Source organism: Micromonospora sp. USAFONa4, from assembly GCF_057197825.1.
This window is the reverse complement of record NZ_CM170072.1, coordinates 115,343-230,184: the sequence shown is the minus strand read 5'-3', so window position 1 is coordinate 230,184 and position 114,842 is coordinate 115,343. Positions and strand designations below refer to the sequence as shown.

Genomic DNA, 114,842 nt, shown 5'->3' with positions numbered 1-114,842 from the left:
CCGCCGGCCCGGGAGGCGGTCAGCGAGATGCCGTCACGGTCGACGAACGGCCCGCGCGGGTCGCGGGACCGGCCGACGTGCACGGAGTAGCCGGTGGCCGGGCCGGCGCAGCAGTTGGCCGTGGAGGCGAACAGGTAGTACCAGCCGTCGTGGCGTACCACGTGGCTGCCCTCGAACTTGTTGTCGACGGCGACCAGGGTGGGTGAGCCGACCGCGCGCAGCCCGTCGGCGGAGAGCTCGGTCACCGAGATGCCGCCGTAGTAGCTGCCGTGGTAGAGGTAGTGCCTGCCGTCGACGTCGGTGAACTGGCTCGGGTCGATGGTCCACAGCCAGCCCCCGCCACCGCCGGGGCGGGGCGCGACCACGGGCTCGTCGGCGAAGGTCCACGGGCCGGTCGGGGTGGGCGCGGTGGCCGCCCCGACGGCGAAGTCACCCCCGTCGGGGGACACGGTCGTGTCGGTGACGGTCACGTACATGACCCAGCGGTCGCCGATCCGGCGCACGTCGGGGGCCCAGAAGCCGGCGCCGGGAGCCGCGTACGCCGGGCGTTGGCCGGCGCCGAAGGCGTCTCCGACGTACGTCCAGCCGACCAGGTCGGTTGAGCGGGCGATGGGGACCCCGTGGAACGTCCCCTCGCCCTCGCGCAGCGGGTCGGTGGTGCCGTACGCGTACCAGAAACCGTCCTCACCGCGGACGATCACAGGGTCGGCGAAGGTGTCGGCGAACCCGGCCGAGACGGGGTTGCGGTAGCGGGGCTCGGGTGCGGCGGCGGCCGGCGCGGACGCCGCCGCGGCCAGGACCAGACCGACGACGGCGGCGAGCGCCCCGGCGCGGCGGAGATGTCGCATCAGACCTGCCTCGGGTGCGGGAGTTCGATCAGGATCGGTGCGAGTCCGTTTGTACAACGATGCATACAACGTTGTAAAGACTCGACGAACGTTCGGCGGGCGCCGAAGGGCGCCCGTGTCAACATGGGGTGGTGACCACCGCCACCACGCGGGGCCGGGCCCTTGCCCGGCTCGCCACCCTGCTCGCCGACGACACCCGGGCCACCATCTGCCTGGCCCTGCTCGACGGCCGGGCGTGGACGGCCGGGGAGTTGGCCCGGCTCGCCGGCGTGGCCCCCTCCACGGCCAGTGACCACCTCACCCGCCTGGTCCGGGGCGGCCTGCTGGTCGAGGAGCGGCAGGGCAGGCACCGCTACCTCCGGCTCGCCGGTCCCTCGGTCGCCCAACTCGTCGAGGACCTGGCCGGCCACGCCCCCGGTCGGCCGGAGCCGGCCCGCTCGCTGCGCGCCGCCCGCGCCGGCGCCGCCCTGGCGTACGCCCGCACCTGCTACGACCACCTGGCCGGACGCCTCGGGGTGCTGCTGCGCGACCGGCTGCTGGCGCGCGGGCTGCTCGACGACGCCGGCGGGCTGACGCTGACCCCGGCCGGGCTGGGCTGGCTGGACGGGTTGGGGGTGCCCCTCGACCCGCTGCGGTCCGCGCGCCGCCCCCTCGTGCGCGACTGCCTGGACTGGACCGAGCGCCGCCCGCACCTGGCCGGTGCGCTCGGCGCGGCGCTGTGCGGCCGGTTCCTCGACGCGGGCTGGCTGGTCCGGGGCGGCGACCGGTCGCTCCGGCTGACCCCGGCCGGCGGCCCGGCGCTCGCTGCCGCGTTCGGCCTCGCCCCGGCCGACCTCGCGCCGGACGCGGCGCCGGACACCGGCGGCGGCCGCGCCTGACTGCCGCGATGGGCCCGAAGCGCGAGCCGCGCGACACGCCTGTTCCCGTCGGTCGGTGCGTCACGTGCGGGGTCTGTTCGGACGGCACGTCGAGGCCGGCCCTCGGGAGACCCGGCGGTCTCGCGCCTCTCGCGTCGCATAACTGGCGGTGATGATTGGGGATTGTTGCTGACCGTAGTGGTCGACGCTCCGGCCGCGTGGGTCCGTCGAACCCCTTTGCTCTGCACCCATCGACGCACCATCCCTCTGAGCTGGCCTTTCCTGAAAACGTGGCGGCTCTGGGGGTGCACGCCCTTGCTTACATTCCGTAGCTTGTGCGTCTGAGCATGCAAAGCAAAGGGGTCGAGAGCTGCGGCATCCGCCCGGCACGTCCGGGATCTTGGCGCACAACGGCCGCCCCAGGGGCCCTCCCTTACCAAGATCTCCCGCCTCCCCGGGCAGCCCGGGTCGATCATGCAATTGTGGCGTCCCGATAAGGTGCGATCCCGGACACGACGCCCACCACAACTGCATGATCGAAGCCGGCCTGCAGCGCCGCCGACGACGGCCGTACGGATCACGAGGGCCACCGCCCGTCGTACGCGGAGCTAATTACGCTGAGTATCCGTCGGCAATGTCAGCCCACGCTCCGACGCGGCGGCCGGTGGCGCGGCCGACGCGCGCCCTGGTGTCCACCGTGCTCGGCTGGTGCGAAGGCGCGGGTTCCGGTCCGCTCGGCCCGCGGGTCGTGGCGCCGCTCGTGCCCGGTGGCGGACGTTTCGGGGGCGGCCGAAGTATCGCGGCCCTACCGTCGTCCGGTGACCGTCGACGACCTCGTGATCGCGCCAGCGCCCGACACCCCACCGTGCGGACCGCCCACCCGTCACCCCGACACCGGTTGGACGGTGACCCGCCACGCCGACGTGTGGGCGGTGCTCGCCGACCCGGCCTGTCAGGTGCCCGTCGTCCCGGGTGGGGCGCCCGGCACGCTGGCCTGGCTGCGCGGCACCGTCAGCCGGTTCAGCGCCCCGCACCGGCACCCGGCCCGTCGGGCCGCCGGGGTCGCCGCGCTGGCCGCGGTCGACCACGACGAACTGCGTGCCGCCGCGGCCCGGCTCACCGGGGAGGTGCTCGACCGTGCCGGCGACCGGCTGGAGGTGATGTCCGGGCTCGCGCGCCACGTACCGCTGCGGGTGCTGGCGGCGCGGCTCGGGCTCGCCGATCCGGTGGCGGCCGTGCCGGCGGTGACCGCCGTGGCGGCGGCCTACCACCCCGGCGCCGACGCGGCGCGGGTCGCCGCAGCCGACCGGGCGGTCTCGGCGCTGCTCGGGATGACGCCGCCGGGCCCGCCCGAGGCGGTGGCGAACCGGATCGGGCTGCTGGTGCAGGCGTGCGACGCGACCGCCGGGCTGATCGGCGCCGCGACCGGCCACGGTCTGGCACTGCCCGCGACCGTGTCGACCGGCGACCTGGTCGCCGAGGTGCTCCGGCTCGACCCGCCGGTGCGGGGGACCCGGCGGGTCGCGGTCGCGCCGACACGGCTGGCCGGCCGCGACCTGGCGGCGGGCGAGGAGGTGCTGCTGCGCTTCGACGCCGCCAACCGGGATCCCGCTGCGCACGCCGACCCGGACCGGTTCACGCCCGGCCGGCCCGGCACGGCACTGACCTTCGGCGCGGGACCGCGCGGCTGCCCCGGCGAGCGGCACGCCGTGGCCCTGGCCACGGGGGTGGTGCGGGTGCTGCGCCACCGCTGCCGGACCGTGCCCGCCCCGCTGACCCACGAACCACACGCGCTGCTGCGCGTCCCGACGACGATCGACTTGGAGATCCGATGAACGAGCGCTGCGCCGCCTTCCACGCCCTGCACCACGCCGACCGGCCGCTGCTGCTGCCCAACGCCTGGGACCACGCCAGCGCCGCCGCGTTCGTCGCGCGCGGCCATCCGGCGGTCGGCACCACGAGCCTCGGCGTCGCGGCGGCCGCCGGCCTGCCGGACGCGGCGGCGGCCACCCGGACCGAGAACGTCCGGCTGGCCCGGGCGCTGCGCAGGCTCCCGGTGCTGCTCAGCGTCGACGTGGAGGCGGGCTGCGACGACGACCCGGCGGCCGTCGCCGACCTGGCGGCCGAACTGGCCGCCCTGGGCGTCGTCGGGATCAACATCGAGGACGGCCGCGCCGACGGCACCCTCGACCCGACGGAGCTGACGGCGGCCAAGGTGGCCGCCGTCAAGGCCGCGGTGCCGGACCTGTTCATCAACGCCCGCACCGACACGTGGTGGCTCGCCACGCCCGACCCGCTGCCCGAGAGCCTCGCCCGGGCCCGTGTCTACGCCGCCGCCGGGGCCGACGGGATCTTCGTGCCCGGGGCGCCGGACGCCGACACGATCGCCGCCCTCGTCGCGGGGATCGACGCTCCGCTGAACGTGCTGTACCGCCCGGGCGGGCCAACCCTCGACGAATTGGGGGCGCTCGGCGTGGCCCGGGTGAGCACGGGCTCGCTGCTGTTCCGGGCGGCGCTCGGCGGGGCCCTGGACACCCTGGACGCCGTCCGCTCCGGCGCCGCGCCGCATCCCGAACCGCCCTCGTACGACGAGGTGCAGCGGTTGAGCGTGGCGTCCCGGCCATAGCCGTTCGTGCCGGGCCACGCGCCCGCACCACCCTTTCGATGAGGATAAGAGGATTGTTCGGACTCATCCCGCCACGTCTGATTACGGTGTGCTCAGGGCGATGCACACAGTGAGGACGTGACGGGAGAGAGGACCCGACCATGCGAGTGCCCAGCCGAAGCCCGGGACAGCAGCCCGGCTCCTCCGTCACACCCGCCGCCCCGGCCCGGCGGCGCGCGTTCTCCACCCCGACGCGGCCCGCCGCCGCGCCGGACCTCGACGCCTACCGGGCGGCCGTGGCCGAGCTGCTGGTCGAGGTCGGCGCCCTGGCCGGCGAGTCCTGCACCGCCGCCCGGCAGGTGCTGATCGACGACCGGCTGCGCGAGCCCGCGATCGCCGCCGTGCTCGACGCCACCCCGCAGGGGCTCGTCGGCGCCCGCGAGACGCTGCTGCTGGAGATGGCCCGCTACCAGCCCAACGCGCGCAGCTCCGCCGCCGACCTCACCGCGCTGGTCCGGATCTACCTGCTCTCCCGCGTCGACGTGATGTGGTGGCGCGACGCCCCGACCTACCTCACCGACGCCCAAGTCGACGCCAGCCCCGAGCTGGTCGACCTGGAGTGGCTGCGCCGCCGGGACCTGCTGCGCTTCCGCTACACCGAGCAGCCGACGACGCCGCTCCGCCGCGGGCTGCGGGCGGTGCGGCGCCGGCTGCGGCCCGACGCCACGCCGCGCACCGCCGGACTGCGGTTCCGGCGGGCCCGCCGCGAGATGGTGGCGCTGCTCAACGACGTCGCCCGGCAGTTCGCCGCCAGCACCCCGCCCGCCACGCCGCCGCTGTGGGTGACCAGCCTGGTCCGCAGCGCCGAGCACCAGCACCGGCTGCGCCGGCTCGGGTACGCCGCCATGATGCCCAGCGGGCACTGCCTCGGCTGGGCGGTCGACGTCGAGATGGAGTGGTTCGGCCGCTTCGGCGCGCGGGACACCCTGGCCGAGCTGCTGCTGGCCCGGCAGCGGGCCGGCGAGGTCAACGTGGTCGACGAGGGGCAGGCCTGGCACGTGTGCCTCGCGCCGGCGGCGCGGCGGCGGCTGCGCCGGGCGTACGAAGCCGAGATGGGGGTCTGAGCCGATGTGTGGCATCGCGTTGAGTCTCGGCCCCGAGGCCGATCCGACGATCTTCCGGCGGATGCTCGCCACCCTCGCCCCACGCGGCGAGGTCACCGAGACGCGCTACGAGAACGGCCTGCTCACCGGCACCCGTCGGCTGCCGATCGTGGACCGCGAACGCGCCGTGCAACCGTGGGCCTCCGCCGACGAGCGGTGGCTGCTCTGCTACAACGGCGAGGTCTTCAACCATCCCGAGCTGCGCGCGGAACTGGTCCGGCTGGGACACCGCTTCCGCGGCACCGGCGACACCGAGGTGGTGCTTGCCGCGTTCCTGCAGTGGGGCGAGGGCATGGTGACCCGGCTGCGCGGCGAGTACGCCTTCGCCCTCGTGGAACGGGCCACCGGCCGGGCCTACCTGGTCCGGGACCCGCTCGGGGTCAAGCCGTTGTACTGGGCCCGGACGCCCGGCTGCCTGCACGTCGCCAGCGAGGTCAAGGCGCTGGTCGGGCACCGCGTGCCGATCGTCGAGGTGCCGCCCGGACACCACGGCTGGGTCGAGCCCGACGGGCCGGTCCGGCTGCGCGCGTACGTCGACCTGCTCACCCTCGGCGACGGGCTGCCGGTGGTGGACGACCCGGACGAGGCCGCCCTGCTCGTCCGTGCCGCCCTCACCGACAGCATCCGGATGCGGGTGGACACCGACCTCACCGTCGGGGTGGTGCTCTCCGGCGGGCTGGACAGCTCGCTGGCCCTGCTGCACGTGCGCGAGATGCACCCCGACTGCGTCGCCGTCACGGTCGGCGTGCCCGACAGCCCCGACGTCGCGTACGCGCGGCGGCTCGCGAAGGACCTGGGGGTGCCGCACGAGGTGGTCGAGCTGCGCCCGCGCGACATCCGGCTGGCCGACATCCGGGAGGCCATCCGGATGTCCGAGCTGACCGAGTACGGCGACATCATCAACGCGGTGGTCACCGTGCCGCTGTTCCGCCGGCTGCGGGAGCTGGGCGTGAAGGTGGTGCTCACCGGCGACGGCTCCGACGAGCTGTTCGGCGGCTACCCGATGTACCACGAGGTCGGCCCCGAGGCGTCCCGCCGGCTCTTCCTGCACAAGATCCGCAACCTCTGCCGTACGGAGTTGCAGCGCGTCGACCGGGCCAGCATGGGGCACGGGGTGGAGGCCCGCGTGCCGTTCCTCGACCTGAGCCTGGTCGAGCTGGCGATGCGGCTGCCGATCGGGCTGAAGATGCGCGACGGTCAGGAGAAGTGGATCGTCCGCCGGGCCTTCGCCGACCTGCTGCCCGACTACGTCCGGCGCCGGCCGAAGAACCCGATGTCGTACTCCTCGGGGCTGCACGAGCGGGCCCGGCTCTACAAGCCGCTCTTCGCCCGGCTGCACCGCTCGTTCGGCTACCACCTGCTCGAACCGGTGCGCCGCGACTTCGACAGCGTGCTGACCCGGTGCGGCAACGACCTGGACCGGGCCATCGCCGACGGCCGGGCCCGGCCCGACTACACCCTGCTGGAGCACGCCCGCGACCTGGCCGGCGCGGCCAAGTGGAACGCCGCCCCGATGGTGCGTCGGCTGGTCGGGCCGCGCCGCACGCGGGGCGACGAGGCCCCGCTACCGGGATGAGCACCGGGTGAGCGGATCCGGGTCGGGTCGGCGGCCTCGTGACCACGGGCTCGGCATTCGCCAGGGTGTATATACTCGCGCGGGTGACCCCACCGGGATACCCTGCAACGGCCGGACCGCTGGTGATTCGCCCACTCTGGGCGCTTGCCGGCCCGGCGCTCGGCGCACTGCTCGCCGCCAGCCTGATCACCGCTCCCATCGGACCGCTGGGCAGCGCGATCCAGCGTGATCTCGGGCTGTCCACCGTGACCATGGCAGTGGCCGTCATCGCTCCCTACGTGGTGGCGACGGCAGCCATGGCCGCACCCGGCTACCTGCTCGGTCGACGGTGGCCCACCGCGGCCGGGGTGTCGGCGCTGGTGCTTCTGATCGTCGGGAGCCTGGTGTGCTTGCTCGCGCCCGGCACGGCGTCGATGGTGGTCGGGCGGGTGCTCCTCGGGCTGGGTGCCGGCACCGTGATCGGCGTTCTCCTCGCCCTGTCAAGTCAACTGGACCGCTGGCGTTCTCAGGCCCGACTGGTGCTCGGTCTCGCGTTCGGCGTCGCACTCCTGCTCGGGCCCGTCGTGAGCGGCGTGCTGACGCAGAGGTTGTCCTGGCGGCCGGTGTTCCTGGTCGGTCTGCCGGTGGCCGGGCTCGCACTGGTCGTCACTGCGGCGAGCGGCATCGCCATGTGGGCCATGCGTGGCTCCCGGACGAGCCCGCCCGCCCCCGCTTCCTAGCGGAACCCGGAGCGGTGTCCCCGGACGCCCGGCAAGACCTGCGGGGCGTCCGGCTCGGCCGGTGGTCGGTGCACCGGGAGCCGGTAGGGTGCTCGCCGCCGCCCGCGCGGTGGTCAGCCGGACCTCCCCGCCACGCAGGTCGTACGTCACCGACCAACGGGTGCGCGCCTGCCGGACGTCGCTGAGGATCTTCATGGCGGCCGTCGCGTCCGCCACGCCACCGCTGCGGTCGAGTGCCTCGGCGATGGTCGGGTGGCGGCGGTCCTCCGCGACGCCGACGACGGGCACGTTGGTGAGCGCCTGCCAGCGGCCCGACCCCCGCTCGACCCGCAGCCGGCCGTCGACGAACTCGACCACCGCCGAGGCGCCGGTGGCGTCGGCGATCAGGTGGTGCAGCGCCGGGCCGCCCTGGAAAGTCCACGTTGTACCGCTGGAAGACCGCCACCGCCTCGTCGACCGTGGCCGCGCGGTCGAGCACCAGCCGCGGGACGCGTGCTGACCCGGCGGTGGCCCGGCCCGGGGCGCCGTCGTCCTCGGCGAGCCCGACCGCCAGGCCCCGCTCGTTCATGCCGTCGAAGGGCGGCAGCGGCGCGTTGAGCAGTCGCCGGTCGCCGACCGGCTCACCGTCTACCCCGAGGCACGACATGTCGACCACCGAGATGCTGGAGTACGCGTCCGGCGGATCGGTGCGCAGCACCAGCGCTGGGTCGGCGTCCCAGTCGAAGTTGCGGGCGAACAGCGGCCGGTCGGGGTCGCCGGCGGCGGCGAAGAGCGAGCACCCGAAGGTTCCGCCGGCCCAGCGTCCGTGCCGACGGTCGGGTCCCCTCGACGCTATGGCGTGGGCGGTGGGTGGTCCACCAAGGAGGGTTTCCGCGCCCGGCGCCCGGGTATCGGGCAGAGAACGACCGAGAGGCGGGTGACTGACATGAAGCGCAATCAATATCACGTCGTACCGAACGACGGCGGCTGGAAGGTCGAGCAGGGCAACCAGGTCGTCGGCACGTTCGACACCAAGCAGCTCGCCGTCGAGGCGGGGCGCCGGGCGGCGCACGGCAACGAGCCGAGCCAGCTCGTCGTGCACACGTCCGACGGCAAGATCGAGACGGAGTACACCTACCAGGACGACCCGTACCCGCCGGCCGGCTGACCGGCTCGTCCACGATGGACACGAACGGGCCCGACCCCCCGTGGGGGTCGGGCCCGTCGGCCTGCTGCGACTACCAGCTCAGGTAGCTGGGCTGGGTCTGCACGTTCAGCTCCCGGTAGCGGACGAGGTTCGCCGTCCAGGTCCGCCAGTCGGTCAGCTTGAGGACGTCGAAGCCCTTGGCCATGTCGTTGGAGTAGATGTAGCCGTTGTAGTGGTACGCCGACCAGGAGCCGCCGCCGACGAGCCGGTCGGCCGAGATCGGACCCCGCTCCCAGAACGCGATCTCCTGGGGGTTGGCCGAGTCGGTGAAGTCCCAGACGGAGATGCCGCCCTGGTACCACGCCTGGACCATGATGTCGCGCCCGAGCACCGGGATCAGCGAGCCGTTGTGCGCCACGCAGTTCTCGGTGTCGGCGTTCATCCGGGGGATCTTGTAGTAGCTGCGGAAGACCATGGTCCGGGCGTCGCCGCGACCGGTGATGTCGTAGATGGCGTTGGCGCCCCGCTCGGGTCCGACGGCCTCGTTGCAGGTGGCCGCGCTGCCGCCGCCCAGCTCGTCGGTGAAGACCACCTTGGTGCCGGCGTTGTTGAACGTGGCCGAGTGCCAGAACGCGAAGTTGACGGTGTCCCGGACCCGGTTGATCAGCCGGGGGGCCTCCCGGTTCGAGATGTCCATCAGCACGCCGTCGCCCATGCACGCGCCCGCGGCGAGGTTCTTCTCCGGGTACGCCGTGATGTCGTGGCAGCCGGTGGTCGCCGAACCGCCGGGCCGGCCCTCGTAGCCGCCGTCGGGGAAGAGGTTCGGGGTGGCCACCACCGCCGCGTCCGTGGGCGACTTCACCGGCACCTTGACGATGGAGATGGAGTCGTGCGGGGGCTGGCAGTCGGGGAACTCCGCCCGTGGGCTGTACGAGGAGACGTACAGGTAGACGGCCTTGCGGTCCTTGCCCGGCACCAGCGTGTGGGTGTGCGACCCGCAGGCCGTCTCCACCGCCTTGACGTAGCGGGGGTGGGCCTTGTCGCTGATGTCGAAGACCTTGATGCCCTCCCAGGACGCCTTCTCCGTCGCCGGCGCGCTGGTGCTGTTGCAGGAGTCGTCGCTGCGGGAGGAGTCGGTGGAGAGGAAGAGCAGGTCACCGTGGACGGAGATGTCGTTCTGCGATCCGGGGCAGTACACCTGCGACACCACCGTCGGCGCGGTCGGCCGGGAGATGTCGTAGATGACGAAGCCGTTGTAGTTGCCGGCGAAGGCGTAGCGGCCCTGGAAGGCGAGGTCGCTGTTGGTGGCGTCCAGCGGAGCCTGCTTCGGCAGGTTGGCGATCTGCCGGAGGTTGGGGCTGCTGACGATCTCGTCGACGCCCGGGATGGTGTTGGTGGTGTCCGCCGTGCCCGAGGGGGCGGACCGCGCCGCCACGCCGGCACTTCCCGGCGTGGCGGTGGCGACGCTGGCGAGGAGTAGACCGGCCGCGGCCAGGCTCACGGTGGTGAGCCGCCTGGCCCGCAAGGTGCGGAAACTGGTCATCGGCGACGTCCTTCGCAAGGGGATGACGATGGTGCACACCTTACAGTCCAAAGAGTTCCATCGATGTGATATGAATCACACTTAAGCCCGTTCGTCGATGGATAGCATCGCCATGACCTCTACCGGGGGGAGTGGCCCATGACCAACCCGCGCGCGCGGATCCTCGCCGTCGTCACAGCCGCGTGTCTGCTGGCGGTGGCGGTCGTCGTCCTGTCCCGTTCCGCCGGCGGTCCGGCGGTGCCGGCGGGACAGGCCGCCGCCCCGACGTCCGCCCCGGCCGGTCCGAGCCGACCCGCGGTGATCGTTCCCGGTCGGCCCGGCGAGACCGCCGCGGTCCGGCCCGCCGAGGAACTGCGCGACGCGACTGCGGCCCGGCACAACTCGATGGACGTCTGGTTCGTCCGGATGATGATCCCGCACCACGCCCAGGCGCTGGAGATGGCGGAGTTGGCCGGTGACCGCGCCGGCAACCCGGCCCTGCGCGCCCTCGCCGAGCGGATCCGGGCCAGCCAGGGCCCCGAGATCGGCCTGATGCGGGGCTGGCTGCAGGCACGCGGGCTCTCCACCGAGGTGGCCGGGCACGACCACGAGGGCATGCGGGGCATGCAGACGCCCGAGGCCATCCGGCAGCTCGCGGCGGCGCGGGGCGCCGAGTTCGACCGGCTCTTCGTGCGGATGATGACGGAGCACCACCAGGGCGCGGTCCAGATGGCCACGGACCTGCTCAAGGTCGGCGCCGACCTCACCCTGTCGGAGTTCGCCAACTCCGTCGCCACCGAGCAGACCGTCGAGATCGACCGGATGCGCGAACTGCTGGCCTGACCCGGTCGGGCGGCCCGGCCCGGCCTCGGGGCGGAGTGACCCCCTGACCTGCGGCACGTACGCTGGGTGACCGTGAACCGCGCGATCCTCGGCCGCCCGCTGCGCGGCGTCGCCTTCGACGCCTTCGTCTCCGCCACGGTGGCGCTCCTCGGCCTCGCCGGCATGGCCAACCAGCCCGGCGGTGGCAGGGCCACCCTGGTCGGGGCCGCGATGGCGGTGGCGCTGCTGTTCCGCCGGGCCCACCCGTCGGCGGTCGCCGCCGTGGTGGCCGCGCTCGCGATGGTGCAGGTGGTCGCCGGGTGGGGGCCGCTGCCCTTCGACGTCGCGGTGCTGATCGCCCTCTACAGCGTCGTCAAGTACGCCGACCGGCTCCGCGACGGGGTCCTCGCCGGGATCGGCGCGGCCGTCGGGGTGGTGCTCGCCGGCCTCCAGACCTCGGGAGCCATCGCCTGGTGGGCGGCGGCGATCTACTACGGGCTGGTCACCGGGGCGGTCTGGCTGGTCGGGCTGAACGTGCGCACCCGCCGGCTCTACGTGCTCACCCTGGAGGAGCGGGCCGCCACCCTGGAGCGGGAACGCGAGGCGGAGGCGCGCGCCGCGGTCGCGGAGGAACGCACCCGCATCGCCCGGGAACTGCACGACGTGGTGGCGCACAGCATGGCGGTGATGATCGTGCAGGCCGACGGGGCGCGGTTCACGCTCGACCGGGACCCGGAAACCGCCCGCCAGGCGGTGAAGGTGGTCGCCGACACCGGCCGGCAGGCGCTGGAGGAGATGCGCCGGCTGGTCGGCGTACTGCGGGAGCCCGACGCACCGGACGCGCAGGCCGGGCCCGGTGCGGCGGGCGCGCCCGGTGACGCCGGGGCGACCGCCGACCCGGCGCACCGCCGGTTGGCGCTGGCGGAGCTGCCCGCCCTGCTAGACCGGTTCCGCGCCGCCGGCCTGCGCACGCGGCACGCGGTCACCGGGGAGCCGGCGGCGATGCCGCCCGGGCTGGAACTGACCGTCTACCGGGTGGTGCAGGAGGGGCTGACCAACGCCCTGAAGCACGCCGGGGTCGGCGCCGACGTCGAGGTCACGGTCGCGCACACCCGCGACGCCGTGGTGGTCCGGGTGGTCGACGACGGCCGCGGCCGGCCGCCGGTCAGTCCCGCGCCGTCCGGCGGGCACGGCCTGGTGGGCATGCGCGAGCGGGTCGGCGTGTACGACGGCAGCCTCACCGCGGGCCCCCGGCTCGCCGGGGGCTGGCAGGTCGAGGCGCGGCTACCGCTACCGTCGACGTCCCCGACGACGGAGGTGACGGCGGCATGACGGTCCGCGTGGTGATCGTGGACGACCAGGCCCTGGTCCGCGCCGGCTTCCGGATGGTGCTGGGCTCCCAGCCGGACCTGGAGGTCGTCGGCGAGGCGATCGACGGGGCCGACGCCCTGCGGCTGCTGGCCCGCGTCGAGGCCGACGTCGTGGTGATGGACGTCCGGATGCCGACCATGGACGGGGTGGAGGCGACCCGCCGGATCTGCCGGGACCGTCCCGCCGGACCGCCCCGGGTGCTGGTGCTCACCACCTTCGACACCGAGGCCGACGCCTTCGCCGCGCTCCAGGCGGGCGCCAGCGGCTTCCTGCTCAAGAACGTCCCGCCCGAGGAGCTGCTGGCCGCCATCCGGGTGGTCGCCCGGGGCGACTCGGTGGTCGCCCCGCCCATCACCCGGCGGCTGCTCGACCGGTTCGCCGGCCGGCTCGGCCCCGGGCCCGCCGAGGACCCCCGGATCGGCCAGCTCACCGAGCGCGAGCGGGAGATTCTCCTGCTGGTGGCGCAGGGCCTCTCCAACGCGGAGATCGCCGCCCGGGTGCACGTCGCCGAGGCCACCGTGAAGACGCACGTCGGGCGGATCCTCGCCAAGCTCCAGCTCCGCGACCGGGTGCAGGCCGTGGTGCTGGCGTACGAGACGGGGCTGGTCACCCCCGGCGGCTGAGCCGGTCTACGACCCAGGTCGTACGGGCCCACCCCGTCAGGGGCTCCCCAGGTCGCAGCGGGACCACCACGCGCGGGTGGACGCGGCCGGACCGGCGGCGCCCATAGCGTCGGAGACGTCCCAGCCACGATCTCCACGGGGAGCTCCACGTGTCCGTCGCACCTCCCGCGCACGCCACCGCCGGCGTCGCGGTCACCGCCCGCGGCCTGTCCAAGCGGTACGGCGCCGGCCAGGCCGCCGTCGTCGCCCTCGACGGTGTCGACGTCGACTTCGCCGCCGGCCGGTTCACCGCCATCATGGGCCCCTCCGGCTCCGGCAAGTCCACCCTCATGCACTGCCTCGCCGGCCTGGACCGGCCCACCTCCGGCAGCGTGCGCATCGGCGACGCCGACCTCGCCGGCCTCGACGACAAGCGGCTCACCCTGCTGCGCCGCGACCGGGTCGGCTTCGTGTTCCAGAAGTTCAACCTGCTGCCGGCGCTGACCGCCGAGGAGAACATCGTGCTGCCCCTGGCGATCGCCGGCCGGCGGCCGGAGCGGGCCTGGCTGCGCCAGGTCGTCGCCGCGGTGGGGCTCGCCGACCGGCTGCGCCACCGTCCCGCCGAGCTTTCCGGCGGCCAGCAGCAGCGGGTGGCGGTCGCCCGCGCCCTGATCACCAAGCCGTGGGTGATCTTCGCCGACGAGCCGACCGGCAACCTGGACTCCCACTCCGGCGCCGAGGTGCTGCGCCTGCTCCGCGAGGCCGTCGACACCCTCGGCCAGACGGTGATCATGGTGACCCACGACCCGTCGGCCGCCGGGCACGCCGACCGGGTGGTCTTTCTCGCCGACGGCCGGCCGGTACGCGACCTCACCGCGCCGACCGCCGAGCGCGTGCTCGACGCACTCGCCGGCCTCGACCCGGCGCGCGTACCGGCCGCCGGCCGCGAGGCGGTGACCCGGTGATCAGGACGACCCTGCGCCAGCTCCGCGCCGAGGCACTGCGCCTGATGCTCTCCTCGCTGGCCATCGTGCTCGGCGTCGCGTTCATCGCCGGCACGCTGATCTTCGTCGACGGGATGCGCACCGGCGCGTACGAGCGGGCCGGGGCGTTCGACAGGCACACCGACCTCGCCGTCCACTCCACCACCGGCGACCCGTTGCCGGCCGCGCTGGTCGAGAAGGTGCGCTCCGTCGACGGGGTCGCCGCCGCCGAGGGGGAACTGCTCGGCTCCGGCGGCGTCGTCGGCGCCGACGGCCGCCCCGTGCTCGGCTACGCCGTCCTCGCCGCCATCCCCGTCGACGAGGCGCTGCGCTCGTACGACGTGGTGGCCGGCCGGCTGCCCGACCGCCCCGGCGAGGTGGTGCTGGACGCGCCCACCGCCGCGGAGGAGGGCTTCGCCCTCGGCGCGCCCGTACGCGTCGGCGGCGCCGGGGGAGCGGCCCGCCCGTACACGCTGGTCGGCACGGTCGACGTGGCCGGCACCGCCCGCGACGTCGGCGGTCCGTTCATCGGCCTGGTCGGCGCGGACGCCCTCGCGGTGACCGGCCAACGCGGCTACGACCGGATCATGGTGGCCGCCCGGCCGGGCACGACCGACGAGGCGTTGGCCGGGCGGGCCGCCGAGGCCGTCGGCGCCGGCGCGACCGTCAAGACCCGGCAGCGGATCCTCGACGACGCCGTGACCGACGCGGTCCGCGACCTCCAGCAGTTCAACATGGCGCTGCTGACCTTCGCCGGGGTCGCCGTCGTGGTCGCCGGCTTCGTCATCGCCAACACCTTCGCGATCGTGCTGGCGCAGCGGACCCGGCGGACCGCGCTGCTGCGGCTGGTCGGCGCGACCCGGGGCCAGCTGTTCCGCGCCGCGCTGCTGGAGGCCGCGCTGCTCGGGCTGGTCGCCTCCGCAGTCGGCGTGCTTATCGGCGTGGCCCTGGCCGGCGGCATGAACCAGGTGATGGCGCGCCTCGACGCGCCGGCCCCCGGCGGGCTCACCGTCACCGCCTCGACCGTGCTGGTCAGCCTGCTCCTCGGCACGGCGATCACGATGGGCGCCGCCCTGCTGCCCGCGTGGCGGGGCACCCGGATCGCCCCGGTCGCCGCGCTCACCGACGCGGCGGTCCAACCCGCCCGGGGCGCCGGCCGGCTCCGGCTGACCGTCGGGGCGCTGGTCTTCGCCGCCGGGATCGCCGCGCTGGTCGGCGCCGCGTACGCCGTCCAGGTGGTGCTCGTGGCCGCCGGAGGCGTGCTCACCTTCTTCGGCATCGTCCTCTTCGGCCCGGTGCTCGTGCCGGCGCTGGTCCGGGTGCTGGGGTGGCCGGCCCGCCGGCTGTTCGGCGCCACCGCCGGCCTGGCCGTGGCGAACGCCGTACGCAATCCGCGCCGGATCGCCGCGACCGCCACGGCCCTCGTGATCGGGATCGGTCTGGTGTCGGCCTTCGTGGTCGGCGCCCGCAGCACCAAGGACGGCATCGAGCGCAGCGTGGACGCCGAGATCGGGGTCGACTTGCTGGTCACCGGGATCGGCGGGAGCCTGCCGGCGCCACTCGTGGCCGAGTTGCGCGCCCGGCCCGAACTGGCGGTGGTGCACGAGCGGCGCGGCGCCGTCGCCGCCGGCGTGCAGATCCAGGCCGCGCACCCCGCCCTGGTGGCCCGGACGCTGACGGGCGTCGTGGCGGGGGACGTCGAACGGCTGGGACCCGGGTGGGTGCTGGTGCACCGGGAGCTGGCCGAGGCCCGGGGCTGGACGACCGGCTCCACCGTCACCGTGCGCGGCCGGTCGTTGCGGGTGGCCGCGGTCGTCACCGCCGACGGACCGGCACTCGCCGGCAGCCCCGTCCCCGACGGTCACGTGATCGACGTGGTGGACGCCGACTTCGCCGCGCTCTTCCCCGACGAGCGGGGCTTCCTGGCCGAGATCGACCCCGCCGACGGGGTCTCCGCCGATCGGGCCCGGGCCGCCGTCGAGGCGGTGGTCGCCCGGTATCCGACGGCCAACCTGATGGACCAGGGCGCGTACAAGAAGATGCTCACCGCCACGGTCGACATGCTGCTCGCCCTCGTCACCGCGCTGCTGGGCCTGGCCGTGGTGATCGCGCTGGTCGGGGTCGCCAACACGCTGAGCCTGTCGGTGGTGGAACGGACCCGGGAGAACGCCGTGCTGCGGGCGGTCGGCCTGACCCGGGGGCGGATGCGCGCCATGCTGGCCGTCGAGGCGGTGCTGACGGCGCTGGTCGGGGCGCTGCTCGGGGTCGGGCTCGGCACCGGCGTCAGCGCCGCCGCGATGGCCCTGCTGGCCCGGATCAGCGGCGACTTCGCCGTGGTGCTGCCGGTGGGGCAGCTGGCGCTGATCCTCGGGGTCGCGGTCGTGGCCGCCCTGGTCGCCTCGGTGCTGCCGGCGCGCCGGGCGCTGTCCCGGCCGGTGGTCGAGGCGCTCGGCGACCAGTGACAGCCGCCGGCCGGTCCCGTCGCCCCGTCCGGGTGCCGGGACCGGCCAGCGGTGCCGGGCCTACAGGCGTTCCACCACCGGGCCGGCACACCGGTTGCGGGTGTCGAAGACGTACCGGGCGTGCCGGGTCACCAGGTCGTAGTCGAAGTCGTCGTGGTCGGTGACCACCACCACCGCGTCCGCCGCGCGCACCTCCCGCTCGGTCAGCTCCACCACGAGCACGCCGCCCGGGATCTGGTGCGGCTCCGCGTACGGCTCCACCGCCCGGACGTCCGCGCCCAGGGCCTGCAGGCGCTGGGCCACGTCGACGGCGGGGGAGTCCCGCATGTCACCGGTGTTCTTCTTGTACGCCAGCCCGAGCAGCAGCAGCCGGGCCCCGCTGACGGCGCGACCGGCCCGGTTCAGCCCGTTCATGATCCGTCGGGCCACGTGCTCGGGCATCTCGTGGTTGACGTCGTTGGCCAGCTCGATGAACCGGAACTGCCGCCCGAGGCGCCGCTTGACCTGCCAGGACAGGTAGCACGGGTCGATCGGCAGGCAGTGCCCGCCGACCCCCGGGCCGGGCCGGAACGGCATGAAGCCGAACGGCTTGCTCTCCGCCGCCTCGATCGCCTGCCAGACGTCGATGTCGAGGTGGTGGGAGAGCATCGTCAGCTCGTTGATCAGGGCGATGTTCACCTGGCGGAACGTGTTCTCGATCAGCTTGGTCAGCTCAGCCACCCGGGTGGAGTCCACCGGCACGGTCCGTTCGACGAGCCGGCGGTAGAACCCGTCCACCCGGGCGAGGGCGGCCGCGTCCATCCCGGAGACCACCTTCGGGGTGTTCTCCAGGCGCCAGGTCGGGTTGCCCGGGTCGATCCGCTCGGGGCTGTAGCCCAGGTGGAAGTCGCCCGGGCTGAGCAGCCCGCTGGCCGACTCCAGCAGCGGGCGCAGCAGCTCCTCCGTGGTGCCGGGATAGGTGGTGGACTCCAGGATCACCGTGCAGCCCGGCCGCACGTACGGGCCGATGCCGACGCCGGCCTGCTCCACGAAGCTGAGGTCGGGCGTGCCGTCGCGCAGCGGCGTGGGCACGGTGATCACGCAGATGTCGAAGCCTTCCGCGTCGGTGTACGCCGTGCTCGGCCGGTACCGGCCGCTGCCCAGCGCGCGGCCCAGCCGATCGGCGGGGATGTCCTCGACGAACGACTCGCCCGACGCGAGCCGCTTGATCCGGTCGGAGTCGACGTCGAGGCCGACCACGTCCAGGCCGGCCTCGACGGCTCGCATGGCCAGCGGCAGGCCGACGTACCCCTGGCCGATGACGACCAACTTCTCAACGCTCACCCGGGCTCCTGAGGCAGAGGGCGGAAAGTGCCTGCTCGGGAGCCTAGAGTGATTTCTGTGCCCGTACGTCCGGTTTGAGGTTATCGGTGCCAGACTGACGTGGCGTCACGGGGTCACGCGGCCGGGCGCCGGCGCTCAGACCACCGGCGGATTGGCCGGCTCGACCGGGGTGGTCTGGGTCGGGGTCGGCTCTGTCGGCGGCGTGGTCTGCGTCGGGGCGGTGCTGGTGCTGGGCGTCGCCACCGGCGGATCGTCGGTCTTGGTGGGATCCGGCGACTGCGGAGCCGCCGACCCGCTCGGCTGGGGCGAGACCGGCGGCGCGGTGGCCGACGGCGAGGGGCTGGCGGTGGAGCCGGTGGGCCGGAACGGCCGCCCGGGGTCGACGGGGGCGTCCTCCTCCTTCACCGGCGCCTCGGCGCCGCCGCTCGGCTCCGCGGCCGGGGTGGTCGCCTGCGGGACCTTGACCGCCGGCGCGTCGGCCTCGCGTGACGCGCCGAGCGCCGCGCCGAGGCCGGCCAGCGCCACCAGCACCGCCGTGGCCGCGCCGACCAGGGTGCCGCGTCGCCTCCGCCGGGCCACGGTCGCGGCGACCGGCACGTCGGTGCGGGTGCCCGGGGCGACGCCGCCCGCCGCCGCGGCGGCGGGCACCATGGCGGTCGGCGCGGAAGGGTCGGACACGGCGGCGCGGGCGGCCTCGGCCATCGCCGCCGCGCTGCTGAACCGATCGGCCGGATCCTTGGCCAGGGCGCGGGTGACCAGCGCGCGGACCGCCTCCGGAACGTCGTGCGGCAGCTCCGGCGGCTCGTCGTCGAGGTGGCGCACGGCGACCTGCAGCGGGTTGTCGCCGGTGAACGGCGGGCTGCCGCTCAGGCAGCAGTAGGTCACCGCGCCGAGGGCGTAGATGTCGGTCGCGCCGGACACCGGCCGGCCGGCGGCCTGCTCCGGTGCCATGTAGAGCGCGGTGCCCGGCACGGCGTTCGTGCTGGTGATGCTGGTGATGTTGGTCGACCGGGCGACGCCGAAGTCGACCAGCACGACACTGCCGTCCTCCTGCACCAGCAGGTTGCTCGGCTTGACGTCGCGGTGCACGATCCCGCCGAGGTGCGCGGCGTGCAGCGCCTGCGCGACCTGCGCGACGATCGCCATCGTCTCGGCCACGTCGAGACGCCCGACGGCCTCGATCCGCTTGGACAGCGGCTGGCCGGTCACGAACTCCATGACCAGGTAGTCGGCCCGCCCGCCGTCCGGCAGGTCGTCCTCGCCGCTGTCGAAGACCTGGACGATGCCCGGGTGGCGCAGGGCGGCCATGATCCGGGCCTCGGCACGGAAGCGGGCGATGAAGTCGGGGTCGGAGACCAGCGCCGGCAGCAGGACCTTCACCGCGACCTGCCGGCCGAGGACGAGGTCCTTGCCCCGCCAGACGTCGCCCATGCCGCCCGTGGCGACACGCTCGTCCAGGCGGTAGCGACCGCTGAGTACGACCTCCGATGACAACACAGCATTACCGTACCCAGGCCGGCGGGGATCGGCGCGCCGCGTGCCGTCGGGTCGAACCGCGCCGCCCGCGCGGCGGGGGCGGCGGGACCGGAGCCGCCTCGGATAGGCTGTGAGCGCCCGTGGACGGTGTGTGACGACATTCCCCCCATGTCCGTCGTGGGCTGGTCGAATGCGCCGACGCCCCCGCCCGCCGGCGGGGCGCAGCGTCCCGGGCCGCCGCGCCGTTACGGCGACGGGCCGGCCGAACGGCTAGATAATTCTCACTCTTCTGCCCACCGGGGCGGGCTTGCCCGATCGACCCGGCGCTCCTAGCGTTAGCCCGACTCGGGCCCGCCCCACGGCGTCGCCGCGGCACCTGCGCCAACGGCCGTGCCGCCACGGCAGGAGTCCAGACGTATGGTCCGGGCGACGCGGTCCCGGGCGTGATCAGGTCAGCGGGGGGCTGAAGGGTGCGGGATCAGGTCCGTTTGCCGGACCGTGCTTGCCTCGCGCACGCCCCCGTGGGCGTGCGCCGTCTGCGCGTGTCCACCGGACGGAAGCGGCGACCACATGTCCGGTGAGCTGAACGAGGCCGTCGTGGCGGCGCAGGCCGGCGACGAGGACGCCTTCCGCTTCCTCTACCGCAGCCTCCAGCCCGGCCTGCTCCGGTACCTGACCGCCCTGGTCGGCGCGGACGCCGAGGACGTCGCCTCGGAGACCTGGTTGCAGGTCTCCCGCGACCTGCCCAGCTTCACCGGCGGCGAGTTCCGGGCCTGGACCGTCACCATCGCCCGCAACCGGGCCATGGACCACCTGCGCCGGCAGCGCCGTCGTCCCTCGCTGCCCGTGCCGGTGCAGGCGCTCGCCGAACTGGCCGGCGACGCCGACACGGCCGAACGGGCCGGCGAGACGATCGGCACCGAGGCGGCGCTCGCGCTGATCGCCACCCTGCCGCCCCGCGAGGCCGAGGCCGTCCTGCTGCGCGCCGTCGTCGGGCTGGACGCCGAGACCGCCGGGCGGGTGCTCGGCCGCCGGGCCGGTGCCGTGCGCACCGCCGCCCACCGGGGGCTGCGCCGGCTCGCCGTGCTGATGGAACGCTACGACCCGAGCCGGTCGCCGGCCGCCCCCGAGGCCGCCGCGGCGCCCCGACCGCGTACCGGCCGGCGGCAGGCGTCGCACGCCGAACCGGCGGACGGTTGACGTGAGGGGATCCAGGATGTTCTTTCGCCGGACCGAGCGGCCCGCCGATCGCGGCGCGTCCGACCGGCTCCTCGACGCCGCCCGCGCGGATGCCTCCCGTACGCCGGACGCCGAGCCGCTCGCCCGGCTGCTCTCCGCCGCCGCGGCCCCCGCCCGCCCCGACGAACTGGCCGGGGAGGAGGACGCCCTGGCGGCCTTCCGGGCGGCGCGCGCGGCCGGCCCCGCCGCCGGAGCCGTGCCGTCGCCACGCCGGCGCCGGTTCACCGCCGGCGCCATGGCCTGGGGCGCGGGGATCGCGGTCACCGCGACCGCGGGCGCCGCCTTCGCCGCCGTCACGCTGGACCGGGCCGACGACCCGGCCCCGCCGCCCCGCCCCGTCACCCCGACCCCGGCGCCGGCCACCACCGGCCCGCACCGGGACGGATCGACCGGAGACACGGGTGGCCGCCCCACCGGGACCCCGCCCCGCCCCTCCGCCGCCCCGACCTCGGGCGCACCCGCCCCCGGCAGCACCGCCGGCGACGCGCCGGGAGCGCAGGGGAACGCCGAACAACTGCGCGGACTCTGCCGGGCGTACCTGGCCAAGAAGCCGGCGCAGCGGGAGAAGGCCCTGGACACCCCCTCGTTCGCGCACCTGGTGACCGCGGCGGGCGGCCGGGAGCGGGTCGAAGGCTTCTGCGGGCAACTGCTGCCCGACGTGGCGGCGAAGGAGTCGCCCGACAAGCCGCCGAAGAAGGGGCCGAGCCCGACCCCGACCCCGGCTGCGACCCCGACCGACTGACGCCCCTCGCGGTCGGTCCCGGCCGCTGATTTCTCCCGCCCGGCGCGACGGGCCGGGAGAGGCCGTTTGCGCTGCACGTTCCGGCCGGCCACGCGGAATTCGTCTGCTAGACAGGAGTGCGTGGGGCCACCGACGCCCGCGCCGATGACGGTGGGTGGCGTTACGGTGACACCGAACGGAAGTCGGCCGGGAAGGGGGCCCATGCCGTGGTGACGTCGCCGGAGCTCGACCGGACCACCGTCCTGCGGGAGTCCGCCGCCGCCGAGGGTCACCTCGCGCGCATCTGCTTCAAGACCGGCCCACCGACCCACACCGGCGTCGAACTCGAATGGACCGTGCACGACGCCGCCGACCCCGCCCGCCCGGTCGACGGCGAGCGGCTCCGGGCGGCACTGGGGCGGCACAGCCCCCGCACCCTCGACCGCGCGAGCCCCGCCGAGCCGCTCCCGCACGGTGGCACCGTGACCGTGGAGCCCGGCGGGCAGCTGGAGATCTCCACCGCGCCACGCTCCTCGCTCGCCACCCTCATCCACGCCACCGACGGCGACATCGCCGTGCTGACCGGCCTGCTCGACGCCGCCGGGCTGGTCCTCGGGCGCAGCGGCATAGACCCGCACCGGCCGCCCCGCCCGGTGGTCGAGGGCCCCCGCTACCGGGCCATGCGCCACGTCTTCGACCGGCGCGGCCCGGCCGGCCGGACGATGATGTACAGCACGGCCGGTCTCCAGGTCTGCCTCGACGCCGGGGAGCCGGAACACCTGCCGGAGCGCTGGGCGGCGGTGCACGCGCTCGGGCCGCCCCTGCTGGCCGCGTTCGCCACGGCCGACCAGCACGCCGGGCGCAGCACCGGCTGGGCGTCCGCCCGGATGGCCGCCTGGTACGGCATCGACCCGGCCCGCACCCGTCCGGTGTGGACGCCGGAGACCGACACCGACCCGGTCACGGCCTGGACCAGCTACGTCCTCGCCGCGCCACTGCTCTGCGTGCGCGGCGACGGCTCGGACTGGACGCCGCCGCCGGGGATCACGTTCGCCGACTGGGTCGACGGGGCGCTGCCCCGGCCGCCCACCACCGACGACCTCGACTACCACGTGAGCACCCTCTTCCCGCCGGTGCGACCCCGGGGCTATCTGGAGCTGCGCTACCTCGACACGCAGCCCGGCCGGGGCTGGCTGCTCCCGCTCGCGGTGCTGGCCGTCCTGCTCGCCGACCCGGGCACGGTCCGCGCGGCCCGTGCCGTCGCCGGGCCGGTGGCGCACCGCTGGCACGCCGCCGCCCGCCACGGCCTGCGCGACCCGGCGCTGGCCGCCGCGGCAGCGGACCTGTTCGACCTGGCCCTCGCGGCCCTGCCCCGGCTCGACCTGCCGGCGGCCCTGCACCACGACATCGACCGAGGCGTACGGCGGCGGCGCGACGCCGCGAGGAGGAGTCACCGGTGACCGGAACGACCACGCGCCCGGCGGGCCCGGAGCAGTTGCGCAGCCGGATCGCGGCGGAACTCGAACGCACCCGCGCCCGCACCGCCCTGCTGACCGAGGCGGTCGACGAGGCCGACCTGACGCGGCAGCACTCGCCGCTGATGTCCCCGCTGGTCTGGGACCTCGCCCACGTGGGCAACCAGGAGGAACTCTGGCTGGTCCGGGACGTGGGCGGGCGCGAACCCGTCCGGCGGGACATCGACGACCTGTACGACGCGTTCAAGCAGCCCCGCCGGGACCGCCCGACGCTGCCGCTGCTGCCCCCGCAGGAGGCCCGCGCCTACCTGCTCACCGTCCGGGACAAGGTGCTCGACCTGCTGGACCGGGTCGCGTTCACCGAGCGGCCGCTGGTCGCCGACGGCTTCGCCTTCGGCATGATCGTGCAGCACGAGCAGCAGCACGACGAGACGATGCTCGCCACCCACCAGCTGCGCGCCGGCCCGGCGGTGCTGCACGCCCCGCCGCCGCCGGAACCGACGACCAGGGTCGACGGCGAGGTGCTCGTGCCGGCCGGCGAGTTCACCATGGGCACCGACACCGACCCGTGGGCGCTGGACAACGAGCGACCCGCCCACCGGGTCCACCTGCCGGCGTACGCCATCGACGCCGCGCCGGTGACCAACGGGCGCTACCGCGAGTTCATCGCCGACGGCGGCTACGACGACCCGCGCTGGTGGAGCCCGGCCGGCTGGCGGCACCGCCGGGAGGCGGAGCTGGTCGCGCCGATGCACTGGCGACGCGACGGCGACGGCTGGGCCTACCGGCGGTTCGGGCGGTGGGCGCCGGTCCGCGACGACGAGCCCGTGGTGCACGTCTGCTACCACGAGGCGCGGGCCTACGCGGCCTGGGCCGGCAAGCGGCTGCCGACCGAGGCGGAGTGGGAGAAGGCCGCCCGCTGGGACCCGGCCTCCGGCCGCTCCCGCCGCTACCCGTGGGGCGACGACGACCCCACGGCCGAGCACGCCAACCTGGGCCAGCGGCACCTGTGGCCCGCCCCGGTGGGCGCCTACCCGGCCGGCGCCTCGCCGCTGGGCGTGCACCAGCTCATCGGCGACGTGTGGGAGTGGACCTCCACGCCGTTCCGGGGGCACCCGGGCTTCACCGCGTTCCCCTACCGCGAATACTCGGAGGTCTTCTTCGGCGACGACCACCGGGTGCTGCGCGGCGGGTCGTTCGGCACCGACCGGGCCGCCTGCCGGGGCACCTTCCGCAACTGGGACTTCCCGATCCGGCGGCAGATCTTCAGCGGTTTCCGCTGCGCGCGGGACGCCCGGCCGGAGGAGTCGCAGCCGTGAGGACGGAGCGGCCGGACGGCCGGGTCGGACCAGGCACCCTGCTCCGGGACCGGCCCCCGGGGCCAGGCGACGTCGGCGGCCGGCGCCCGGGCCGTCCCGCCGGGCCGGGCGGTGTCGCCTGATGTGCCGTCACCTGGCCTACCTGGGGCCGCCGGTCACCCTGCGGGAGCTGCTGTTCGACCCGCCGTACTCGCTCGTGCGGCAGTCCTGGGCGCCCCGCGACATGCGCGGCGGCGGGACGATCAACGCCGACGGCTTCGGCGTCGGCTGGTACCCGGGCGACGGTGAGCCGGTGCGCTACCGGCGGTCGCAGCCGATCTGGAGCGATCCGACCATCGCCCAGCTCGCGCAGGTCACCTCGGCCGGCGCGGTGCTGGCTGCCGTCCGCTCCGCCACGGTGGGCATGGCGGTCCTCGACGGGGCCGCCGCCCCGTTCGCCGAGGGGCGGTGGCTGTTCAGCCACAACGGGGTCGTGCGGGGCTGGCCCGACTCGATGGTCCCGCTCGCCGCCACCCTGCCCGTACGCGACCTGCTCACCCTCGACGCGGCCACCGACTCGGCGCTGGTGTGGGCGCTGGTGCGGCACCGGCTGCGGGCCGGGGTGAAGCCGGCGCGGGCGGTCGCCGAGACCGTGACGGCGGTGGCCGGGGCCGCGCCCGGGTCCCGGCTCAACCTGCTGCTCACCGACGGGCGCACCGTGGTGGCCAGCGTGGCCGGGCACGCGCTGTCGATCCGCGCGACGCCGGCCTCGGTGCTGCTGGCGTCCGAGCCGCACGACGACGACCCCGGCTGGCAGGCGGTGCCGGAGGGGCAACTGGTGGAGGCCACCGCGACGGGGGTACGCGTCCGCGCCCTCGCCGAGGTCTGACCGCCGGCCGACAGGGACGTTCCACCCGACGACGAAGGGGATGACATGAGCGTGGAGCCGCTGGAGATCCACCTGGAGGAGCAGGACCTGGGCCGCAGCCTGCGGGAGGACGTCCGCACCGGCCTGACGGCCGAGGAGAAGTGGCTGCCCCCCAAGTGGTTCTACGACGCCCGCGGCAGCGAGCTGTTCGAGGAGATCACCCGCCTGCCGGAGTACTACCCGACCCGTGCCGAGCGCGCGGTGCTGGCCGAACGGGCGGCCACGATCGCCGAGCTGACCGGGGCGAAGACGCTGATCGAGCTCGGTTCGGGCTCGTCGGAGAAGACCCGGCTGCTGCTGGACGCGTTCACCCGCAGGGGCGGGCTCGGCACGTTCGTGCCACTGGACGTGTCGGTCAGCGCGCTGCGGCAGTCCACCGCCGAGATCGCCGCCGACTACCCCGGGCTGCGGGTGCGCGGCATCGTGGGGGACTTCACCCGCCACCTGGACCGCCTGCCGACCGGCGGGCGCCGGCTGGTGCTCTTCCTGGGCGGCACGATCGGCAACCTCCTGCCGGTCGAGCGGGCGCGGTTCCTCGCCGCGATGCGGGCCGCGCTGGAGCCGGGGGACTGGCTGCTCATCGGCACCGACCTGGTCAAGGACCCGGCGGTGGTCGTGCCGGCGTACGACGACGCGGCCGGGGTCACCGCCGAGTTCAACCGCAACGTGCTGCGGGTCGTCAACCGGGAGCTGGGCGCCGACTTCGATCCGGCGGGGTTCGCCCACGTCGCGCTCTGGGACGCCGAACGGGAGTGGATCGAGATGCGGCTGAGGGCGCGGCGGCCGATGCGCGTACGGGTGCTGGACCTGACGGTCACCTTCGCCGAGGGCGAGGAGCTGCGCACGGAGGTGTCGGCGAAGTTCCGGCCCGAGGGGATCGCCGCCGAGCTGGGCTCGGCCCGCTTCGCCGCCCACGACTTCTGGACCGATCCGGCTGGCCTCTTCGGCGTCACCCTGGCCCGCGCCGAGTGACCGGTGGGCCGCGCCAGGTGACCGGCGGGTGAGCATCTTCACCCGCCGGAGCCGGCCCGTCCGGTGATCGGCTAGGCTGGGCGACGCGAAGGGGAGTAGCCCCCAATGTCGTGGTCGACACACTGGTGCGTTCCGCATCCGGCCACGCGGCCTCGTCATCCGAGGCGGGCGAGACCTTCGACCCAGGCTGTTGCAGCCGGGTCGAGGGCGCCCCCGTACCTCCTCCCGGCACGATCCGGAAGGATGTCATGGAAGGTTTCCTCGTCGCGCTGGTCGTCAGCTTCGGCGTCATCTTCGTCGCCGAGCTGGGGGACAAGTCCCAGCTGATGGCCCTGACCTTCGCCACCCGCTTCAAGACCGTGCCGGTCCTGATCGGGATCACCGTCGCCACCGCCGTGGTGCACCTGGCCTCGGTGGCGATCGGCTACGGGCTCGGCGCCGCGCTGCCGACGGAGTGGATCTCGCTCGTCGCGGGCCTGGCGTTCCTCGGTTTCGGCGCGTGGACCCTGCGCGGTGACTCGCTCACCGAGGAGGAGAAGCGCAAGGCCGAGAAGAGCAGCAAGTCCGCCATCGTCGCGGTGTCGGTCGCCTTCTTCCTGGCCGAGCTGGGCGACAAGACCATGCTCGCCACCATCACCCTCGCCACCCAGTACGGCTGGTTCGGCACCTGGCTCGGCTCGACGATCGGCATGGTGGCGGCGGACGCGCTCGCCATCCTCGTCGGGCGGATGCTCGGCAAGCGGCTGCCCGAGAAGACCATCAAGTACGGTGCCGCGGTGCTCTTCGCGATCTGCGGACTCTGGCTGATCCTGGAGGCCGTCACGCAGCTCACCTGACGCCGACTACCGCCGTGCTGGCCGGGTAACGGCAGCGGATGGGCGTCGAGGAGATCCTGCGCCACGGCTACCAGGGCCTGGTCACGGCGGTGGAGGTCGCCGGGGCGGTGGTCATCTTCGTCGGGGCGGCGTGGGCGGCGGTGCGGTTCGTGGTCGAGGGACTGCGGCACCGCAGCGCCGCCGTGTTCACCCCGATCCGGCTCTCCCTGGGGCGGTTCCTCACCCTCGGGCTGGAGTTCCAGCTCGCGGCGGACATCCTGCGTACGGCGGTCTCGCCGACCTTCACCCAGATCGGCCAGTTGGCGGCCATCGCCGCGATCCGGACCGCGCTGAACTACTTCCTGGGCCGGGAGATCCGCCAGGAGCAGCAGCAGGTCCGGGAGTCGGAGCGCGTCCGGTGATCCGGGCCCTGGTCACCGCCACCACCGTCCTCGCCACCCTGGCCGGGCTCGCGGTGCTGCTCGGCACGGGCTCCTGGCGGTGCGCGATGCGGGTGCTGCTGGACCTGCTGACCGCCGCCGGGCTGCTGCGGCTGGCCGGCGGCCAGGGCTGGACGGCCCTGGCCGCGGCGGCGGCGATCGTCCTGCTGCGCCGGCTGCTCTGGGCCGCGCTCACCGCCGGCGGGCCGACCGGACCGCCGGGGCGGGTCCGACATCCGCCGGCGGCGGACGCGGCCGGATGGCCGACGCCGGGCCGGCACCGCCAGCGGTAACGGCAGGCCGGGCGACCGCCCCGACCCAGCGTGGCGACCGCCCCGACTCGGCGACCGCCCCGGCCCGGCCCGGCGACCGGCCCGTGCGGTGCCTCGTCCGGGGGTGCGGCGGCCGGTTCAGCCCTGCCCGCGCTGGTAGACGTCCGGCACGCCGTCGCGGTCGGCGTCCACCCGCTCCGCCTCGGCGATCCGCCGGTAGGCGGCGTTGCGCCGCACCAGCACGACCGTGGCGAGCAGTGCGGAGATCACCGAGCCGGTCAGCACGGCCGCCTTGACGTTGCCGGCGGCGGCGCTGTCGGGGCCGAACGCGAGTTCGCCGATCAGCAGGGAGACGGTGAACCCGATCCCGGCGAGCAGCGCGACGCCGAGCAGGTCCGTCCAGGTGATGTCCTCGTCGAGCTGCGCCCGGGTGAACCGGGCGAGCAGGAACGTCGAGCCGAAGATCCCGACGACCTTGCCGAGCACCAGACCGGCGACGACGCCGATCACGATCGGGTCGGTGACGATGGCCCCCAGGTCGGCGCCACGCAGCGACACCCCGGCCGCGAAGAACGCGAAGATCGGCACTGCGAAACCGGCCGAGATGGGGCGCCAGCGGTGCTCCAGGTGCTCGGCGAGCCCGTGCGCGTCGCCGGCCTTGCCCCGCAGGACGGGCACGGTGAAGCCCAGCAGGACGCCCGCCACGGTGGCGTGCACCCCGGAGGCGTGCATGAGGGCCCACGCGGTGGCCGCCAACGGGATCAGCGCCCACCACCACGTCTTGCGCCGCTGCACGAGCAGGCCGAAGAGGGCGATGGGGACCAGGGCACCGAGCAGCGGCAGCGGGCTGAAGTCGGCGGTGTAGAAGATCGCGATGACGGTGATGGCGAGCAGGTCGTCGACCACCGCCAGGGTCAGCAGGAAGGCGCGCAGGCCCTGCGGCAGGTGCGAGCCGATGACCGCGAGGACGGCGAGGGCGAAGGCGATGTCCGTCGCGGTGGGGATGGCCCACCCCCGCAGCCCGTCGCCGCCGAGGTTGACCGCGACATAGATGAGCGCGGGCACCACCATGCCGCCGACCGCCGCGACCACGGGCAGCGCCGCCCTGCGGGGGTCGCGCAGTTCGCCCGCGACGAACTCCCGCTTGAGTTCCAGCCCGACGACGAAGAAGAAGATCGCCAGGAGGCCGTCGCCGGCCCAGGCGGACAGGTCCAGGTCCAGGTGCAGGGCCGCGCCGCCCGGCCAGGGCACCCAGGCGCCGAGGGCGGCGTAGGAGGATTCCCAGGGCGAGTTCGCCCAGGTGAGCGCGATCATCGCGCCGAGCAGCAGGAGCCCGCCGCCGACGGTCTCGGTCCGTAGCACATCGGCCAGGAAACGGGCCTCCGGCCAGGACGTACGCGAGAAGAATCGCCGGTTCGGGCGGGGACGGTCGGAGGGCGGGGTGCGGTCGGTCATGCGCGGGTCCACCTCGATCTTGGGCAGCACGGGACGACGCCGACCAGGCTTCCCGGCACACCGCTGCCGACCCTATCCAGCGTTGGCGTGACCGGCGAGTCGGGGCGGCTCATTGCCGCCGAGGTCACGCCCGCTCGGTTTTCCCCGCCACCCTGGACGCCGTCCGCCCGTTTGTCCGGTGGTGGGTCGGGCGCCGATGTCAAGGGGTGAAAATACGTAACTCGGGACATAAGGCGTATGAGTCGCTTTAATGGTTTCACGAGATTAAGTCGACCTTGGGGGTTTTCGTGAAGTTCTTTGGCGTTACCGGCCTGGTACGGAGGCGCGCCTGATGGACCTGTACCGCCAACTCCGCCTCGTGCGCCGGCACTGGTGGATCGTGCTCCTCACCGTCATGGTCGCGCTCGGCGTCACCGCCCTCGTCACCGTCCGTGCGCAGCCCCGCTACGTCGCCTCGGTGACCTTCTTCGTCACCACGCCCAGCCAGGGCGTCACCGACGCCTACCAGGGCGGCCTCTTCCTCCAGCAGCGGGTCAAGTCCTACGCGGAACTGCTGACCAGCGACCGCCTCGCGCAGAGCGTGGTCGCCGAGGCCCCCGTCGGGCTCACCGCCGAGGAGGTCCAGCGCCGGGTCAGCACCTCCACCGAGACCGGCACCGTGCTGCTGCGCGCGTCGGTGACCGACACGGACCAGAGTCGGGCCCTGAAGGTCACCGAGGTGCTCTCCGCGCAGTTCGTCCAGCTGGTGCAGAAGGTGGAGACGACCCAGGACGGCAAGGCCGGCCCGATCAGGATCGAGGTGGTCAGCGGGCCCCGGGTCACCCCGACGCCCGTCTCGCCGCAACCGGTCCGCAACTTCGCCGTCGGTACGCTGCTCGGCCTGCTCGCCGGCGTGGGCCTGGCGATCCTGCGCGGGGTCGCCGACGTCCGCCTGCGCGACGCCGCCGGCCTCCGGCGCACCACCGGCAGCCCACTGCTCGGTGAGATCCCCTTCGAGAGCACCGCGAAGTCGGAGCCGTTGATCGTCGGCGCGGCGGCGAACTCCGCCCGGGCCGAGGCGGTGCGCAAGCTGCGCACCAACCTGCGCTTCGTCGACGTGCACGAGCCCGCCCGCGTCATCGCGGTCACCAGCGCCCTGCAGGGCGAGGGCAAGACCACGCTCTCCTGCAACCTGGCGATCGCCCTGGCCGAGGCCGGCTGGCGGGTGCTGCTGGTCGACGCCGACCTGCGCCGCCCGAAGGTCGCCGACTACCTGGGGCTCGACGCGGGCATCGGGCTGACCGACGTGCTGGTCGGCGACGTCCAGGTCGGCGACGTGGTGCAGCGCTGGGGCGACAAGTCCCTGCTGGTGCTCCCGAGCGGCTCGGCGCCGCCCAACCCCAGCGAGCTGCTCGGCTCCAAGGCGATGGCGGACCTGCTGCTCGCCCTGCGCGAGTCCGCCGACATCGTCATCATCGACACCGCCCCGCTGCTGGCCGTGACGGACGGCGTGGTGGTGGCCGTGCAGGCCGACGGCGCGCTCCTGGTCTCCCAGCAGGGCCGCACCTCCCGCAGCCAGGTGGCGCAGGCCGCCCGCGCCCTGAACTCGGTCTCCGTCCGGCTGCTCGGCTGCGTGCTGAACATGGCGAAGGTGGCCAAGGCGGAGGCGTACCAGTACGAGGCCTACCGGGTGGTCGCCGCCGCCGCGACTGCGGACGTGCCGGCCGACGCGACCCCGTCCGCCCGGCACGCGGAGCGGGCCGACGGCGTCGTCAGCGACCGTACGCAGGAACTCACCCGGCTGTCGCGATGAGCGCCGCGAGGGGTCGCATCGACCGTTCGATCTCCTCCGCGCAGCGTCGGAAGTCGGCGGCGGTGCCGCCGATCGGGTCCCGCAGGTCGTCCGCGTCCCCGGTGGCGGGTTGCAGCCGCCCCCGGGCGCGGGCGGCCGCCTCGACCGCCGCCCGCAGGGGACCGTCGGCCGGATCCGCCGCCGGGTCGGCGGCCGAGGCCAGCCGGCCGAACTGGCGGAGGGTGAACGTCCGGTGCAGCGCGGCCGGCGCGAGGGCGGTGCACACCGAGCGCTGGCGGCGCGTGGCCGTGAGCACCAGCGTCGCCCCGGCCAGGTGCTCCGGGCGCAGCCGCCGGCTGCGGAAGTCGGTGGGATCCCCGCCGGTCTCGGCCGCCAGGTCCGCCGCGTGCGGGTGCATCGGCAGGTCGTCGACGGCGTCCGTGCCGGCGCTGGCGACCGTCACCGCGCGCCCGGCCAGCAGGCGACGGGCGATGTACTCGGCCATCGGTGACCGGCACAGGTTGGCGTGGCAGACGAACAACACCCGGTCGACCATGCGGACCCCTCTCGTCGGTGCCGTCGCGGACGGTGGCGCCGCGCCGGTCGCCGGCCGTCGGAGCCGGCCGGACGTGGAGGGGATGTCGGCATCGTACGCGGGCCGCCCGACTCCACGGCACGGTGCCGCGCCGAGGAGTCCCGGCCGGACGGAGGCGGGTCGGTGAGGATCGGGATCCTGTCGTACCACTTCCCGCCCGAGCCGGCGTTCATCCCGGGCAGTCTCGCCGAGGAACTCGCCGTCCGGGGGCACGAGGTGAAGGTGCTGACCGGCTTCCCCGACTATCCCGGCGGCCACGTCTACCCGGGCTGGCGGCAGCGCTGGCGGTACGAGACCCGCAGCGAGCGGCTGACGGTCCGGCGGGTCCCGCGCTACTCGGCCGGGGACGGGTCGCTGCGCGGCCGGATGGCCGGCCACCTGTCGTTCGCCGGCAGCGCGACGGTGACCGGGCGGTGGTTCCTGGCCGACGTCGACGCCCTCTACGTCCACCTGCCGCCGGCGAACGCCTTCGCCGCGGCGGGCCTGCTCCGCCTGCTGGGGCGGGTGCCGACCGTCGTGCACGTGCAGGACGTCTGGGCGGAGGACGAGCCGGTCGGGGCCGAGAACGGGCGGTGGGCCGGGCGGATCGCCGCCACGATGGCGCGGGTCTACCGGGCCGCGGACGGGATCGCGGTCGCCGCGCCGTCGCTGCGCGACCGGGTCGTCGAGGCGGGTGTGGATCCGGCCCGGGTGCGGGTGGTGCTCAACTGGACCGACGAGCGGATCTTCCACCCCGCCCGGCCCAGCCGCGCGGCTCACCGGCTGGTCCGGCGCGACGAGCGGTGCGTGGTGATGCACGCCGGCACCATCGGCGCCCGGCAGGGCCTGGAGACCGCGGTACGGGCGGCGGCGGCGCTGGACCACACCGTGGACCTCGTCCTGGTGGGCTCGGGCGCGGACGAGCGGCGGGTGCGGGGGCTCGCCGCCGACCTGCGGGCCGAGAACGTGCGCTTCGTGGAGCGGCGGTCTCCGCCGGACATGCCGGACCTGTACGCGGCCGCCGACTACCAGCTCGTCATGCTGCGGGACCTGCCCGAGCTGCGCAGCACCCTGCCGGCGAAGCTCCAGGCTGCGTTCTCCTGCGCCGTGCCCGTGGTGGCCTCCGCCGGCGGCGACACCGCGGACCTGGTGGAACGGGCCCGGGCGGGGCTCTCCTGCCCGCCGGGGGACTGGGCGAGCCTCGCCGACCGGTTCTGGCTGGCCGCCACCATCCCGCCGCCCGCCCGGGCGGACATGGGCCGGCGCGGCCGGGAGGCGTACCTGCGGGAGATGTCGATGTCGGCGGGTGTGGACCGGATCGAACGGCTGCTGTACGAGGCGGCCGCCGGGCGCCCCGGCGGCCGGTGAACGGCGAGCGGGGCTCGCATACCGGTCAACCGCGTCATCTTCGGGCGAAAACGATCGTTAGCAGTGTGGAGCGGCAGCGGACCGGGATCCGCCCGCCGTTCCCCAGGAAGGACGTGTGGTGTGACGGAGAGCGCGAGACCGCGTCGACGGCGTGGTCGTTCCCGCCGGCGGCGGCAGCTGCGCCGGGCCCTGCTCGCCGCCCTCGTGGTGGGTTCGCTGCTGCTGCTGACCGGTGGCTGGGTGGGCTTCCGGGGCTGGCAGGCCCGCGCCCACCTGCTCAACGCCGCTGGCCTGGCCCGGGAGCTCAGCGCCCAGGTGGTCGGCGGTGACACCGCCCGGGCGCAGCGCACCCTCGCGGCGCTCCAGGAGCAGTCCGGCAGCGCCCGGGCGGCGACCGGTGACCCCGGTTGGTGGGTCGGTCGGCACACCCCGTACGCGGGGGACAACCTGGCGGCCGTCCGGCAGATCTCGGTGGCCATCGACGACCTGGCCCGGCAGGCGTTCCCGCCGCTGCTGCGCGCCGACCTGACCGGCCTGGTGCCGGCGGGCGGGCGGCTGGACGTGGGGCGGCTGCGGGCGCTGTCGGCCGAGCTGGCCAGGGTCGACGCCACCGTGCAGGGCGCCCGGGACAGCCTCGCGACGGTGCCCACCGAGGGCCTGGTCGGTCAGGTCCGCCAGGCGCTCGGCGACCTGCGGGGCGAGATCGACCGGCTGGCCGGCCTGACCGCCGCCGCGAGCGAGGCCAGCCGGCTGCTGCCGGCGCTGCTGGGCGCCGACGGATCCCGCACCTATCTGGTGGTCTCCCAGAACCCCGCCGAGCTGCGCGCCACCGGCGGAATGATCGGCGCGTACGCGGTCATCCACGCGGCCGACGGTCGGGTCCGGATGGGACGGCAGGGCAGCAGCAGCACGCTGGGCCGTTTCCAGCCGCCGCTGAAGGTGCCCGCCGAGGTGCGTAGCCTCTGGGCCGACCTGCCCGGGATCTATCCGGCCGACGTCAACCTCACCCCGCACTTCCCGACCGCCGCCGCCCTCTACCGGGAGATGTTCCGCCGGCGTACGGGCACCACCGTGGACGGGGTGCTCGCCGTCGACCCGGTGGTGCTGTCGTACCTGCTGAAGGCCACCGGGCCGGTGATGGTGCCGGGGGGCGTCCCGCTGGCCGCCGAGAAGGTCGTGCAGACGGTGCTCAGCGACAGCTACCAGCGGATGGAAAACGAGGAGCAGGACGCCTTCTTCGCCGCCTCCGCCGCCGCCGTGTTCGACGCGCTGGTCACGAAGAATGTAGACCCGAAGGCGTTATTGTCCTCATTTGACCGTGCTGTCACTGAACGCCGGATATTGTTCTGGAGTGCCCGACCCGAAGAGCAACGGAAGATCGGCGACAGCCGGTTGGCCGGGGCGCTTCCGGAGAAGGACACCGTGCCCACGGTCGGCGTGTTCCTCAACGACGGCAGCGGCGCGAAGCTCGGCTACTACCTCCGACCGTCGGCGACCCTGGCGGTCGGCGACTGCCGGCCCGACGGCCGCCGGGAGCTCCGACTCCGGGTCACCCTGCGCTCGTCGGCGCCGAAGTCGGGCCTCAGCGAGTCGGTCCTCGGCCTCGGTCTGGCCGGTGACCCGTACACCGTCCGCACGTTGGTGTCGGTGCACAGCCCCGCCGGCGGGGCGGTGCTCGCCGCCCGCCTGGACGGCGTCGAGACGGCGGTGGGCAGCGGTACCGAACGGCGCCGCCAGGTGAGCACCGCCAACGTCGAGGTCGGCCCGGGGCAGTCCCGCACGTTGGAGGTCACCGTCCTGACGGCGACCACCGGCGTCGGTACCGCCGAGCTGTGGCTGACCCCCACCGCCACCCCATGGACCACCCAAGTTGTTTCCGCACCAAGCTGTGATCAGTAGGAGGGAACCAATCATGCGGCTATCCCGCATCATCATGGCGCTCACGGTCGGTCTGGCCGTGCTGGCCGTGCCGACCGCAGCGGGGGCGGCGCAGCCGCAGCCGGCACCCGGCACCGGAACGCCACAGCCCCCGGTCTACCCGCCGGGCGGCACCCCGACGCTCGCGGTCAGCCCGCCGACCGTCGTGGTCGGCCAGACCGCCACCCTGATCGGCAGGGGCTGGGGGCCGGGCGAGACGGTGATCATCACCGTCAGCACGTCGCCGCTCGCCGCCGCCGTGCCGGGCGCCGACCGGGCGCGCCGCAGCGACGGCGAGATCGTCGCCATGGCGCCGGTCTCGTTCCAGCAGGCACCCCAGCCGAACCCCAGGACCCTGACGGTCACGGCTGACGACGACGGCTACTTCCGCACCACCTACACGCCGCGTCACCCCGGCACGTACACCTTCCGGGCCGAAGGCCAGACGTACCACCGGGTGGCGACCGCGACGCTGACCGTGCTCAAGAAGCACGCGCCGCCGCTGCCCGTCACGGGCGACAGCCTGAGCACTCCGATGAAGTTCGGCGGCGGCCTCGTCGGCGCCGGCGCGGTGCTCCTGCTGCTGTCGCTGGTCTGGCGCAAGCGCCACCGCCTCGGCATGGGAGCCGCGCGCTGACGGTGCAGCTCCCCTTCGGGCAGTGCCCGGACACCGCGAAACGGCTGGCGCCCGTCGGAGACCCTCCGACGGGCGCCAGCCCGTCACGTACCGCCTCGATCGCCCTTGCGCGCCAACCCACCCGATCCGCCGGGCCCGCCCGCAGAGGCCGGCCTTCCGTCGTGGGCACCCTCGGCCGGCAGGCGGCGGCATGGCACCATGGCCATGTCCTCCGCTGCCGGGTGGCTGGGGACACGACAGCGATGGAGTCGGGATGACAGGAGTGGCCGGCGCGCCGGTGCCGGGGCTGGCGCCACTGTGGACGCACGACCCGGTGACCGCCGGCCCCTACCGGCTGCTCGGTCGGCTGGGCGCGGGCGGCCAGGGCGTGGTCTACCTCGGCGAGGACGACCAGGGCCACCAGGTGGCCGTCAAGATGATCAACGTCGACCTGAGCGACCTGCGGGCGCGGTCGCAGTTCATGAAGGAGATCGCCGCGGCGCGCCGCGTCGTGCCGTTCTGCACCGCGCAGGTGCTCTTCGCCGAGGTCGACGGCGAACGCCCCTACGTGGTCAGCGAGTTCATCGAGGGCCCGACCCTCCATCGGCACGTCCGCGAGCAGGGCCCGGTCGCCGGCAACGCGCTGCACCGCCTCGCCGTCGGTACGGCCACCGCGCTCGCCGCGATCCACCGTTGCGACGTCGTGCACTGCGACCTGAAGCCCGACAACGTGGTGCTCGGCCGGGACGGCCCCCGCGTGATCGACTTCGGCATCGCCCGCGCCCTGGGCGTCACCGAGACGGTGACCAGCCGGGTGCTGGGGACCACCGCGTACATGGCCCCGGAGCGGTTCCGCAACGACTCGGTCGGGCCACCCTGCGACGTCTTCGCCTGGGCCGCCACCATCGCCTTCGCCGCCGGGGGCCGGCCGCCGTTCGGCACCGACTCGCTCTTCGCGGTCATGCACCGGGTGCTCAACGAACCGCCCGACCTGCCCGCGCTGCCGCCGGGCCTCGACGAGCTGATCAGGCAGTGCCTGGCCAAGGACCCGGCGGAGCGGCCGGAGGCCGAAGAGGTGCTGATGCGGCTGCTCGGGCAGGGCGTCCGGGCCGCGGGCCCGCTGCGCCGGGAGACCGTGCTCCAACTCGGCAACGAGACCGCCGGCGCGCCGACGCCGAATGAGCCGCTGCCGTTGCCCCGTACCGCGTCGGATCCGCCGCCGGCCCGGCCGGAACCGGCGGCGTCGACCGGAGCCGGTACGGCACCGGCGGCCCGGCCGGAACAGACGTCGCAGAGCCCGTCCATGGCCTCCGCGCCCGCCGACCAGGCGGAAGCTGGCTGGGGGCGGCGGCTCCGTCGTGAGTCGACCGACGCCTGGGGCATCTCGACCGCGATCTTCCTCGGCTCGGTCGGCGCCGCGGCCGGCTACGTCGCGTCGAGCGCGGTGGAGGCGGCCGCGGCGACCGGGGCGGCCACCTTCGTCGTGGTCTACGGGGTTCGGCTGCTGGTCGCGACGGCGCTCGGCGACCGCTCCGACCGTCCCTGACCGACGGTTCGCGGGTGGGCGGGCGCGGTCGTCCCGGACGCCGGGTCGGGCACCGCCGGTGGCACCGCACCGATAGGTTGACTGCCACCAGTTGACCGCCGAGGAGGACGTCGCCATGGCCCCAGCCCCGCCGCGCGCACGACAGTGGTTGCCGTACACCGCGGCCTTCACCGCCGGGCTGCTGGTCATCGTCGGGGCGTTCGTGCTCGTCCGGCAGCGGGACGCCGGCACCGAGCGGCCCCGGGCCGACTGTGCCGTCCGCCTGGACGTGAACTCCTCGACCGAGAAGGCGGCGCTGCTGGTCGAGCTGGCGAAGCGGTACAACGACAGCGACCGGTCGCTCGACGGCGGCGGCTGCGCCCAGGTGCACGTCAGCGCCCTCAACTCGGGCAAGGCCACCGAGGTGCTGGCCGCTGGGTGGCGCGGCACCGGCCTGCCGCAGCCGCAGGTCTGGTTGCCCACGTCGAGCCTCTGGACGGGCCAGCTGCGGCTGCTCGACAAGGCCGCCGGGCGGGCGCCGCAGACCCCGGGCAGCTACCCGTCGATCGCCAACAGCCCGCTGGTCATCGCGATGCCGCAGCCCAAGGGCGAGCTGGTACGCCAGCGCGGGCCCCTGGGCTGGGGGGAGATCCTCGGCCTCTCCGGGCGGCAGGGCTGGGCGGGCTTCGGCAAACCGGAGTGGGGCCGCTTCACCTTCGGCAAGGACAACCCGAACCTCTCCACCTCGGGTCTGGCGGCGACCATCGCCACCTACTACGCCGCCGCGCAGCGCTCCAGCGACCTGACCACGTCGGACCTGGCGGATCCGAAGGTGACCCGGTTCGTCCGGCAGATCGAGGCCAACGTGTCGCACTACAGCGACGACTCGGTGGAGCTGCTGCGCGACCTCGCCGAGGCCGACCTAACCGGCACGGGCACCGGCGACATGAGTGCCATCGTCATGCAGGAGGAGCTGGTCCACCTCTACAACGAGGGCGGACTGAGCCCGCGGCAGGAGGGCCAGGAGCGGGGCCCCCGGCCGAAGGTGCCGCTGGTCGCCGTCCACCCGAAGGAGGGCACCTTCAACCTGGACCACCCCTTCGTGGTGCTCCCCTCCGCCGACGAACGGCAGCGCGCGGCGGCGGACGACTTCCTGAAGTTCCTGACCGAGGACGACCAGCAAAAGAGCTTCGCCCGCCTCGGCTTCCGCGACCACGAGCGGCGGGCCTCGGCGGAGCTGCTCGCCAGCGTCGGCGCCGAGCCCACCGGCGGGCTGACCTACTTCGCGCCGCCGAACCCGGAGGTGGTCGAGGCGATGCTGGACGGCTGGAGCACGCTTCGCAAGAAGGCCAACATCCTGATCGCCCTGGACACCTCCGGGTCGATGCAGGCCCCGGTCGGCGACAGCACGCGCTTCCAGGTGGCCTCGGCGGCGGCGGCCAAGGGGCTCGCGCTGCTCAACTCCGAGGACCGGGTCGGGCTCTGGTCGTTCTCCTCGGAGACCTCGAAGCGGCCCGACGGCCCCTACCGGGAGGAGGTCCGGCTCGGCGACTTCGACCAGAAGCGGATCAACAGCCGGATCGCCGGCCTGCACGTCGCGGGGGACACGGCGCTCTACGCGACGGTCCGGGCCGCCCACAAGCAGGTGCTCGACCGGTACGACCCGGACCGGATCAACGCCGTCGTCGTGCTGACCGACGGCAAGAACGAGTACGCCCGGGACAACGACCTGAACCGGCTGCTCGCCGACGTGGCCCTGGACCCGCGGCGTCCGGTGAAGGTCTTCTGCATCGCCTTCGACGGGGATTCGGACTTCGCCACGCTGGACCGGATCGCCAAGGCCTCGTCGGGCAAGGCGTTCGACGCCACCGACCCCGCCATGATCGACGAGGCGTTCGTGAAGCTGGTCAGCAGCTTCTGAGTCGGCGGCCGGCGCTGCCGGGACGGGAGCGACGCGCGTCGTCCCCCGGGCCGGCCGCGCCGGCGCTGTCGCGGCGGACCGGCCGCCCCGTCAGATCAGGCCGTGGGCCAGCATCGCCTCCGCCACCCGGCGGAACCCGTCGATGTTGGCCCCGGCCACGTAGTCGCCGGGCAGCCCGTACTCCTCGGCGGTGCTCCAGCAGCGGTCGTGGATGTTGCGCATGATGTCGCGCAGCCGCTGCTCCGACTCGGCAAACGTCCACGAGTCCCGGCTGGCGTTCTGCTGCATCTCCAGCGCGCTGACCGCCACGCCGCCGGCGTTGGCCGCCTTGCCCGGCGCGAAGCGCACCCCGGCCCGGCCGAGGATGCGTACCGCCTCCGGCGTGGTGGGCATGTTCGCGCCCTCCACCACCGCGACGCAGCCGCCGGCCACGAGCGCCGCGGCCTCCGCGCCACCGATCTCGTTCTGCGTCGCGCACGGCAGCGCCAACTCGCAGGGCACCTCCCAGACGGTACGGCCGGAGACCGCCACCGCGTGCGGCACGTGCCGGGCGTAGTCGTCGAGCCGGGCCCGGCGCTGCTCCTTCAGCTCCCGCAGCAGCTCCAGGTCGATGCCCTTGTCGTCGAGGACGTAGCCGGACGAGTCGGAGCAGGCGACCACCCGCCCGCCGAGCTGGTGCACCTTCTCGATCGCGTAGATCGCCACGTTGCCGGAGCCGGAGACCACGACCCGCTTGCCCTCCAGGCTGTCGCCGGACTGCCGGAGCATCTCGTCGGCGAAGAAGACCGCCCCGTAGCCGGTTGCCTCCCGGCGCACCTGCGCGCCCCCGTACGCCAGGCCCTTGCCGGTCAGCACCCCCGACTCGTACCGGTTGGTGATCCGCTTGTACTGGCCGAACAGGTAGCCGATCTCCCGGCCACCCACGCCGATGTCCCCGGCCGGCACGTCGGTCTCCGCGCCGATGTGCCGGTACAGCTCGGTCATGAAGCTCTGGCAGAACCGCATCACCTCCCGGTCCGAGCGACCCTTCGGGTCGAAGTCCGCGCCGCCCTTGCCGCCACCGATCGACAGCCCGGTCAACGCGTTCTTGAAGATCTGCTCGAAGCCCAGGAACTTCACGATCCCGAGGTAGACCGAGGGGTGGAAGCGCAGCCCGCCCTTGTACGGGCCGAGCGCGCTGTTGAACTCCACCCGGAAGCCCCGGTTGACCTGGATCCGACCGCGGTCGTCCTCCCACGGCACCCGGAAGATGACCTGCCGCTCCGGCTCGCAGATCCGCTCGATGATCCGGGCCTCGGCGTACTCAGGGTGTCTGGCCAGCGCCGGGCCGATGCTCTCCAGCACCTCGCGTACCGCTTGGTGGAATTCCGGCTCGCCCGGATTGCGGGCGACCAGGCTGGTGAACACCGTCTCCACGGTCTCCGGCATACGACACGTCCCTTCGCTTGCGCTGGTAGACCCTGTTGCTACCACCCGGACCCGGTTACCCGCCAACCGTCCCGCGATACGGACCGTGACCTCCGTCCGGTTCACTGGTGGCGTGGACGAGTCGATCTGGGACGCGGTCCGTGCCTCGCGCGGCTGGTTGGACGCCGCCAACGGCACCGGACAGACCGAAATGACCTGCCGGATCCTCAAGCTGACCGAGGAGGCGGGTGAGGCGGCTAGCGCCTGGATCGGTCTGCTCGGCCAGAACCCGCGCAAGGGCGTCACGCACAGCCGCGAGGACGTGGCGGCGGAACTGGCGGACGCGGCGTTCACCGCGCTGGTCGCCATCGAGAGCCTCGGGCTGGACTCCCGCCTCGTGCTCGACGCGTGCGCCAGGAAGGCCCGCGCCCGCGTCGGTCCGCCTCCCGCCTGAGCCGCCGCGCCAGGGTCGGGCCGCTTCCCGGGCTGGGCCGCCGCGCCGGCGTCATGCCGACCTCCGGCTGGGGCGCCGTACACCCCCAGGTCGCCGCGTTCCGGCGCGGCGGCCCACCGGCGCCTGTCGGGACGTCAGAGGCCGTGGCGACGGTCGCCCAACACCTGCTCGCAGAGTGCCGCCTCCGACTTCGCGGAGAACGGGGCGCGACGGGCGGCGACGGCCCGTCGGGTCTCCTCGGCGACGAGATCGGCGTTGATCTGGGCCCCGACGACCACGCCGGCCGCGGCGGCGGCACCGACCTGGGCCGCCGGATCCGTGACGTTGCCGGCGACCCACACCCCGGGCACGTCGGTGCGGCCCGTCGCGTCGGAGGGGACGTGCTCGCCGACCCCGGCCGGGTGTGCCGCGGGCCGCAGCCCGAGCGCCGCGAGGAAGCCGGCGCGCGCCACCATCCGCGACGAGACGGCCAGCGCCTCCCGGCGCACGAGAGTGCCGTGGCCCAGCCGTACGCCCACGAGGCGGTCCTCCTCGACCTTCAGGGACGCGACCTCGCCGCCCACCACGCCGATGTCGCGGGCCGCCAGCTGCTCCGCCTGCTCGTCGGTGAGCGGCGGCATGGTGTGGCCGAAGTACGTGACGTCGGCGCTCAACTGCCGGAACAGCAGCGCCTGGTGCACCGAGAACGGTCCGCTGGCCAGCACGCCGATGGCCCGGTCGCGGACCTCCCAGCCGTGGCAGTACGGGCAGTGCAGCACGTCCCTGCCCCAGCGCTCCCGCAGCCCCGGGACGTCCGGCAGCTCGTCGACCAGCCCGGTGGCCACCAGCAGCCGGCGCGCGCGGACAGTTCGACCGTCGGCCAGCGTCACCGTGAAGCCGTCGTCGTCGCGGTTCGCGGCGGCGACCTCGCCGGTGACCACCCGGCCGCCGTAGCCGCGTACCTCCGCCCGGCCGCGTTCCAGCAGCTCGGCCGGCCGGATCCCCTCCCGGGCCAGCAGCCCGTGCACGCCCTCCGCCGGGGCGTTGCGGGGAGCGCCCGAGTCGAGCACCACCACCGACCGTCGCGCCCGGGCCAGCGTCAGCGCCCCGCTCAGCCCCCCGGCGCCACCCCCGATCACCACCACGTCGTAGCTGCCATCCAGCCGATCGGTCACCGTGACCACCTCCCGCGACCAGGATGCGTTCGCCGCCGCCATGGTGGCAAACATTGTTGCCATAGTGGCAAGATGGCGGCATGGACGACGACCTGGACCAGACACTCGGCGCGGTCGGTCCCCGGCTGCGCGCGCTGCGCCGGCAGCGGGAGACCACCCTGGCTGACCTGTCGGCGGCGACCGGCATCTCGGTGAGCACGCTCTCCCGGCTGGAGTCCGGTTCCCGCCGGCCCACCCTCGAACTGCTCCTCCCGCTGGCCAGGGCGCACGGCGTCACGCTCGACGAACTCGTCGACGCCCCGTCCACCGGCGACCCGCGCGTCCACCTGCGCCCGGTCACCCGCCACGGGATGACCATGCTGCCCCTGACCCGCCGACCCGGCGGCATCCAGGCGTACAAGCTGGTGATCCCGGGCGGCGGTCGCAGGGCGGAGCCCGATCCGCAGACCCACGAGGGCTACGAGTGGCTCTACGTCCTCAACGGGCGGCTGCGGGTCGTCCTCGGCGACCAGGACCTCGTGCTCACGCCGGGGGAGGCGGCGGAGTTCGACACCCGCGTACCGCACTGGTTCGGGTCGGCCGACGCCGAGCCGGTCGAGTTCCTCAGCCTCTTCGGCAGACAGGGCGAACGCGCCCACCTCCGCGCCCGCCCAAAAACCCCACTCCCACCCACCCCCTCCACCCACGGCTGACCCGCACTTCCCACCCTCGCCCCTCCCGCCCTCCCGCCCGCCCCTCCCGCCCGCCCCTCCCGCCCTCCCTCCCGCCCCTCCCGCCCTCCCGCCCGCCCCTCCCGCCCTCCCGCCCGCCCCTCCCGCCCTCCCGCCCGCCCCTCCCGCCCTCCCGCCCGTTCCTCAACCCGGTGATCATGAGGTTGGCGGCACCAGCGGAGATCGACATCGCCGCTAACCCCATGATCGACGCGGGCGGGCGGGCGGGCGGGCGGGTGAGGCGGGGCAGCGGGGGAGCGGGGCGGGCGTGAGGATGGGGCGATGAGTGATGTACGGGTGTGGGGCGAGCAGGTGGGGGTCGTCGTACTGCCGAGTGGGGCGCGGGTGCGGGGACGACGGGTCGCGGACGAGGCGTCGCCCGCCGACTTCGCCCTGCTGCTGGCGCCCGGACCGACGCCCGCCTGGCCGCACCGGCGGATCCGGTGGCCCGACTTCTGGGTGCCGGTCGACCGGGCGGACGCGATCGACGCGCTGACCGAGGCCCTGCGTCGCGCCCACCACGGCGAACGCGTCGAGGTGGCCTGCCGGGGCGGCACCGGGCGTACGGGCACCGCGCTGGCGGCGCTCGCGATCCTCGACGGGCTGCCGCCCGAGCAGGCGGTGGACTGGGTGCGCGCCACCTACCGCCCGCGGGCGGTGGAGACGCCCTGGCAGCGTCGCTGGCTGCGCCGCCTCACCTGACGCACCGGCGCCCCGCGCCCTGCCGGCCTCGCACCTGCGCCGCGTGCCGCACCCGCGCGCGTGCCGCACCTGCGCCGCGTGTCGCACCCGCGCGCGTGCCGCACCTGCGCCGCGTGCCGCACCCGTGCCGCGCACCGCGTCCGCACCTGGGGCGCCGCAGCGGCGACTCCCTCCGCCGAGGCAGGCGGGCGCGGCGGGTTGTGGCGCTTGTCATCGGACGTGTTTTGGCAGCTCACGGGGGGTAGGAGTGGCGCCGAACCCGATTTCCGAGGCAGGTACCAGGCACCATGGCTCCACCCCGCATCCCCGTCCGCCACCACGGCGCCCACCGGGCGCCGGCCCGCCCGGCGTCGATGACCGCCCGCACCGTGGCGTCGCTGGCCGTTCTCGTCGTACTCGCCACGCTCTTCCTCGACGCCCTGCTGATCATCGTCGGGCTGCTCACTCCGGTCGCGGCGTCGGTGTCGCCGTTACGCCGTTGGGCGCGCCGACTGGCGGCGCCGTCCGCCCGGGCGGTCCCCGCGTCGGGACGCTGACCGCCCGGCGGGCGATCCCGGCCACCGCCCCCGCCAGGCAGCCGGGGGCTGCGGACCCGGGCGGCCGAGGCTGACCGCCCGGCGGGCGCCCCCGGGCACCGCCCTCGGCCAGGCAGCCGCGGGCTGCGGACCCGGGCGCCCGAGGGCGATGCGATCCGGGCCGGAGGGGCGATGCGATCCGGGGCCTGACGTGGGCCGGCCCGGATGTGGCGCCCGGAGGGTCGCCGCCGTCCGGCCAAGGGCTCAGCGGCCCACGTACTCGCGCAGGTGACGGGCGGTCAGCGTCTCGCCGTGGGCGACCAGGTCGGCCGGCGTACCGGTGAAGACGATCCGGCCGCCGTCGTGTCCCGCCCCCGGGCCGAGGTCGATCAGCCAGTCGGCGTGCGCCATGACCGCCTGGTGGTGCTCGATGACGACGACGGTGTTGCCGGCGTCGACCAACCGGTCCAGCAGGGCGAGCAGTTGGTCCACGTCGGCCAGGTGCAGGCCGGTGGTCGGCTCGTCCAGGACGTACGTGCTCCCGCTGTCGGCCATGCGGATGGCCAGCTTGAGCCGCTGCCGCTCGCCGCCGGAGAGCGTGTTGAGCGGCTGGCCCAGGGTGAGGTAGCCGAGCCCGACGTCGACCAGCCGGTCGAGGATCGCCCGGGCGGGGCCGCCGGGGAAGAAGTCCCGGGCCTGGATGGCCGGCATCGCGAGCACCTCGCTGATGTTCTTCCCGCGCAGGCGGTAGGTGAGCACCTCGTCGGTGAAGCGCCGCCCCTCGCACCGCTCGCAGACCGAGGCGACGCCGGCCATCATCGCCAGGTCCGTGTAGACCAGGCCGATGCCCTTGCAGGTGGGGCAGGCGCCTTCGGAGTTGGCGCTGAACAGCGCGGCCTTGACCCCGTTGGCCTTGGCGAAGGCGGTGCGGATCGGGTCCAGCAGGCCCGTGTAGGTGGCCGGGTTGCTGCGCCGGGAACCCCGGATCGGCGACTGGTCGACGACCACCACGCCGTCGCGGCGGTGCAGCGAGCCGTGGATCAGCGAGCTCTTGCCGGAGCCGGCCACCCCGGTCACCACGGTCAGCACCCCGAGCGGGATGTCGACGTCGACGTCGCGCAGATTGTGCAGGTCGGCGTGGCGGATCGGCAGCTGGCCGGCCGGCCGGCGTACGTGCTCGCGCAGGCGTACCCGGTGGTCGAGGTGCCGGCCGGTGAGGGTGTCGGAGCGGCGCAGGCCGGCGACGTCACCGGTGAAGCAGATCCGACCGCCGGCCGTGCCGGCCCCGGGCCCGAGGTCGACCACGTGGTCGGCGATGGCGATCGTCTCGGGCTTGTGCTCGACGACCAGCACCGTGTTGCCCTTGTCGCGCAGGCGCAGCAGCAGGTCGTTCATCCGGGCGATGTCGTGCGGGTGCAGGCCGACCGTCGGTTCGTCGAAGACGTACGTGACGTCGGAGAGGCTGGAGCCGAGGTGCCGGACCATCTTCACCCGCTGCGCCTCGCCGCCGGAGAGGGTGGCGGACTCGCGGTCCAGGCTGAGGTAGCCCAGGCCGATCTCGACCAGCGAGTCGAGCAGGTCGCGCAGGTTGCCGGTCAGCGGGGCGACCGACGGGTCGTCGATGGCACGGACGAACCCGGCCAGGTCGCTGATCTGCATCGCCGAACACTCCGCGATGTTCCACCCGTCGATCCGGGAGGAGAGTGCCGCCGCGTTGAGCCGGGTCCCGCCGCAGTCGGCGCAGGTGGTGAAGGTGACCGCCCGGTCGACGAAGGCGCGGATGTGCGCCTGCATCGACTCGCGGTCCTTGGCCAGGTAGAGCCGGCGCACCTTGACCGCCAGGCCCTCGTACGTCCAGTTGTTGCTGCCCACCTTGATCTTCGTGGACGGCTTGTGGAGGAAGTCCTGCCACTGCTGCGGCGTGTAGTCCTGGAGCTTCGTGTCGGGGTCGAACAGCCCGGAGTGGACGATGGTCTGCCAGTACCACGAGTCGACGGCGAAGTTGGGCACCTTGATCGCGCCGTCGTTGAGCGAGCGTTCCACGTCGACGAGTTCGTCGACGTCGAGGTCGGAGACCCGCCCCAGGCCCTCGCAGGCCGGGCACATGCCCTCGGCCAGGTTGAAGCTGAACGCGCCGGCCCCGCCCACGTGCGGGGCGCCGAGCCGGCTGAAGACGATGCGCAGCATCGCGTACGCGTCGGTGGCGGTGCCGACGGTGGAGCGCGAGTTCGCGCCCATCCGCTCCTGGTCCACGACGATGGCCGCGCTCAGGTTGCGCAGCGAGTCGACGTCGGGGCGGCTCACGTTCGGCATGAACGACTGGAGGAAGGCGCTGTAGGTCTCGTTGATCAGGCGCTGCGACTCGGCGGCGATGGTCCCGAAGACCAGGGACGACTTTCCGGAGCCGGAGACCCCGGTGAAGACGGTCAGCCGGCGCTTGGGGATGTCCACCGAGACGGAGGCGAGGTTGTTCTCCCGGGCGCCGCGCACCTCGATCATGTCGTGACTGTCGGCGGCGGACCGTGCTGGCTGCTGCATGCGAACCCTTCGCGAGATCGTGGGCGGAGTCCCGCCCGGGGTACATCTACGGGGGCCAGGCCGCCTTCAATCGTCTCATTCAACCGCCCGTGGAGGGTTTCACCTCTTTCAACAGCCGTGGCGGCCCGGAGTGGGAGGGAAAGTCTCAAACCACGTGGAGACCGGTAGGGTGGCCCGGTGGCGGATGCGGGACGACGGGCCGGACGGTGGCGGGGGGCGGAGGTCGCGGCGACAGCGGGCATCTCCGTCCAACAGGTGCGCAACTACGTCGACCTCGGCGTGCTGCCGCCGGTCGAGCGCACGCCCGCCGGCTACCGCGTCTTCACCGGCGACCACGTGCGGGCGCTGGCGGTGGTCCGGCGGATGGCCGAGGGGCACGGCTGGGCGCGTACCCGGGAGGTCATGGTCGCGGTGCACCGGGGCGACCTGGCGGCGGCGCTGGCGGCGCTCGACGCCGGCCACGCCGAGCTCGACCGGGAGCGGGCCGACATCCGGCGGGTGCTCGGCGCGTTCGAGACCGTGGTGACCAGCCCGGCCGCCGTCCTGCCGGCGCCCCGACGCGGGGCCCGCATCGGCGAGGTCGCCGACCTGGTCGGCGTCCGCACCTCGCAGCTACGGCTGTGGGAGCAGCGCGGCCTGCTCCGGCCGGTCCGCGAGCGCGGCACCGGCTACCGGGTGTACGACGCGGCCGAGCTGCGCGCCGCGCAGGTCGTGGCGCTGCTGCGCCGGGGCGCGTACCCGTTCGACATCGTCGCGGCGGTGCTCGGCGAGATGCGTACCACCGGCAGTGCCCAGCGGGTCCACGCGGAGCTGGCCAAGCGGGAGCAGGAACTGCACCGGCGCAGCCTGCGGCGGCTGCACGCCTCGGCCGCGCTGTACGACTACCTGCGCCACCGCGATCCGGCCCTGCCCGGGTGACTCAGCGCAGTACCAGCAGGTCGAGGTGGTCGACGACCGGGCCCGTCGCCGTGGCTGCCGCGGCCCGGAGCCGGGCCAGCCCCGCGGCGTACTCCTCGTCGGTGATCAACTGGAGCGGGGTGTGGGCCCGGCGGTCGAGGTTCGCGGCGCACTCGGCCAGCGACGCCGCCGTGATCTGCGCGACGGGCTCGACGGTGCTGACGGTGAATCCGGCCGTGGCGAACGCGGAGCGCACCCGCGCCAGGTCCGGATAGGTCTCGAGGACGCGTACCGCCTCCGGGAACCAGCGGAACAGCGTGATCCGCTGGTGCCGGCCGGGAAACGGCGAGCGGATCAGCACGGGCGCGCCCGGGCGGAGCACCCGGCGCAGCTCCCGCGCCGCCGCGTCGAGGTCGGGGATGTGGTGCACCATCGTGGACAGCCACGCGGCGTCCGCCACGGAGTCGCGCAGCGGCAGCGCGACGGCGTCGCCGGCGAGCAGCGGCCGGTGGCTGGCGCGGGAGCGCATCGCCCCGGCGGGCTCCATCCCCACCACCCGGACGCCGAACCACTCGGTGAAGGCGGTGGCCCAGGCGCCGGTGCCGGCCCCGAGGTCGAGCAGCGTGGTGCCGGTACGCGGCCGAAGGTGTTGCTGCACCGCGTGCCGCCACCGGTCCAGGCCGCTGCGCGGCAGCTCCCGGGTGGCGGCGAAGGCCGCCGCGTCGGCGTCGTCGTAGGAGATCAGAGCCACGGCCATCACCTCGCCACCGTCGCCGGGCGGTCCGGTCGATCGTTCCCCGGTTCTAGTCGGTGGGCGCTGCCGGAGGCAACGGCTTGTGAGCCAACCGACGCGGTGCGTCCCGCCCCGTGGGAGCCCGCCCGTCGACGCGGGCCGACGGGGCCCGGCAGCGCCCCGCCCTCGCCGTGGTCAGAGCGCCACCGCCGCCAGCACCAGCAGGGCGCACGCCGTCTCGACCAGCCCCACCCGCATCGGCGCGACCCGGCGCCCGGCGAGCAGCACCGCCCGGGCCAGCAGCACCGCGAAGACCACCGCGACCGGCACCGGCGCCCAGAGTGCGGCGGCGACCGCGACGACGGCGTGGTACGTCCACGACACCCACCGGTACCGGACGCTGTCCCGCTCCCGGATCATCGTCTTGACGTGCACGACGGTGCCGACCAGGTAGCCCAGCGCCACGACCGTCACCCCGACCACGCCGGTCCACGGCACCCCGGCGACCGTGGCGACGACGAGAGCGAGCAGGCCGCACTGCGCCACGAAGGCGAGGTCGTTGACGAACGCCCGGTCGCGGCGCCGGCGCGCGTAGCCGGCGTTGACGGCGGCGAGGGCCACGAAGATCGGGGCGTAGGCGAGCGTCGCGGGCCGGGCCACCAGCACCGGCGTGCCGAGCGCGACGGTGGCGAGCCAGTACCCGACGAGGTGCGGGCGCACCCGGCGGATCCGTCGGGTCTTGACCGCCTGCAACCCGAAGTAGGACAGCGGGTATCCGGCGAGCGCGGCCCCGAGCAGGGGAAGGTGCAGCGGATGCGGGCCGGTGACGGTCAGCGCCGCCAGGAAGGGCAGCAGCAGCATCGCCCACGCGCCGTGCTGCGGCGGCACCCGGCCCGGCGACCGGCCCCGGTCCGGCGCGTGGCCGGGGGCGGCCACGGCGGGGTGCCCGGCCGGGCGGTGACGACGGGCCGGGACGGTGCTCACGGCCGCGGCGTCACGGTGAGCAGGACGGCGGCGTCCGTGACGGCGTGCAGCGCGTGCCGCAGTGGCGGAATGACCACGAGGTCGCCGGCGTCGCCCTCCCAGGACTCGTCCCCGGCCACCAGGCGCACCCGCCCCACGAGCACCTGCAGCGTCGCCTCGCCCGGGCTGTCGTGCTCGTCGAGGGACCGGCCGCCGCGCAGGGCGAGCAGGGTCTGCCGCAGGCGGCGGTCCCGGCCCGCGTGCAGGGAACGTGCGCTGCGTCCGCTGTCGGCCTCCCGCGCGGCGGCGAGCTGCTCGTCGGCGAGGCGGGTCAGCGAGAGGGCTTCCATGGTCGTCCCTTCGTCGGTGTCGGGCGGCCCGCGGGGCGGGGACGCCGCCCGCGGCGGCGCCCGGTACGTAAACCGGAAGATCGGTTACCGCTTTCAGTCTCCAGCTTCCGTCCCGGCCGGGCCCCGCGGCAGGGCCGATGGTCCCGGAACCGGTGAGTCCGGGCCGCGGAAGCGGCCGGGCAGGAGGTGAGCCGGCCACGCCTTCGACCCGTGCCGGGCCCCCGGGCCTGGAGAACCCGGCCCGCGCCCCGAACTCCGCCGACTAGGGTGCGGTGCATGAAGGTTCGGCTGCTGGCGGCCACGGCGACCGCCGTCCTCCTCGGCACCGGCGCTCCCGTCCCCGCGGCGGCCGGCCCGGCCGGTCCCGTCGCCCCCGTGACTTCGGCGCCCGGCGTCGTCGCGCCCGCGACCGCCGCGCCCGGCGTCGTCGCGTCCCCGCCCGGCGTGGCGCCGTCCGCGCCCGGGGCCGTCGGGTCCGCGCCCTGCCCCAAGGCGCCCGCGCCCGGGGTGTCCCGGCCGCCGCGTCCGTCACCGCCGCCGGCCGTGCCGGATGAGCGGGCCGTGGGCGGCCAGGCGCTCGACACCGCCGGTCTGGTAGTCCCGGCGGGGGCCGCGCGCCCGCCGGCGGTCACCGCGACCTCGTGGCTGGTCGCCGACCTGGACTCCGGCCAGGTGCTGGGCGGCTGCGGCCCGCACGAGTACGGCACCCCGGCCAGCGTGCAGAAGCTGCTGCTGGCGGCCACCATGCTGCCCCGACTCGACCCGCAGCAGGTAGTCACCGTCACCGTCGGGGACATGGACATCGAACCCGGCTCCTCGGCCGTCGGGCTGGTCGCCGGCGGTCGGTACCGGATCGAGACCGTCTGGCTCGGGCTGCTGCTCCAGTCCGGCAACGAGGCGGCCAACGTGCTGGCCCGCCTCGGCGGCGGGCCGGACGGGATGGCCGGCGGCGTGCGGGCGATGAACGAGGAGGCGCACCGCCTCGGCGCCCTCCAGACCCACGCGGTGACCCCCTCCGGTCTCGACGGACGGGGCCAGTTCACCAGCGCGTACGACCTGGCGCTGGTCGCCCGCGCCTGCTTCGCCGACCCGACGTTCCGCCGGTACGCGCTGACCGAGACGCACCGCATCCCCGCCCAGCCGGCGCAGCGGACCAAGGGTTTCGAGATCCAGAACGAGAACCAGCTCATCTACCGCTACCCGGGCGCGCTCGGCGGCAAGACCGGCTTCACCGACCTGGCCCGGCACACCTACGTCGGGGCGGCCCAGCGCAACGGGCGGCGGCTGGTGGTCACGCTGCTCGGTGCCGAGCCGCAGCCCGCACGGGGCTGGGAGCAGGGCGCCGCCCTGCTCGAGTGGGGCTTCACGCTGCCGCGGGGCTCCGCCGTCGGCCGGCTGGTCGAGCCCGGGGAGCTGACCGCCTCGGCTACCCCCTCGCCACCCGCGCTCGCCGCCACCGTCGATCCGCGCCCGGCCGCGGCCAGCGGCCCGCTCGAGGACGGGCTGATCGCCCGGTGGCCCGTGGCCGCGCTCGCGGCGGGGGCGGTCGCGCTGCTGGGGGCGGCGTTGCTCTGGCGCCGCCGGGCGGCCCGGCGCCGGTACGGCAGGGCCCCTTCCTGACCTCGACCGGGGCGGGGCGGATCGACAAGCGACGACGGGATCCATAGACTCCGGTCTTTCCAGCGCCACGAGTCCAGGAGGATCCCCGTGTCGAGCGAACCCCGACCGCACCCCGTCCCGCCGTCGATCGAGGCACCCCGCCGGCCGGCCCGTACGCTGTCCCGCCTCGCCGGGGTGGCCCTGGTCGCGGGCGCGCTGGTCACCGGTGGCGGCGCCGCCGCGGTCGCCGCGCCCGTCGGAGCCCCGGCCGGCGCCGCCGTTTCCCGGGTCACGCCCGGCCCGTGCGCCTACACCGAGACGCCCGAGGACCCCGCCGCCAGGCCGGTCCCGCTGCCGCCCGACCCGAGGCGCACCCCCGACCGGGGCACCGTGCGCGTCACGCTGCGCACCAACCAGGGGCCGATCGGGCTGACCCTCGACCGGGAGGCGGCCCCCTGCACCGTGCAGAGCTTCCTGCACCTGGTGCGCCACCGCTTCTACGACCGGACCTCCTGCCACCGGCTCACCGCGTACCCGACGCTGAAGGTGCTCCAGTGCGGTGACCCGTCCGGCACCGGCTCCGGCGGCCCCGGCTACCGCTACGCCGACGAGCTGCCCACCGACCTGCCGCCCGCGCCGACCGACCCGACCGGCGTGCGCCGGCTCTACGCCCGGGGCACCCTCGCCATGGCCAACGCCGGCCCCGACACCAACGGCAGCCAGTTCTTCCTGGTCCAGGGGGATTCGGCGCTGCGCCCCAACTACACGGTGTTCGGCTCGGTCGACGCCGCCGGCCTGGCCACCCTCGACCGCATCGCCGCCGGCGGCATAGCCCCGACCGTCGAGGATCCCGCGCCGGTCGACGGCGCGCCCGCCCTGCCGGTGGACATCCGGCGCGCGGTCCGGCACCACCCGCACCACTGAACCCGAAGGCCCGGTGCTCCCCGCCGCCCGCGGCGCCGTTGGTGAACGTCCGGCCGGTCCGCGACGGTGGGGGCCGGCGTGCCGTTCCGGAGCATCCGCCGGCCCGCGCGCGGTGGCTGCCGGCGGTCAGGCCGGTGGTGATCCCCCGGAATTTCCGGAACGCTGTCGGGAGCGCCGCGGCCGGACGGCGAGCCGCGCGGCGGCGCTCACGGCCGGCGCGGCGGCGCCGTGCTGTCCCGGACGACCAGGTTGGTGGCGAGTTCCACCCGGGGGGAGTCGATGCCCTCGCCCTGCGCCAGCCGCAGCACGGTCCGGGCGGCCAGGCGACCCATCTCCACCAGCGGTTGCCGGACGGTGGTCAGCGGCGGTGAGGCCCAGCGGGCCTCGGGCAGGTCGTCGAAGCCCACGACGCTGACGTCGTCGGGGATCCGCAGCCCGCGGCGGCGGACGGCCTCGTAGACGCCGAAGGCCATCTGGTCGCTGGCCGCGAAGATGGCCGTCGGCGGGTCGTCGAGGTCGAGCAGCGCCGTCCCGGCGGCGAAGCCCGAGGCGTGGTAGAAGTCGCCGGGGTGCACCAGGCGGTCCTCCACCGGCACCCCGGCCGCCTCCAGCCCGGCCCGGTGGCCGTCCAGGCGGGCCCGGCTGCACAGCAGGTGCGTCGGCCCGGCGACGAAGCCGATCCGCCGGTGCCCGAGCGACAGCAGGTGCTCGGTCGCGGCGAGGCCGCCGGCCCAGTTGGTGGCGCCGACGGTGGGCACGTCGGTGGCGGGCACGCCCGCCGGGTCGACGACGACCACGGGCACGTTGAGGCGGCGCAGCTGCGCGTGCAGCGGCGGGCTCAGGTGCGAGGTCACGAAGATGACGCCGTCGGTGGCGCGGGCCCGCAGGTTCTGCAACCACTGCCGGGCGGCGGTCGACTGGCGGTGGATCGCGGAGACCACCGTGCCGACGCCCGCGCCGTGCCCGACGTCCTCGACCCCCCGGATGATCTCGACCGCCCAGGGGCTGTCCAGGTCGTTGAAGACCAGGTCGACCAGGCCGACGGGGCTGACCGTGCGGCTGCCCCGGCGCTGGTAGCCGTGCTGGCGCAGCAGCTCCTCCACCCGCTCGCGGGTGCCGGGAGCCACGTCCGAGCGCCCGTTGAGCACCCGCGACACGGTCGGCACCGAGACCCCGGCCTCCCGCGCGATGGCGGTGATGGTGATCCTGCGCCCGTCGTCGCCGTCCACCCGCGTCTCCTTCACCGGTCGGAAGACCGACCGTACCCGTGGCCACCGAAAAACGTCCGGAACGGCGGGGCCGCTCCACCGGCCCATCTTGCCCCACGATCGGGGGTTGACGACACGGCAGGTCGGTTCTAGCGTTCGGACGAGTTACGGAAGTATTCCGGAAACTTGTCGGACACCTTTCGGTCGTCGCGCCGGCGGCGACGTCCCCCACCACACCCCCACCACGAGAGGTCGATCATGACTGTACGCACGCGGCTCGTCCGGGCCGTCGCGCTCGGCGCCGCCCTGGCGCTGGCGTTGCCACTGACCGCCTGCGGTGACGGTGACTCGGCCGCCGGCCCGGACGAGATCCGCATCCTGGTGTACGGCGACGCCACCAACAAGGTCGAGAAACAGCTCGTCGATACGTTCAACAAGACCTCGAAGGTCAAGGCGGTGCTGGACACCATCCCCGGCGCCGACTACCAGACCAAGCTCCAGACCATCATCAACACCAAGCAGGCGCCGGACGTCTTCTTCAACTGGGGCGGCGGCAGCATCACCCCGTTCGTCAAGGCCGACCTGTTGCTGCCGCTGGACGACATGATCGCCAAGGACCCGGGGCTGAAGGCGAACTTCCTGCCGTCGGTCTTCAATACCGCGATGGTCGACGGCAAGGCGTACGGGGTGCCGATGCGCGGCACCCAGCCGGTGCTGCTGTTCCACAACAAGAAGGTCCTCGCCGACGCCGGCATCACCCCGCCGAAGACGTGGGACGACCTGCTGGCGGCCGTGCGGACGCTCAAGGGCAAGGGCATCACGCCGATCGCCCTCGGCGGCGGCGACCAGTGGCCGACCCAGATGTGGTACCAGTACCTCTACGACCGGGTGGCCGGCCCCGAGCTGTTCGCCAAGGCGCTCGGCGGCGACAAGAGCGCCTGGGAGAGCCCGGAGAGCCGCCGCGCCCTCGAGCTGCTGCGGCAGCTGACCGACGCGGGCGCGTTCGGCACCAACTTCGACTCGGTCAAGTTCACCGACGGCGGCTCTCCGGCGCTGCTGTCCAGCGGCAAGGCCGGCTTCGAGCTGATGGGCTCCTGGAACTACTCGACCCACCACGACGCCAACCCGACCTTCGCCGCCGAGGGCCTCGGCTGGAGCGCCTTCCCGAGCGTCCCGGGCGGCAAGGGCGACCCGCGCAACGTGGTCGGCAACACCAACAACTTCTACTCCGTGCTGAAGAAGACCAAGCACCCCGACGCAGTGGCCGAGTTCCTCAAGCTCCAGTACTCCGACGAGTTCGTCCAGGCGCAGCTGTCCATCGGCAACCTGCCGACCACCACCAACACCGAGAAGTTCCTCGACGGCGCCACCAACCCGGACTACCTGAAGTACCAGTTCACCCTGGTCAAGGAGGCCCCGAACTTCCAGCTCTCCTGGGACCAGGCGTACCCGCCGGCCGCCACCACGACCATCCACCAGGCCGTGCAGCAGTACTGCAACGGCCGGCTGGACGCCGCCGGCTTCATCAAGGCGATGCAGTCCCTCCAGGCGGGCTGAGCGCGACCATGTCCACCACCACCCTCGCCGCCCCCAGCGTGACGGAGCAGCGACGGGCCCGACGACGCCCGGGCGGCCCCACCCTCAGCCGCCCGGGCTTCGCCTGGGCGCTGCCCGCCACCCTGTTCTTCGGGCTCTTCGCGCTCGCCCCGCTGGTCCTCGTGGTCGTGCTCAGCTTCACCAGCTGGGCGGGCCTCGGCTCGCCGGAGTACGTCGGGCTGGACAACTGGCAGCGGCTCGCCCGCGACCCGGTGATGATCAACAGCCTGTGGCTGAGCGTCCTGCTCACCGCCCTCGGCGTGCTGGTGCAGACCCCGCTCAGCCTGCTGATCGGCGTGTGGGCGGCCGGGCCGCAGCGCAACCGGGCCGTACTGTCCGCCATCTTCTTCCTGCCGCTGCTGCTGTCGGCGACCGCCGTGTCGGTGCTGTGGCGGGCGCTGCTCGACCCGAACTTCGGCGTGCCCGGTCAGGCCCCGTGGCTGTTCGGCGACGGCAACCTCTTCGGCAGCCGGACGGGCGCGATCGCCGTGCTGGTCCTCGTCGGCAGTTGGCAGTTCATCCCGTTCCACGCGCTGATCTACCAGGGTGCGGCCCGCGCCGTGCCGGCGGTGCTCTACCAGGCCGCCGAGGTCGACGGTGCCGGCCGGTGGGAGCAGTTCCGCCACGTGACCCTGCCGCAGCTGCGCAACGCCATGATCACCTCCGTGGTGCTCATGGTGGTCGGCGGGCTGACCACGTTCGACACCGTGCTGATCCTCACCCAGGGCGGGCCGGGCACCGACACCACCATCACCGCCTACCACATGTACGAGCAGGCGTTCCAAAGCTTCGACTTCGGCGCCGGCGCGGCCATCGCCCTGCTCCTCGTCGTCGTCGCCACCGTCATCTCGCTGATCGTGGTCCGGGTCTCCGGCTACGGCAAGATGCGCTCCACGATGGAGGGTCTGTGAAGCGGCACCGCCCCAACTGGCTCGCCGGGATCGGCGCGCTGGCCTGGCTCCTCGTGGTCGGCCTGCCGATCTACGTCATGCTGGCGACCACCGTGCAGACCCGGGAGGGCTACGGCCGCAACGGCCCGCTCGCCCCGCCCGACACCTTCACCCTCGACAACTACACCGGCGCCTTCGACGAGGGCTTCGGCCGCTACCTGTTCAACACCGTCGTGGTGACGGTGAGCGTGGTGGCCATCGTGCTGCTGCTCGTGCCGCCGTTGGCGTACGCCATCGTGCGCAGCCGCAGCCGGCTCACCTCCGGCGTGTTCCGGCTGTTCCTGCTGGGCCTGGCGATCCCGGCGCAGGCGGTCATCGTGCCGATCTTCTACCTGATCAGCAAGGCGGGGCTCTACGACAACCTCGTCGGCGTCATCCTGCCCACCGCCGCGTTCTCGCTGCCGGTGTGCGCGCTGATCCTCAGCGGTGTCATGCGGGACATCACCGGAGACCTGTACGAGGCGATGGCCATCGACGGCGCCAGCCCGGCGCGGGTCTTCGCCCAACTGGTGCTGCCGCTGTCGCGCGGCGGGATCGCCACGATCGCGGTCTTCTCCGCCCTCCAGGCGTGGAACGGCTTCCTGTTCCCGCTGATCCTCACCCAGTCCGACTCCACCAAGGTGATCACCCTCGGCCTCTACAACTTCCAGACGCAGTACGGGATCAACATTCCCGGCCTGCTCGCCGCGGTCGTGCTGTCGATGGTGCCCGTCCTGCTCGTCTATCTGTTCGCCCGGCGGGCCCTGGTGCAGGGGCTGATGGGCGTCGGAGGAAAGTGACCGACAACGTGACCCTCGACATCGCCCCCGGCACCGCGCTCTGGACCGACCCGACCCTCGACCTCGCGACCCGGGTGGACGCCCTGGTCGCCGCGATGACCCTGCCGGAGAAGGTGGCCCAGCTCTACGGCGTCTGGGTCGGCGCCGCCGCCGACGGGGGAGAGGTCGCGCCGTACCAGCACGACATGGAGGAACCGGTCGACCTGGACGACCTGCTGGACACGGGTCTCGGCCAGCTGACCCGGCCGTTCGGCACCGCCCCGGTCGACCCCGCGCTCGGCGCGCTGTCGCTGCTGCGGACCCAGCAGCGCGTCGCCGCCGCCAACCGGTTCGGCATTCCGGCGATGGCGCACGAGGAGTGCCTGGCCGGCTTCGCCGCCTGGGGTGCCACCGCGTACCCCGTGCCGCTGTCCTGGGGCGCCACCTTCGATCCGGAGCTGATCGGGCGGATGGCCGCTGCCATCGGCGCCGACCTGCGCCGCGTCGGGGTGCACCAGGGGCTGGCCCCGGTGCTCGACGTGGTGCGCGACGCGCGCTGGGGGCGGGTGGAGGAGACGATCGGCGAGGACCCCTACCTGGTGGGCACGATCGCCACCGCGTACGTGCGGGGCCTGGAGTCCGCCGGCGTGGTGGCGACGCTGAAGCACTTCGCCGGCTACTCCGCCTCCCGGGGCGGGCGCAACCTGGCGCCGGTGGCGATGGGTCCCCGCGAGCGCGCCGACGTGATCCTCCCGCCGTTCGAGATGGCGGTACGCGAGGGCGGCGCGCGGTCGGTGATGCACGCCTACACCGACACCGACGGGATGCCCTCGGCGGCCGACGAGGAGCTGCTGACCAGCCTGCTCCGCGACGCCTGGGGGTTCCCGGGCACCGTCGTGGCCGACTACTTCGGCATCGCCTTCCTGCGCACCCTGCACGGCGTGGCCGGCAGCTGGGCCGAGGCGGCGGCCGAGGCCCTGGCCGCCGGCGTGGACGTCGAGCTGCCGACGGTGAAGACGTTCGGCGAGCCGCTGCGCGAGGCGCTCGCGGCCGGCGCGGTGCCGGAGGCGCTGATCGACCGGGCGGTGCGTCGGGTGCTGACGCAGAAGGCGCAGCTCGGTCTCCTCGACGCCGACTGGAGCCCGGTGCCGGCCGCGCTGGCCGGCGCCGACCTGTCCGACCCGCAGGCGCTGCGCGGCACCGTCGACCTGGACCCGCCCGCCAACCGGGCGCTGGCCCGCGAGGTGGCCGAGCGCTCCGTGGTGCTGCTGGCCAACGACGGCACGCTGCCCCTGCGCCGGCCGGCCCGCATCGCGCTGGTCGGCCCGCAGGCCGAGAGCCCTACGGCGGTGCTGGGCTGCTACTCGTTCCCCGCCCACGTCGGCTCCCGGCATCCCGAGGTGCCCGTCGGCATCGCGCTGCCCACCCTGGCGGCGGCGCTGCGCGCCGAGTTCCCCGGCAGCGTCGTGGTCACCGTGGCCGGCGCGTCCGTCGACGGCGACGACACCTCCGGGGTGCCGGCGGCCGTCGCGGCGGCGCGGGACGCGGACGTGGTCGTCGCCGCGCTCGGCGACCGGGCGGGACTGTTCGGCCGGGGCACCAGCGGCGAGGGCTGCGACGCCGAGTCGCTGGCCCTGCCCGGGGCGCAGCAGCACCTGCTCGACGCGCTGCTGGACGCCGGTACGCCCGTGGTGGTGACGCTGCTCGCCGGGCGGCCCTACGCGCTGGGCCGGGCGGTGACCGACGCGGCGGCGATCGTGCAGTCGTTCTTCCCCGGCGAGGAGGGCACCCCGGCCATCGCCGGCGTGCTCAGCGGCCGGGTCGCACCGCAGGGGCGGCTGCCGGTCAGCGTGCCCCGGGGGCCGGGCGCGCAGCCGACCACCTACCTGTCGGCCCGGCTGGGCCAGGCCAGCGACGTGTCCAACGTCGACCCGACGCCGGCGTTCGGCTTCGGGCACGGCCTGGGCTACACCACGTTCGACTGGTCCGGCCTGGTCGTCGACGAGCCGCTCGCGGCGACCGACGGTGAGCTGCGGCTGCACTTCACGGTGCGCAACACCGGCTCCCGGTGGGGCAGCGAGGTGGTGCAGGTGTACGCCCACGACCCGGTGGCCTCGGTGGTCCAGCCGGTGCAGCGGCTGGTCGGTTACCTGCGGGTGCCGTTGGAGGCGGGCGCGGCCTGCCGGGTCGACCTGGCCGTGCCGGCCGACCTGTTCGCCTTCACGGGGCGCGACGGGCGGCGCGTCGTCGAGCCGGGGGAGCTGGAGCTGCGGCTGGCGGCGTCCAGCACGGACCACCGGCTCGTGGCGGCGGTCGCGCTGCGCGGTCCGGCCCGGCACGTCGACCACACCCGGCGGCTGCACCCCCGCTTCGCCGTCACGCCGTCGGCCGGCTGAGCGGTGGTCCTCACCGACCTGCCCGAGGAGCAGCTGCGGGCGTACCGGGGCGGGGTGCGGGAGCCGGCGGACTTCGACCGGTTCTGGGCGGACACGCTCGCCGAGTCGCGCGAGTGCGGCTGGCCGGTGCGCGCCGAGCCGGTGCCCACCGGGCTGGCCACGATCGACGTGCACGACGTGACCTTCCCCGGCTTCGCCGGGCAGCCGGTGCGGGCCTGGCTGCGGCTGCCGCGCGGCACCGGGTCGCCCCTGCCCACCGTCGTGCAGTACGCCGGCTACGGCGGCGGCCGGGGCCACCCGCTGGAGAACCTGCTGTGGGCCTCGGCCGGCTTCGCGCACCTGCAGATGGACACCCGGGGGCAGGGGGCGGGCTGGACCCGGGGGGACACCCCGGATCCGGCCGCCGCCGGCCCCGAGGTGCCCGGGGTGGCCACCCGTGGCGTGACGGACCCCCGCACGTACTACTACCGGCGGTTCCTCACCGACGCGCTGCGGGCGGTGGACGCCGTCCGGACCCTGCCGGCGGTCGATCCGGCGCGGGTCGCGGTCCTCGGGCACAGCCAGGGCGGCGGGGCGGCGCTCGCCGTCGCCGCGTTGACGCCCGACCTGCGGGCCGTCGTGGCCGGCGTGCCCTTCCTGTGCGACATCCCGCGCGCGATCGTGCTCACCGACGCGCAGCCGTACCGGGAGATCCGCGACTATCTGGCCGTGCACCGGCACGCCGAGGAGCGGGTGCTGGACACCCTGGCCTACGTCGACGGGGTGAACTTCGCCCGCCGGTGCCACCTGCCGGCCCGCTTCTCCGTCGCGCTGATGGACGAGATCGTGCCGCCGTCGACGGTCTTCGCCGCCGTCAACGCCTGCCGGGGGCCGACGGAGCTGTCGGTCTGGCGCTACAACGGGCACGAGGCCGGCGGGATCGACGACGACGAGGCGGCGGTGCGCTTCCTGCGCGTACACCTCTCGCCGGACCGGGCGCCCGACGGCCCGTAGCCTGATAGACAGGGGTGTGGCCAGGCCAGTCCGGATCCGCCGGCGAGCCCCGCGCGCCGCGACCACTTGCCGGCGGGCGGTGGCCGTGGCCGTCGTGATCGTGGCGCTCGCGCCCGGCTGCACCCGACCCTCGCCGTCACCGCCGGCCGCGCCGTCATCGGCGCCCGCCTCCTCAGCGCCGCCGCCGGGGCCCGCGTCCTCAGCGCCGCCGCCGGGGCCCGCGTCCTCAGCGCCGCCGCCGGCGCCGACGTCCGCGGCGTCCGCCCCCGCCGCGATGTCGCCGGGGCCGGGCCTCGTCGTCCTCACCGACGTCGACCCGCGGATCCGGACCGACATCCGGTACGCCACCGCCCACAACTTCGTCGGGCGACCGGTCGCCGGCTATCCCGAACCGCTCTGCCTGCTCACCCGCCGGGCCGCCGAGGCGCTGCGCCGGGTGCAGGACGCCGCCCTCGCCCGGGCCCGCAGCCTGAAGGTGTACGACTGCTACCGCCCCCAACGGGCCGCCGACGACTTCGTCGAGTGGGCCCGGCAGCCCGGCGAGCAGCGGATGAAGGCGGAGTTCTATCCCCGGGTGGCGAAGTCCGAGCTGTTCGACGAGGGGTACGTCGGTGCGCCCACCGCCCACAGCCGGGGCAGCACGCTCGACCTGACCCTGGTCGACGTGCCGACCCCCACCCAGCCCCCGTACGCCCCCGGCCAGCCCCTGGTCTCCTGCACCGCGGCGAAGGGGCAGCGGTTCCCGGACAACGGCGTCGACATGGGCACCGGCTTCGACTGCTTCGACCCGCTCGCGCACACCGACTCACCCCAGGTCACCGGCGTGGCGCGGGACAACCGGCGGCTGCTGCGGCAGCTGATGACCGACGGCGGCTTCGTCAACTACGACCGCGAGTGGTGGCACTACCGCTACCGCGACGAACCCTGGCCGGACACCTACTTCGACCTGCCGGTGGCCCGCTCCTCGGCCGAGACCGTGGGCGGCTGACGCAGCCGGCCCGGCTCGCGCAGTCGACCCGGCTGGCGCTCCCGGCCCGGCGTCGCGCTCACGTGAAGGCGGCGTGGCCGGTCAGCACCTGTCCGATGATCAGCTGATGCACCTCGGACGTGCCCTCGTAGGTGAGCACGGATTCGAGGTTGGCCGAGTGCCGGATGACCGGGTAGTCGAGGGTGATCCCCGCCGCGCCCAGGATGGCGCGGCACTCGCGGGCGATGGCGATGGCCTCCCGCACGCTGTTGAGCTTGCCCAGGCTGATCTGCCGGTGGTCGAGGGTGCCGGCGTCCTTCAGCGCGCCGATCTGCAACGCCAGCAGCATCCCCTTGCCCAGCTCCAGCCCCATGTCGGCGAGCTTGAGCTGGGTCGCCTGGTACGCGGCGAGCGGCTTGGCGAAGATCTGCCGGCTGCGGGCGTACGCGATCGTCGTCTCCAGGCAGTCGTGGGCCGCGCCCAGCGCCCCGAAGACGATGCCGAAGCGGGCCTCGTTGAGACACGTCAGCGGCCCGGACAGGCCGGCGGCCTCCGGCAGCATCGCGTCGGCGGGCAGCCGCACGCCGTCGAGGACGAGTTCCGAGGTCACCGAGGCGCGCAGGGAGAGCTTGCGGGTGATCTCCGGGGCGGTGAAGCCGGGGGTGCCGGCGGGGACGAGGAAGCCGCGTACGCCCTCGTCGGTGCGGGCCCACACCACGGCGACATCCGCGACGGAGCCATTGGTGATCCACATCTTGGTGCCGTCGAGCACCCAGTCGTCCCCGTCGCGGCGGGCCCGGGTCCGCATGCCGCCCGGATCGGAGCCGAAGTCCGGTTCGGTCAGGCCGAAGCAGCCGATGGCCTCGCCGGCCGCCATCCGGGGCAGCCACTGCTGCTTCTGCTCCTCGGAGCCGAAGCGCCAGATGGCGTACATGGCGAGCGATCCCTGCACCGAGACCAGGGAGCGCAGCCCCGAGTCGCCCGCCTCCAGCTCGAAGCAGGCCAGCCCGTACGCGACGGCGGAGGTGCCGGCGCAGCCGTAGCCCCGCAGGTGCATGCCGAGCACGCCGAGTTCACCGAGTTCGCGGGCGAGGTCCCGCACGGGCAGGCGGCCCTGCTCGTACCAGGTGGCGATCTCCGGGCGGACCCGTCGGTCGACGAAGCCGCGTACGGCGGCCTGGAGGTCCCGGGTGTCGTCGTCGATCAGGGCGTCGACGCCGAAGTACGCGAGCGCGGTCGCGGGGGTGGACAGGGTCACGGTCGGTTTCCTCCCGGGGCGTGCGGGGTGCGTGCCCACGCTACGCGTGCCGGCGACGTCGGGCATGATCGGACGTTCCGGCTCGGAGACGAGCGGCCGTCGGGTACGCCCGCCACAACGGCCACGCCGACCTCCTGCGCGAGGGCGTCGACGGCACCGTCGGGGCCTGAGCGCCGGGCCGGCCGGCCACCGGCACCGCTCAGCCGGCCGCCGGGTCAGGCGCCGGTGCGCAGCGGCAACCAGGCCAGCACGTCCTGGATCTTCGCGTCCCAGTACGCCCAGTCGTGCGCGCCGGGGGAGAAGTCCACGGTGAGCGGCACGCCGCGCTCGCGGGCCGCCGCCACGAAGGTCAGGTTGTCGTCGTACAGGAAGTCCTCGGTGCCGCACGCGACGCGCAGCGCGGGCAGGTCGTCGCCCGTGGTCCTGCCGAGCAGGGCGAGGAGATCGTCGTCGCTGCCCCCGACGGTGCGCTCGCCGAAGGCGGTGTGCCAGACGGCGGGATCGAGGGGCGCGGTGGTGGCGTGGCGGCGGGCGGCCACGTCGAGCGCGCCGGAGAGGCTCGCCGCCGCCGCGAACCGGCCCGGGTCGCGCAGCGCCCACTTCAGCGCCCCGTAGCCGCCCATCGAGAGCCCGGCGACGAAGGTGTCCTCCCGACGCGCCGAGAGCCGGAAGAAGCCGTGGCACAGCCGGGGCAGCTCGTCGGTGAGGAAGGTCCAGTACCGGTTGCCGTGCTCCTCGTCGCTGTAGAAGCTGCGCCCGACCTGGGGCATCACCACGGCCAGGCCGAGCGGCGCCACGTACCGCTCGATCGAGGTGCGGCGCAGCCAGATCGTGTCGTCGTCGGACAGCCCGTGCAGCAGGTAGAGCACCGGCGGATCGCCCTGTGGGGCGGCACCGGACATGCCGACCTGCGAGGAGGTGTGCTGCGGCAGGATCACGGTCATCGAGGTGGCGAGACCGAGCACCTCGGAGTGGAAGTCGACACGCATCAGGGCCACGGTCGTCGACCGTAGCCGATCCTCAGGTCCAGTAGAGGACCCGGCAGGCCGGCAGCCGGGCGGCCAGCTCGCGGTCGAACCAGGTGCGCAGCTCGGCCATCGTGTCGCGCGGGTAGACGTACTTCACCGCGCCGAACCTGCCGTACCTGCGGCTGCGGGCGGACTCGTCCATCTCCAGCCTCGTACGCGGGTACCAGCCGAGCAGCACCTCCTTGCTGCCCGGGGTGAACCGGTGGGTGATCAGCTCGGCGGTCAGGTCGAGCCCCGGGACCCCGGCGACCGCGCCCGCGACCGCGTCGAGCAACTCGCCGTAGTGCTCCCGCCAGCCGGGTAGCGGCATGATCGGCGCCACGGTCAACCCCACCGGGTAACCGTCGAGGGCGAGCCGGCGCAGCGCCGCCAGCCGGTGCGGCACCGACGCCGTACCGCCCTCCATCCGCTCGCTGACCGGGCGGCAGTTCACGCTGAACCGGACCCGGGTGCGCCCGGCGTGCGGCAGCCCCACGAACGTGTCCACGTCGGCGTACTTGGTGGTCCAGCGCAGCTGCACCGGGGCGTCCCAGCCGGCGAAGTGCTCCACCGCCCGGCGCCAGCTGCCGGTGAGGTGCTCCAGGGCCAGCGGGTCGGTGTAGCAGGACGCCTCGAAGGTGGTGCCCTCGGCGGCCCGCCCGGCGTTGCGGCTGGTCACCGTGCCCCGCCCGGCGTAGTCGGCCAGGCCGGCGAGGATGTCGTCCAGGTCGGCGTACACCCGCGTCACCGGTGGCCCCGACAGGGAGCCGGCGAGGTAGCAGTACTGGCAGTGGGCCGGGCAGCCCTCCGCCAGGTCGAAGCGCCAGTCCGCGCTGGGCGCGATGGGTTGCAGCTTCCGGCGCGACGGCGGGCTGACCACGAGCGCCATGGTCGCCTTCGCCCGCGCGTACGTCTCCTGCTCGGTGGCCCCGCGGATGCCGGTGAGCCGGTTGGCGCGGAGCCGCTCGACCTCGATGCCCAGGGCCTCGACGCGCCGGGCCACGCGCCGGCCGTGCGGGTGGTCCAGCGCGGCCGGCGTGGCGACCACCCGGCGCGGCAGCCACCGCCGCGCCGGGCGCGCCGGCGGCGCCAGCCCGGCCAGGTCGCGGGTCGGCACGCACTCGCCGCTGGCGTCGTGCGGCGCGGGCGGTACGTCGACGGCCAGCGGCTCGTCGACGTCCACCGGCTCGGCCTCCGGCCTCATCCGCGCCGGTTACCCGTCCCGCGCGCCGGCAACCCCGGGGCGGTCAGCCGCGCGTCGGCGCCCCGGGGTCGCCGACGGCCCCACCGGGTCCTGACGGCGGCGCCAGGCGGGCGTCGAGGGCGTCGAGGTCGGGGACGAACCACACGTGGCCGGAACGGTTCGACTCGTGCACGAGGGCGCGCAGGGCCGAACTGGCCGCGAGGTGCGGGCCGATGTCGCCCACGACGGCCAGGCGCAGCCGGTAGTTGACGAACTTCTGCATGACCTCGCCGGCGAAGCGGGTGCCGAGGGAGAAGAATGAGGCGTCGAGCCGGCTCACCGGCACGGCCACCACCTGGGCGCCGAGGAAGGCCGAGCCGATCAGGTCCAGCGCGTCCTGCTCGGTGGTCAGTGGCGGGCCGTCCGGGTCGCACACCAGCACCGGCACCCCGGCCCGCTCCTGGATGATGTCAGGCACCGCCGGCCTCCCCGGTGAGCAGGCCGTTGTCGCCGTCGAGCACGGCGTCGACCAGGTGCAGCAATTCGGCGGTGGCCGAGGCGCCGCCCAGGATCACGATCTTCATGCGGTTCCGCTCCTCGTCGTGGACGGTCTGGATGCGCAGCGGGTGCGCGGGGTGGTGGGTGGTGTTCGCCGCGGCCAGGACGAGCGTGGCCAGCCGGTCGGCCGCGGCCCGGTCCACGCCGTCGATCTGCAGGATGCTCGACACCTCCACCGCCGTGCCGCCGACGGGACGGGCGGGGGCCGGCCGACCGGTCAGCGCGTCGAGGTCGGCGCGGGCGATCCGATACTGCTTGCCGATCCGCACCGCCCTGAGCCGACCGGCGCGGATGTAGCCCCGCACGGTGCGCACGTGCAGGCCCAGCCGCTCGGCGACCTGCTCGACCGAAAACATTTCCTCACTCATCGCTCCCTAATCTAGACACGACAGGGAAGGATAGGGAAGTTCTTGTGATGCAGGCATCCTTTCCGTCCGTGCCGGTGCCGGTCCCTGTCGCCGTCAGGGGCGCTCCCGCAGGCGGGCCCGCACCGCGTCGACGTAGGTGTCCCGGGATGTCGGCCCGCCGAAGCGCAGCCGGTCGTACGCGGTGAACGCCGGCGCCAGCGCGTCCAGTTCGTCGACCAGCGCGGACAGCCGCAGCGCCGTGGCGTCGTCGGTCGGGTCGGCGTCGAGGTCCGCCTGCGCCGCCCGGACGGCCGCCACCAGTTCGTCCTTGCGCCGGATCGTGACCGGGCCGACCGACCGCAGGCAGACGTACCGGCCGCTGAGATAGGCGTCCCACTCCGTGGCGCCGGCGTCCTCCTCGGCCCAGTGACCGGTGAACCACGCCTCCAGCGCGTCCGTCCCGCCGGCCTGCTCGGTGAGCGCGAACAGGTCCACGGGCACCATCTCCGCGCCGTCGGAGCGCAGGTATCCCGGTAGCGGAAGCCGCCGGTCGAGCATCAGCCGGCGTACGTCGTCCGCGTCGCACCCGCGTGCGGCGCACAACTCGTCGAGCACCGCGAACTGCGCGCTGACGTACGCGTCGTCCGCCTCCGTCATCGGGTGGTCGCCGTTGACCTGCCGGTACCTTTCGGCCACCCGCCGCTTGAGTTGCATCCGAACCCCCTTCTGCCGCGTCGTCGGGGCGCAACGGTAGTGGCCGGACGGTTCGGTGCCGGCCGAACGGAACGTGGATATCCGTTGCGGTCACCGTTCCGGCCCGCCTACCGTCATCGGCGCAAGGTCAACCGGACGACCCAGGGGAGTACGCCGTGTCGCAGCGCACCCGCACCGACGCCGTGTGGCCGACGCCGCACGGTGGTGCCGCGCTAGCCACGGGCACACGATCCTGTGGGCGGCGACGTCTTGGACAGGGGCGGCAACGGGGGTGGCGGCGCGTCTAGCGCCGGCGCGCGAACGCGCAGCCGCCCACCCCAACCGGGGCCGGGCGGCTTTTTCGTCCCCCCGATCGCCGTCCACCTCCGTCCCCGGCCGCGCCCCGGCGACGTCACCCGATCCCTTCCGGTCCCGCCGCGACGGCGACGGCCAGCCCCCGACACGAGGAGACGACGATGAGCTACACCCCGCTCGCGGGCACCCGCGCGCCGGTCCGGGTCTGGACCGACCCGTACGGCATCGAGCCGCAGGCCGCCCAGCAACTGCGCAACATCGGCGCCCTGCCGTGGGTGGAGGGCGTCGCGGTCATGCCCGACGTGCACTTCGGCAAGGGCGCCACGGTCGGCTCGGTCATCGCGATGCGGCAGGCCGTCTCGCCGGCGGCGGTCGGCGTCGACATCGGCTGCGGCATGTCCGCGGTGCGCACCTCGCTGACCGCCGCCGACCTCCCGGACGACCTGGCCGGGCTGCGCTCGGCGATCGAGGCCACCATCCCGGTCGGGTTCAACCAGCGGGAGAAGCCGGTCGACCCGCGCCGGGTCCGGGGCCTGGAGCAGGCCGGCTGGGACGACTTCTGGCGCCGGTTCGCCGGCCTCGACCGGCGGGTGGCGCAGCTGGAGACGCGGGCCCAGCGGCAGATGGGCACGCTCGGCGGCGGCAACCACTTCATCGAGGTCTGCCTGGAACAGGGCGGCGCCGACGAGGGACGGGTGTGGCTCATGCTGCACTCCGGCTCGCGCAACATCGGCAAGGAGTTGGCGGAGCGGCACATCGCGGTCGCCCGGCGGCTGCCGCACAACACCGACCTGCCCGACCGCGACCTCGCGGTGTTCCTCGCCGGCACGCCGGAGATGGACGCCTACCGCCGGGACCTGTGGTGGGCGCAGGAGTACGCGCGGCGCAACCGGGCGGTCATGCTCGCCCTGCTCTGCGGGGTGGTGCGGGAGCAGTTCCCGCACGTCGGCTACGACGAGCCGATCAGCTGCCACCACAACTACGTGGCGGAGGAGAGCTACGACGGCGTCGACGTGCTGGTCACCCGCAAGGGGGCGATCCGGGCCGGTCGGGGGGACCTGGGCATCATCCCGGGATCGATGGGCACCGGCTCGTACGTCGTGCGGGGCAAGGGGAACCCCGACGCGTACTGCTCCGCCTCGCACGGGGCGGGGCGGCGGATGTCGCGGGCGCAGGCGAAGCGCACGTACAGCACCGCCGACCTGGCCGCGCAGACCGCCGGCGTGGAGTGCCGCAAGGACGCCGGCGTGGTCGACGAGATCCCCGGGGCGTACAAGGACATCACCCAGGTGATGGCGCAGCAGGAGGACCTGGTCGAGGTGGTGGCGCACCTCAAGCAGGTGGTCTGCGTGAAGGGATGACCGCCGGCCGGCGCCCCGGAGGGGTGGGCGCCGGTCGCACGCCCCGGCGCACCGTGGGGATCCACCCGTCCGGGGCGGGCCGCGATCGATACCCGTAGAGTCGCGCCGTGATCGAGATCGACGTGCAGGTGGACCTTTTCCACCCGGCGGACCGGGTGTGGCACGCATTGACGGATCGCGCTCTGCTCGCCCGCTGGTTCACCGAGGTCGAGCCGATGGCCGGGTCGCGTGGCCGGCTGCTGCTGTTCACCGCCGGCCTGCCCGGGTTCGACGCCGCCGTCGACGCGGAGGTGACCGACCGGCGGGAGCCGGAGCTGATCGCGTTGCGGTGCCTCGAGGGCGGCCGGCGGAGCCGGCTTGCCTGTGCCGTCGCCCCCACCGCCGAGGGGTGCCGGCTGTCGGTCCGCGAGGTGCTGGAGCACGGCAGCTGGAACGACGAGCAGCGTGAGCGCCGCGAGGAGTCCTACCGGCAGGCGTTGACGGGGCGCCTGCCGGCGATCCTCGACTGGCTGGCCTTCCGGCAGGTCGACCTGAGTCGGGGCGAGCCCGGGATGACCGCCGAGATGCCGGTGACCGAGGTGGTCGGCGACGAGCCGGCGCCGGCCGCCCGGCGCCGTCGCTGGCCGCTGCTGGTCGCGGGGCTGGCCGGCGTCGTGCTGGCCGCCGGGGCGGCGGTGTGGGCGGTCCTGCCCGCCGAGCCGGACCCGGTCGCCGGCCCGGTCGCGACGCCGTCGCCGACCGCCGCGGCCACCCCGAGTCGTACGCCGCGGGCGACCCCCTCCGCCCGTCCCACGCGCAGCGCCACGCCCACCCCGTCCCGCCCGAGCCGGACGCCGTCGGCGACCCCCTCGGCGACGCCCTCGCGTACGCCCACCTCGGTCGCGCCGTCGGCCCCCGCCATGACCGCCCGCTACCGGACCGTGTCGACGAGGCTGCTCGGCTTCACCGGCGAGGTGGTCGTCGACAACCCCGGCAGCACGGCGGTGGACGGCTGGACGGTGGTCGTCACGCTGGCCGAGGGCGGCTCCCTGACCGAGGTCAGCGGGGCGGAGCACCGGCGCGACGGGCAGGTCGTCACCTTCACCGGGCCGCCCGTGCCGCCCGGCCGCTCACGGACCTTCACGTTCGCCGTGCGCGACGTCGACCAGCTCACCAGGGCGCCCGAGGACTGCTCGCTGGGCGAGGACCCCTGCGCGGGCCTCTGACGATGTCGTGGGCGTCGCGCGTACCCCGGCGCACCGGGCCGCGCTGTTAGGATGGGCGCGAGTGATCGAGACAGGGAGACCAGACATGGCGGGTGACGACGACATCTCCGGGTGACACCGGAAGTGCCCGGCCAGCGGCAGGCGTTCGACCGCCGTCGTGGCCGTGGTCCGTCGTCTTCGAATCCCGTCTTCAGGGCGCCCGGCGCGCCCACGTCACCCCGAGGGTCCCCGCATGTCCGACGCATACATCATCTGTTCCCGCCTCTCCTTCTCCTGGCCGGACGACACCCCGGTCTTCGAGGGGCTGTCCTGCACGGTGGGTGCCGGCCGCACCGGCCTCGTCGCGCCGAACGGCGCCGGCAAGACCACGCTGCTCAAGCTGATCGCCGGCGAGTACCAGCCGACCGGGGGCTCCGTGACCGTCGACGGGGTGCTCGGCTACCTGCCGCAGAGCCTTCCGCTGGCCGGCGACCTGACCGTTGCCGAGGTCATGGGGATCGCGCCGGCGCTCGGGGCGCTGCACGCCATCGAGGCCGGGGACGCCGACGAGGAGCACTTCACCACGATCGGCAACGACTGGGACATCGAGGAACGCACCCGCGCCCAACTGGACCGGCTCGGCCTCGACGACGTGTCCCTCGACCGGCCCCTGCACACCCTCAGCGGCGGTCAGGTCGTCTCCCTCGGCCTGGCGGCGCAACTGCTGCGGCGGCCCGACGTCCTGCTCCTCGACGAGCCCACCAACAACCTGGACCTCGACGCCCGCCGCAAGCTGTACGCCGTGCTGGAGGACTGGAACGGGTGCCTGCTGCTGGTCAGCCACGACCGGGCGCTGCTGGACCGGATGGACCGCATCCTCGAACTCGACCGGAGCGAGGTCCGCTCCTACGGCGGCAACTTCACCGCGTACGAGGAGGCGGTGCGCGCCGAGCGGGAGGTCGCGGAGAAGAACGTCCGCCACGCCGAGCAGGAGGTCAAGCGGGAGAAGCGGGAGATGCAGCAGGCGCGCGAACGGGCCGAGCGCCGGGCCGGCAACGCCGCCCGCAACCTGAAGAGCGCCGGCCTGCCGAAGATCTTCGCCGGCACCATGAAGCGGGGGGCCCAGGAGTCGGCGGGCCGGTCGAACGAGACGCACGCCGCGCGCGTCGGCGACGCCAAGGCCCGGCTCGACGAGGCGGGCCGTGCCCTGCGCGAGGAGCAGCGGATCACGCTGGAACTGCCCGGCACCAGCCTTCCGGCCGGTCGCACGGTCTTCCACGGCGAGGGGATCCAGGTCCGCTACGGCGGGCGCGCCCTGTTCGCCGGTGACGGCGTGGACCTCACGATCCGGGGACCCGAACGGATCGCGCTCACCGGTCCGAACGGCGCCGGCAAGTCCACCCTGCTGCGCGTGGTCAGCGGCGACGTGCAGCCGGAGGGCGGCCGGACCAGGCGGGCCGACGGCCGGATCGCGTACCTGTCCCAGCGGCTGGACCTGCTGGACCTCGACCGCACGGTCGCGGAGAGCCTGGCCGCGTACGCGCCCGCGATGCCGGAGGCACAGCGGATGACCCTGCTCGCCCGCTTCCTGTTCCGGGGCTCCCGCGCCCACCTCCCGGTCGGGGCGCTCTCCGGCGGCGAGCGGCTGCGCGCCACCCTGGCCTGCGTGCTGTTCGCCGAACCGGCGCCGCAGCTGCTCCTGCTCGACGAGCCGACCAACAACCTGGACCTGGTCAGCGTCGGCCAGCTGGAGAGCGCGCTCGACGCGTACGAGGGTGCGTTCGTGGTGATCAGCCACGACGAACGGTTCCTCGCGGCGATCGGCGTGGACCGCTGGCTGCGGCTCGCCGACGGCCGGTTGCGGGAGACCGGCGCACCCGCCGGCCTCGCGCGGGAGTCGTGACCGGGGCCGTCACGTGGCACGATGCGGGGTGGGACCCGAGCGGGGGAGGCGGCAGTGTCGATGCCCGTTGCCGAGCTGAGTGAGCTGCGACGTCGTCTGTCGCGGGTGGTCCTCGTCCACGTCGCGCTCTCGGTCGGGTTCGCGCTGCTCGCGGCGGGCGGCGTGTCGTCGCCCGCCAGGCGGGCGGGGGCGTTCGCCGTGCCGTGGCTGGTGATCGGGGCTGCCGGCGCGCTCGGTGCGTTGCTCATCGCGGCCGCCGCGTGGCAGCTGCGCGCGGGCCTCACGGCGGGACGGTCGCCGGGGAGCCGGGCCGTGCGGTGCGAGGCGACGGCCCGCCTGGGCATGGCGCTCGCGGCGGCGGTGGCGCTTGCCGCCGGTGTCGCTGTGGCGCCGGCCGGGGCGGAGCGGGGATTCGTGATCGGGGTGGACGTGGCCCTCGCCGGCGCGCTCGCGCTGTTCGCGCTGGCGGCCGGCGACGTTCGCCGGGCCGTCCGTTCGGCGGAGCGGACCGCCGCGACGCCGGCCGGATGAACGCCTGGGCTCACCGCCGGAGGGTGGGGGTGAGCGTGACGGGCACCGTGACGACGTGGGTGTGCGTCCCGTCGTCCGCCGAGACCTCGTACACCTCGATTGCGCCGGCCTGCTCCCGGGGCACCCGGTAGGTCACGGCGACCCGGTAATCGCCCCGGCAGCCCGTGCCGCAGGTGGCCGTGGTGAAGGTGGTCGCCACCGCACGGCCGGCGGCGTCGAGCACCCGCACCGTGACGGTCGCCTCGAAGACCTCGGCGGTGCCGGTGACGGTCACGGGGCTGGCGACGCGTTCGCCGATGGTCGGACCGGCCACCACGATCGGCGGCAGCAGGTCCGCGTAGTCGCTCCGGCCCACCGGGGGATCGGCGGAGAGGCGCACCCGCCGCACGGTGGGGAACTGGGTGAGCGTGTAGACCACCTGCGCCTCGCGCAGCCGCCGCCCCACGGAGTCGCCGCCGGCCGGGGCGGGCGCGACCGTCGCCACGCCGTCGGCGATGCCGGTGACCTCGCCGCCGGTCAGCAGGGTGGTCAGCCCGGTGGCGGCCTCCACCGGCGTCGGGCCGGCGGCCAGCTCGGTCAGCGCCAGGCGGGACGTCGCCACGGTGGCCGGCCGGGTGCGCCGGGTGGGCGTGATCCACCCGTCCCGGACGTACCACAGCTCGACGGTGACCGTCCGGGGGCGTGCCGGCGCGACGGTGGTCGGCGCGGGCGCTGCGGCTCGGCTCGGCTCGGCCGGCGGTCGCGGCGGCACGGTGGTGGGCAGCGGCTCCGGTGGGACGGCGGTGGTGGCCGGCGGCGGCGCGGTGGGCGCGGGGCCGAGCGAGCCGGACCGCGGTGCGGCGCACCCGGCCGGCAGGACCGCCGCGGCGAGCAGGGCGGCGACCGCCGTGTGCCGTCTCATCCCGCGTCGTCCGGTGCCGGCGGCCGTGGCACGGCCGGCAGGTCCAGGCGGAAACGGGTGAGCACCGCCGGTTCGCTGTGCACGCCGAGCCGCCCGCCGAGCAGGTGGGCGTTGTCCCGGGCGATGGCGAGACCCAGGCCGTTGCCCCGCCCGGAGCGGGCCGGGTCGACCTTGTGGAAGCGGTCGAACAGGCGCGGCAGGTGCTCGGCCGGGATGCCCGGGCCCTGGTCGGTGACCTCGAAGACGACAAGCGGTCCGTCGCCGGCCACGGTGGCCCGGATCTCGCCGGCGCCGTGCTCGACCGCGTTGGCGATCAGGTTCGCCAGCACCCGCTCCAGCCGACGCGGGTCGGTGCGCAGTGGGACCGGAGCGCCGGCGACCACCACCCGGTCCGACCAGCCGCGCGCCGCGACGATCGCCCGCAGCAGCGCGACCGGGTCGACGGCGGCGACCGCGAGCCGTTCCCTCCCGGCGTCCAGCCGAGAGATCTCCATCAGGTCCTCGACCAGCCGGCGTAGCCGGACCACGTCGGTGACCAGCAGCTCCGCCGCGCGCCGCGCGTCGGCCGGCAACTCGTCGAGGTGCTCGCGCAGCAGCGACGCCGCGACCACCAGGGCGGTCACGGGGGTACGCAGTTCGTGCGCCACGTCGGCGGTGAACCGCCGCTCCCGGAGCTGGGCCGCCGACAACGCCTCGATCTTCGACTTCAGCGCCTCCGCCATCTCGTTGAACGCCGCGGACCAGGCGCTGAACTCGTCGCGTCCCCGTACCGGCAGACGGGTGTGGAGCAGCCCTTCCGTGAGGGCGCGCGCGGCCAGGCTGGCCCGGCCGACCGGCTCCAGCGTGCGACGGGCAAGCGTGTGCCCCACCCCGGCGGCGAGCAGCACCACCAGCACCCAGCCGGCCAGCAGAGCCGTCCGCAGCTGGTCCAGGTCGGCGGCGAGGCCGTCCTCGAGGGTCACGACGTACAGCTCGGCCGTCGAGCCCGGAACACGGCCGCCGACCACGAGCAGCCGGGGCCGAGCCCCCGGCGACGACCGTTCGTAGCCGAGCTGTCCGGCCGCGACAGTGGCCCGCAGCCCGGCGCCCAGCGGCGGCGCGTACGCCCGGTGGGAGGGCAGCTCCTCGCCGTCGACCAGCACCACGTGCCGGCCGCTGCCCTCGAAGCTGGCCAGCAGCTCGCCGCGCCGTTCGTCGGTCAGGGGCAGGAACTGTCCGGCCAGGACGAGCCGGTAGCGGGCGTCGGCTGCGGCCTGATGCAGGGAGGCGTCGTAGCGGGCCTGGCGCAGCAGCAGCCAGGACCCGCCGGCCAGCAGCCCGGCGGAGACACCGGCGACGAGCACGAAGGCGATGGTCAGCCGGCGTCGCAGGCGACCCGGCGGGACGGCGCGGCCGGCCATCGCGTACGCCCCCTCAGCCCGGTGACAGCTTGTAGCCGGCCCCGCGCACGGTCCGTACGAGCCGGGGGTGGGCGGGGTCGTCCTCGACCTTGGCGCGCAGCCGCTGCACCGCCACGTCGACCAGCCGCGAGTCGCCGAGGAAGCCGTGCTGCCACACCCGGTCCAGCAGCAGCTCGCGGCTGAAGACCTGACCGGGGCGGCGGGCGAGTTCCAGCAGCAGGCGGAACTCGGTGGCGGTCAGCGCGAGTTCGCGTCCGTCCTTGCGGGCGAGGAAGCTGCCCGGGTCTATCTCCAGCCCGCCGACCTCGATGACGGTCGTGACGACGGGGTCGCTCGCCCGGCGCAGCACGGACCGGACCCGGGCCACCAGCTCGGGTAGGTCGAACGGCTTGCGCAGGTAGTCGTCGGCGCCGCACTCGAGACCGACGACGACATCGACGGTGTCGGTGCGGGCGGTCAGCATCAGGATCGGCACGCCGCTGCTCCGGCGGATCTCCCGGCAGACCTCGAAGCCGTCGAGGCCGGGAAGCATGACGTCGAGGACGATCAGGTCGGGCGGCCGGGCGCGCCAGGCGGCGAGCCCCTCCCGCCCGTCGCGCGCGGTGTCGACCCGGAAGCCGGCGCGGCGCAGCCCGAGGGCGGTGACCTCCCGGATGGAGGCATCGTCCTCGACGACCAGCACGCGGCCCTCCACCATTCGAGGGTAGCCCCGGGACGATCCGCGTCGACCTGGCGGAACGGACGGTGTCGGGGGCCCGGCCGGTGCCGGTACCCCCGCCACCGTGTCGGTCACTGCTGCCACTGGTGCGCCACGTCGAGCACGATCCGGCTGTGCGTGCCCGGTCCGGCCAGCACGGTCACCCGGAACGGCAGGCGGGCCCGCACACCGATCGCGAAGGTCGTGTAGCCCTCGAAGCTGCCGCCGAAGACCACGTCCCGCAGGGTCGGGTGGCGCAGCAGGTTCGCGACGTGCTCGCCGACCCGGTACGGCACGGTGCCGACGTGTGTGTCGTCGTACGCCGGGGCGCGCAGGGAGACCCGCAGCAGCTCGTCGCCGGCGGTGTACGGGGACAGCGCCAGGCCCTCGCCCTCGGTCCAGGTCTCGCCGTAGCCGACGGTGTAGCCGCTGATCGGACCGGCGAACTCGAACACCACCCGGTCGAAGCAGTCGTGCCGCCCGACGCGTACGTCGACCAGCGGGGCGTCGCTCGGCGTGCCGGCCGACTTCGACGCGCTGCCCCAGGTGATCCCGCAGTACGGCGCCCCGGTCGCCGCCGCGGTGGTGGTCGCCGCGGTGCCGGTGCCGGCGCCGGCCACCAGCCCGGCGAGCACCACGACCAGGGCCGTGAGTCGATTTCTGATCCGCATGGTCTTCTCCCGTGATCTCGTTCCTCCGTGGTGTCCGGCCTCGTGGCCGGGCCGTGGGATCCACGGTGGAACCGCTCGACGGCAGCAGCTTCGCCGTGCGGTAACGCAGGCGTAACAGACGCGACGGCACGGGAATCGCGGGCAGGCGGGCAGGGCGGGAGCGCCGGTATGACGATTCCGTTATGCCGCATATCGGCGACCCTGGCTCTAGCATTCACGTACATCGATGACCGGCGGTGGCACGCCGCCGGACAACCCAGGGAGTGCGTGTATGTTCCGACGACAACTGCTGCACGCGGCGACCGCCGCGCTGGCGGCGGTGCTGGCCGCAACCGGAATGCAGGTTGCCACCGGCGCGAGCGCGTCCGCCGACACGGGCGCGTCCGCCGCCCGGACCGTCTACTACGACGCGAGCCGGGCCGGCGAGTTCCGCACCAACTTCGACCAGGCTGCGGCCATCTGGAACAGCCAGGTCAGCAACGTCCAGCTGGTCGCCCGTACGCCGGGCAACGTCACCATCTACGTCGACAGCGGCTGGCCGCGCGCGCAGGTCACCAGCCTCGGCGCCGGCCGGGTCTGGATGGGCTGGACCGCCGTCAACCAGGGCTACAACCGCACCCGCATCGCCACCCACGAGCTCGGCCACATCCTCGGCCTGCCCGACCGGCGTACCGGGCTCTGCTCCGACCTGATGTCCGGCAGCAGCGCGCCGGTGTCCTGCACCAACGCCTACCCGAGCGCCGCCGAGGCGTCCCGGGTGAACCAGCTCTTCGCCGGCGGTCTCGCCGCGGCGGAGGCGCCGACCGGCACGTTCACGTGGAACGACGGCGACGACATCTCGCCGCAGGTGGTCAACGGCCGCCCGGCGAGTGAGAACTACCCGTGGATGGTGTACGTCTCCGGCTGCACCGGCACCCTGATCAAGGCCAACTGGGCAGTCACCGCCAAGCACTGCGGGACCCCCTCCTCGGTGCGGGTCGGCAGCATCAACCGCACCAGCGGCGGCACCGTCGTCTCCGTGATCCGGGCGGTGAACCACCCGAGCGTCGACGTGAAGCTGCTCCAGCTGGGCAGCTCGGTCAGCTACGCCCCGGCGCCGATCCCGACCACCTCCGGCGCGGTCGGCACCGCCACCCGCATCATCGGCTGGGGCCAGACCTGTGCTCCCCGGGGCTGCGGCAGCGCCCCGACCATCGCGAACGAGCTGGACACCTCGATCGTGGCGGACAGCCGCTGCCTCGGCATCAACGGCCCGTACGAGATCTGCACCAACAACACCAACGGCAACGCGGGCGCCTGCTACGGCGACTCGGGCGGCCCGCAGGTGCGCCGGATCAACGGTGCGTGGGCCCTGATCGGCGCCACCAGCCGGGCCGGCAACAACAACTCCACCTGCGCCACCGGCCCGTCCATCTACGTGGACCTGCCGTCCATCCGCTCCTGGATCAACACCCAGGTCGGCGGCCTGCCGGCCTGACCCACCCCGGTACGGGGGACGCCGCCTGCGGCGTCCCCCGTAGCGTTGTCGCCCCGGTCGGATGGCCGGGGCGTCACGCGGCGACCACCCGGAGTGCGGTACGGTGCCTGGCACATCGACCCCCTCTCGAGGTGAACCATGCGTGTCGTGGCCGCGCTCGCCCTGACCCTGGCGCTCGCTCCCGCGCCGACGCCGACGGCCTCCGGCGGGCCGGTCGGTGACCTGCTCGGCGGCGTCGGGCGGGTCGTCGACGACCTGCTCAAGGGGGGCGGCCGGGCCACCCCGGGGACCTCCCCGACGCCTGTGCCGTCCCGCTCGGCGCCGCCCGCGCCGTCCCCGGCCGGCCCGTCGGCCGCGCCGGCTGTCCCGGCGCCCCCGGGACGGTCCACGCCCGCGTCCAGCCCCGGGGGCGCGTCCGCGCCCGCACCCGCCGGCGACCGGCCTGCCGGGCGACCCGCCGGGCGGGGGGCCGAGGCGCCGGGCCCGCCCGGTCAGGGTGCCGCCTCCGCCGCCCCCTCGACGGTCGCGGCCCCGCCGCGCGAGGGCGAGGGGGGAGCGGACCGGTGGCTGGTCCACGGCCTGGTGCTGGGCGTTCTGGCGGTGCCCGTGCTGTTCGTCCTGCACCGACGGCGCCGGCCCGCCGCCGCGGCCACCGGCCCGGCTGGCCCGGCCAACCCGCCGACCTCCGCCCCCGAGCCGGACGACGAGCCCGTGGCCGACAACGTGACCCACCTGCCGACGGAACTGAACGCGATCTACGAACTCGGCCGGCTCGACGAGCGGCTCAGCCAGGAGCGCAACCGCCGGTCCTGAGCCGGGTACGGGTGGCGACGATGGACACCACGCTGGGCGGGACCGGGCAGGGGTGGGGCGAGCCCCTCGGCACGGCATGACGAAAGGGCCGGCCCCGTGTGGGGGCCGGCCCTTGTCGTTGGGCTTTCGCCGGTTGGGTGTCGCTGGGTGGTGTGTGTCGCTGGTGTTGGGTCAGGCGGTGTAGCCGCGGGTGGCGATCCAGTCGGCGAGGTTGTCGACGCTCATGCGGTAGGAGGCCTGGTTGGGGTTGGCGGAGTCGGCGATGGTGACGGTGTTGCCGTTGTCGCGGTAGCCGACGACGCTGATGTAGTGCCCGCCTTCGAAGGAGTGGGTGGTGCCGTCGGTGTCGGTGGCGGTGCCGGCGATGTTGGCGACGATGGCGTGGCCTTCGTCGATGGCGGTGACGATGTCGCCGCGTAGCTTGTCGGTCTGCTTGTCGTCGGCCTTGGCGCCGGGGATCTCCACGGACTGGTAGGCGTCGGTGCCGGTTTCCTTGTTCAGCACGGGGGTGATGTCGTTGATGGAGTTGGTGCCGGCTTCGGTGGTGCCCATGCGCTGGGCCATGCCGTCGACGTCGATGTTCTTGCCCTGCACGCTGAGGGCGTTGCGGGCGGCGGCGGGGCCGCAGTAGTAGAAGTTGGGCTGTGCTTCGTAGCGCACGCCGAGTTCGCGCTCGCTGCCCTTGCGGTCCTGGGCGACCGTGGCGGACACGGGCTTGGCCTCGGCGGGGGCGGCGAGGGCGGTGGTGACGGGGCCGGCGATGGCGCCGCCGGTGAAGGCGAGCCCGGCAGCGGTCAGAGCGGTCTTACGCAGGATGTCGGTACGCATGATGGCAGCACCTTTCGATCGGGGGTACGCGACACACACCACGGGGGGACCGGTGGCGTCGCGGGCTGAGGGAAAGGTCGAGATGTTCGGGGGCCTGCGGCCGGCGGGGCCGGTCTGGCTCGTCCCCGGGGGATGCAACCGGTCGGGCCGGCCACACATTCCACCGTCTCGCGGGCCCGTCCGGTGCGGCGGTCGCCCGCTCGGTGGGCCCGGGGATGTAACTACCGCGGGCGGCCGGTCATTCCGGCGGCCCGGCGCCCGGGTCAGGCGGAGGTACTCGGTGGTCCGGGGGATGTAACCACGCCGGCCCGGCCCGCATTCCGCCGACTACCGGCCGGCGAACGGGCCTGGTCACGCGGCCGATGGTGACAACGACGCGGCACCCCGGCCCATGCCCACCCGACCCGTGACGCCCACCACCGCCGCCGTCCGGGGCACCGGCGTCCCTGCTCTCGGATCCGTCCGCTGCGCCTCCGGCCGGCCACCCTGCCGTCACCGTGTCGACCGCATGTGGCGTATATCCCATTTGCGCACCCTGTGGCGGAGCCCCATCCGGACGCGGGGCGTGAACCGGACGCCCCGCGTGGACGCTTCATCGGCGGCTGCGGAGACCTTGGCAGAGTCGGGCCCCTGGCGGGGCCCGTTCCTTCCAAGACCGGTCAGTAGGCGCTGGGCGGCAGGCGGCGTTCGATGGTGACGGTCGTGCCCTCGGCGGTGGAGACCAGTCGCACGTCGCCGTACGCGTTCATCAGCGTGGCACCCCGCCCCCGGTCCATGGCCGGACGACGGTCCCGCCACGTGCCGAAGTCGCGCACCGAGATCCGTACCGTGCCATCGGCCACCCGCAGTCGCACCCGCACCTCGGGGCGGGTGGGGCGTTGGGCGTGCTCGACGGCGTTGTTGACCGCCTCGGAGGCGGCCAGCAGGAGGTCGGCCACGGTGTCGGGATCGACCTCCAGGTTCTCCAGCGAGGCCCGCACGTCCCGGCGCATCGCGGCGGCGGAGGTGGGTTGTGCGGGGTACGTCCAGCCCGTGTCCAGCGCGGCCGGCTGCTCGGGAGCCGGCCGCTGGTCCCCGTCGTGGGCGTACTCCCCGTTCCCGGCGAGCGACGGTTCGGGGCCCGGCGCGGCAGGCGGGCCGCTCACCGGAGGGCCACCCGCGTCCATCGGACCGTCACCCGAGGCCGGTGACCTGGCCGGGGCGGGACCGTCCGCCCCGCGTGCCGTGTCGCCGGGGCCGCCCGCGTCGTCCCGGTGGTGCCGCCAGGTGCCGTGCAGGGCGGACCGGACCCGGGCGATCAACTCGGCGGCGGCGAAGGGCTTGACGACGTAGTCGTCCGCGCCCAGGTCGAGCCCCTCCACGCTGGCGTCGCCGCCGGCGCGCGCCGAGAGCACCACCACCGGCAGCGTGCGGGTGCCGGCCTGCCCACGCAGCCGACGGACCAGCTCGAAGCCGTCGATCCCCGGCATCATCACGTCGGTGAGCAGCAGGTCGGGCTGTTCCCGGCGGATCGCCTCCAGGGCCCGCCGGCCGTCGCCGACCGTCTCCACCCGCCAGCCCTGCTCGCCCAGCAACCGGGCCAGGTACGCGCGCATGTCGGCGTTGTCGTCGGCGACGAGGATCCGCGCGTGCCGCAGCGCGTCCGTGGCACCGTACGCCGGCACCGGCGGCCCGGCCGGCGCGGACGCCCCCGCCTGCGTCGGATCGGCCAGCCAGCCGACCGCCTCCTGGACGGCGGCCCGGGCCGCGTCCCCGGCCCCGGCCAGGTCCGCGGCCGGACCGGCGCGCCGCCCGGCGGCGGACCAGGGCAGCGCCACGGTGAACGTCGTTCCCGTCCCGATCCGGCTCTCCACCCGTACGTCGCCGCCTTCGAGGCGGGCCAGTTCGCGGACCAGGGCGAGCCCGATGCCGGTGCCCTCGTGGCTGCGCGACCGGGTGCCCTGCACCCGGTGGAAGCGTTCGAAGAGCCGGGGCAGATCCTCCTCGGCGATACCGATGCCCGTGTCGGCGACGGTCAGCCGTACCTCGTCGTCGTCGGCGGTCAGCCCGACCCGGATCCGGCCGACGAAGGTGTACTTCAGCGCGTTCGACAGCAGGTTGGTGACGATGCGTTCCCAGTTGACCGGGTCGACGGAGACCGCGCGGGGCAGGGGCGGGCAGTCGACCTCCAGGCGCAGCCCGGCGCGTTCGACGGCTGCCCGGAAGACGCTCGCCAGCTCGGTGGTGAGCCCGGCAAGGTCGACCTCGCGCGCCTGGCTGTGTGCCTGCCCGGCCTCCAGGCTGGAGAAGGTGAGCAGGCTGTTGACGAGGGTGAGCAGTCGGGTGGCGTTGCGCCAGGCGGTGTCGACCCGTTCCCGCTGCGTCGCCGGCAGGGGATGCTCGTTGTCGTTGAGGGCGTCGGCCAGCGGGCCGAGCATCAGCGTCAGCGGGGTCCGGAACTCGTGGCTGACGTTGGTGAAGAAGCCGGTCTTGACCCGGTCCAGCTCGGCGAGCGCCTCGGCCCGCCGGCGTTCCTCCTCGTACGCCTGCGCGTTGCGTACGGCGACGGCCACCTGCTGGGCCAGCAGCGCGTGGAACGACCGGTACGCCTCGTCCAGCCCCCGGCTCGGGCTGACCCCGAGCAGCAGCACCCCGAGGGGCTGGCCCGCCTCGGCGGACGGCAGTGGCAGGGCGCGGGCGGTGCCGACCGGGTCGCCCCACGGCCCGGCGGGCAGGGCGAGCCGCCGCTCGACGCCGGCCACGTCGGTCGTCGTGCCGCCGGCGGCGGCCGCCAGCCCCCACTCGTGCTCCTCGCCCGCCGGCAGCGTGGCGGGCAGGGCCGCGGCCACCGGCTCCCCGCCGACGTGGGCGGCGCGGCGCAGCAGCGCGCCCTCGCGCAGGTAGATCGCGGCGAAGGGGACGTCCAGCGGGTGCCCGCCGATGGCCTCGGCGAGCCGGGCGCAGGTGCTCCGCACGTCGACGGTCCGCCCGTCGCCGCCGACGGACAGGTCGCGCAGCAGGCGCAGCCGGCGCTCACCGACGACCTGCTCGGTGACCTCGCTGCACACGGTGAGCACCCCCACCGTGCGTCCCTCGTCGTCGCGGGCGGGGGCGTGCGAGACGCTGAAGTACGCCTCCTCGCGGTAGCCGGCACGGTCGAGCAGCAGTCGCAGGGCCGGCACCCAACTGGCGACCCCGGTCGCCATCGCCTCGTCGATCAGGGGGCCCAGCACGTCCCAGCCCTCGGCCAGGGTGACCCGCACGTCCCCGCCGAGCGCGTCGGGGTGCTTGTCGCCGATCAGGGCGGAGTACGCGTCGTTGTACAGCTGGGTGAAGCGGTCCCCCCACAGCAGCAGCATCGGGTAGCGGGAGGAGAGGACCATCCGGACGGCGGCGCGCAGGCTCTGCGGCCAGCCGTCGACCGGGCCGAGCGGAGTGGCGGCCCAGTCGAGGCGCGCCATCAGCCGCCCGGTCCCACCGCCATCGGCGAACGGGTCCCCCGTGGGCCGTGTCACCCTCGGTCGCACCTCATCGCAGCCCTCACTTCCGGGCCCGACGACCCTTGCTGGTGTTACCCCCGCACATCCTGGCACCCAGCTTCAGCTGCACGTCCGCCGGCACCCCAGCGCGTGTCTGTACCCAGGCCTGCGCATCTCCACACCTCGCCTCACCAGATCGGGTCGGCGGAGGGGCGGGGGCGTCAGCCCTCGGCCGCCCGGCGCCGCAACAGCTCGACCGCCTCGTCGACCAGGCCGCCTTCGGTGAGCAGCGTCAGCAGCAGCGGCAGGTGCCGCCAGTCGCCGCCGTCGACCGCCTGCCGCAGCAGGCCGACCGCCTCGGCGTGCCGGCCCCGGGCGGCCAGCAGCGCGGCCAGCTCGTCGCGGGCGCGCGGATCGCCCTGCTCGGCGGCGATCCGCCAGTACCGTTCGGCCTCGTCGGTGCGGCCCTCCCCGGCGAGCAGCGCGGCGAGCCGGGCGGCGGCGTGCCAGTCGCCGTGCTCGGCACGGATCCGCAGCTCCTCCGTCCGCCCCCGGTCCGCCAGCAGGTCGACCAGGACGCTGCCCGCACCGTTCGCGCCGGCCCGGTCGAGATCGCGCAGGTAGCCGGTCGGGTCGGGCACCGCCACCAGCCCGGCGGACTCCGGGCCGAAGAAGCGGCTGCCGCCGAACTCGCGCCGGAGCTGGTCGTCGAGATCGTCGGCGAGCGCGATCATGGCCCGCAGGGCCAGCAGCAGGTGGGTGGGCGCGAAGTCCTGCCCGAAGACGGGGATGGACGCCCAGACCGTGTCGCCGGTGCAGTAGACGCGCCCGACCACGAGCCCGTTGGTGAGGTCGGAGAGCCGCCGGTACAGGGACTCGGTCGGGTTGACGCCGGTGAGCAGCGGAGAGAACACGTCGACCAGCGGCGGGTCGTCCTGCGCCCGTACGAAGATCATGGCCGAGCCGGCGCGGATGCCGACGTCGCCGTCGGCGTCGACGCGCAACTGGTCCGTGGTGACGCCGAGGAGGCCGGCGAGCACGGCCCTGACCCGGTGGGTCAGCTTCCCCCCGTCGCCGTGCTCGGCGTCGGGGTCAGGGAGCGGGCCGGTGCTGCGGGCGGCGACCGGCCGTGCGGCCAGCGCGGCGGCGAGCCGCGTCCGGGCCGGCACGGGAACGGCCGTGGCGGTGGTGGCCGGGCGGGCGGCCAGCGCGGCGACGAACCTGCCCAGCAGGTTCTCACGCGGCGTCATCGTGCTCGCCGCCCGTGTCGTCCCGGCCGCTGTCGGCCGGTCGTTCCGTCACCCGGACCTGGTCGAACATCTTGGCGATCACCAGTGGCGCCGCGACCCCGAAGGTGAAGCTGGCGAAGGCCGTGGTGGCCAGGCCACCCGCCCCGGCCGCGGCGGCGAGGCCGGTGCCGGCGACGGTCCTGAGCAGCACCGCGAACACGACGATCGGGGCGTCCCGCCGGTCCCGCCACGGCCACTGCCACCGGCCGCCGGACTCGCTGGTCGGGCGCATCATTCCGGAGAGGTTCAGCGCCTCGGCCACCGCGCTGCCGACCAGTCCCCACATCGCGGCCATCCATAGAGACACATCCCTACCGTACTGACCGCCCGCCGCGGCGGTCGCACCAGCCCTCGGCTTCTCCGGCGACCACGTCGACGCCATCTGCGACGGTAGGGCGCGGGGGCAACGCGACGCCAGTCGACGTTCCACGGTCCCGTCGTCTCGCCGTCGGCGACGGCTCGTATCCTTTCCGCGAACCTTCGGTGGGCTTTCGAGGATGAAAGGACACGGTGTGAGCAACCGGGCCGAGACGTTGGAGTTCCAGGCCGAGGCGCGTCAGCTGCTCCAGCTGATGGTCCACTCGATCTATTCGAACAAGGACGTCTTCCTGCGTGAACTGATCTCGAACGCCTCGGACGCGCTGGACAAGCTGCGCCTGGCGTCGATGGTCGACAAGGAGCTGGAGGCCGACACCTCCGACCTGCACATCGAGATCGAGGTCGACAAGGCGGCGCGCACGCTGACCGTCCGGGACAACGGCATCGGCATGTCCCGCGACGAGGTCGTGCAGGTGATCGGCACGATCGCCAAGTCCGGGACGGCCGAGCTGCTGCGCAAGCTGCGCGAGTCCTCCGATGCCGGGGCGCGGCAGGAGCTGATCGGCCAGTTCGGCGTGGGCTTCTACGCGGCGTTCATGGTCGCCGACCGGGTGGAGCTGGTGACCCGCCGGGCGGGGGAGAGCGGCGGCACCCGGTGGGAGTCGGCCGGTGAGGGCACGTACTCCGTCGAGTCGGTCGAGGAGGCGCCGCAGGGCACGTCGGTGACCCTGCACCTCAAGCCGGCCGACGACGAGGACAACCTGCACGACTACACCGCCGACTGGACGGTCCGGGAGATCGTCAAGCGCTACTCGGACTTCATCGCCTGGCCGATCCGGATGACCGTCGAGCGCCCCGGCGAGGGCGACGAGACCAGCACCGAGACCCAGACGCTCAACTCGATGAAGGCGCTCTGGGCCCGCTCCCGCGACGAGGTCGACGAGGCCGAGTACAAGGAGTTCTACAAGCACGTCAGCCACGACTGGGCCGACCCGCTGGACATCGTGCACATGCGGGGCGAGGGCACCTTCGAGTACGAGGCCCTGCTGTTCATCCCGTCGCACGCGCCGCTGGACCTGTTCGCTCCGCAGGGCCGCCGCGGCGTGCAGCTCTACGTCAAGCGCGTCTTCATCATGGACGACTGCGAAGCGCTCATGCCGAACTACCTGCGCTTCGTCAAGGGCGTCGTGGACGCGCACGACCTGTCGCTGAACATCTCCCGGGAGATCCTTCAGCAGGACCGGCAGATCCAGGTCGTCCGCCGTCGGCTGGTCAAGAAGATCCTGTCCACCGTCAAGGACATGAAGGCGAACCACGCCGAGCGTTACCGGACCTTCTGGACGGAGTTCGGGGCCGCCGTCAAGGAGGGCCTGATCGACGACACGGAGAACCGGGACACGCTCCTGGAGATCCTGTCGGTCGCCTCCACCCACGATCCGGCCGAGCCCACCGACCTCGCCGGCTACGTCGGCCGGATGAAGGACGGGCAGAGCGACATCTACTACGCCACCGGCGACTCGCGCACGATGATCGAGAACTCGCCGCACATGGAGGCGTTCCGCGCCAAGGGCTACGAGGTGCTGCTGCTCACCGACCCGGTCGACGAGGTGTGGATCGAGCGCGTCGGCCAGTACGACGGCCGGACGCTGCGCTCCATCGCCAAGGGCCAGGTGGACCTGGACACCGAGGAGGAGAAGAAGGAGGCCGAGGCCGAGCGCGAGCAGCAGCGCAAGGACTTCGCCGACCTGCTCACCTGGATGGGCGCCACCCTCGCCGACTCCGTCAAGGAGGTCCGCCTCTCCTCCCGGCTGACCACCTCGCCCGCCTGCGTCGTCGGCGACGCCCACGACATCACCCCCATGCTGGAGAAGATGTACCGGGCGATGGGGCACGAGGTGCCGACGGTCAAGCGGATCCTGGAGCTCAACCCCGGGCACCCGCTGGTCACCGGCCTGCGCAAGGCGCACGAGCAGGGCGGCACGGAGGAGTCGCTGAAGGAGACCGCCGAGCTGCTCCACGGCCTGGCGCTGCTCGCCGAGGGCGGGGAGCTGGCCGACCCGTCCCGGTTCACCCGCATGCTCGCCGACCGGCTCGCCCGTAGCCTCTAGCAGGCACGCACGGGTCGGCCGGCGGCGCGCCGCCGGCCGACCCGTGACCGGTCGGTTCGCACACCGGGCCGTCCCCCGGATCGCCGGGACGGGCCGCCCCGCGCGTCGGCCTGCTCGGCGACCCCACCCGCCGCCGCATGGCCCCGAGTCGTCCGCCGGAATCTGCCGCCGCCCCTGCCGGGAAAACTTCTTCGGGTAATCGGTCGGCCGTTCACGGGAACGTGTCGTGAATCGTGTTTCCGGCGGGTGCGAACGCTGGCCTTTCACGGCCTGATCCCGCCCGGTGTCACACCGCCTTTCCGCCCGGGCGTGCGGGACACGCGGGGCCGTGTCGCGACGCGGTGCCCGGCCGCCGGCCGTTGCGTCGTCTACCGTGTTCAACGTTGCGACCAGCGGGCAAGGAACATTCCGCAACTTGCAGGGCGACGTGGTGCGCGCGTGGCCGAAGGCGTGGAAATTGCGGGCCGGCACATTGAAGAACGCCGATATTGACTTGCTCCCGAAATGGGCGCACCGTGAAGCGTGCGGCGGTAACCGGAGCCCCGCGAGTCGTTCGGCGATTCCGTTCGTGGCCAGGGTGCTCGAGGAGGCGGTCATGCGATTGGATCCGTTCGCGGGGGCGTATCTGACCGACCCGGCGCAGGTGTGGCGGCGGCTCCTCGACGAGCCCCAGGGGGTGCGCCACGACCCGGAGCTGGGGTTGTGGCTGATCACCCGGCACGCCGACGTGCGCCGCGCGCTGGCTGACGCGGAGGCCTTCGGCAACGCCCTCACCCTCGCTCCGATCTACGACGTCTGCCCCGAGGCGATGGAGTTCATCGCCCGCATCGACGCGCCGCCCACCACCGCCGCCGCCGACCCCCCGGTGCACCCCCGGACCCGCCGGGCCCTGCGGGCGACCTTCGCCAACACCGCCGAACGCGTCGAGCGCCGGTACGGTGCGATCGTCGAGCGCCGGGTCGACGAACTGGTGTCCCGGCTTGTCGACCGCGCCGACGGGCGGGCGGACCTCGTCGGCGAGTTCACAACCGAACTGCCCCTGCTGGTCCTGCTCGACCTCCTCGGCGTGCCGGAGGCGGACGTCGGGCGGGTCAGGGCCTGGGGGGACGGCCAGATCGCGTTGCTCTGGGGGCAGCCGGACCCGGCCGAGCAGGTCCGGCTGGCCCGGGACCTGTGGGAGTTCTGGCGCTACTGCGAGCGGTTGGTCGGCGCCCGACTCGGCGGTGGCCGGCACGGCGACGACTACGTCAGCCAACTGCTGGCGTACCGAGACGGCGACGACGAGGTGCTCACGGTGGCCGAGGTGTCGAGCATCGTGTTCAACCTCCTGGTCGCCGGGCACGAGACCACGGCCGGGCTGCTCGCCCACGCGCTCGACCAGGCGCTGTCGGGCCCGGGCCGGTGGCGGGAGCTCGGCGAGGACCCGCGCCGGATACCCGCGTTCCTGACCGAGACGCTGCGTTTCGCGCCCGCCATCGACGGTTGGCTGCGGGTGACCCGCCGACCCGTCACCCTGGACGGCGTCACCATTCCGGCGGGTGCGCGCTGCCTGCTGCTGATCGGCGCCGCCAACCGGGACCCGGCGGTGTTCGCCCGGCCGGAACGATTCGATCCGCACCGGTCCGACGCGGACAGGCACCTCTCGTTCGGGCACGGGCCGCACTTCTGTATCGGCGCGGCGCTGGCCCGGCTGGAGGCGGAAGTGGCGCTGACCCGGCTCTGCCGAGCGGTTCCCGGACTGCGCCTGGCCCCCGGCCATCGCCGCTCGTACAAGGTCAACATCGCCTTCCGCGCGCACCGGAGCCTGCCGGTGGTCCTCGACACGACGGTGCCGTCCGGTGCTCCGGCGGCGCCCGTCGCCGGGTGACCAGCCGTCTAGTGGCGGCGCCGGTCCTGTTCTGCGGGCGGGTGCGTCGGACCGTGCCGTGCGGCGCCGGACCGGCTGCGCGCGGACCCGTGGGGTCGCCGCGGCCGGGCCGGCGGACCCGGCAGGCGACTACGCTCCGAAGTCACGTCTTCACACCCGTCGACCGATGGGTTAAGAATTGTCCCCTGCGAATGCCCATTCATCGCCCAATGTCTATTGACGCCGACGCCGATGCCGGCCGGTCGGCGTCACGAAGGTGAACACATGGATCGCACGCCCCCGTCGAGCGCCCAGCGCTCCGGTGCCATCCACCGGTTCCGCTCCGAACTGCGCACCTGGCGTACCCGTCAGGGGCTGACCCAGCGGGCGCTCGCGGAGCGGGTGCGGTTCAGCCGCGAGACGGTCGCCGCGGTCGAGTCCGGTCGCCGGTACGGCAGTCACGAGTTCGCCGTCCGCTGCGACGAGGTGCTCGGCACCGGCGGTTGCCTGGCGGCGTTGTGGCCGCAGGTCGCGGCGGAGCAGTTGGCGGCGGACGGCCGCCGCGGCCCCCGGTTCGGAACGGTGGCAGGGCTCGACCCGGCCCCCGCGCCGCCGGCCGCGCGGCGGGACGCGCGCGACCCGGAGGCGGTCGTGGCGGCGATCGACGAGTTGCGGGAGCTGATCGGCCAGGTGCTCGGCGGGCCGCCGGAGGCGGACCTCCCGCCGCACCCGTCAGGCGGCCGGCCCGGGTGCTCCTGACCTGCGCGGGATCGGGGTCGCGAGGCGGGACGGGCGCTGCTGACGCTGGGTACAGATGCCGGTACGGGCCGTTTGTACCACCGTCAGGTCTTCTCTGCGGGCGCTGGGTCCGGCGGAATGAGACGTGCAAACGGCAAGGTGCGCATTGGCCGTCTTGGATGAGTCGCGGGAGTCAGTCTTGGCGTCGAGCACGAGGTCCCACGCGGCCCGACCCTACCCGACCGGCCGCCGCGGCTGGAAGATCGGCACCCGGATGCGCCTCATCGTGGCGGCTCCGCTGGTCGCCGTGATGGGGTTCGCCGGCCTCGCCCTGACCGAGAGCGTCCGCCAGACGACCCGCGCGAGCGATCTCGGACTCCTGGCACACCTCGGCGCCGACGCGGGCGACCTGGCCCACCGGCTGCAACGCGAGCGCGTCGTCGCCGCCGACCTGCTCAGCCGGGGCGCGGCCGAGCAGCAGGAGGCCTTCGCGGACGCCACCGGGAGCACCGACGACGCCGTCGCCCGCTACCGCCGGCAGCGGGCCCTTGTGCCTCCCGGACCCGCCGCCGGGCAGAGCGCGCTCCAGCGGATCGACCTGGCGCTGGAGGGCCTGGCGCCGCTGCGCGCGCAGGTGCGTACGGCGGCCCACGCCTCGGTGTCGGCGATGACCTTCAGCTACCGGATCGTGATCGCCGACCTGCTCAGCCTCCGGGAGAGCGTCACCCTCGGCGCGGTCAACGCCCGGATCACGGACGGCATGCGGGCCTCGGCGGCACTGTCCAAGGCGGCCGAGGCGGCCGGGCAGCAGCAGGTCGCCGTCCTGCGCGCGGTCGCGGCCGACCAGTTGACCCCCGCCATGCAGCAGGACATCACCGCCGCCCGGTCCGGCTTCACCGAGTCCAGCCTGTCCTTCCTGGCCCTCGCCCGACCCGCCTGGCGGGGCTGGTGGGAGCAGGCGGGCAGCGGCCAGGACGCCCTGCTGCTGCAACGGCTGCAGGACGAGGTGTCGAGGACCCGGGCGGGAAGCCGGTTGCGGCTCGACCCCGGCGCCTGGGTCGCCGCGACCCAGCAGTGGTCCGCCCGCCTGGCCGAGCTGCGTCAACGGGTCGACGCGGCGGTGCTCGACGACATCCGGTCCGCCCACGCCGACCAGCGGCGGCGCACGGCGTTCGAGGCGACCGCCGCGGCGGTGGCCCTGCTGCTCACCGCGCTGGTCACCTGGGCGGTGGCCCGGCAGATCACGCGGCGCCTACGCCGGCTGCGCGACGCCGCGAACGCCGTCGCCTTCGAACGGCTGCCGCAGGTGGTGGCCCGGCTCCAGCACCCCGACAGCTCGTCGGTCGACCCGGACGAACTGGCCCGCCAGCAGTCCGCGGAGGCCCTGGAGCCGTCGCGCGGCGACGAGATCGGCGAGCTGGGGGAGGCCTTCGCGGCCGTGCACCGGGCGGCCGTGCGTACCGCCGCCGAGCAGGCGGTCATGCGGGCCAACACGGCCGACATCTTCATCCACCTCAGCCGCCGGGAGCAGCGGCTGGTCGACGCGGTGCTGGCACAGGTCGACAAGGTCGAACGGGACGAGACCGACCCCGAACGGCTGGACCAGCTCTACACGCTGGACAACCTGGCCACCCGGATGGGACGGATCAACGCCAGCCTGCTGGTGCTGGGCGGGGTGGGGGTCGGGCGGGTACGCCAGCACGACGTACCCCTGCAACAGGTGCTCCAGGCCGCGCAGAGCCAGATCGAGCACTACGCCAGGATCCGCCTCGGCATGGTCGACGGCGACGTCGCCGTCGCGGCCGACGCCGTCGACGAGGTCGTGCACCTGCTGGCCGAGCTGATGGACAACGCCACCGGCTACTCCGCGCCGGGTACCGAGGCGTGGGTGACCGGCCGCAGCCTCGGTGACCGGGTGATCGTCCAGGTCAGCGACGAGGGCGTGGGGCTGTCCCCGCAGCGCCGGCAACAGCTCAACGACCTGCTGGCCCGCCCGCCCGCCATCGACGTCGCGGCCGTACGGGCGATGGGGCTGGTCGTCGTGGGACAGCTCGCCGCCCGGCTGGGCGCGGCCGTCCAGCTCCGTCCGGGCCCCCGGCGCGGCACCATCGCCGAGGCGGCGTTCCCGGGGGCGATCATCCGACCGCTGCCTCAGGAGGAGTTCCTGCTCACGCCCGGCAGGCCGTCGCGGCGCGCGGCGCGGACCACCCTCGCGCCGCCGGCGTACGCCACGGCCCCGCAGCCGTGGGCCGGGAGCCCGGCGCAGCCGTGGACGGGCGGGCCGGCGCCCGAGCGGGCGCTGCCGGTGGCGCCGGTGTTCCGGCCCGCACCGCCGCCGGCCGGTGCAGGTGACGAGCCCACCCAGGAACTCGTCATCTTCGAGGAGGTCAACCACTGGTTCCAGGCCGGCCACGACGACGCCACGAACGCGGGGCCGTGGTCCAGCCCCGCCGACGAGGCCTGGCGGACCGCCGCCCGGGCCGACGCGCCCGAGGTCGTCGCCACCACCACGTCCGGCCTGCCGCGGCGTCAGCCGCGACAGCACCTCGTCCCGGGCGGCGTCACCGTGCCGCAGCAGCGCTCCGCGCACCGCGACCCGACCCAGGTGGCCACCGCGATGGCCGCGTACGCGCGGGGCGTCGCGGGCCGCCGGACCAACCTGATCACCAACTGACCCGACAGGGAGAGCACGTGACCGACCAACAGGATCTCGGCTGGCTGCTGGACGCCTTCGCCGAGCGCGCCACCGAGGTCAGCCATGCGATCGCGATCTCCAGCGACGGCCTGATGGTGGCCGCCACGAGGGGCCTCCCGCCGGACCGGGCGGACCAGCTCGCGGCGACCGGCAGCGGGCTGGTGAGCCTGCTCCGCGGCGCGGCGGCCTTCTTCGACGCCGGCGCGGTGATCTCCAACGTGACCCAGCTCGAGGGCGGCTTCATGTTCTCGATGGCCTTCAACGACGGCGCGTCCCTGCTCGTGCTCGCCGACCCGCAGTGCGACGTCGGCAAGGTCTCCTACGAGATGACCGAGCTGGCGAACCGCATCGGCGACGCGCTGACCCCGGCGGCGCGGGCGGCACTGAGCCGCAGCCGCTGACACCCCGGCACCCCACGCCGGAACCCCCATCCCTCCTGGAGAAGACATGCCTCTGACCATGCCCCGGCGCAGCCGTGCCCGCACCGCGGCCCTGCTCGCCCTCGTCCTGTTCGCCGCGAGCGCCTGCGCCGACGGCGGGCGCGGCGGCGGGGCCGCCGGATCGATCAAGATCGGCCTGCTGGCGTCGCTGTCCGGCACCTACCAGGCGGTCGGCAAGGAGATCCGCGCCGGCTTCGAGCTCTACCTGGCCACCCACGACGGCAGGCTCGGCGGGCGACAGGTGGAACTCGTCGTCGCCGACGAGGGCAACGGGGCCGCGACCGCGGTGCCCGCCGCGACGAAACTGCTCAAGCAGGACCGGGTGGCCGCGCTCACCGGGATCGTCGGTGGTGGCTCGGTGGCCGCCGTCTATCCGCTGCTCAACGAGACCAAGGTGCCGTTCGTCGGCTCGAACGGTCGCCCGGAGCTGAAGGACGTGTCCCGGATCTGGCACACCTCGTACCTATCCGACGAGCCGGGGGAGGCGATCGCCCGCCACGTGCGCGACAACGTCGAGGGCAGCGTCTACGCCATCGGCCCGGACTACCAGGGCGGCTGGGACGAGCTGCGCGGCTTCACCGACGCCTTCGTCAAGGAGGGCGGCAGGCTCGCCAACGCCGACGGCAAGACCACCTTCACCCCGTTCCCGACGACCACCAACTTCACCCCGTACTTCGCCCGGATCAAGGCGTCCGGCGCGGACGCCGTCTACACGTTCTACGCCGGCAGCGCCGCCGTCGACTTCGTCAAGCAGTACGCGCAGTCGGAGATCAGCGACCTGCCGCTCTACGCGGCCGGGTTCCTCACCGAGGGCGGGGTGCTCGACGCCCAGGGCGAGGCGGCCCGCGACGTCTACTCGGTGCTGAACTACTCGCCGGACCTGGACAACGCCGAGAACCGCGCCTTCGTGGCCGCCTGGAAGGCGAAGAACGACGGCTCCCCGACCACGTACGCCATGGCCTCCTACGACGCCGCAGCCGTACTGGACCGGGCCATCGAGGCGGCCGGGGACGACCCGAGCCCGGAGAGCATCAACGCGGCCATCGGGCAGCTGGGCCAGATCGCCAGCCCGCGCGGCACCTGGCAGTTCTCGCCGAGCACACACGCGCCGGTGCAGAAGTGGTACCTGCGCCAGGTGCGCCAGGACGGCCGGGCGCTGTCCAACACCGTCGTGGGTGATCTCGCCACCGTCGGCGGGTGAACGGCGTGGCGGTCGACATCCGGATCGACCCGTACCTGGTCCCGGCCCTGGACGGGGTGGCCTACGGGCTGCTGGTCTTCGTCGCCGCGGCGGGGCTGGTGTTCTGCTTCGGCGTCGCCGGCATCCTGAACCTGGCGCACGGCACCCTGTACGCGATCGGCGGGTACACCGCCGCCGCGCTGCTGGACGGCGGCTGGCCGAGCCTGGTGCTGGCGCTGGCCGTCGGGACCGTCGCCGCCACCGCCGCCGGCGCGCTGGTCGCCGGCCTGCTCACCCGCGTCGCCGCGTGCAGCCATCTCACCCAGGCGCTGCTGACCTTCGGGGTGGCGCTGGCCGGGGGCAGCCTGCTCGCCGGCGCGTTCGGGCCGGACGACCCGCCGGTACGCGTGCCGGCGGCGCTGGACGGGTCGGTGGTCGTGGCCGGGCACCGCTACGCGGCGTACCGGCTGGTCTTCATCGTCGTCGCCGCCGTGCTCGCCGGCCTGCTCCACGTCGCGGTGCGCCGCACCCGGGCCGGGATGCTCGTCCGCGCGGCCGTCGACGACGCCGAGATGGTCGCCGTGCTCGGCGTGAACCCGGCGTGGATCCGCGTCGGCGTGCTCGCCGCCGCCGGGGCGCTGGCCGGCGCCGCGGGCGTGCTCGGCGCGCCGATCATCGGCCCGGGGCCGGACACCGCCGACGCGGTGCTGCTGCTGTCGCTGGTGGTCGTCGTCCTAGGCGGGCTCGGGTCGATGACCGGCACGCTGCTCGCGGCCCTGGCGGTCGGGCAGATCCAGACCCTCGGGGTGGCGCTCGCCCCGTCGGCCGCCCCGTTCCTGCTCTTCGCCGCCATGGCCGCCGTGCTCGCGGTGCGGGCGCGGGGCCTGGCCACGACCCGGAGGACGTCGTGAGGGACGAGGCGGTACGCGCGCTGCGGCGCGGCGTCGCCGTGCTCGTCCTCGCCGGCCTGGTGCTGGCGCCGTGGGCGGTCGACGACTACACCGTGGCGCTGCTGGCCCGTACCCTCGCGCTGGGCCTGGTGGGGGTGAGCGTCGCCCTGCTCACCGGCGTCGCGGGGCTGCCCACCCTGGGGCAGACCGCGCCCTACGCGGCGGGCGCGTACGCCAGCGCGGTGGTCGGCAGCCGGCTCTCCGACGTGGCGGTGGTGCACCTGGTCGTCGCGGCGGCGGCCGGGGCGGCGCTGGCCGCGGCGACCGTCCCGCTCGTGGTGTACGCGCGCGGCGTGATCGTCCTGATGATCACCCTGGCGATCGGCGAGCTCGTGGTGACCGTCGTCGGGCGCTGGCGGTCGGTGACCGGCGGCACCGACGGACTCGCCGGAGTGCCGCCGGTGCGTCCCCTGTGGGGGCTGCCGGTGCTGGCCACCGACCGGGCGCGCTACCTGTACGCCCTGGTGGTCGTCGCCGTGCTGGTCGGCGCGGTGCTGCTGGTCCTGCGCACCCGGGCCGGCCTGCTGCTGCGCGCCGGCCGGGACGACGAGGCGCGGCTGCGGGCCAGCGGCCACCGGGTGGCGGCCCACGTGGCGGCCGTGCACGTGGCCGCGGGGGCGGTCGCGGGCGCCGCGGGCTCCCTGCTGGTGGTCGCCCAGCAGTTCATCTCGCCTGCCGACTTCGGCTTCGACACCTCCGCCCTGCTCCTGCTCGGGGTGGTGGTCGGCGGCGTCGCGTCCGTGGGCGGCGCCCTGGTGGGCGCCGCGATCGTGATCGCCGGCCGGGACTGGCTGTTCGGCGTGCTCCCCGGGCACGCGCCCCTGGTGCTGGGGGTGGCGTTCGTCGTCACCGTCCACCTGCTGCCCGGCGACGGGCACCGGCCGGCGGGCGTGCGGGGCCGGCTCCTGCCGGGACTGCCGGCGGGCCCCGCGGCCGAGGAACGGCCGGCGTCGACGGGGGCACGCGCATGACGCCGCTGCTCTCCGCCCGGGGCGTCACGGTCCGCTACGGCTCGCTGGCCGCGCTGGACGGGGTCGACCTGCGGATCGACCACGGCCAGCGGCACGCCCTGATCGGGCCCAACGGCGCCGGCAAGAGCACGCTGCTCGACGTGCTCGGCGGGGCGACCCCGGCGGGCGGCGGCCGGGTGCTCCTCGCCGGCCGTGACGTCACCCGGCTCGGCCCCGCCGCCCGGGCCCGGCGGGGCATCGGCCGGATCCACCAGCGCCCCGCCGTGTGGTCGAGCCTGACCGCCGCCGAGAACGTGCTGGTCGCCGCGCTGCCCCACGCGGTGCGGCCCGGCCGGTGGCGGCCCGGCGCGAGGCGGTGCGCCGCCGAGCGTACGGCGGGTGCGTGGCTGGACCGGCTGGGCCTGCGCGACGTCGGCGCGACCCCCGCCGGTCAGCTCGCCCACGGGCAGCGGCGGCAACTCGAGATCGCCATGGCCCTGGCCGGTCGCCCGCGGCTGCTGCTGCTCGACGAGCCGGCCGCCGGCCTGTCCGCCGTCGAGGTCGGTCGGCTGGTGGAGTTCCTGCGGGCCCTGCCGCGCGCCGTGGCGGTGCTGCTGGTCGAGCACCGGCTGGACCTGGTGTACGCGCTCTGCGACCAGGTGACGGTGCTCCGGGACGGCCGGACGGTCGCCACCGGGACGCCGGCCGAGATCCGCGCCTCCGGCCCGGTCCGGCAGGCCTACGCGGAGGGGGTGTCGTGATGCTGCGGACGGAGCGGCTCTGCGCCGGCTACGCCGGCGGGATCGTGCTGCACGAGGTCACCCTCGACGTGGCGGCCGGCGCCGTGCAGGCGGTGGTGGGCCGCAACGGCGCCGGCAAGAGCACCCTCGTGCACGCCGTCGCCGGGCTGGTGCGGCCCTGCGGGGGGCGGATCGAGGTCGACGGCGTGCCGGTCGCCGGCCGGCAGCCGCACCGGATCGCCCGGTGCGGGGTGGGGCTCGTCCCGCAGGGCCGGCGGGTCTTCTCCCGGTTGACCGTGGCCGAGCACCTCGCCCTGGCGGCGGTGCCGTGGCGCGCCGCGACGCCGGGGGGCGAGGGGTGGACCGTCGCGCGGGTCCTGGAGCTGCTGCCCCGGCTGGCGGCCCGGCTGCGCCATCGCGGCGACCAGCTCTCCGGCGGCGAGCAGCAGATGCTGGCGATCGCCCGGGCCCTGCTCGGCCAGCCCCGGGTGCTGCTGCTCGACGAGCCGTGCGAAGGACTGGCGCCCGGCCTGGCCGCCCGGGTACGCGACCTCGTCGGCACCCTGGCCAGGACCGGGCTGGCCGTGCTCCTCGTCGAGCAGCAGCTCCAGCACGCCGTCGAGATCGCGGACCGGATCGCGGTGCTCGAGTACGGCCGGGTGGTCTACGACCGCCCGGCGGACGAGGCCCGGGCCGAGCCGGGCCGCCTGGCGGCGATGCTCAGCGTCGCCGCCGTCGCGGAGCTGCCGGCTCCCCGACCGGTGCCCGGTTCCGGGCCGGTCCCGCGCACCTGACCCGACCGCCTTCGACAGGAACGAGCGACGATGCCGACAGACATCCGTGACACCGAGTACACCTTCGACAACGGCTCCCCGGAGGCGGTGCCCCAGCTGCGGGCGCTGGAGTCCTTCCTGGACCCGATCACCGCGGCCCGGATCGGCGCCCCGGTGCTCGCCCCGGGCGGCGTGTGCTGGGAGGTCGGCGCCGGCGGGGGCTCGGTCGCCCGGAGCATGGCCGGGGCGGTCGGCCCGGCGGGACGCGTGCTGGCGACCGACATCGACGTCGCCCACCTCGCCCCCACGGGCAACCTCGACGTCCGTCGGCACGACGTGCGCAGCGAGCCGCCGCCCGGCGACGCCTTCGACCTCGTCCACGCCCGGCTGGTGCTGCTCCACCTGCCGGAGCGGCGGCGCGTGCTGGCCTCGCTGGCCGGCGCGCTGGCCCCGGGCGGGTGGCTGGTGGTCGAGGAGTTCGACTGCACGGCCCCGCTGCGCGTACTGACCGCGCCGAGCGACGACGCGGCGAAGCTCTTCACCCACGTGACGGACGCGATGCTCGGCGTCCTGCAGAGCCACGGCGCGGACCTGGCCTGGGCGCAGGACGTGCACGCCCACCTCGCGTCGGCGGGACTGGTCGAGGTCGACACGGTCACCCACTCCGAGAGCTGGCCCGGTGGCTCGCTCGGCGCGTCGCTGTACGCGACGAACTCCCGGCAGTTGGCGCCGGAGCTGATCGAGGCGGGTGTGTCGCCCGGCCAGTTGGAGGCGTTCCGTCGGCTCCTGCGCGACCCCGGGTTCGTCGTGATGTCGTACCAGTTCGTGTCGACGCGGGGGCGGCGTCCGGCCCGGCGGTGAGGCGGTTCCCCTCGCCCGTACCGCCGCCGCGCCGGTCGGGCGTGGAAACCGTGCCGGCCGGGTACCACGGCGGTCATGGGCACGAGCAGCACGGTCGGCGACGAGCCGGCGACCGCCGTCCGGGTGGGCACGGTCGCGGTCGTCGCCCACCGGAAGAAGACCCTCGGCGGCGGCCTCGACGAGCTGCGCGCGGAGCTGGCGGGTGCGGGCGTCGAGGACCTCGTCTGGTACGAGGTGCCGAAGAGCCGCAAGGCGCCGAAGAAGGTCCGCAAGGCGCTGAAGAAGGGCGCCGAGCTGGTCTTCGTGTGGGGCGGCGACGGCATGGTGCAGCGCTGCGCCGACACCCTCGCCGGCTCCGGCGTCCCGATGGCGATCGTGCCCGCCGGCACCGCCAACCTCTTCGCCGCCAACCTGGGCGTACCGGAGGACCTCCCCGAGGCCGTCCGCATCGGCCTGCACGGCCGGCGCCGCCGTCTCGACCTGGGCCGGCTCAACGGCGAGCACTTCGCCGTGATGGCCGGTGCCGGCTTCGACGGCGACCTGATCCGCGAGGCGGACCGCACGCTGAAGGGCAAGCTCGGTCGCCTCGCCTACATGTGGACGGGGCTGCGGCACGTGCGGGGCGAACTGGTCGGCACGCGGATCACCGTCGACGGCACGGAGTGGTTCGACGGCGACGCGAGCTGCGTGCTGTTCGGCAACGTCGGCACGATCACCGGCGGCATCCCGGCGTTCGACGACGCCCGCCCCGACGACGGCTGCCTGGAGGTCGGAGTGTCGACCGCCGACGGCGCGGTCGACTGGGCGCGCACCCTCGGCCGGATGGCGGCCGGCCGCTCGGAGGAGTCGCCGTTCGTGCGGATCACCCGGGGCCGCAGGATCAAGGTCCGGCTCGCCGCGCCCCGCACGTACGAGCTGGACGGCGGTGCCCGGGGGGAGGTCACGAAGCTCAAGGTGCGGGTGGTGCCCGGGGCGCTGACCGTCTGCTGCCCCGGGCCCGTTGCCTGAGCGGCACCGGGACGCCCGCACCCGCGGGCTCGCTCACCGCGGCGGTCGTCTGGCCGTCCGGGTTGGCCCCGCGGATCCGGGCGGCGGCGCTGGCCCGGGAATGTCCGTTGGGACCACCGCCGCGGCGCCGGGGCGCACCCGCCCCCGTGCCGTCAGGTGAGTCGGGCGCCCGCCGGGGTGGCCGGCACCAGGCGACGGGTGAGCCACAGCGGCGAGGTGACCGCGTTGCCCATCACCACCGAGTGGGCGCCCGCCGCGAACGCCTGCCCGATCTGCTCGGCGCTGCGGTAGCGGCCCTCGGCGATCACCGGCACCGCCAGCAGGTCGGCGAGCCGGGCCACCAGCGTCAGGTCCGGTCCGTCGGTCGGCGGGCTGGCCGGGGTGTAGCCGGAGAGGGTGGTCGCGACGGCGTCCGCACCGGCCCGCACGGCGGCCACGCCCTCCTCGACGGTGGAGACGTCGGCGAGGACCAGCGCGTCGGTCCGCTCCCGGACCGCCCGTACGGTGTCGGCGAAGCTGCGCCCGTCCGGACGGGGACGGTCGGTGGCGTCGACCGCGACGATGTGCGCCCCGGCGGCGGCCACGTCGAGCGCGTGCGCCGCCGTCGGGGTGATGAAGACCCCTTCGACGCCCTGCTTGTGCAACCCGATGACCGGCACGTCGACGGCGGCGCGGATGGCCCGGACGTCGGCGGTGCCGTTGGCCCGGACGGCGACCGCGCCGCCCCGTACCACCGCCGCGGCCACCCGGGCCTGCACGTACGGGTCGCGCATCGGGTCGTCGGGGTCGTCGAGCACCGGCTGGCAGGAGACCACGAGGCCGCCGGCCAGCGCGTCGAACACACTCACGTTCTCGTCCTCTCGTCGGTGACCACGGCGGAGCTGCCGGCCGCCTGCCGGCCGGGGCCCGGGAGGCCCGCCAGCCGGGCGGCGCCCACGACGACCGCGTCCGCGCCGAGCGCCGCCGGGAGCAGGGACACGTCCGCCCAGGCCGCGGGCAGTTCGGCGGTGAAGGCGGCGCGGGCGCCGGGGAACAGGGCGTCGGCCGCCCCGCCCGCGAGCACCACCGCCTGCGGATCGAGCAGGGCGACCAGCCCCGCGAGCGCCCGGCCGAGGGCCGTGGCGGCGCGGTCCACGACCTCCCGGGCGACCGGTTCACCGGCCGCCGCCCGCTCGGCCACAGCCCGCCCGGTGATCCGCTCACCGGTCTCGAGGGCGTACGCGCCGGACAGTCCCGTGCCCGAGGCGATGCCCTCCAGGTGCCCGTACCGGCCGCACCCGCAGCGCAGCCGCTCGGCGCCGGGAGCCGGGAGGTGCCCCACCTCGCCGGCGCCGCCCCGGGCGCCGGCGGAGATCCGGCCGTGCTGGAGCATCGCGCCGCCCAGGCCCGTGCCGACCGCGACCAGCACCAGGTCCCGCCGGTCCCGGCCCGCGCCGACCCAGCTCTCGCCGAGCGCGGCGGCGTTCACGTCGTTGGTGACCCGGACCGGCCGGGCCAGCCGCGCGGCCAACTCGTCGGCGACGGGCGTGCCGGCCCAGCCGGGCAGGCTGTCGGTGGCGTACCGGATGGTGCCGGTGGCCGGATCGACCGTGCCGGCGGTGCCCACGCCGACCGGGCCGGCGCCGCCCGCGTCGAGCAATTCCCGGACGAGCCCCGCGGCGGTGTCCAGCACCGCCGCCGGCCCCGACCCCGCGGGGGTGGGCGCCAGGCGACGCCCCAGCACCTGCCCGTCTCCTCCGACCAGCGCCGCCGCCGTCTTGGTGCCGCCGATGTCGAGGCCCACCAGGGCCGCCGGCACCGTCATCCCTTGAGCCCGGTGTGCGCCAGACCCTCGACGAACTGCTTCTGCGCGATGACGAAGACCACCAGGACCGGCAGCGCGGTCATCGACGCCGCGGCGAGCTGGACGTTCCACATCGGGCCGCCGTAGGCGTCGACGAACTGGGTGAGCGCCTGCGGCAGGGTGAACTTCTCCGGCGAGGAGAGGAACACGATCGGTTCCAGGTAGAGGTTCCAGCTGTGCAGGAAGGTGAAGATGGCGACCGCGCCCAGCGCGGGCCGGGACAGCGGCAGGGCGATCTTCCAGAAGGTGGCGAACCGGCCCAGCCCGTCCACCCGGGCCGCCTCCTCCAACTCGCCGGGGAGGCTGATGAAGAACTGCCGCATGATGAAGGTCGCCAGCACGCTCGGCGCGCCGAGGATCGGCACCAGGATCAGCGGCCAGTGGGTGTCGACCAGGCCCAGCTTGAAGAACATCTGGAACAGCGGCACGATCGTCACCTCGCTCGGGATGAGCAGGCCGGCGAGGATCACCAGGAAGAGCACGTTCTGGCCACGGAAGCGGATCCGGGCGAAGGCGTACCCGGCCAGCGCCGCCACCGCCAGGGTGCCGACGGTGACCACCAGCGCGATGTAGAGGCTGTTCAGGTACTGCTGGCCGAACGGCTGCAACTCGAACACCCGCCGGTACGCGTCCAGCTCCGCGCCGACCGGCAGCAGTTTCGGCGGGAAGGCGAAGATGTCCGCCACCGGCTTCAGCGACGAGGTGACCATCCACCAGGTCGGGAAGACGAACGGGACCGCCAGGACCATCAGCACCCCGTAGAGCACCAGCTTGGTCCGGCGCGACAGCTCACGACTCATGGTGGACCCACCTCTTACGCATCTGCCACTGGAGCACGGTGAGCGCGAGCACGATGACGAACAGGACGATCGACAGGGTGGCGCCGTAACCGAAGTGGTGGAACTGGAACGCCTGCTGGTACAGGTAGTAGACGAGCACCGTGGTCGAGGTGCCGGGGCCGCCCTGGGTGAGCACCGCGATCTGCGCGAAGACCTGCAACGAGCCGACCACCGTGATGATCGACGTGAGCAGGATGGTCGGGCTGATCATCGGTACGGTGATCCGCCAGAACTGGCGCAGCCGGCTGGCCCCGTCCACCTCGGCGGCCTCGTACAGCTCGGCCGGCACGCCCTGGAGGGCGGCCAGGAAGAGCACCATGTTCAGGCCGACGTTCTTGAACACCTGCACCACGACGACCGAGAGCATGGCGGTGCCCTCACCGCGCAGCCAGTTCGGCCCGTCCACGCCGACCGTGTCGAGCAGCCCGTTCACGCCGCCGTTGTCCTGCAGCAGGAACCCCCACACGATGGTCCAGGCGACAAGCGAGACGACCACGGGGGAGAAGAACAGGGTGCGGAACACGATCGTCCCGCGCAGCTTCTGGTTGAGCAGTACGGCGAGCAGCAGGGCCAGGCCGAGGTTGAACACCACCAGCCCGACCGAGAAGAGGCCGGTGGCCCGCAGCACCGAGCCGAGGTTGGTGTCGTCGGCGAGGTTCGCGTAGTTCTCGGTGCCGACGAACTCGAACGTGCCGGCCAGCACGTTCCACTCGTGCAGGCTGTACCAGACCACCAGGATCAGCGGCAGGATCACGAAGACGACGCTGCCGAGCAGTTGGGGAGCGATGAACAGGTAACCGGTGAGCTGGTCGCGGCGGCGGCTGGTCCAGTACGGCCGCGACCGGTCCCGGGTGGGCGGGGCCTCGACCCCGCCCACCGTCGTGTCCGTCTGGGACATGGTCAGGCTGCCCTACTTCGCCAGCAACGGCTGGATCTTGGTGCAGACACCCTCGAGGACGGCCTTGACGTCCGCGTCGGCCTTCCAGAGCGGGTCGAGCCCGGCGCGCACCTGCTGGCTCAGCTCGGCCTGCCCGGCGTGACTGGGCTTGACCACGCCGTTGGTGATGCCGTCGATGACGACCTTCTGCAACTGCTCGGGCTTGAGCGTCGGGTTCGTCTTGGCCAGCGTCTCCGCGGTGAGCTGCGACTGGCGCGGCGGCGGGAAGAACTGGGCCAGCTTGGCCGAGTTGGTGGGGTTCGTCAGGAAGGCGAGGAAGTCCGCCGCCGCGTCCGCGTGCTTGCTCTTCTTCATCACGCCGACGCCGGCCTGGCCGACCACCGAGTAGTTGCCCTTCGGCCCGGCCGGCAGCGGCACCAGGTCCCAGCCGAAGCCGTCCGGCTTCAGCAGCGAGGCGCGGGAGATCTGGGTGACCGTCATGGCGGCGTCACCGGCGAAGAAGTCGGCGGTCGTACCCGGGCCGGGCAGCGCCTTGCCGGTGAAGATCGCCTTGTGCAGGGTGGTCATCGCCTCGACCATCTCCGGGGCGGCGAAGCCGCAGGACTTGCCGTCCTCGCTCCACGCCTGGGCGCCCCAACCCGTCCAGAGGGTCGACAGGTTGTCCCAGCCCTTGTAGTCGAAGTCGCGGATCACCAGGCCGGCCTTGCCGCTCGACGCGGCGGTGGCGCCGGCGACGGTCAGCGCGCTGTCCCAGTTCCACTGCCCGGCCGCGATCAGTTCGGCCGGGGTCTTCTGCCCGGCCTTCTTGAGCATGTCGGTGTTGACGAAGACGCCGAACGGCGAGGTGGAGAACGGGTACGCGTACAGCTTGCCCCCGTCCTGCCAGAGCTTGAGGGTGGCGGGGGAGATGTCGTCGTACTGGTAGCCCTCGGTCTTCTTGAGCTTCTCGTCCAGCGGCAGCAGCGCGCCGGAGGCGACGAAGTCAGGGGCCGAGTTCTCGAACACCCAGGCCAGGTCGGGCGCGTTGCCGCCGGCGATCTGGGTGGTCAGCGTCGTCGTGTAGTTCTCGAACGGCAGCGGGTCGAACTTGATGGACGCGACGTCCGGGTGGCTCTTGCGGTACTCGTCGGCGATCTCGTTGAACAGCTTGAGGTGCGCCTCGTTGGCCGACCAGACGGTCATCCGCAGGTTGGCCGGACCGTTGTCCGCGGCGTCGTCACCGCCGCCGCAGGCGGACAGCGCGAGGACGCCGGCCAGTGTCGCCGCGACACCGCGCACAGCCTTTCCCAATCTCATGATCTTCTCCTCTTCGGGGATGTTCAGTAGCCCGCGACCTGGGGCCAGCGCATCTCCACGCCGGCCGCCGAGAGGCGGTCCTGGAAGTCGGCCAGCAGGCGGGGGGTGCCGCGGACCGCGCGCGGGGACTCGCCCCGGGCCAGACAGAAGTCGGCGAGCAGGCCGGCGACCTCGCCGACGTTCCACTCGACCGGGTGCAGCCGGTAGCTGCCGTTGGTGATGTGGGTGGTGCCGATGTTCTTGCCGGCCGGGAGCAGGTTCTCGACCCGCTGCGGGATCAGCGCGCCCAACGGGATCTCGAACGGGCAAGACCCGACGTCGATGTAGTTGTCGCCGCCGGTGGAGGGGTGCAGGTCGATGCGGTACATCCCGACGCCGATCGAGTCCGGGTAGGCGACCGCGCCGTGCTCGCCGCGCACGGCCAGCGACAGGTCCTGCTCGACGACCGTGTACTCGGCCCGGATGCGGCGCGACTCCCGGATGTAGGGCGCCTGCGCCAGGCCGTCGCGGCTGCCGGTCACGTCGCCGCGCAGGCGCAGGCCGGGGAAGCCGGTCCCGCCGTCCGGCCGGGGCGCCTCGGTCTGCATCCAGTAGAGCACCGAGTACGACAGCTCACGGGCCTTGCTCAGGTGCCACGACGCGTTCGGCACGTCGATGACCGGACCCTCGAAGTAGTCGATCATCGGCCAGTTCACCAGCGTGATGTCGCTGTCGTACGCGCCGTCGGTGAAGTTGCGCCGGGCGGCGATGCGCCGGAACGTCCAGAGGTTGCCGTCGCCGGGGTTGAGCCGCTGGTCGGCGTTGACGGCCAGCGGGTCGTCGTCCGGGTTGGGCGTGAAGCTGCGCTCGACGATCTCCAGGGTGCGCGGGTGCGGCGACCGCCAGGACAGCAGCCGGTCGCCCCAGAAGTCGGGCTTGTAGTCGCGCCAGAAGTCGTAGTTCGCCGGCCGCTCGATGGTGTGGTCGCCGTCGACGTGGTCGAGGGCGAAGCAGACGGAGACGGCCTGCATGTTCATCGGCTGCGCCTCGGCCGGCGCGCTGGGCTCGCCAGTGTCGGCCTGCGACTCGAAGCCGGTGACGTACTCGGTGCCGGTCAGCGGCAGCAGCTCGCCGGTCTCCGTCGCGTCCAGGATGTACGGCGCGACGAGGTCGATCCGCTCGTCGCGGTCGCGATGCGCGACGGTCACCCCGACCACCCGGTCCCCGTCGGTCTCCGCGGCGACCGGCCGGTACGGCTGGAGCACGGTCAGCCGGCCGGAGCCGAGGAAGGGCGCCAGCATCTGCTCGATGACGGCGACGGCCACCCGGGGCTCGTGGCAGACCCGGCTCACCCAGCCGGCTCCCGGGTTGAGGTCGGTCCAGGCCCGCGACCGCTCGGTGAGCGGGTAGTGCCGGCGGTAGTAGTCGCGGATCCCGGTGCGCAGGGCCCGGTAGCTCGCGGTGGCGCCGAACTGTTCGATCCAGGAGTGCTCGTCCGGCGGGACGGCCTGGCTGGTGAGCTGCCCGCCGAGCCAGTCGAACTCCTCGGTCAGGATGACCGACCGGCCGGCCCGGGCCGCGGCGAGCGCCGCCGCCACCCCGCCCAGCCCGCCCCCGACGACGAGGACGTCCGCACGCATCTGTACCACTTGCTTCCTTCCGGTTGCACGGTCACCGCGAAGCCGCGGTCGACCGCCGATCAGGGGGCGCCGAGGGTGTCGCCCTCGACGAGTTCGCAGGGGAGCAGCCGTTGCTGCACACCGTCGGCGCTGCCGTCGATGACGCCGGTCAGCACCTCGACGGACTGCCGGCCCATCTCCTCGCGCGGAATCAGGAACCCGGTGAACGCGAGGTCGGTGGGGACCGGGACCGTCGGGTCGCCGAGGGTCAGGATCGACAGGTCGCCGGGCACGGTCAGTCCGCGTCGGCGGGTGGCCAGCTCCAGCGCCACGGCGAAGGCGAAGTCCTCCACGAAGGCGACGGTGGTGCCGTCGGCCAGCAGGTCGTCGAGGATCGTGTCGGCGTCCTGGGCGGCCGTGCTCAGGTGGCGGGCGTTCTCCGCCGCCGTCGCGGCCTCGGCGAACCCGCGCCGCCGGTCGGCCGAGGACTCCGCGGTGATGTCGGTGCGCAGGTAGGCCAGGCGCCGGTGGCCCCGGGCGAGGGCCAGGCCGACCAGCTCGCGCACCGCCGCGGCGTAGTCGGCGCCGACGTACGGCACCGGGCCGCCGGCGTCGTCGCGACGGCCGACGGCGACGTACGGGAAGCCGTCGCGGTTGAGCCGGTGCAGCTCCGCGGCGTCGATCTCCTGCCCGAGCAGGATGCAGCCGTCGGCGAGGCGGAGCCGGTTGTCCTGGTGGAAGATGCGGCGCCGACCGTCGACCACCGGGGCGCTGGTGAACAGCAGCAGGTCGCAGCCGGCCCGTTCCGCGTACTCCTCGATGCCCAGCAGGAAGGGGTGGAAGAAGTCGCGGCTGCCGCTGGGGAAGGCGGGCTCGTAGGTGAAGACGCCGATGATCCGGTTGAACCGTGCGGCGAGCCGGCGGGCGACGGGATCGGCGGCGTACCCGGTCTCCGCGATGGTTCGCAGCACGCGGTCGCGGGTCTCCGGCGCGATGCGGACGTCGGCGTCGGCCCGGTTGTTGAGCACCAGCGACACGGTCGCCTGGCTGACGCCAGCCAGCCGCGCGATGTCACGCTGCGTGACGCGTCGGGGTGTAGAGGGCACCACAGGTCCTTCCGGTGCGGCTAATGCGTATTAGCGCTCGGCGTTGGGGAGGAGCCTGGCGGGCCGACCGGGTTTGTGTCAAGAGGTGGGCGGAGAGATTTCTTGGAGGTGAAGTCCCTGGAGTAATGCGGATTAGCTCCGGGCGGCCCGCGCCGCCCTCCCGGCCGGATGGCTCCCGCCTGAGCCGGTGGGCCGCCCCGCCGAGGCCGGCGGCCGGCCTCTTGACAAGACCCGCCCGGGTCGAGCAGCATTCGAGAAGAATTGATGATAATACGTATTAGCACGCGGTCCGGGCGGCCTGCTCACCCTCGCGGTGGCCGGCCGTCTCACGCAGCGTGACTTCGTGCCGCCCTGCGGCGTGCTGCGCGGCGTCCACAGTCGTCACCGGCGTACCCGTCCCCACCTCCTGGACCCCTCCGTCGACGGCCCCGTACGCCGACGGCCCGCCCGGGCGGTGGGGGAGCCCCACCATCCCCCGACAGAGCAGGAACAGCGATGACGAAAGCACCCGTCCGAGTGCCCGGTCGCGCCGCCGTGGCGGCAGCCGGCGCGGGCATGCTGGTGACCGCGCTGGCCGGTGCGGCTCCGGCCGCCGCCGATCCGGCCTTCGACTTCCCGCGCTTCACCTACGCGGGCACCGCGTTCGACAAGAGCGCCCTGACCTACAACCCGACCAACGAGTTCATCTTCCCGAGCGTCATCCGGGCCGCCGACTACTTCCCCAACCCGCTGGGCACCTACTACCTGTACTACGCGCCCCACGAGCGGCCCGGCGGGATCGCCCTGGCGTACGCGGACTCGATCAACGGTCCGTGGACCGAGTACCGGGCCAACCCGCTGATCGGCAACACCTGGCTCCCCCACTACTCCACGGTCAGCCACATCTCCTCCCCGCACGCCATCTGGGTGGAGGGAGAGCGCAAGCTGTTCCTCTACTTCCACGGCGAGAACTCGATCACCCGATACGCCACCTCCGAGGACGGCATCCACTTCGACTACGGCGGGACGGCGATCAGCCGCGACGACAGCACCGGCGGGGAGACCTCCTACGCCCGGGTGTTCGAGCACGCCGTGCCGCGGCTGGGCAGCCGGTACCTGATGCTCTTCATGGACAACCCGACCGCCGCGCCGCCCGGGCCGACCGGGCCGGTGTCCCGGCGGATCCGCTGGGCGGTCTCCCCGGACGCGCGCACCTGGACGATCCAGCCCGACCCGATCGTGACCCCGCAGGGCATCCAGGGCCCGAACGCCTCCGGCCCGTTCTTCCTGCGCTGGAACGGCCGCAACCTGGTGATCTTCCACGCGGCCGACGGCAACATGCACGCCGTGGACGTCGGCGAGAACTTCGACCGGGAGGTCCACCTCGGCGTCGTGCACGACTCGATGGTGGCCGCGCCCGACCTGGGGCGCTCGGCCGCGCCGACGTTCTACTTCGAGGGCCGGACCGCGCACATGTACTACGAGGCCGGCGGGCGGCTCACCGCGACGATCGGCCATGCCGTCGCCACCCTGGACCGGCCGGTGCCCACCCGCGCGGTGGACTGCGTGGTGGACCGGCCGGTGCTGTGGCCGCCGAACCACCAGATGGTCGACGTCACCGTGACGGCGGACCTGCGCGACGGGGTCCTCGGCCCGTACGCGCTCAACCTGACGGCGGTGACCGGCGGCGACGCCGCGGACGTCAGCGGCTTCACCGTCGGCAACCCGGACACCAGCGGCCGGCTGCGGGCCGAACGCGACGGCGCCGGTGGGGACAGGGTCTACTCCCTGACGTACGCGGGGCACGACGAGATCGGCCGCCCGGTCGGCTGCACCGTGACGGTCACCGTGCCGCACGACCAGGGCCGCGGCTGACGGAGCAGGGACCGCTGGGCGCCGGCCGTGCCGCACGGGCACGGCCGGCGCCCGCGCCTGGGCTCGCCGCCGCCGGCACGGCCGGATACCGTACCCGCGGCGCGGGTCACCCCGCGTCGGGCCGTCGAGCGGTGGGAGGATCCGATGCGCCTGCACGTGGGGTGCGCGATGTGGACGCACAAGTCGTGGCAGGGGCGCTTCCTGGCGCATCCGCTGCCGGCCCACGAGCGGCTGCGCGCGTACGCCGGCTGGTGCACGGCGGTCGAGGGGAACACCACCTTTTACGCCACCCCGGCCCGGGAGACGGTCGCCTCCTGGGCGGAGCAGACCGACCCCGACTTCCGGTTCCTGCCCAAGCTGCCGAAGGTCGTCACGCACGAGCGTCGGCTCACCGGCGCCGACGAGGAACTCCGCGCCTTCCTGCACGCCGTCGAACCCCTCGGCCCACGGGCCCACGCCCTCTGGATCCAGCTGCCGGGCTCGTTCGGCCCACCCGACGTGCCCGCGCTGGCCCGCTTCCTGTGCGGGCTGCCCACCGCCCACCGGTACGCCGTGGAGGTCCGGCACCCCGCGTTCTTCGACGACCCCCGGGCGGCGCGGACGCTGGAGGAGGCGCTCGCCACCGTCGGCGCCGAGTGGGTGCCCTTCGACACGACCGCGTTCTTCCGCACCCCGCCGACCAGCGACGCGGAACGCGAGGCGTGGACCAGGAAGCCGCGCACCCCGCTGCGCACCCGCGCGCTGACCGACCGGCCGATCGTCCGCTACCTCGGCCGCGACGACCCCGCCCGTACGGCCGAGGGCTGGCAGCCGTGGCTCGACGTGGTGACCGGGTGGCTGCGCGAGGGCCGATCACCGACGATCTTCGTGCACACCCCGGACAACGCCGACGCACCGGAGCTCGCCCGCCGGTTCCACGACGAGGTACGGGCGCGCCTGCCCGAGGTCGAGCCGCTGCCCGAGCCGGAGCCGGTCGGGCCGTCGACGCTGTTCTGAACGAACCGCCCCGCCTGCCACGGCAACCCTGTGGCGGTCACCTGAGGAGGCTCGATGCGGTCACTGGCCGTACCACCGTTGTTCGCCGCGCTGGAGCCGGCCCGCACCGTGCTGATGGCGGGCGCGGGCGGCGGCTTCGACGTGTACGCCGCGATTCCGCTGGCCGTCGCGTTACGCGACGCCGGTCGGACCGTGTACCTGGCCAACCTCTCCTTCACGCGGCTCGAACTGCTCGACCTGGACGCCTGGGCGGCGCAGGACGTCGCCGCCGTCACCCCGGACACCGCCGGCCCCGACGAGTACTTCCCGGAACGGGCGCTGGCCCGCTGGCTCGCCGCCAACGACCAGCCGAGCACCGTGTACGCCTTCCCGCGGGTGGGCGTGGCGCCGCTGCGCGACGCCTACCGGCATCTGGTCGACGCGCTCGGGGTGGACGCGGTGGTGCTGGTCGACGGGGGCACCGACATCCTCATGCGCGGCGACGAGGCCGGCCTGGGCACCCCCGTCGAGGACATGACGAGCCTCGCGGCGGTGGCCGGCCTGGACGTGCCGGTGAGGCTGGTGGTGTGCCTCGGGTTCGGCATCGACGCGTACCACGGGGTCAACCACACCCAGGTGCTGGAGAACATCGCCGCCCTCGACCGCGACGGCGCGTACCTCGGGGCACTGTCCATTCCGGGCAGCAGCCGGGAGGCACGGCTGTACCGGGACGCGGTCGCGTACGGGCAGGCGGCCACGCCGCTGCGGCCCAGCATCGTGCACGGGCAGATCGCCGCCGCCATCCGTGGCGCCGACGGGGACGTGCACGTGACCCGCCGCACCCGGGGCAGCACCCTGTTCGTCAACCCGCTGATGGCCGTCTACTTCAGCTTCGACCTCGACGGCCTGGCCCGCCGTTCGCTCTATCTCGACCGCCTGGAGCACACCGTCGGCATGCGACAGGTGGCCTCCCGGATCGAGGACTTCCGCGACGAGGTCGAGCGGCGCACGCCCCGGGTCTTCCCGCACTGACCCCTCGCCGCCGCGCCGCCCGCCGGCTCAGGCCCGGTCCGGCTGGTTCGGGTCGATCAGCACCTTGGTGTGCTCGCTGCGGCCCGAGTCGAGTTCGTCGAGGACGTCCTTCAGCGACGACAGCCCGAAGGTGCCCGTGTGCAGCGCCGCCACGTCGATGCGGCGTGCGGCGATCGCGTGCATCGCGCCCACGAAGTCCTCGTGCTGGTAGGCCAGTGACCCGATCACCGTCAGCTCCCGGCTCTGCCAGTCGCCGTAGCTGACGCTCGAGTTCTCCAGCGGGTAGCCGAGCAAAGCGAGCGTCCCGCCCCGGCGCACCAGCTCCGCCGACGGCTGGAACAGCGACGGAACGCCGCTGCACTCGTACACGACGTCGGCGCCCATGCCCGCGGTGAGCTCGTCCAGCGCGGCCGGCAGGTCGGCGGGCTCGACGACGTGGGCGAAGCCGAGCCTGCCGGCCAGCGTACGGCGCGCCGCGGAAGGCTCCGAGATGATCATCGGCCCCGCCCCGGCGTTGCGGGCGTGTTGGGCGGTGAGCAGCCCGATCGGGCCGGCGCCCTGGACCAGCGTGGTGCTGCCGTACTCCGCCGCCACCCGCCGCACGGCGTGGAAGGTGACCGTGGCCGGCTCCACGAGCGCCGCCTCCACCGCCGACAGGCCCTCCGGAACCGGGATGACCCGCCGCGCCGTCACCTGCACCCGGGTGGCGAAGGCGCCGTGCGGCGGTGCGTCGGCGTCGACCCCGTTGGCCTCGGCGAACACGGTGTCGCAGTGGCGGGCGTGCCCGGCGACGCACTGGCGGCAACGGCCGCACGCCGGCCCCACCGCGCCGACCACGCGCTGGCCGACCCGCAGCCCGTCCACGCCGGCGCCCACCGCCGAGACCGAACCGGTCCACTCGTGCCCGAAGACCGCCGGCGGCAGCATGTGCCCGTCGGTGTAACCGTGGACGTCGGTGCCGCAGATCCCCGTGTACGTGATGTCGACGGTCACGCGGCCGGGCCCGGGCTCGGTCGCGGACACCTCGCCCGCACGGAGTTCACGCGGACCGGCGACCGCGAGGTAGCGACCAGCAGACATACGCGATCCCTCCTCGGCGACCGCCCCAGTCTCCCACTCGGAACGCGCCGGGAGGTCGGCTACCAGCAGATTCGGGCGGCGGGGGTGTCCCCGGTCCCGGTCGGGTCCCGCCCGCCCACCGGCCCGCGCGCCGAAACATACCTTCATTGCCGGCGGGTCAACATGTAGACAATCTTCCTCGTTCTGTCTATCGTCAGCACCACTTAGCGATGTCCTTCGATTTGAAAGAGGTCGTCAATGGTGCAAGTCAGACGATGGGCAGGCATCGCCACCGCCCTGCTGGCGACGGAACTCCTGGTCTCGGGCACCGCCGCGCACGCCGCGCCCACCCCGGATCCGGCCCACGTGAGCGTCGAGGACGCCGTGACCGCCAAGCTGCGCGCACAGGTCCGGACCCTGGAGGCGGAGCACGCCGACAGCCCCGCGGCGGAGCACGCCGGAAGCGGCGAGACCCGCGTGACCGTCACCCGCCGCAACGGCCAGTGGGCCTTCGGCACGGCCGTGGCCGTCACCTCTCACGAGAAGGACGTCCACCCGACCGGGGCGATCTTCATCGCCCGTGCCGAGGCCGGCACGTGGCGGGTGAACTTCGACGGCGAGGCCGGGTTCAGCGAGCTGGCCGCCGAGTCGCCCCTGGTGAACAAGCAGGAGAAGCAGGTCTTCCAGCGCACCCCGAGCACCATGCAGGCGGGCGGCGACTACCGGACGGGGATGGCCCTGCCCTTCGCGGTCGGCCAGACGTGGACGCTGACCAGCGGCCCGCACGGCTGGGGCGGCTACGAGACGCCGTACAGCTCGATCGACCTGGCCGGGGGTGACCAGGTGGTCCGCGCGGCGCGGGCCGGCACGGCCTACACGATGTGCACGGGGTGGATCCGGGTGATCCACGACCGGGGCTACTCCACCGACTACTACCACCTGTGGAGCAGCATCTCGGTCAACGGCGCCGCCGTCGGCCAGGGCGCGTACCTGGGCTACACGGGCACCGACGTGACCTGCGGCGGGGCGGCGTACGGCCGGCACGTCCACTTCGGGCTGCGGCAGAACAGCGCCTACGTCTCCATCGCCGGCCACGGCATCGGCAAGTGGGAGTTCGCCAACGGCGCCGCCGCCTACCAGGGCGGCGCGCGGCACGGCTCGGTCTGGGCCGGAGCCGGCGCCGGCCTCTACAACTACGGGGCGTTGGGCTTCAACCAGGCGGTGGTCGACGCCAACGGCGGAGGCTCGGTGAACAAGCGGTCCGGGCCCGGCACCGGCTACGCCGTACGGGGATCGGTCGGCGACGGCGCCACGGTCACCGTCTCCTGCTCCGCCAACGGCACCTCCCACACCGGGCGGTACGGCACCACCGCGCTGTGGAACCGGCTGAGCGACGGCACCTGGATCTCCGACGCCTACCTGGCAAGCGGGGTGAACGGCCCGATCAACGGCTGGTGCTGACCGGCACTCACCCGAGCGTCGACGCAGGGGCCCCGCCACCTCGGCGGGGCCCCTGCGCCTCGTGGGCGGCCGGGGGCGTGTCGGGCGGGTCAGCCCGGGGCGCCGACGAGGAGGGACCCGTGGCGACTCCACAGCCACCGGAGGTACGGCTGGGGTTCGCCGCATCTTCGCCCTCGTCCGCATCGGACGACGATAGTGCGGGGTCCCGGCGGGACCCCGTAGAGCTCCGACGCGGCGGCCCACCGCGACTGAGCCTGCCGGTGCCCGCGCGGCAGAGCGCACGGCGGAAGGTGCGCGCCCCCGCGTACGCCGTCAAGGATGTGAATCTCGCGCGAGCCGTGACCCTGGAGGGCGCTGGGATGAAGCCGTTCCGCATCGAGATACCGCAGTCCGACATCGACGACCTGCGCCGACGACTGGCCGACACCCGGTGGCCGCATGAGCCGGGCGCGGACGGCTGGGAACGCGGCGTGCCGCAGTCCTACCTGCGGGAGCTGGCCGACTACTGGGGCAGCGGGTACGACTGGCGGGCGGCCGAGGCGCGGCTGAACGAGTACCCCCAGTTCGTCACGGAGATCGACGGCGCCACGGTGCACTTCCTGCACGTACGGTCCCCGGAGCCGGACGCGACGCCGCTCGTGCTCACCCACGGCTGGCCGGGCAGCTTCCTGGAGTACGTCGACCTCGTCGGGCCGCTGACCGATCCGCGCGCCCACGGGGGCGACCCCGCGGACGCCTTCCACGTGGTGGTCCCGTCCCTGCCCGGGTACGGCTTCTCCGGCCCGCTCACCGGGACCGGCTGGGGCGTGCCGCGCATCGCCGGGGCGTGGGCCGAGCTGATGGACCGACTCGGTTACGACCGCTACCTGGCGCAGGGCACCGACTTCGGCTCCTGGGTGACGGTCGCGCTCGCGGCGGCGGACGCCGGGCACGCGATCGGGGCGCACGTCAACTTCCTCATCACGCCGCCCCCCGGCGACCCGCGCGAGCTGGGCGCGCTCGACGAGGACACCGGCCGGCGGCTCGCCCGGCTGGCCCGCTTCGTCGACGACGAATCCGGCTACATGAAGATCCAGGCCACCCGCCCGGTGACGCTCTCGTACGCCCTGACCGACTCTCCCGTCGGGCAGCTCGCGTGGATCGTGGAGAAGTTCAAGGAGTGGACCGACTCCGGCAAGAGCCCCGAGGACGCCGTGGACCGGGACCGCCTGCTCACCAACGTGTCGCTCTACTGGTTCACCCGGACGGCGGGTTCCTCCGCCCAGCTCTACCACGAGACGGCGGACATGCTCCCGGTCAGCGCCGCGCCGCGACAGCAGCCCCCGGTGCCGGTGCCGCTCGGGGTGTCGGTCTTCCCGCACGACCCCTCGCAGCCCGTCCGGGCCTGGGCCGACCAGGCCTTCCCGAACATCGTGCAGTGGACCGAGCACGACCGCGGGGGGCACTTCCCGGGGCTGGAGCAGCCCGGGCTCCTGGTCGACGACATCCGCCGGTTCGCCCGGACCCTCGGCGGGGCCTGAGCCCAGGGCCGGGCCGGGAAGGGCGTCCGGTGGTCCGGGTCGGAGGTCGAACCGCCCCTACCGGTAGCAATGGGAAGTATCGACCGGTGCCAGTTTCCTGATCGACCGGCCGGTGGTTGTACGAGGCGTGACGGCAGCCTCGTACTCCATCATGGCGATCCCGGCGTCGGCGCAGCCCGCCTGGCGGATCAGGTGGGCCGAGCGCGAGAACGACCGGCGGCGGCGCGCGTACGACGCGCGGTTCGCGGCCTGGCAGCGGCACCACGACCACCTGGTCCGGCTGCGGATCGAGGCGGCCGGGTTCCTCGGCTGCACGCAGCCGCGTGCCGGCCTGCCGGTGGCCCTCGACGAAGACGAGGTCGTCTACCGCGTACTGCCGGTCGCGGACCTGGTCGAGGTGGACGCGCGGCACGGCGCCGGGCTGCCCGCCCCGGGCCTGACCGTCGCCACGGACGCCGTCGCCGGGCGCGCGCTGCCGAGGGGGGTGCGGGCCCTCGACACGGGGATGGCCGTCGTGACCAGCCGCCGCGTCGCCTTCTCCTCGCGGCGCGGGCGGCGGCACGAGTGGAGGTACGCGGACCTGGTGGGGCCGGCGCACCATCCGGAGGTGCCGTTCACCCTGCTGCACGCCACCGACGGGCGGCGGCTCGCCGGGCTGCGGGTGCCCGCCGCCGCGACCGTGAACTTCCGCTTCTACCTCACCCTCGCCCACGCCGCCGCCACCGGCGAACGGGCCGCCGTCGCCGCGCAGCTCGAGGCGATCCTGGCCGCCCACCGGCGGGCGCGGCCGGTGCCACCGCTGCCGGTCCACCCCGATCAGGCCCCGTCGAGCGGGCTGCGTGCCGGACCTCGCGCGGCCCTCGCCGCCGCCGTCGTCGCGGTGGCGTTCGTGACGCTGACCGCCGTCGGCCCGGCCGCGCCGGAGCGGGTCGGCCCGCCGTACCGGGCGGACGAGGGCACACGGGGCGGCCTGCCCGCCGGCGCGCCGCCGACCCCCACCGGCGCGACCGCCCCGGCCGTCCCCGGCGATCCGGTGGCGCGCGGGACGGGCGCGGCGACGTCGGGGGCCGCAGCGCTGGTGCCCCCGGTGCCGTGGCTGGCCTGCCCACGCGGCGGGCCGCGCCCGCGACCGGGTGACGCGTGCGTGCACGTCTCCCCGGGCGGCCCGCGACCGGCCCGCGCCCGGACGCCGCGCGACCCGCCTAGAGGCGGTGCCTGACCCAGACGTTGGGCTCGACGTAGACGGCGTGGTCGTGCGCCACGTCGCAGTGCACCGGCACGAGGGCCCCCGGCACGTGGACCGGCCCGCTGGTGTCGAACGGCAGGCCCGTCCAGCGACGCCAGTCGGCGAGGGTCCCGGCGATCGTCATCGACCGGGTGGCGACGCGCTCGACGCGTCCGCCCGCGCGGACGTGCACCCGCAGCCAGGGGTCGACCGGCAGGCCGTCCTCGCGGACCTGTGCCGCGTACTGCGCCATCGGCAGCTCGGGCCGGGTGTGCTTGCCGCTCGGCCGGACCGGCGCGACGAGCGTGTCGTAGCCCAGTTCCGCGACGGCCTTCCGCATGGCGGCCAGCATCACGGCGGACAACCCGGTGCCGCGCCGGTCGGGTCGGATGCAGATCTCCAACGCCGAGACCATGTTCGTGTCGGCGCCGGCCAGGCGGTTGACGGTGGCCCGCTGGATCACCCGGTCCCAGCCGCCGTCGGGAAGCTCGGACTCGGTCCAACGCAACGGCACCGCGTACGCCCGGGCGACCGCGCGGGCGGGGTCGGCGGGGTCGACCGCGGCGAAGACGAACTCGGGGTACAGGTCGTGGGCGACGCCGTAGTACACCGTGCCCATCGGGTCCCACAGCATGAACGGCGGCCACGCCCCGTCGAAGTCCTCGTCGAGCGAAGGGCCGAGGTCGGGGCGGTCCGCCAGGCGCACGATGTCGAGGGTCACGGCGGAAACCTAGAGCGCCGGGTCGTCACGCGCACGTCGATTTCGCGGCCTGTGCGACGGGTCACGGCTGCCGCGACCGATCCGGCTACCCACGACCGGCTCCGGGCGCCGGGCGCTGGCCGGTACGCGGGCGTTCGGTCTATGGTGGCGCCGTGACCGCCCCCGGCCCCTCCCGGCAGCCCCGCACCGCGGCGTACCAGGAGTTTTCCGTCCCGTCGCGGACGACCGCGACCACCGGGCCGCGGGTCCACCTCGTCGCGGATGCGATCACCCGTCGCCTCGTCGTGCCGTCGGTCGCCCTCGTCCGCCGGGGCGCCGTCGCGCCGATCGTCGCGCCGCCGACCCGGCGGGCGCCTCG

The 114,842-nt window shown here is 74.4% G+C and carries 101 protein-coding genes (1 of these 101 cut by a window edge); 65 read left to right on the top strand and 36 right to left on the bottom strand.

The window, feature by feature from the left end; genetic code table 11:
• Positions 1-848, bottom strand: partial view of a glycoside hydrolase family 43 protein gene (locus AC0OO9_RS00920; protein WP_484514784.1) — the 5' portion only. Its footprint begins 1,372 nt before the window's first position; 848 of the gene's 2,220 nt are visible here — the first part of the coding sequence; it begins with the start codon at positions 846-848; its stop codon lies beyond the left edge, outside the window.
• Positions 849-979: 131 nt separating this feature from the next.
• Here AC0OO9_RS00920 and AC0OO9_RS00915 point away from each other — a divergent pair, with 131 nt between their 5' ends.
• The 8 genes from AC0OO9_RS00915 to AC0OO9_RS00880 all read left to right on the top strand — a co-directional run bounded on the left by AC0OO9_RS00915 (position 980) and on the right by AC0OO9_RS00880 (position 8,915).
• Positions 980-1,726 carry an ArsR/SmtB family transcription factor gene (locus tag AC0OO9_RS00915; RefSeq protein WP_484514782.1) on the top strand — a complete coding sequence of 249 codons (747 nt, stop codon included), beginning with the start codon at positions 980-982 and terminating at the stop codon, positions 1,724-1,726.
• A gap of 797 nt (positions 1,727-2,523) precedes the next feature.
• Positions 2,524-3,540: a cytochrome P450 gene (locus AC0OO9_RS00910; protein ID WP_484514780.1), complete on the top strand. Its 1,017-nt coding sequence runs from the start codon at positions 2,524-2,526 to the stop codon at positions 3,538-3,540.
• Complete coding sequence (locus AC0OO9_RS00905) at positions 3,537-4,331, top strand: isocitrate lyase/PEP mutase family protein (protein WP_484514778.1); 795 nt, start codon at positions 3,537-3,539, stop codon at positions 4,329-4,331. Before AC0OO9_RS00910 ends, AC0OO9_RS00905 begins: the two co-directional genes overlap by 4 nt.
• Before the next feature lie 140 nt (positions 4,332-4,471).
• Positions 4,472-5,434 (top strand): DUF5715 family protein, encoded by a 963-nt coding sequence (locus AC0OO9_RS00900; protein ID WP_484514777.1) that lies wholly within the window; start codon positions 4,472-4,474, stop codon positions 5,432-5,434.
• 4 nt (positions 5,435-5,438) lie between these two features.
• Complete coding sequence (locus AC0OO9_RS00895) at positions 5,439-7,049, top strand: asparagine synthetase B family protein (protein WP_484514775.1); 1,611 nt, start codon at positions 5,439-5,441, stop codon at positions 7,047-7,049.
• 83 nt (positions 7,050-7,132) lie between these two features.
• The gene (locus tag AC0OO9_RS00890) at positions 7,133-7,768 is read left to right on the top strand and encodes an MFS transporter (protein ID WP_484514773.1); all 636 of its coding nucleotides are present in this window, start codon (positions 7,133-7,135) and stop codon (positions 7,766-7,768) included.
• A gap of 88 nt (positions 7,769-7,856) precedes the next feature.
• Positions 7,857-8,267 (top strand): hypothetical protein, encoded by a 411-nt coding sequence (locus AC0OO9_RS00885; protein ID WP_484514771.1) that lies wholly within the window; start codon positions 7,857-7,859, stop codon positions 8,265-8,267.
• Positions 8,268-8,693: 426 nt separating this feature from the next.
• Positions 8,694-8,915, top strand: a complete 222-nt coding sequence (locus AC0OO9_RS00880; RefSeq protein ID WP_225852266.1) for a DUF2188 domain-containing protein — start codon at positions 8,694-8,696, stop codon at positions 8,913-8,915.
• 70 nt (positions 8,916-8,985) lie between these two features.
• Here AC0OO9_RS00880 and AC0OO9_RS00875 read toward each other — a convergent pair whose 3' ends face one another.
• Entirely contained in the window at positions 8,986-10,437 is a 1,452-nt protein-coding gene (locus AC0OO9_RS00875; protein WP_484514769.1) for an LVIVD repeat-containing protein, read from the bottom strand.
• A 138-nt stretch (positions 10,438-10,575) separates the two neighbouring features.
• Between AC0OO9_RS00875 and AC0OO9_RS00870 the strand changes: the two genes are divergently transcribed.
• From AC0OO9_RS00870 to AC0OO9_RS00850, 5 genes are all read left to right on the top strand, one after another.
• Positions 10,576-11,259 (top strand): DUF305 domain-containing protein, encoded by a 684-nt coding sequence (locus AC0OO9_RS00870; RefSeq protein ID WP_484514767.1) that lies wholly within the window; start codon positions 10,576-10,578, stop codon positions 11,257-11,259.
• Between the two features lie 66 nt (positions 11,260-11,325).
• Complete coding sequence (locus AC0OO9_RS00865) at positions 11,326-12,570, top strand: sensor histidine kinase (RefSeq protein ID WP_484514765.1); 1,245 nt, start codon at positions 11,326-11,328, stop codon at positions 12,568-12,570.
• Complete coding sequence (locus AC0OO9_RS00860) at positions 12,567-13,232, top strand: response regulator (RefSeq protein WP_132234566.1); 666 nt, start codon at positions 12,567-12,569, stop codon at positions 13,230-13,232. The genes AC0OO9_RS00865 and AC0OO9_RS00860 overlap by 4 nt, the downstream gene beginning before the upstream one ends.
• Positions 13,233-13,381: 149 nt before the next feature.
• Positions 13,382-14,176 (top strand): ABC transporter ATP-binding protein, encoded by a 795-nt coding sequence (locus AC0OO9_RS00855; RefSeq protein WP_484514763.1) that lies wholly within the window; start codon positions 13,382-13,384, stop codon positions 14,174-14,176.
• A complete protein-coding gene (locus AC0OO9_RS00850; RefSeq protein WP_484514762.1) occupies positions 14,173-16,656 on the top strand; it encodes an ABC transporter permease in 2,484 nt (827 codons plus the stop codon). Before AC0OO9_RS00855 ends, AC0OO9_RS00850 begins: the two co-directional genes overlap by 4 nt.
• Positions 16,657-16,716: 60 nt before the next feature.
• Here the strand turns inward: AC0OO9_RS00850 and AC0OO9_RS00845 are convergent, their stop codons facing one another.
• The gene (locus AC0OO9_RS00845; protein ID WP_484514760.1) at positions 16,717-17,979 is read right to left on the bottom strand and encodes a nucleotide sugar dehydrogenase; all 1,263 of its coding nucleotides are present in this window, start codon (positions 17,977-17,979) and stop codon (positions 16,717-16,719) included.
• 135 nt (positions 17,980-18,114) lie between these two features.
• Complete coding sequence (locus AC0OO9_RS00840; RefSeq protein ID WP_484514758.1) at positions 18,115-19,476, bottom strand: serine/threonine-protein kinase; 1,362 nt, start codon at positions 19,474-19,476, stop codon at positions 18,115-18,117.
• 549 nt (positions 19,477-20,025) lie between these two features.
• On the opposite strand from AC0OO9_RS00840, the gene AC0OO9_RS00835 reads away from it, so the two are divergent.
• The 9 genes from AC0OO9_RS00835 (at position 20,026) to AC0OO9_RS00795 (ending at position 27,636) form a co-directional block, all read left to right on the top strand.
• The gene (locus AC0OO9_RS00835) at positions 20,026-20,655 is read left to right on the top strand and encodes an RNA polymerase sigma factor (RefSeq protein ID WP_484514756.1); all 630 of its coding nucleotides are present in this window, start codon (positions 20,026-20,028) and stop codon (positions 20,653-20,655) included.
• Between the two features lie 16 nt (positions 20,656-20,671).
• Positions 20,672-21,436 (top strand): hypothetical protein, encoded by a 765-nt coding sequence (locus AC0OO9_RS00830; RefSeq protein ID WP_484514755.1) that lies wholly within the window; start codon positions 20,672-20,674, stop codon positions 21,434-21,436.
• A 206-nt stretch (positions 21,437-21,642) separates the two neighbouring features.
• On the top strand, positions 21,643-22,875 hold the full coding sequence (gene egtA, locus AC0OO9_RS00825; protein WP_484514753.1) for an ergothioneine biosynthesis glutamate--cysteine ligase EgtA: 1,233 nt from the start codon (positions 21,643-21,645) through the stop codon (positions 22,873-22,875).
• A complete protein-coding gene (egtB, locus tag AC0OO9_RS00820; protein ID WP_484514751.1) occupies positions 22,872-24,209 on the top strand; it encodes an ergothioneine biosynthesis protein EgtB in 1,338 nt (445 codons plus the stop codon). The genes egtA and egtB overlap by 4 nt, the downstream gene beginning before the upstream one ends.
• A gap of 121 nt (positions 24,210-24,330) precedes the next feature.
• On the top strand, positions 24,331-25,077 hold the full coding sequence (gene egtC, locus AC0OO9_RS00815; RefSeq protein WP_357580883.1) for an ergothioneine biosynthesis protein EgtC: 747 nt from the start codon (positions 24,331-24,333) through the stop codon (positions 25,075-25,077).
• 45 nt (positions 25,078-25,122) lie between these two features.
• A complete protein-coding gene (gene egtD / locus AC0OO9_RS00810) occupies positions 25,123-26,088 on the top strand; it encodes an L-histidine N(alpha)-methyltransferase (protein ID WP_484514749.1) in 966 nt (321 codons plus the stop codon).
• A gap of 248 nt (positions 26,089-26,336) precedes the next feature.
• Positions 26,337-26,924, top strand: a complete 588-nt coding sequence (locus AC0OO9_RS00805) for a TMEM165/GDT1 family protein (protein WP_132235035.1) — start codon at positions 26,337-26,339, stop codon at positions 26,922-26,924.
• Positions 26,925-26,962: 38 nt separating this feature from the next.
• A complete protein-coding gene (locus tag AC0OO9_RS00800) occupies positions 26,963-27,325 on the top strand; it encodes a DUF1622 domain-containing protein (RefSeq protein ID WP_484514748.1) in 363 nt (120 codons plus the stop codon).
• The gene (locus AC0OO9_RS00795; RefSeq protein WP_484514746.1) at positions 27,322-27,636 is read left to right on the top strand and encodes a hypothetical protein; all 315 of its coding nucleotides are present in this window, start codon (positions 27,322-27,324) and stop codon (positions 27,634-27,636) included. Before AC0OO9_RS00800 ends, AC0OO9_RS00795 begins: the two co-directional genes overlap by 4 nt.
• A 117-nt stretch (positions 27,637-27,753) precedes the next feature.
• Here AC0OO9_RS00795 and nhaA read toward each other — a convergent pair whose 3' ends face one another.
• Entirely contained in the window at positions 27,754-29,070 is a 1,317-nt protein-coding gene (nhaA, locus tag AC0OO9_RS00790) for a Na+/H+ antiporter NhaA (protein ID WP_484514745.1), read from the bottom strand.
• 331 nt (positions 29,071-29,401) lie between these two features.
• Here nhaA and AC0OO9_RS00785 point away from each other — a divergent pair, with 331 nt between their 5' ends.
• A complete protein-coding gene (locus tag AC0OO9_RS00785) occupies positions 29,402-30,862 on the top strand; it encodes a tyrosine-protein kinase domain-containing protein (protein WP_484514743.1) in 1,461 nt (486 codons plus the stop codon).
• Here AC0OO9_RS00785 and AC0OO9_RS00780 read toward each other — a convergent pair.
• Positions 30,843-31,397 carry an arsenate reductase/protein-tyrosine-phosphatase family protein gene (locus AC0OO9_RS00780; RefSeq protein WP_484514742.1) on the bottom strand — a complete coding sequence of 185 codons (555 nt, stop codon included), beginning with the start codon at positions 31,395-31,397 and terminating at the stop codon, positions 30,843-30,845. The genes AC0OO9_RS00785 and AC0OO9_RS00780 overlap by 20 nt on opposite strands.
• 162 nt (positions 31,398-31,559) lie before the next feature.
• Between AC0OO9_RS00780 and AC0OO9_RS00775 the strand changes: the two genes are divergently transcribed.
• The 5 genes from AC0OO9_RS00775 to AC0OO9_RS00755 all read left to right on the top strand — a co-directional run bounded on the left by AC0OO9_RS00775 (position 31,560) and on the right by AC0OO9_RS00755 (position 38,762).
• Positions 31,560-32,783, top strand: a complete 1,224-nt coding sequence (locus AC0OO9_RS00775) for a glycosyltransferase family 4 protein (RefSeq protein WP_484514740.1) — start codon at positions 31,560-31,562, stop codon at positions 32,781-32,783.
• Positions 32,784-32,903: 120 nt separating this feature from the next.
• Positions 32,904-34,682 carry a DUF4012 domain-containing protein gene (locus AC0OO9_RS00770; protein WP_484514738.1) on the top strand — a complete coding sequence of 593 codons (1,779 nt, stop codon included), beginning with the start codon at positions 32,904-32,906 and terminating at the stop codon, positions 34,680-34,682.
• A 13-nt stretch (positions 34,683-34,695) separates the two neighbouring features.
• Complete coding sequence (locus tag AC0OO9_RS00765; RefSeq protein WP_484514737.1) at positions 34,696-35,337, top strand: hypothetical protein; 642 nt, start codon at positions 34,696-34,698, stop codon at positions 35,335-35,337.
• Positions 35,338-35,590: 253 nt separating this feature from the next.
• A complete protein-coding gene (locus AC0OO9_RS00760) occupies positions 35,591-36,862 on the top strand; it encodes a serine/threonine-protein kinase (RefSeq protein ID WP_484514735.1) in 1,272 nt (423 codons plus the stop codon).
• Positions 36,863-36,977: 115 nt separating this feature from the next.
• Positions 36,978-38,762, top strand: coding sequence for a substrate-binding and vWA domain-containing protein (locus tag AC0OO9_RS00755; RefSeq protein WP_484514734.1), 1,785 nt, complete (start codon positions 36,978-36,980; stop codon positions 38,760-38,762).
• Between the two features lie 90 nt (positions 38,763-38,852).
• On the opposite strand, the gene gdhA is transcribed toward AC0OO9_RS00755, so the two are convergent.
• Positions 38,853-40,190, bottom strand: coding sequence for an NADP-specific glutamate dehydrogenase (gene gdhA / locus AC0OO9_RS00750; protein ID WP_484514733.1), 1,338 nt, complete (start codon positions 40,188-40,190; stop codon positions 38,853-38,855).
• A 112-nt stretch (positions 40,191-40,302) separates the two neighbouring features.
• Between gdhA and AC0OO9_RS00745 the strand changes: the two genes are divergently transcribed.
• Positions 40,303-40,623: a MazG-like family protein gene (locus tag AC0OO9_RS00745; protein ID WP_357579919.1), complete on the top strand. Its 321-nt coding sequence runs from the start codon at positions 40,303-40,305 to the stop codon at positions 40,621-40,623.
• Between the two features lie 134 nt (positions 40,624-40,757).
• On the opposite strand, the gene AC0OO9_RS00740 is transcribed toward AC0OO9_RS00745, so the two are convergent.
• The gene (locus AC0OO9_RS00740) at positions 40,758-41,777 is read right to left on the bottom strand and encodes an NAD(P)/FAD-dependent oxidoreductase (protein WP_484518107.1); all 1,020 of its coding nucleotides are present in this window, start codon (positions 41,775-41,777) and stop codon (positions 40,758-40,760) included.
• Between the two features lie 80 nt (positions 41,778-41,857).
• Here AC0OO9_RS00740 and AC0OO9_RS00735 point away from each other — a divergent pair, with 80 nt between their 5' ends.
• From AC0OO9_RS00735 to AC0OO9_RS00725, 3 genes are all read left to right on the top strand, one after another.
• A complete protein-coding gene (locus AC0OO9_RS00735) occupies positions 41,858-42,469 on the top strand; it encodes a helix-turn-helix domain-containing protein (RefSeq protein WP_484514731.1) in 612 nt (203 codons plus the stop codon).
• A gap of 300 nt (positions 42,470-42,769) precedes the next feature.
• The gene (locus tag AC0OO9_RS00730) at positions 42,770-43,189 is read left to right on the top strand and encodes a protein-tyrosine phosphatase family protein (protein ID WP_484514730.1); all 420 of its coding nucleotides are present in this window, start codon (positions 42,770-42,772) and stop codon (positions 43,187-43,189) included.
• Positions 43,190-43,476: 287 nt separating this feature from the next.
• Positions 43,477-43,725 carry a hypothetical protein gene (locus AC0OO9_RS00725; RefSeq protein ID WP_484514729.1) on the top strand — a complete coding sequence of 83 codons (249 nt, stop codon included), beginning with the start codon at positions 43,477-43,479 and terminating at the stop codon, positions 43,723-43,725.
• Positions 43,726-43,968: 243 nt separating this feature from the next.
• Here AC0OO9_RS00725 and AC0OO9_RS00720 read toward each other — a convergent pair whose 3' ends face one another.
• Positions 43,969-46,242 carry an ATP-binding cassette domain-containing protein gene (locus AC0OO9_RS00720; protein WP_484514728.1) on the bottom strand — a complete coding sequence of 758 codons (2,274 nt, stop codon included), beginning with the start codon at positions 46,240-46,242 and terminating at the stop codon, positions 43,969-43,971.
• Positions 46,243-46,419: 177 nt separating this feature from the next.
• Here AC0OO9_RS00720 and AC0OO9_RS00715 point away from each other — a divergent pair, with 177 nt between their 5' ends.
• Positions 46,420-47,160 (top strand): MerR family transcriptional regulator, encoded by a 741-nt coding sequence (locus AC0OO9_RS00715; protein ID WP_484514727.1) that lies wholly within the window; start codon positions 46,420-46,422, stop codon positions 47,158-47,160.
• A 1-nt stretch (position 47,161) separates the two neighbouring features.
• Here AC0OO9_RS00715 and AC0OO9_RS00710 read toward each other — a convergent pair whose 3' ends face one another.
• The 3 genes from AC0OO9_RS00710 to AC0OO9_RS00700 form a co-directional block, all read right to left on the bottom strand.
• The gene (locus AC0OO9_RS00710) at positions 47,162-47,890 is read right to left on the bottom strand and encodes a class I SAM-dependent methyltransferase (RefSeq protein WP_484514726.1); all 729 of its coding nucleotides are present in this window, start codon (positions 47,888-47,890) and stop codon (positions 47,162-47,164) included.
• A gap of 177 nt (positions 47,891-48,067) precedes the next feature.
• Positions 48,068-48,856: a YwiC-like family protein gene (locus AC0OO9_RS00705; protein WP_484514724.1), complete on the bottom strand. Its 789-nt coding sequence runs from the start codon at positions 48,854-48,856 to the stop codon at positions 48,068-48,070.
• Positions 48,853-49,185 carry a cupin domain-containing protein gene (locus AC0OO9_RS00700; protein ID WP_311411144.1) on the bottom strand — a complete coding sequence of 111 codons (333 nt, stop codon included), beginning with the start codon at positions 49,183-49,185 and terminating at the stop codon, positions 48,853-48,855. Before AC0OO9_RS00700 ends, AC0OO9_RS00705 begins: the two co-directional genes overlap by 4 nt.
• A gap of 276 nt (positions 49,186-49,461) precedes the next feature.
• On the opposite strand from AC0OO9_RS00700, the gene AC0OO9_RS00695 reads away from it, so the two are divergent.
• On the top strand, positions 49,462-50,805 hold the full coding sequence (locus AC0OO9_RS00695) for a D-alanyl-D-alanine carboxypeptidase family protein (RefSeq protein ID WP_484514723.1): 1,344 nt from the start codon (positions 49,462-49,464) through the stop codon (positions 50,803-50,805).
• Positions 50,806-50,892: 87 nt separating this feature from the next.
• Positions 50,893-51,708, top strand: coding sequence for a peptidylprolyl isomerase (locus AC0OO9_RS00690; protein WP_484514722.1), 816 nt, complete (start codon positions 50,893-50,895; stop codon positions 51,706-51,708).
• A 206-nt stretch (positions 51,709-51,914) separates the two neighbouring features.
• On the opposite strand, the gene AC0OO9_RS00685 is transcribed toward AC0OO9_RS00690, so the two are convergent.
• A complete protein-coding gene (locus AC0OO9_RS00685; RefSeq protein ID WP_484514721.1) occupies positions 51,915-52,937 on the bottom strand; it encodes a LacI family DNA-binding transcriptional regulator in 1,023 nt (340 codons plus the stop codon).
• 237 nt (positions 52,938-53,174) lie between these two features.
• On the opposite strand from AC0OO9_RS00685, the gene AC0OO9_RS00680 reads away from it, so the two are divergent.
• The 6 genes from AC0OO9_RS00680 to AC0OO9_RS00655 all read left to right on the top strand — a co-directional run bounded on the left by AC0OO9_RS00680 (position 53,175) and on the right by AC0OO9_RS00655 (position 60,597).
• A complete protein-coding gene (locus AC0OO9_RS00680; RefSeq protein WP_484514720.1) occupies positions 53,175-54,473 on the top strand; it encodes an ABC transporter substrate-binding protein in 1,299 nt (432 codons plus the stop codon).
• Between the two features lie 8 nt (positions 54,474-54,481).
• Positions 54,482-55,423, top strand: a complete 942-nt coding sequence (locus tag AC0OO9_RS00675; protein WP_484514719.1) for a carbohydrate ABC transporter permease — start codon at positions 54,482-54,484, stop codon at positions 55,421-55,423.
• Complete coding sequence (locus tag AC0OO9_RS00670; protein ID WP_484514718.1) at positions 55,420-56,241, top strand: carbohydrate ABC transporter permease; 822 nt, start codon at positions 55,420-55,422, stop codon at positions 56,239-56,241. The genes AC0OO9_RS00675 and AC0OO9_RS00670 overlap by 4 nt, the downstream gene beginning before the upstream one ends.
• Positions 56,238-58,616, top strand: a complete 2,379-nt coding sequence (locus tag AC0OO9_RS00665; protein WP_484514717.1) for a beta-xylosidase/alpha-l-arabinosidase — start codon at positions 56,238-56,240, stop codon at positions 58,614-58,616. The genes AC0OO9_RS00670 and AC0OO9_RS00665 overlap by 4 nt, the downstream gene beginning before the upstream one ends.
• Positions 58,617-58,619: 3 nt before the next feature.
• Positions 58,620-59,609 carry an acetylxylan esterase gene (locus tag AC0OO9_RS00660; protein WP_484514715.1) on the top strand — a complete coding sequence of 330 codons (990 nt, stop codon included), beginning with the start codon at positions 58,620-58,622 and terminating at the stop codon, positions 59,607-59,609.
• A 274-nt stretch (positions 59,610-59,883) separates the two neighbouring features.
• Entirely contained in the window at positions 59,884-60,597 is a 714-nt protein-coding gene (locus AC0OO9_RS00655; protein WP_484514714.1) for a M15 family metallopeptidase, read from the top strand.
• A gap of 58 nt (positions 60,598-60,655) precedes the next feature.
• Here AC0OO9_RS00655 and AC0OO9_RS00650 read toward each other — a convergent pair whose 3' ends face one another.
• From AC0OO9_RS00650 to AC0OO9_RS00625, 6 genes are all read right to left on the bottom strand, one after another.
• Positions 60,656-61,783, bottom strand: a complete 1,128-nt coding sequence (locus AC0OO9_RS00650; RefSeq protein ID WP_484518106.1) for an acyl-CoA dehydrogenase family protein — start codon at positions 61,781-61,783, stop codon at positions 60,656-60,658.
• Positions 61,784-62,049: 266 nt separating this feature from the next.
• Positions 62,050-62,832 (bottom strand): alpha/beta hydrolase, encoded by a 783-nt coding sequence (locus AC0OO9_RS00645; protein WP_484514712.1) that lies wholly within the window; start codon positions 62,830-62,832, stop codon positions 62,050-62,052.
• Positions 62,833-62,854: 22 nt separating this feature from the next.
• On the bottom strand, positions 62,855-64,045 hold the full coding sequence (locus AC0OO9_RS00640) for a spore photoproduct lyase family protein (RefSeq protein ID WP_484514711.1): 1,191 nt from the start codon (positions 64,043-64,045) through the stop codon (positions 62,855-62,857).
• 43 nt (positions 64,046-64,088) lie between these two features.
• Positions 64,089-64,502: a DUF4180 domain-containing protein gene (locus AC0OO9_RS00635; RefSeq protein WP_484514710.1), complete on the bottom strand. Its 414-nt coding sequence runs from the start codon at positions 64,500-64,502 to the stop codon at positions 64,089-64,091.
• Positions 64,495-64,950 (bottom strand): helix-turn-helix domain-containing protein, encoded by a 456-nt coding sequence (locus tag AC0OO9_RS00630; protein WP_484514709.1) that lies wholly within the window; start codon positions 64,948-64,950, stop codon positions 64,495-64,497. Before AC0OO9_RS00630 ends, AC0OO9_RS00635 begins: the two co-directional genes overlap by 8 nt.
• Positions 64,951-65,043: 93 nt before the next feature.
• Positions 65,044-65,643 (bottom strand): DUF6058 family natural product biosynthesis protein, encoded by a 600-nt coding sequence (locus AC0OO9_RS00625; RefSeq protein ID WP_484514708.1) that lies wholly within the window; start codon positions 65,641-65,643, stop codon positions 65,044-65,046.
• Between the two features lie 455 nt (positions 65,644-66,098).
• Between AC0OO9_RS00625 and AC0OO9_RS00620 the strand changes: the two genes are divergently transcribed.
• The 4 genes from AC0OO9_RS00620 (at position 66,099) to AC0OO9_RS00605 (ending at position 70,916) form a co-directional block, all read left to right on the top strand.
• The gene (locus AC0OO9_RS00620) at positions 66,099-67,298 is read left to right on the top strand and encodes an RtcB family protein (RefSeq protein ID WP_311411120.1); all 1,200 of its coding nucleotides are present in this window, start codon (positions 66,099-66,101) and stop codon (positions 67,296-67,298) included.
• Between the two features lie 107 nt (positions 67,299-67,405).
• Positions 67,406-68,503 carry an SRPBCC family protein gene (locus AC0OO9_RS00615; RefSeq protein WP_484514706.1) on the top strand — a complete coding sequence of 366 codons (1,098 nt, stop codon included), beginning with the start codon at positions 67,406-67,408 and terminating at the stop codon, positions 68,501-68,503.
• 232 nt (positions 68,504-68,735) lie between these two features.
• Positions 68,736-70,385: a ribosomal protection-like ABC-F family protein gene (gene abc-f, locus AC0OO9_RS00610; protein ID WP_484514704.1), complete on the top strand. Its 1,650-nt coding sequence runs from the start codon at positions 68,736-68,738 to the stop codon at positions 70,383-70,385.
• A gap of 54 nt (positions 70,386-70,439) precedes the next feature.
• Positions 70,440-70,916 carry a hypothetical protein gene (locus AC0OO9_RS00605; RefSeq protein ID WP_484514703.1) on the top strand — a complete coding sequence of 159 codons (477 nt, stop codon included), beginning with the start codon at positions 70,440-70,442 and terminating at the stop codon, positions 70,914-70,916.
• A gap of 10 nt (positions 70,917-70,926) precedes the next feature.
• Here AC0OO9_RS00605 and AC0OO9_RS00600 read toward each other — a convergent pair whose 3' ends face one another.
• The 4 genes from AC0OO9_RS00600 to AC0OO9_RS00585 form a co-directional block, all read right to left on the bottom strand.
• A complete protein-coding gene (locus tag AC0OO9_RS00600; RefSeq protein WP_484514702.1) occupies positions 70,927-71,817 on the bottom strand; it encodes a Gmad2 immunoglobulin-like domain-containing protein in 891 nt (296 codons plus the stop codon).
• Positions 71,814-73,217, bottom strand: coding sequence for an ATP-binding protein (locus tag AC0OO9_RS00595; RefSeq protein WP_484514700.1), 1,404 nt, complete (start codon positions 73,215-73,217; stop codon positions 71,814-71,816). The genes AC0OO9_RS00600 and AC0OO9_RS00595 overlap by 4 nt, the downstream gene beginning before the upstream one ends.
• Positions 73,218-73,230: 13 nt before the next feature.
• A complete protein-coding gene (locus AC0OO9_RS00590; protein WP_484514698.1) occupies positions 73,231-73,911 on the bottom strand; it encodes a response regulator in 681 nt (226 codons plus the stop codon).
• 95 nt (positions 73,912-74,006) lie between these two features.
• Positions 74,007-74,585: an AMIN-like domain-containing (lipo)protein gene (locus tag AC0OO9_RS00585; protein WP_484514697.1), complete on the bottom strand. Its 579-nt coding sequence runs from the start codon at positions 74,583-74,585 to the stop codon at positions 74,007-74,009.
• 226 nt (positions 74,586-74,811) lie between these two features.
• Here AC0OO9_RS00585 and AC0OO9_RS00580 point away from each other — a divergent pair, with 226 nt between their 5' ends.
• Both AC0OO9_RS00580 and AC0OO9_RS00575 read left to right on the top strand, forming a co-directional pair.
• Complete coding sequence (locus tag AC0OO9_RS00580; protein WP_421450151.1) at positions 74,812-76,062, top strand: snapalysin family zinc-dependent metalloprotease; 1,251 nt, start codon at positions 74,812-74,814, stop codon at positions 76,060-76,062.
• Positions 76,063-76,200: 138 nt separating this feature from the next.
• Entirely contained in the window at positions 76,201-76,875 is a 675-nt protein-coding gene (locus tag AC0OO9_RS00575) for a hypothetical protein (protein ID WP_484514696.1), read from the top strand.
• Between the two features lie 171 nt (positions 76,876-77,046).
• Here the strand turns inward: AC0OO9_RS00575 and AC0OO9_RS00570 are convergent, their stop codons facing one another.
• From AC0OO9_RS00570 to AC0OO9_RS00555, 4 genes are all read right to left on the bottom strand, one after another.
• A complete protein-coding gene (locus AC0OO9_RS00570; protein WP_484514694.1) occupies positions 77,047-77,703 on the bottom strand; it encodes a C39 family peptidase in 657 nt (218 codons plus the stop codon).
• Between the two features lie 659 nt (positions 77,704-78,362).
• The gene (locus tag AC0OO9_RS00565) at positions 78,363-81,197 is read right to left on the bottom strand and encodes an ATP-binding protein (protein ID WP_484514692.1); all 2,835 of its coding nucleotides are present in this window, start codon (positions 81,195-81,197) and stop codon (positions 78,363-78,365) included.
• Between the two features lie 185 nt (positions 81,198-81,382).
• Positions 81,383-82,411, bottom strand: a complete 1,029-nt coding sequence (locus AC0OO9_RS00560; RefSeq protein WP_484514690.1) for a T3SS (YopN, CesT) and YbjN peptide-binding chaperone 1 — start codon at positions 82,409-82,411, stop codon at positions 81,383-81,385.
• A complete protein-coding gene (locus tag AC0OO9_RS00555) occupies positions 82,398-82,757 on the bottom strand; it encodes a hypothetical protein (protein ID WP_484514688.1) in 360 nt (119 codons plus the stop codon). Before AC0OO9_RS00555 ends, AC0OO9_RS00560 begins: the two co-directional genes overlap by 14 nt.
• 205 nt (positions 82,758-82,962) lie before the next feature.
• Between AC0OO9_RS00555 and htpG the strand changes: the two genes are divergently transcribed.
• The 12 genes from htpG to AC0OO9_RS00495 all read left to right on the top strand — a co-directional run bounded on the left by htpG (position 82,963) and on the right by AC0OO9_RS00495 (position 97,057).
• Positions 82,963-84,876: a molecular chaperone HtpG gene (gene htpG, locus AC0OO9_RS00550; protein ID WP_484514686.1), complete on the top strand. Its 1,914-nt coding sequence runs from the start codon at positions 82,963-82,965 to the stop codon at positions 84,874-84,876.
• A 595-nt stretch (positions 84,877-85,471) separates the two neighbouring features.
• Positions 85,472-86,743, top strand: a complete 1,272-nt coding sequence (locus tag AC0OO9_RS00545) for a cytochrome P450 (protein ID WP_484514684.1) — start codon at positions 85,472-85,474, stop codon at positions 86,741-86,743.
• Between the two features lie 264 nt (positions 86,744-87,007).
• Complete coding sequence (locus tag AC0OO9_RS00540; RefSeq protein ID WP_484514682.1) at positions 87,008-87,481, top strand: helix-turn-helix transcriptional regulator; 474 nt, start codon at positions 87,008-87,010, stop codon at positions 87,479-87,481.
• 253 nt (positions 87,482-87,734) lie between these two features.
• Positions 87,735-90,134, top strand: a complete 2,400-nt coding sequence (locus tag AC0OO9_RS00535) for a sensor histidine kinase (protein ID WP_484514680.1) — start codon at positions 87,735-87,737, stop codon at positions 90,132-90,134.
• Positions 90,135-90,151: 17 nt separating this feature from the next.
• Complete coding sequence (locus AC0OO9_RS00530; RefSeq protein ID WP_091094994.1) at positions 90,152-90,556, top strand: roadblock/LC7 domain-containing protein; 405 nt, start codon at positions 90,152-90,154, stop codon at positions 90,554-90,556.
• A gap of 46 nt (positions 90,557-90,602) precedes the next feature.
• A complete protein-coding gene (locus AC0OO9_RS00525; RefSeq protein ID WP_484514677.1) occupies positions 90,603-91,796 on the top strand; it encodes an ABC transporter substrate-binding protein in 1,194 nt (397 codons plus the stop codon).
• Positions 91,793-92,686, top strand: coding sequence for a branched-chain amino acid ABC transporter permease (locus tag AC0OO9_RS00520; RefSeq protein WP_484514675.1), 894 nt, complete (start codon positions 91,793-91,795; stop codon positions 92,684-92,686). The genes AC0OO9_RS00525 and AC0OO9_RS00520 overlap by 4 nt, the downstream gene beginning before the upstream one ends.
• Positions 92,683-93,696, top strand: coding sequence for a branched-chain amino acid ABC transporter permease (locus AC0OO9_RS00515; protein WP_484514673.1), 1,014 nt, complete (start codon positions 92,683-92,685; stop codon positions 93,694-93,696). The genes AC0OO9_RS00520 and AC0OO9_RS00515 overlap by 4 nt, the downstream gene beginning before the upstream one ends.
• Positions 93,693-94,436: an ABC transporter ATP-binding protein gene (locus AC0OO9_RS00510; RefSeq protein ID WP_484514671.1), complete on the top strand. Its 744-nt coding sequence runs from the start codon at positions 93,693-93,695 to the stop codon at positions 94,434-94,436. Before AC0OO9_RS00515 ends, AC0OO9_RS00510 begins: the two co-directional genes overlap by 4 nt.
• Complete coding sequence (locus AC0OO9_RS00505) at positions 94,436-95,209, top strand: ABC transporter ATP-binding protein (RefSeq protein WP_484518105.1); 774 nt, start codon at positions 94,436-94,438, stop codon at positions 95,207-95,209. Before AC0OO9_RS00510 ends, AC0OO9_RS00505 begins: the two co-directional genes overlap by 1 nt.
• Before the next feature lie 30 nt (positions 95,210-95,239).
• Positions 95,240-96,049, top strand: coding sequence for a methyltransferase domain-containing protein (locus tag AC0OO9_RS00500; RefSeq protein ID WP_484514669.1), 810 nt, complete (start codon positions 95,240-95,242; stop codon positions 96,047-96,049).
• 75 nt (positions 96,050-96,124) lie between these two features.
• Complete coding sequence (locus AC0OO9_RS00495; RefSeq protein WP_484514667.1) at positions 96,125-97,057, top strand: diacylglycerol/lipid kinase family protein; 933 nt, start codon at positions 96,125-96,127, stop codon at positions 97,055-97,057.
• Positions 97,058-97,209: 152 nt separating this feature from the next.
• Here AC0OO9_RS00495 and AC0OO9_RS00490 read toward each other — a convergent pair whose 3' ends face one another.
• Genes AC0OO9_RS00490 through AC0OO9_RS00460 form a run of 7 tightly spaced genes read right to left on the bottom strand, consistent with a single transcriptional unit; the run spans position 97,210 to position 104,637 of the window.
• On the bottom strand, positions 97,210-97,905 hold the full coding sequence (locus tag AC0OO9_RS00490) for an N-acetylmannosamine-6-phosphate 2-epimerase (protein WP_484514665.1): 696 nt from the start codon (positions 97,903-97,905) through the stop codon (positions 97,210-97,212).
• On the bottom strand, positions 97,902-98,861 hold the full coding sequence (locus tag AC0OO9_RS00485) for an ROK family protein (RefSeq protein WP_484514663.1): 960 nt from the start codon (positions 98,859-98,861) through the stop codon (positions 97,902-97,904). The genes AC0OO9_RS00490 and AC0OO9_RS00485 overlap by 4 nt, the downstream gene beginning before the upstream one ends.
• Positions 98,858-99,700, bottom strand: a complete 843-nt coding sequence (locus tag AC0OO9_RS00480; RefSeq protein WP_484514661.1) for a carbohydrate ABC transporter permease — start codon at positions 99,698-99,700, stop codon at positions 98,858-98,860. The genes AC0OO9_RS00485 and AC0OO9_RS00480 overlap by 4 nt, the downstream gene beginning before the upstream one ends.
• On the bottom strand, positions 99,690-100,637 hold the full coding sequence (locus AC0OO9_RS00475) for a carbohydrate ABC transporter permease (RefSeq protein ID WP_421450131.1): 948 nt from the start codon (positions 100,635-100,637) through the stop codon (positions 99,690-99,692). Before AC0OO9_RS00475 ends, AC0OO9_RS00480 begins: the two co-directional genes overlap by 11 nt.
• Positions 100,638-100,649: 12 nt before the next feature.
• Positions 100,650-101,933, bottom strand: a complete 1,284-nt coding sequence (locus AC0OO9_RS00470; RefSeq protein ID WP_484514659.1) for an ABC transporter substrate-binding protein — start codon at positions 101,931-101,933, stop codon at positions 100,650-100,652.
• Positions 101,934-101,956: 23 nt separating this feature from the next.
• The gene (locus AC0OO9_RS00465; protein ID WP_311411092.1) at positions 101,957-103,552 is read right to left on the bottom strand and encodes an FAD-dependent oxidoreductase; all 1,596 of its coding nucleotides are present in this window, start codon (positions 103,550-103,552) and stop codon (positions 101,957-101,959) included.
• 59 nt (positions 103,553-103,611) lie between these two features.
• A complete protein-coding gene (locus AC0OO9_RS00460) occupies positions 103,612-104,637 on the bottom strand; it encodes a LacI family DNA-binding transcriptional regulator (protein WP_484514657.1) in 1,026 nt (341 codons plus the stop codon).
• Between the two features lie 495 nt (positions 104,638-105,132).
• Between AC0OO9_RS00460 and AC0OO9_RS00455 the strand changes: the two genes are divergently transcribed.
• From AC0OO9_RS00455 to AC0OO9_RS00445, 3 genes are all read left to right on the top strand, one after another.
• Entirely contained in the window at positions 105,133-106,491 is a 1,359-nt protein-coding gene (locus AC0OO9_RS00455; RefSeq protein WP_484514655.1) for a hypothetical protein, read from the top strand.
• A 168-nt stretch (positions 106,492-106,659) separates the two neighbouring features.
• Positions 106,660-107,487, top strand: a complete 828-nt coding sequence (locus AC0OO9_RS00450) for a DUF72 domain-containing protein (RefSeq protein WP_484518104.1) — start codon at positions 106,660-106,662, stop codon at positions 107,485-107,487.
• Between the two features lie 54 nt (positions 107,488-107,541).
• Positions 107,542-108,498: a DUF1152 domain-containing protein gene (locus tag AC0OO9_RS00445; protein WP_484514653.1), complete on the top strand. Its 957-nt coding sequence runs from the start codon at positions 107,542-107,544 to the stop codon at positions 108,496-108,498.
• Between the two features lie 27 nt (positions 108,499-108,525).
• On the opposite strand, the gene AC0OO9_RS00440 is transcribed toward AC0OO9_RS00445, so the two are convergent.
• A complete protein-coding gene (locus AC0OO9_RS00440; protein WP_484514651.1) occupies positions 108,526-109,578 on the bottom strand; it encodes a zinc-dependent alcohol dehydrogenase in 1,053 nt (350 codons plus the stop codon).
• A 237-nt stretch (positions 109,579-109,815) separates the two neighbouring features.
• Here AC0OO9_RS00440 and AC0OO9_RS00435 point away from each other — a divergent pair, with 237 nt between their 5' ends.
• From AC0OO9_RS00435 to AC0OO9_RS00425, 3 genes are all read left to right on the top strand, one after another.
• Positions 109,816-111,018 carry a M23 family metallopeptidase gene (locus AC0OO9_RS00435; RefSeq protein WP_484514649.1) on the top strand — a complete coding sequence of 401 codons (1,203 nt, stop codon included), beginning with the start codon at positions 109,816-109,818 and terminating at the stop codon, positions 111,016-111,018.
• A gap of 359 nt (positions 111,019-111,377) precedes the next feature.
• Complete coding sequence (locus AC0OO9_RS00430) at positions 111,378-112,538, top strand: epoxide hydrolase family protein (protein ID WP_484514647.1); 1,161 nt, start codon at positions 111,378-111,380, stop codon at positions 112,536-112,538.
• A gap of 127 nt (positions 112,539-112,665) precedes the next feature.
• Positions 112,666-113,757: a hypothetical protein gene (locus tag AC0OO9_RS00425; RefSeq protein WP_484514645.1), complete on the top strand. Its 1,092-nt coding sequence runs from the start codon at positions 112,666-112,668 to the stop codon at positions 113,755-113,757.
• Here the strand turns inward: AC0OO9_RS00425 and AC0OO9_RS00420 are convergent.
• Positions 113,741-114,484, bottom strand: a complete 744-nt coding sequence (locus AC0OO9_RS00420; protein WP_484514643.1) for an N-acetyltransferase — start codon at positions 114,482-114,484, stop codon at positions 113,741-113,743. The genes AC0OO9_RS00425 and AC0OO9_RS00420 overlap by 17 nt on opposite strands.
• Positions 114,485-114,842: the final 358 nt, after the last annotated feature.

Bases quoted from the DNA above. Each gene is read 5' to 3' on its own strand.
- AC0OO9_RS00525 (WP_484514677.1), top strand. From the start codon at position 90,603: ATGCCTCTGACCATGCCCCGGCGCAGCCGTGCCCGCACCGCGGCCCTG.
- AC0OO9_RS00880 (WP_225852266.1), top strand. From the start codon at position 8,694: ATGAAGCGCAATCAATATCACGTCGTACCGAACGACGGCGGCTGGAAG.
- AC0OO9_RS00875 (WP_484514769.1), bottom strand. From the start codon at position 10,437: ATGACCAGTTTCCGCACCTTGCGGGCCAGGCGGCTCACCACCGTGAGC.
- AC0OO9_RS00630 (WP_484514709.1), bottom strand. From the start codon at position 64,950: ATGAGTGAGGAAATGTTTTCGGTCGAGCAGGTCGCCGAGCGGCTGGGC.
- AC0OO9_RS00510 (WP_484514671.1), top strand. From the start codon at position 93,693: ATGACGCCGCTGCTCTCCGCCCGGGGCGTCACGGTCCGCTACGGCTCG.
- AC0OO9_RS00860 (WP_132234566.1), top strand. From the start codon at position 12,567: ATGACGGTCCGCGTGGTGATCGTGGACGACCAGGCCCTGGTCCGCGCC.
- AC0OO9_RS00725 (WP_484514729.1), top strand. From the start codon at position 43,477: ATGGCTCCACCCCGCATCCCCGTCCGCCACCACGGCGCCCACCGGGCG.
- AC0OO9_RS00500 (WP_484514669.1), top strand. From the start codon at position 95,240: ATGCCGACAGACATCCGTGACACCGAGTACACCTTCGACAACGGCTCC.
- AC0OO9_RS00720 (WP_484514728.1), bottom strand. From the start codon at position 46,242: ATGCAGCAGCCAGCACGGTCCGCCGCCGACAGTCACGACATGATCGAG.
- AC0OO9_RS00485 (WP_484514663.1), bottom strand. From the start codon at position 98,861: ATGACGGTGCCGGCGGCCCTGGTGGGCCTCGACATCGGCGGCACCAAG.
- AC0OO9_RS00675 (WP_484514719.1), top strand. From the start codon at position 54,482: ATGTCCACCACCACCCTCGCCGCCCCCAGCGTGACGGAGCAGCGACGG.
- AC0OO9_RS00585 (WP_484514697.1), bottom strand. From the start codon at position 74,585: ATGCGGATCAGAAATCGACTCACGGCCCTGGTCGTGGTGCTCGCCGGG.
- gdhA (WP_484514733.1), bottom strand. From the start codon at position 40,190: ATGCCGGAGACCGTGGAGACGGTGTTCACCAGCCTGGTCGCCCGCAAT.
- AC0OO9_RS00785 (WP_484514743.1), top strand. From the start codon at position 29,402: ATGGACCTGTACCGCCAACTCCGCCTCGTGCGCCGGCACTGGTGGATC.
- AC0OO9_RS00700 (WP_311411144.1), bottom strand. From the start codon at position 49,185: ATGGAAGCCCTCTCGCTGACCCGCCTCGCCGACGAGCAGCTCGCCGCC.
- AC0OO9_RS00570 (WP_484514694.1), bottom strand. From the start codon at position 77,703: ATGCGTACCGACATCCTGCGTAAGACCGCTCTGACCGCTGCCGGGCTC.
- AC0OO9_RS00780 (WP_484514742.1), bottom strand. From the start codon at position 31,397: ATGGTCGACCGGGTGTTGTTCGTCTGCCACGCCAACCTGTGCCGGTCA.
- AC0OO9_RS00830 (WP_484514755.1), top strand. From the start codon at position 20,672: ATGTTCTTTCGCCGGACCGAGCGGCCCGCCGATCGCGGCGCGTCCGAC.
- AC0OO9_RS00580 (WP_421450151.1), top strand. From the start codon at position 74,812: ATGACCGGCGGTGGCACGCCGCCGGACAACCCAGGGAGTGCGTGTATG.
- abc-f (WP_484514704.1), top strand. From the start codon at position 68,736: ATGTCCGACGCATACATCATCTGTTCCCGCCTCTCCTTCTCCTGGCCG.
- AC0OO9_RS00870 (WP_484514767.1), top strand. From the start codon at position 10,576: ATGACCAACCCGCGCGCGCGGATCCTCGCCGTCGTCACAGCCGCGTGT.
- AC0OO9_RS00835 (WP_484514756.1), top strand. From the start codon at position 20,026: ATGTCCGGTGAGCTGAACGAGGCCGTCGTGGCGGCGCAGGCCGGCGAC.
- AC0OO9_RS00655 (WP_484514714.1), top strand. From the start codon at position 59,884: ATGTCGCCGGGGCCGGGCCTCGTCGTCCTCACCGACGTCGACCCGCGG.
- AC0OO9_RS00900 (WP_484514777.1), top strand. From the start codon at position 4,472: ATGCGAGTGCCCAGCCGAAGCCCGGGACAGCAGCCCGGCTCCTCCGTC.
- AC0OO9_RS00805 (WP_132235035.1), top strand. From the start codon at position 26,337: ATGGAAGGTTTCCTCGTCGCGCTGGTCGTCAGCTTCGGCGTCATCTTC.
- egtD (WP_484514749.1), top strand. From the start codon at position 25,123: ATGAGCGTGGAGCCGCTGGAGATCCACCTGGAGGAGCAGGACCTGGGC.
- AC0OO9_RS00440 (WP_484514651.1), bottom strand. From the start codon at position 109,578: ATGTCTGCTGGTCGCTACCTCGCGGTCGCCGGTCCGCGTGAACTCCGT.
- AC0OO9_RS00765 (WP_484514737.1), top strand. From the start codon at position 34,696: ATGCGGCTATCCCGCATCATCATGGCGCTCACGGTCGGTCTGGCCGTG.
- AC0OO9_RS00640 (WP_484514711.1), bottom strand. From the start codon at position 64,045: ATGAGGCCGGAGGCCGAGCCGGTGGACGTCGACGAGCCGCTGGCCGTC.
- AC0OO9_RS00735 (WP_484514731.1), top strand. From the start codon at position 41,858: ATGGACGACGACCTGGACCAGACACTCGGCGCGGTCGGTCCCCGGCTG.
- AC0OO9_RS00620 (WP_311411120.1), top strand. From the start codon at position 66,099: ATGAGCTACACCCCGCTCGCGGGCACCCGCGCGCCGGTCCGGGTCTGG.
- AC0OO9_RS00540 (WP_484514682.1), top strand. From the start codon at position 87,008: ATGGATCGCACGCCCCCGTCGAGCGCCCAGCGCTCCGGTGCCATCCAC.
- AC0OO9_RS00430 (WP_484514647.1), top strand. From the start codon at position 111,378: ATGAAGCCGTTCCGCATCGAGATACCGCAGTCCGACATCGACGACCTG.
- AC0OO9_RS00695 (WP_484514723.1), top strand. From the start codon at position 49,462: ATGAAGGTTCGGCTGCTGGCGGCCACGGCGACCGCCGTCCTCCTCGGC.
- AC0OO9_RS00505 (WP_484518105.1), top strand. From the start codon at position 94,436: ATGCTGCGGACGGAGCGGCTCTGCGCCGGCTACGCCGGCGGGATCGTG.
- AC0OO9_RS00575 (WP_484514696.1), top strand. From the start codon at position 76,201: ATGCGTGTCGTGGCCGCGCTCGCCCTGACCCTGGCGCTCGCTCCCGCG.
- AC0OO9_RS00475 (WP_421450131.1), bottom strand. From the start codon at position 100,637: ATGTCCCAGACGGACACGACGGTGGGCGGGGTCGAGGCCCCGCCCACC.
- AC0OO9_RS00680 (WP_484514720.1), top strand. From the start codon at position 53,175: ATGACTGTACGCACGCGGCTCGTCCGGGCCGTCGCGCTCGGCGCCGCC.
- AC0OO9_RS00480 (WP_484514661.1), bottom strand. From the start codon at position 99,700: ATGAGTCGTGAGCTGTCGCGCCGGACCAAGCTGGTGCTCTACGGGGTG.
- AC0OO9_RS00600 (WP_484514702.1), bottom strand. From the start codon at position 71,817: ATGAGACGGCACACGGCGGTCGCCGCCCTGCTCGCCGCGGCGGTCCTG.
- AC0OO9_RS00545 (WP_484514684.1), top strand. From the start codon at position 85,472: ATGCGATTGGATCCGTTCGCGGGGGCGTATCTGACCGACCCGGCGCAG.
- nhaA (WP_484514745.1), bottom strand. From the start codon at position 29,070: ATGACCGACCGCACCCCGCCCTCCGACCGTCCCCGCCCGAACCGGCGA.
- AC0OO9_RS00435 (WP_484514649.1), top strand. From the start codon at position 109,816: ATGGTGCAAGTCAGACGATGGGCAGGCATCGCCACCGCCCTGCTGGCG.
- AC0OO9_RS00625 (WP_484514708.1), bottom strand. From the start codon at position 65,643: ATGCAACTCAAGCGGCGGGTGGCCGAAAGGTACCGGCAGGTCAACGGC.
- AC0OO9_RS00730 (WP_484514730.1), top strand. From the start codon at position 42,770: ATGAGTGATGTACGGGTGTGGGGCGAGCAGGTGGGGGTCGTCGTACTG.
- AC0OO9_RS00445 (WP_484514653.1), top strand. From the start codon at position 107,542: ATGCGGTCACTGGCCGTACCACCGTTGTTCGCCGCGCTGGAGCCGGCC.
- AC0OO9_RS00535 (WP_484514680.1), top strand. From the start codon at position 87,735: ATGCGCCTCATCGTGGCGGCTCCGCTGGTCGCCGTGATGGGGTTCGCC.
- AC0OO9_RS00465 (WP_311411092.1), bottom strand. From the start codon at position 103,552: ATGCGTGCGGACGTCCTCGTCGTCGGGGGCGGGCTGGGCGGGGTGGCG.
- AC0OO9_RS00470 (WP_484514659.1), bottom strand. From the start codon at position 101,933: ATGAGATTGGGAAAGGCTGTGCGCGGTGTCGCGGCGACACTGGCCGGC.
- AC0OO9_RS00450 (WP_484518104.1), top strand. From the start codon at position 106,660: ATGTGGACGCACAAGTCGTGGCAGGGGCGCTTCCTGGCGCATCCGCTG.
- AC0OO9_RS00800 (WP_484514748.1), top strand. From the start codon at position 26,963: ATGGGCGTCGAGGAGATCCTGCGCCACGGCTACCAGGGCCTGGTCACG.
- AC0OO9_RS00595 (WP_484514700.1), bottom strand. From the start codon at position 73,217: ATGGCCGGCCGCGCCGTCCCGCCGGGTCGCCTGCGACGCCGGCTGACC.
- AC0OO9_RS00495 (WP_484514667.1), top strand. From the start codon at position 96,125: ATGGGCACGAGCAGCACGGTCGGCGACGAGCCGGCGACCGCCGTCCGG.
- AC0OO9_RS00560 (WP_484514690.1), bottom strand. From the start codon at position 82,411: ATGACGCCGCGTGAGAACCTGCTGGGCAGGTTCGTCGCCGCGCTGGCC.
- AC0OO9_RS00760 (WP_484514735.1), top strand. From the start codon at position 35,591: ATGACAGGAGTGGCCGGCGCGCCGGTGCCGGGGCTGGCGCCACTGTGG.
- AC0OO9_RS00895 (WP_484514775.1), top strand. From the start codon at position 5,439: ATGTGTGGCATCGCGTTGAGTCTCGGCCCCGAGGCCGATCCGACGATC.
- AC0OO9_RS00905 (WP_484514778.1), top strand. From the start codon at position 3,537: ATGAACGAGCGCTGCGCCGCCTTCCACGCCCTGCACCACGCCGACCGG.
- egtC (WP_357580883.1), top strand. From the start codon at position 24,331: ATGTGCCGTCACCTGGCCTACCTGGGGCCGCCGGTCACCCTGCGGGAG.
- AC0OO9_RS00455 (WP_484514655.1), top strand. From the start codon at position 105,133: ATGACGAAAGCACCCGTCCGAGTGCCCGGTCGCGCCGCCGTGGCGGCA.
- AC0OO9_RS00755 (WP_484514734.1), top strand. From the start codon at position 36,978: ATGGCCCCAGCCCCGCCGCGCGCACGACAGTGGTTGCCGTACACCGCG.